Origin of the sequence: Saccharibacillus sp. WB 17 (genome assembly GCF_008634075.2) — a bacterium.
GTDB classification, from domain to species: domain Bacteria; phylum Bacillota; class Bacilli; order Paenibacillales; family Paenibacillaceae; genus Saccharibacillus; species Saccharibacillus brassicae.
Map to the genome: position 1 here is coordinate 115,344 of NZ_VPFK02000029.1, position 108,298 is coordinate 223,641.

Annotated in this window: 86 protein-coding genes and 1 riboswitch (1 of these 87 running past the window's edge); of the genes, 21 read left to right on the forward strand and 65 right to left on the reverse strand. The window is 59.5% G+C overall.

The window, feature by feature from the left end; all coding sequences use genetic code 11:
• Together FTE24_RS16320 and FTE24_RS16325 are read right to left on the reverse strand one after the other, a co-directional pair.
• A protein-coding gene (locus FTE24_RS16320; protein ID WP_150232166.1) for a hypothetical protein crosses the window boundary here: on the reverse strand, positions 1-143 show its 5' portion. 82 nt of this gene lie to the left of the window's left edge; the window shows 143 of its 225 coding nt (coding positions 1-143); it begins with the start codon at positions 141-143; its stop codon lies off the left edge, out of view.
• On the reverse strand, positions 95-433 hold the full coding sequence (locus tag FTE24_RS16325) for a sigma factor-like helix-turn-helix DNA-binding protein (RefSeq protein ID WP_150232168.1): 339 nt from the start codon (positions 431-433) through the stop codon (positions 95-97). Before FTE24_RS16325 ends, FTE24_RS16320 begins: the two co-directional genes overlap by 49 nt.
• 265 nt (positions 434-698) lie before the next feature.
• Here FTE24_RS16325 and FTE24_RS16330 point away from each other — a divergent pair, with 265 nt between their 5' ends.
• Positions 699-2,489: a DUF4127 family protein gene (locus tag FTE24_RS16330; RefSeq protein WP_150232170.1), complete on the forward strand. Its 1,791-nt coding sequence runs from the start codon at positions 699-701 to the stop codon at positions 2,487-2,489.
• Positions 2,490-3,216: 727 nt separating this feature from the next.
• Here the strand turns inward: FTE24_RS16330 and FTE24_RS16335 are convergent.
• The 17 genes from FTE24_RS16335 to FTE24_RS16415 all read right to left on the reverse strand — a co-directional run bounded on the left by FTE24_RS16335 (position 3,217) and on the right by FTE24_RS16415 (position 21,385).
• A complete protein-coding gene (locus tag FTE24_RS16335; protein WP_237401799.1) occupies positions 3,217-5,961 on the reverse strand; it encodes an AAA family ATPase in 2,745 nt (914 codons plus the stop codon).
• A gap of 4 nt (positions 5,962-5,965) precedes the next feature.
• Positions 5,966-7,309: a class I SAM-dependent methyltransferase gene (locus FTE24_RS16340; RefSeq protein ID WP_150232172.1), complete on the reverse strand. Its 1,344-nt coding sequence runs from the start codon at positions 7,307-7,309 to the stop codon at positions 5,966-5,968.
• The gene (locus FTE24_RS16345; protein ID WP_202111889.1) at positions 7,291-8,262 is read right to left on the reverse strand and encodes a nucleotidyltransferase domain-containing protein; all 972 of its coding nucleotides are present in this window, start codon (positions 8,260-8,262) and stop codon (positions 7,291-7,293) included. The genes FTE24_RS16340 and FTE24_RS16345 overlap by 19 nt, the downstream gene beginning before the upstream one ends.
• A 938-nt stretch (positions 8,263-9,200) precedes the next feature.
• A complete protein-coding gene (locus FTE24_RS16350; protein WP_150232175.1) occupies positions 9,201-9,815 on the reverse strand; it encodes a hypothetical protein in 615 nt (204 codons plus the stop codon).
• A 616-nt stretch (positions 9,816-10,431) separates the two neighbouring features.
• On the reverse strand, positions 10,432-11,190 hold the full coding sequence (gene aroD / locus FTE24_RS16355) for a type I 3-dehydroquinate dehydratase (protein ID WP_150232177.1): 759 nt from the start codon (positions 11,188-11,190) through the stop codon (positions 10,432-10,434).
• Between the two features lie 225 nt (positions 11,191-11,415).
• Complete coding sequence (locus tag FTE24_RS16360) at positions 11,416-12,309, reverse strand: L,D-transpeptidase family protein (RefSeq protein WP_415663176.1); 894 nt, start codon at positions 12,307-12,309, stop codon at positions 11,416-11,418.
• 218 nt (positions 12,310-12,527) lie between these two features.
• Positions 12,528-13,079, reverse strand: a complete 552-nt coding sequence (locus tag FTE24_RS16365) for a hypothetical protein (RefSeq protein ID WP_150232181.1) — start codon at positions 13,077-13,079, stop codon at positions 12,528-12,530.
• 187 nt (positions 13,080-13,266) lie between these two features.
• Positions 13,267-14,091, reverse strand: coding sequence for an undecaprenyl-diphosphate phosphatase (locus tag FTE24_RS16370; protein ID WP_202111890.1), 825 nt, complete (start codon positions 14,089-14,091; stop codon positions 13,267-13,269).
• A gap of 161 nt (positions 14,092-14,252) precedes the next feature.
• Positions 14,253-14,969 (reverse strand): hypothetical protein, encoded by a 717-nt coding sequence (locus FTE24_RS16375; protein ID WP_150232183.1) that lies wholly within the window; start codon positions 14,967-14,969, stop codon positions 14,253-14,255.
• A 24-nt stretch (positions 14,970-14,993) separates the two neighbouring features.
• Entirely contained in the window at positions 14,994-15,671 is a 678-nt protein-coding gene (locus FTE24_RS16380; protein WP_150232185.1) for a deoxynucleoside kinase, read from the reverse strand.
• 82 nt (positions 15,672-15,753) lie between these two features.
• Positions 15,754-16,392: a deoxynucleoside kinase gene (locus FTE24_RS16385; RefSeq protein ID WP_150232187.1), complete on the reverse strand. Its 639-nt coding sequence runs from the start codon at positions 16,390-16,392 to the stop codon at positions 15,754-15,756.
• A 189-nt stretch (positions 16,393-16,581) separates the two neighbouring features.
• The gene (gene mnmH, locus FTE24_RS16390) at positions 16,582-17,622 is read right to left on the reverse strand and encodes a tRNA 2-selenouridine(34) synthase MnmH (RefSeq protein ID WP_150232189.1); all 1,041 of its coding nucleotides are present in this window, start codon (positions 17,620-17,622) and stop codon (positions 16,582-16,584) included.
• 58 nt (positions 17,623-17,680) lie between these two features.
• Positions 17,681-18,730 carry a selenide, water dikinase SelD gene (gene selD / locus FTE24_RS16395; RefSeq protein WP_150232190.1) on the reverse strand — a complete coding sequence of 350 codons (1,050 nt, stop codon included), beginning with the start codon at positions 18,728-18,730 and terminating at the stop codon, positions 17,681-17,683.
• Positions 18,731-18,813: 83 nt separating this feature from the next.
• Entirely contained in the window at positions 18,814-19,209 is a 396-nt protein-coding gene (locus tag FTE24_RS16400) for a response regulator (protein WP_150232193.1), read from the reverse strand.
• 141 nt (positions 19,210-19,350) lie between these two features.
• Positions 19,351-20,028, reverse strand: a complete 678-nt coding sequence (locus tag FTE24_RS16405) for a Na-translocating system protein MpsC family protein (protein WP_150232197.1) — start codon at positions 20,026-20,028, stop codon at positions 19,351-19,353.
• A gap of 164 nt (positions 20,029-20,192) precedes the next feature.
• A complete protein-coding gene (locus FTE24_RS16410) occupies positions 20,193-20,591 on the reverse strand; it encodes a response regulator (protein WP_160441796.1) in 399 nt (132 codons plus the stop codon).
• A 116-nt stretch (positions 20,592-20,707) separates the two neighbouring features.
• Positions 20,708-21,385 (reverse strand): DUF2294 domain-containing protein, encoded by a 678-nt coding sequence (locus FTE24_RS16415; protein WP_141450484.1) that lies wholly within the window; start codon positions 21,383-21,385, stop codon positions 20,708-20,710.
• 230 nt (positions 21,386-21,615) lie between these two features.
• Here FTE24_RS16415 and FTE24_RS16420 point away from each other — a divergent pair, with 230 nt between their 5' ends.
• The 3 genes from FTE24_RS16420 (at position 21,616) to FTE24_RS16430 (ending at position 27,413) form a co-directional block, all read left to right on the forward strand.
• The gene (locus FTE24_RS16420; protein ID WP_150232209.1) at positions 21,616-22,698 is read left to right on the forward strand and encodes a permease; all 1,083 of its coding nucleotides are present in this window, start codon (positions 21,616-21,618) and stop codon (positions 22,696-22,698) included.
• 244 nt (positions 22,699-22,942) lie between these two features.
• On the forward strand, positions 22,943-26,167 hold the full coding sequence (locus FTE24_RS16425) for a hybrid sensor histidine kinase/response regulator (protein WP_160441797.1): 3,225 nt from the start codon (positions 22,943-22,945) through the stop codon (positions 26,165-26,167).
• 58 nt (positions 26,168-26,225) lie between these two features.
• On the forward strand, positions 26,226-27,413 hold the full coding sequence (locus tag FTE24_RS16430) for a response regulator (RefSeq protein WP_150232218.1): 1,188 nt from the start codon (positions 26,226-26,228) through the stop codon (positions 27,411-27,413).
• Positions 27,414-27,511: 98 nt separating this feature from the next.
• Here FTE24_RS16430 and FTE24_RS16435 read toward each other — a convergent pair whose 3' ends face one another.
• From FTE24_RS16435 to FTE24_RS16470, 8 genes are all read right to left on the reverse strand, one after another.
• Positions 27,512-31,426 (reverse strand): collagen binding domain-containing protein, encoded by a 3,915-nt coding sequence (locus FTE24_RS16435; protein ID WP_150232223.1) that lies wholly within the window; start codon positions 31,424-31,426, stop codon positions 27,512-27,514.
• Positions 31,427-31,626: 200 nt separating this feature from the next.
• A complete protein-coding gene (locus tag FTE24_RS16440) occupies positions 31,627-33,615 on the reverse strand; it encodes a helix-hairpin-helix domain-containing protein (protein WP_150232227.1) in 1,989 nt (662 codons plus the stop codon).
• A complete protein-coding gene (locus tag FTE24_RS16445) occupies positions 33,612-34,400 on the reverse strand; it encodes a PP2C family serine/threonine-protein phosphatase (RefSeq protein ID WP_160441798.1) in 789 nt (262 codons plus the stop codon). Before FTE24_RS16445 ends, FTE24_RS16440 begins: the two co-directional genes overlap by 4 nt.
• On the reverse strand, positions 34,400-35,071 hold the full coding sequence (locus tag FTE24_RS16450) for a vWA domain-containing protein (protein WP_150232237.1): 672 nt from the start codon (positions 35,069-35,071) through the stop codon (positions 34,400-34,402). Before FTE24_RS16450 ends, FTE24_RS16445 begins: the two co-directional genes overlap by 1 nt.
• A gap of 49 nt (positions 35,072-35,120) precedes the next feature.
• On the reverse strand, positions 35,121-35,813 hold the full coding sequence (locus FTE24_RS16455) for a pseudouridine synthase (protein WP_150232242.1): 693 nt from the start codon (positions 35,811-35,813) through the stop codon (positions 35,121-35,123).
• 167 nt (positions 35,814-35,980) lie between these two features.
• Positions 35,981-36,259, reverse strand: coding sequence for a NifU N-terminal domain-containing protein (locus tag FTE24_RS16460; protein ID WP_337190062.1), 279 nt, complete (start codon positions 36,257-36,259; stop codon positions 35,981-35,983).
• Positions 36,260-36,355: 96 nt separating this feature from the next.
• Positions 36,356-36,853 carry a CYTH domain-containing protein gene (locus FTE24_RS16465; RefSeq protein ID WP_150232246.1) on the reverse strand — a complete coding sequence of 166 codons (498 nt, stop codon included), beginning with the start codon at positions 36,851-36,853 and terminating at the stop codon, positions 36,356-36,358.
• A gap of 173 nt (positions 36,854-37,026) precedes the next feature.
• Entirely contained in the window at positions 37,027-37,182 is a 156-nt protein-coding gene (locus tag FTE24_RS16470) for an aspartyl-phosphate phosphatase Spo0E family protein (RefSeq protein WP_150232250.1), read from the reverse strand.
• 350 nt (positions 37,183-37,532) lie between these two features.
• Positions 37,533-37,671, forward strand: a riboswitch (cyclic di-AMP (ydaO/yuaA leader).
• 1 nt (position 37,672) lies between these two features.
• On the opposite strand from FTE24_RS16470, the gene FTE24_RS16475 reads away from it, so the two are divergent.
• Both FTE24_RS16475 and FTE24_RS16480 read left to right on the forward strand, forming a co-directional pair.
• Positions 37,673-38,143: a C40 family peptidase gene (locus FTE24_RS16475; protein WP_141448575.1), complete on the forward strand. Its 471-nt coding sequence runs from the start codon at positions 37,673-37,675 to the stop codon at positions 38,141-38,143.
• Positions 38,144-38,610: 467 nt separating this feature from the next.
• Complete coding sequence (locus FTE24_RS16480) at positions 38,611-40,329, forward strand: ATP-binding cassette domain-containing protein (protein WP_150232255.1); 1,719 nt, start codon at positions 38,611-38,613, stop codon at positions 40,327-40,329.
• 239 nt (positions 40,330-40,568) lie between these two features.
• Here FTE24_RS16480 and FTE24_RS16485 read toward each other — a convergent pair whose 3' ends face one another.
• A complete protein-coding gene (locus FTE24_RS16485) occupies positions 40,569-41,012 on the reverse strand; it encodes an NUDIX domain-containing protein (RefSeq protein ID WP_150232259.1) in 444 nt (147 codons plus the stop codon).
• Positions 41,013-41,638: 626 nt separating this feature from the next.
• Positions 41,639-43,351, reverse strand: coding sequence for a methyl-accepting chemotaxis protein (locus FTE24_RS16490; protein WP_160441799.1), 1,713 nt, complete (start codon positions 43,349-43,351; stop codon positions 41,639-41,641).
• A gap of 246 nt (positions 43,352-43,597) precedes the next feature.
• On the opposite strand from FTE24_RS16490, the gene FTE24_RS16495 reads away from it, so the two are divergent.
• The 4 genes from FTE24_RS16495 to FTE24_RS16510 all read left to right on the forward strand — a co-directional run bounded on the left by FTE24_RS16495 (position 43,598) and on the right by FTE24_RS16510 (position 49,080).
• Entirely contained in the window at positions 43,598-45,316 is a 1,719-nt protein-coding gene (locus FTE24_RS16495) for a cellulase family glycosylhydrolase (protein ID WP_150232267.1), read from the forward strand.
• Between the two features lie 151 nt (positions 45,317-45,467).
• Positions 45,468-46,577: an aminopeptidase gene (locus FTE24_RS16500; protein WP_150232269.1), complete on the forward strand. Its 1,110-nt coding sequence runs from the start codon at positions 45,468-45,470 to the stop codon at positions 46,575-46,577.
• Positions 46,578-46,791: 214 nt separating this feature from the next.
• Positions 46,792-48,486, forward strand: coding sequence for a cellulase family glycosylhydrolase (locus FTE24_RS16505; RefSeq protein ID WP_150232273.1), 1,695 nt, complete (start codon positions 46,792-46,794; stop codon positions 48,484-48,486).
• A 183-nt stretch (positions 48,487-48,669) separates the two neighbouring features.
• Positions 48,670-49,080: a DoxX family protein gene (locus tag FTE24_RS16510; RefSeq protein WP_141448566.1), complete on the forward strand. Its 411-nt coding sequence runs from the start codon at positions 48,670-48,672 to the stop codon at positions 49,078-49,080.
• Positions 49,081-49,183: 103 nt separating this feature from the next.
• On the opposite strand, the gene FTE24_RS16515 is transcribed toward FTE24_RS16510, so the two are convergent.
• The 8 genes from FTE24_RS16515 to FTE24_RS16550 all read right to left on the reverse strand — a co-directional run bounded on the left by FTE24_RS16515 (position 49,184) and on the right by FTE24_RS16550 (position 54,798).
• Positions 49,184-49,459: a helix-turn-helix domain-containing protein gene (locus tag FTE24_RS16515; RefSeq protein WP_150232275.1), complete on the reverse strand. Its 276-nt coding sequence runs from the start codon at positions 49,457-49,459 to the stop codon at positions 49,184-49,186.
• A complete protein-coding gene (locus FTE24_RS16520; RefSeq protein ID WP_150232280.1) occupies positions 49,416-49,814 on the reverse strand; it encodes a type II toxin-antitoxin system RelE/ParE family toxin in 399 nt (132 codons plus the stop codon). Before FTE24_RS16520 ends, FTE24_RS16515 begins: the two co-directional genes overlap by 44 nt.
• Before the next feature lie 266 nt (positions 49,815-50,080).
• Positions 50,081-50,695 carry a DUF2087 domain-containing protein gene (locus tag FTE24_RS16525; protein ID WP_150232282.1) on the reverse strand — a complete coding sequence of 205 codons (615 nt, stop codon included), beginning with the start codon at positions 50,693-50,695 and terminating at the stop codon, positions 50,081-50,083.
• 83 nt (positions 50,696-50,778) lie between these two features.
• Entirely contained in the window at positions 50,779-51,411 is a 633-nt protein-coding gene (locus tag FTE24_RS16530) for a histidine phosphatase family protein (RefSeq protein ID WP_150232287.1), read from the reverse strand.
• Positions 51,408-52,712: an MFS transporter gene (locus FTE24_RS16535; protein WP_150232290.1), complete on the reverse strand. Its 1,305-nt coding sequence runs from the start codon at positions 52,710-52,712 to the stop codon at positions 51,408-51,410. The genes FTE24_RS16530 and FTE24_RS16535 overlap by 4 nt, the downstream gene beginning before the upstream one ends.
• A 12-nt stretch (positions 52,713-52,724) precedes the next feature.
• A complete protein-coding gene (locus FTE24_RS16540) occupies positions 52,725-53,078 on the reverse strand; it encodes a DUF2087 domain-containing protein (RefSeq protein ID WP_150232294.1) in 354 nt (117 codons plus the stop codon).
• Positions 53,079-53,233: 155 nt separating this feature from the next.
• Complete coding sequence (locus tag FTE24_RS16545; protein WP_150232297.1) at positions 53,234-54,106, reverse strand: hypothetical protein; 873 nt, start codon at positions 54,104-54,106, stop codon at positions 53,234-53,236.
• A gap of 116 nt (positions 54,107-54,222) precedes the next feature.
• Positions 54,223-54,798 carry a hypothetical protein gene (locus FTE24_RS16550; RefSeq protein ID WP_150232300.1) on the reverse strand — a complete coding sequence of 192 codons (576 nt, stop codon included), beginning with the start codon at positions 54,796-54,798 and terminating at the stop codon, positions 54,223-54,225.
• 268 nt (positions 54,799-55,066) lie between these two features.
• Between FTE24_RS16550 and FTE24_RS16555 the strand changes: the two genes are divergently transcribed.
• A complete protein-coding gene (locus FTE24_RS16555) occupies positions 55,067-55,876 on the forward strand; it encodes a polysaccharide deacetylase family protein (RefSeq protein ID WP_150232303.1) in 810 nt (269 codons plus the stop codon).
• Positions 55,877-55,989: 113 nt separating this feature from the next.
• On the opposite strand, the gene FTE24_RS16560 is transcribed toward FTE24_RS16555, so the two are convergent.
• The 4 genes from FTE24_RS16560 to FTE24_RS16575 form a co-directional block, all read right to left on the reverse strand.
• On the reverse strand, positions 55,990-56,787 hold the full coding sequence (locus FTE24_RS16560; protein ID WP_150232306.1) for a WD40/YVTN/BNR-like repeat-containing protein: 798 nt from the start codon (positions 56,785-56,787) through the stop codon (positions 55,990-55,992).
• An 86-nt stretch (positions 56,788-56,873) separates the two neighbouring features.
• Positions 56,874-58,358 (reverse strand): serine hydrolase domain-containing protein, encoded by a 1,485-nt coding sequence (locus tag FTE24_RS16565; RefSeq protein ID WP_237401795.1) that lies wholly within the window; start codon positions 58,356-58,358, stop codon positions 56,874-56,876.
• 69 nt (positions 58,359-58,427) lie between these two features.
• A complete protein-coding gene (locus tag FTE24_RS16570) occupies positions 58,428-59,087 on the reverse strand; it encodes a M48 family metallopeptidase (protein ID WP_150232310.1) in 660 nt (219 codons plus the stop codon).
• A 624-nt stretch (positions 59,088-59,711) separates the two neighbouring features.
• Positions 59,712-63,236, reverse strand: a complete 3,525-nt coding sequence (locus FTE24_RS16575) for an S-layer homology domain-containing protein (protein WP_150232312.1) — start codon at positions 63,234-63,236, stop codon at positions 59,712-59,714.
• A gap of 226 nt (positions 63,237-63,462) precedes the next feature.
• Between FTE24_RS16575 and FTE24_RS16580 the strand changes: the two genes are divergently transcribed.
• Both FTE24_RS16580 and FTE24_RS16585 read left to right on the forward strand, forming a co-directional pair.
• Positions 63,463-63,816 carry a YtxH domain-containing protein gene (locus tag FTE24_RS16580; RefSeq protein WP_141448555.1) on the forward strand — a complete coding sequence of 118 codons (354 nt, stop codon included), beginning with the start codon at positions 63,463-63,465 and terminating at the stop codon, positions 63,814-63,816.
• A 204-nt stretch (positions 63,817-64,020) separates the two neighbouring features.
• Positions 64,021-64,569: a hypothetical protein gene (locus FTE24_RS16585; RefSeq protein WP_150232313.1), complete on the forward strand. Its 549-nt coding sequence runs from the start codon at positions 64,021-64,023 to the stop codon at positions 64,567-64,569.
• 140 nt (positions 64,570-64,709) lie between these two features.
• Here FTE24_RS16585 and map read toward each other — a convergent pair whose 3' ends face one another.
• The 3 genes from map to FTE24_RS16600 form a co-directional block, all read right to left on the reverse strand.
• Positions 64,710-65,459 (reverse strand): type I methionyl aminopeptidase, encoded by a 750-nt coding sequence (gene map, locus FTE24_RS16590; RefSeq protein WP_150232315.1) that lies wholly within the window; start codon positions 65,457-65,459, stop codon positions 64,710-64,712.
• A 117-nt stretch (positions 65,460-65,576) separates the two neighbouring features.
• Positions 65,577-67,616: a GTP-binding protein gene (locus FTE24_RS16595; protein ID WP_150232637.1), complete on the reverse strand. Its 2,040-nt coding sequence runs from the start codon at positions 67,614-67,616 to the stop codon at positions 65,577-65,579.
• A 23-nt stretch (positions 67,617-67,639) separates the two neighbouring features.
• Positions 67,640-68,020: a cupin domain-containing protein gene (locus tag FTE24_RS16600; RefSeq protein WP_150232317.1), complete on the reverse strand. Its 381-nt coding sequence runs from the start codon at positions 68,018-68,020 to the stop codon at positions 67,640-67,642.
• Between the two features lie 308 nt (positions 68,021-68,328).
• Between FTE24_RS16600 and FTE24_RS16605 the strand changes: the two genes are divergently transcribed.
• The gene (locus tag FTE24_RS16605; RefSeq protein WP_150232319.1) at positions 68,329-68,961 is read left to right on the forward strand and encodes a DJ-1/PfpI family protein; all 633 of its coding nucleotides are present in this window, start codon (positions 68,329-68,331) and stop codon (positions 68,959-68,961) included.
• A 349-nt stretch (positions 68,962-69,310) separates the two neighbouring features.
• On the opposite strand, the gene FTE24_RS16610 is transcribed toward FTE24_RS16605, so the two are convergent.
• Complete coding sequence (locus FTE24_RS16610; protein ID WP_150232321.1) at positions 69,311-70,831, reverse strand: alpha-glucosidase/alpha-galactosidase; 1,521 nt, start codon at positions 70,829-70,831, stop codon at positions 69,311-69,313.
• 173 nt (positions 70,832-71,004) lie between these two features.
• Positions 71,005-71,949 (reverse strand): AraC family transcriptional regulator, encoded by a 945-nt coding sequence (locus FTE24_RS16615; protein ID WP_337190063.1) that lies wholly within the window; start codon positions 71,947-71,949, stop codon positions 71,005-71,007.
• Positions 71,950-72,180: 231 nt separating this feature from the next.
• Between FTE24_RS16615 and FTE24_RS16620 the strand changes: the two genes are divergently transcribed.
• Both FTE24_RS16620 and FTE24_RS16625 read left to right on the forward strand, forming a co-directional pair.
• Positions 72,181-72,636, forward strand: a complete 456-nt coding sequence (locus FTE24_RS16620) for a GNAT family N-acetyltransferase (RefSeq protein WP_150232325.1) — start codon at positions 72,181-72,183, stop codon at positions 72,634-72,636.
• A gap of 72 nt (positions 72,637-72,708) precedes the next feature.
• On the forward strand, positions 72,709-73,365 hold the full coding sequence (locus FTE24_RS16625) for a hypothetical protein (RefSeq protein ID WP_150232327.1): 657 nt from the start codon (positions 72,709-72,711) through the stop codon (positions 73,363-73,365).
• An 86-nt stretch (positions 73,366-73,451) separates the two neighbouring features.
• On the opposite strand, the gene FTE24_RS16630 is transcribed toward FTE24_RS16625, so the two are convergent.
• Positions 73,452-74,348 (reverse strand): SDR family oxidoreductase, encoded by an 897-nt coding sequence (locus FTE24_RS16630; RefSeq protein ID WP_150232329.1) that lies wholly within the window; start codon positions 74,346-74,348, stop codon positions 73,452-73,454.
• Positions 74,349-74,637: 289 nt separating this feature from the next.
• Between FTE24_RS16630 and FTE24_RS16635 the strand changes: the two genes are divergently transcribed.
• A complete protein-coding gene (locus tag FTE24_RS16635) occupies positions 74,638-75,174 on the forward strand; it encodes a pyridoxamine 5'-phosphate oxidase family protein (protein WP_150232331.1) in 537 nt (178 codons plus the stop codon).
• A gap of 115 nt (positions 75,175-75,289) precedes the next feature.
• Here the strand turns inward: FTE24_RS16635 and FTE24_RS16640 are convergent, their stop codons facing one another.
• The gene (locus FTE24_RS16640; protein WP_160441800.1) at positions 75,290-76,993 is read right to left on the reverse strand and encodes a bifunctional diguanylate cyclase/phosphodiesterase; all 1,704 of its coding nucleotides are present in this window, start codon (positions 76,991-76,993) and stop codon (positions 75,290-75,292) included.
• Positions 76,994-77,331: 338 nt separating this feature from the next.
• The gene (locus FTE24_RS16645) at positions 77,332-78,222 is read right to left on the reverse strand and encodes a fructose bisphosphate aldolase (RefSeq protein ID WP_141448531.1); all 891 of its coding nucleotides are present in this window, start codon (positions 78,220-78,222) and stop codon (positions 77,332-77,334) included.
• Positions 78,223-78,388: 166 nt separating this feature from the next.
• Here FTE24_RS16645 and FTE24_RS16650 point away from each other — a divergent pair, with 166 nt between their 5' ends.
• Positions 78,389-79,375 (forward strand): DUF4003 family protein, encoded by a 987-nt coding sequence (locus FTE24_RS16650; RefSeq protein WP_160441801.1) that lies wholly within the window; start codon positions 78,389-78,391, stop codon positions 79,373-79,375.
• Here the strand turns inward: FTE24_RS16650 and FTE24_RS16655 are convergent.
• The 3 genes from FTE24_RS16655 to FTE24_RS16665 form a co-directional block, all read right to left on the reverse strand.
• Positions 79,356-80,936 (reverse strand): glycosyltransferase family 39 protein, encoded by a 1,581-nt coding sequence (locus FTE24_RS16655; protein WP_150232337.1) that lies wholly within the window; start codon positions 80,934-80,936, stop codon positions 79,356-79,358. The genes FTE24_RS16650 and FTE24_RS16655 overlap by 20 nt on opposite strands.
• Positions 80,937-81,117: 181 nt before the next feature.
• The gene (locus FTE24_RS16660) at positions 81,118-81,570 is read right to left on the reverse strand and encodes a hypothetical protein (RefSeq protein WP_150232339.1); all 453 of its coding nucleotides are present in this window, start codon (positions 81,568-81,570) and stop codon (positions 81,118-81,120) included.
• Positions 81,571-81,759: 189 nt separating this feature from the next.
• Positions 81,760-82,770 carry a DUF2262 domain-containing protein gene (locus tag FTE24_RS16665; RefSeq protein ID WP_150232341.1) on the reverse strand — a complete coding sequence of 337 codons (1,011 nt, stop codon included), beginning with the start codon at positions 82,768-82,770 and terminating at the stop codon, positions 81,760-81,762.
• 304 nt (positions 82,771-83,074) lie between these two features.
• On the opposite strand from FTE24_RS16665, the gene FTE24_RS16670 reads away from it, so the two are divergent.
• The 3 genes from FTE24_RS16670 to FTE24_RS16680 all read left to right on the forward strand — a co-directional run bounded on the left by FTE24_RS16670 (position 83,075) and on the right by FTE24_RS16680 (position 87,117).
• Positions 83,075-84,631, forward strand: coding sequence for a hypothetical protein (locus tag FTE24_RS16670; RefSeq protein WP_150232343.1), 1,557 nt, complete (start codon positions 83,075-83,077; stop codon positions 84,629-84,631).
• Complete coding sequence (locus FTE24_RS16675) at positions 84,615-86,054, forward strand: sensor histidine kinase (RefSeq protein WP_150232345.1); 1,440 nt, start codon at positions 84,615-84,617, stop codon at positions 86,052-86,054. The genes FTE24_RS16670 and FTE24_RS16675 overlap by 17 nt, the downstream gene beginning before the upstream one ends.
• A 175-nt stretch (positions 86,055-86,229) precedes the next feature.
• On the forward strand, positions 86,230-87,117 hold the full coding sequence (locus tag FTE24_RS16680; protein ID WP_150232346.1) for a prenyltransferase/squalene oxidase repeat-containing protein: 888 nt from the start codon (positions 86,230-86,232) through the stop codon (positions 87,115-87,117).
• A 349-nt stretch (positions 87,118-87,466) separates the two neighbouring features.
• Here the strand turns inward: FTE24_RS16680 and FTE24_RS16685 are convergent, their stop codons facing one another.
• The 13 genes from FTE24_RS16685 to rlmD all read right to left on the reverse strand — a co-directional run.
• The gene (locus FTE24_RS16685) at positions 87,467-88,174 is read right to left on the reverse strand and encodes a DNA alkylation repair protein (protein WP_141448523.1); all 708 of its coding nucleotides are present in this window, start codon (positions 88,172-88,174) and stop codon (positions 87,467-87,469) included.
• A 179-nt stretch (positions 88,175-88,353) separates the two neighbouring features.
• Positions 88,354-89,940 (reverse strand): DEAD/DEAH box helicase, encoded by a 1,587-nt coding sequence (locus FTE24_RS16690; protein WP_150232348.1) that lies wholly within the window; start codon positions 89,938-89,940, stop codon positions 88,354-88,356.
• Between the two features lie 148 nt (positions 89,941-90,088).
• Entirely contained in the window at positions 90,089-93,718 is a 3,630-nt protein-coding gene (locus FTE24_RS16695; RefSeq protein ID WP_150232351.1) for a cadherin-like beta sandwich domain-containing protein, read from the reverse strand.
• 125 nt (positions 93,719-93,843) lie between these two features.
• Complete coding sequence (locus tag FTE24_RS16700; RefSeq protein WP_150232353.1) at positions 93,844-95,157, reverse strand: ABC transporter substrate-binding protein; 1,314 nt, start codon at positions 95,155-95,157, stop codon at positions 93,844-93,846.
• A gap of 139 nt (positions 95,158-95,296) precedes the next feature.
• Positions 95,297-96,898, reverse strand: coding sequence for a response regulator transcription factor (locus FTE24_RS16705; protein ID WP_150232354.1), 1,602 nt, complete (start codon positions 96,896-96,898; stop codon positions 95,297-95,299).
• On the reverse strand, positions 96,873-98,639 hold the full coding sequence (locus FTE24_RS16710) for a cache domain-containing sensor histidine kinase (protein WP_150232356.1): 1,767 nt from the start codon (positions 98,637-98,639) through the stop codon (positions 96,873-96,875). The genes FTE24_RS16705 and FTE24_RS16710 overlap by 26 nt, the downstream gene beginning before the upstream one ends.
• A gap of 67 nt (positions 98,640-98,706) precedes the next feature.
• Positions 98,707-99,555 (reverse strand): carbohydrate ABC transporter permease, encoded by an 849-nt coding sequence (locus FTE24_RS16715; RefSeq protein WP_150232358.1) that lies wholly within the window; start codon positions 99,553-99,555, stop codon positions 98,707-98,709.
• Positions 99,556-99,557: 2 nt separating this feature from the next.
• Positions 99,558-100,514, reverse strand: coding sequence for a carbohydrate ABC transporter permease (locus tag FTE24_RS16720; RefSeq protein ID WP_150232360.1), 957 nt, complete (start codon positions 100,512-100,514; stop codon positions 99,558-99,560).
• A gap of 213 nt (positions 100,515-100,727) precedes the next feature.
• Positions 100,728-102,341: a mannitol dehydrogenase family protein gene (locus FTE24_RS16725; RefSeq protein WP_150232361.1), complete on the reverse strand. Its 1,614-nt coding sequence runs from the start codon at positions 102,339-102,341 to the stop codon at positions 100,728-100,730.
• Positions 102,342-103,418, reverse strand: a complete 1,077-nt coding sequence (gene uxuA, locus FTE24_RS16730) for a mannonate dehydratase (RefSeq protein ID WP_150232363.1) — start codon at positions 103,416-103,418, stop codon at positions 102,342-102,344. It abuts the gene before it with no gap.
• A 187-nt stretch (positions 103,419-103,605) separates the two neighbouring features.
• Positions 103,606-105,024 (reverse strand): ATP-binding protein, encoded by a 1,419-nt coding sequence (locus FTE24_RS16735; RefSeq protein ID WP_150232365.1) that lies wholly within the window; start codon positions 105,022-105,024, stop codon positions 103,606-103,608.
• 129 nt (positions 105,025-105,153) lie between these two features.
• The gene (locus FTE24_RS16740) at positions 105,154-106,116 is read right to left on the reverse strand and encodes a tRNA dihydrouridine synthase (protein WP_150232367.1); all 963 of its coding nucleotides are present in this window, start codon (positions 106,114-106,116) and stop codon (positions 105,154-105,156) included.
• 333 nt (positions 106,117-106,449) lie between these two features.
• Positions 106,450-108,298 (reverse strand): 23S rRNA (uracil(1939)-C(5))-methyltransferase RlmD (gene rlmD, locus FTE24_RS16745; protein ID WP_442978171.1); only part of this gene is annotated, 1,849 nt, incomplete at its 5' end.

Here is a 108,298-nt window from a genome sequence, read left to right on the forward strand (position 1 = left end):
ATGCCCCGGCTCAGCTCCGCAATATCCGGTTCGAGCAGCTCGACCACCCGCATCAGCGCGCCGCGGTCTCCCGCTCTCGATCGCTTCAGCAGGTTCAGGAATTCAACGTCCGGCGCAGATGCTCCAGCGATTTGCGTTTCCATTTGCTCACCCCCTGCTGGCTGATCCGAAGGCTCTGCGCCGTCTCGGCTTCCGTTCTTCCTTCCAGAAACAGCGCTCGGATGACGTGCCGGCCTTTGTCAAAAGGAATCAGTCCGACGTATTCGCGCGCCGAGCGTTCCGCTTCGAGGACACACGGTTCCGCCGCCCGGTTCCGTTCGTCCTCTTCGAGCCCGGATCTTTCGTTTCGTCCGCGAATCCTCTGCTTGTAGCGGAAGCGCCAAGCGGCGCGCCGCAGTTCCATCCGGTAATGCTCGATCGTGTCTTCGGTCAAGGCAATCCCTCCTGTTGCTTCAAATCGGAACAAACGTTCGCTCTTATCATAATATAAACTTTGCCATTTGGATAGAATCATTTTCCAAAAAGGCACAACGTTTGATCGGAAAAGACGTACATACCGATAGAGGGGTTTTTTTCGAGCCAAAAAAAATTTTCGCAGCCGGTTGTAAAAAGCGCCGAATTTCCTCCTTTCTTTGTGAAGGCGGAATTTTCCGTCGCACGGCGCAGAAGCCGAATCGAACCTAAAAGGAGATTTTACGATGAAAAAAGTAGTGTACGTACCGCTGGACGACCGTCCGGCCAATCTCGACGACGTTATTTTGCAGGGCAAAGCGGCCGGTCTCGAAGTGCTGACGCCGGAAGCGTCGGTCATCCGCAACCGGATGGACGACACGGGACAGATCGAAGGCACCGAAGTCGTCGGCACGAGCGGCGCGTCTTACGGCGATCCCGCCGGCGTGCAGCAGTTTCTGCGGCAGCATGCGGCGGCGGCCGACGGCTTCATCATCTCGACCGACATGCTCGTGTACGGCGGACTGATCGGCAGCCGGCGGCTGCGAGACGATGCCGGGGGCGAGTACCCGAATTACGATCCGGCCGTCGACTCGCTGCTGGACACGGTCGCCGGGCTGAAGCGCGATTACCCGAACAAGCCGGTCTTCCTGCTCGATACCGTCATGCGCCTCGCCACGACGACGATGGCGGAAGGGCTCAGCATCGAAGTGTATAACGAATCGCGGGCGCTGACGATGAAGCCGCGGCTTGCGCAGACCGACTTCGACGCCATTCTGGCCGGGTACGACCTGAAGCCGGACGGTACGCCGTACGAAGACACGATCTACCTGAACAAAGAGCGGTATTACAACGCGCGCCGCCACAAGTTCAAAACGAACCGCCGCGTGCTGGAGACGCTCGTACGCGACGCGGGTATCGACTTCGCCGCAATCGGCGTGGACGACGCTTCCACGCAGGGCGTGCAGGCGAACGAGATCGACTGGATCGAAGCGCGTATCGACGAATGGCTCGGCGGCAGCGAAGGCCAGAACCCGGATCGCGCCGTGATTCTGCCGGACGCCGACGGACTCGGCCACGTGCTCATGGCACGAATGGCCGCCCGCCTGCATGCGGCACCCGCGAAGCCGGTCGTCGCCGTGCGTTACTTCGGCCGGGACGGAGCCGAGATCGTCAATCCGTACGAATATATGGACGTGCACCGCAATATTCTGCGGCATATCGATATCGCGGGCGGCACGTACGTCAGTGACGGACGTTCGCCGATCGCGCCGCCGGCCGGAGCGGCGGATACGCCGTTCGAGCTGGAACTCGTCGCGCTGACAGGCGAAGACGTGATCGGCGAAGCGGTCGCGCATCTCGAAGCGAACCGCGCGGCGCAGATTCCGACGCTTGTCGTCGACTTCACGCGCGGCGGCTCGGCCGGCCTCGTCGTGACGCCGGTGCTGCTGAATTCGCCGGCGACCGGCAGCCTGCTCGGCTACAGCGCGTGGAACACGGCCGGCAACAAGATCGGCATGTCGCTCGGCATGGCGCTGTCCCGTTTCTTTTTCCTCAAAAAAGAAACCCAGGAACGCCCGCTCGGCCTCGCGCTCGACGCGCACGGCTCGCTGCTGTTCAAGCGTTTCCTCAAAGACTATTCGTACAAGTCGCTTGAGATCGGCGTGATCCGCACCGAATCGCGCGCCCGCACGCCGTACACGAACGTGACGGCCGACCAGAACATGCGCATCTTCAACACGCCGGAAGATTACGACTTCCTGACGCAGCTGCTGCGCACCGACATGCAGACGCGTACGAACGAACTGGCCGCCATGCCGGCTTTTGGCATCGGCACGAGCGCTCCCGCCTGCGCCATTCGCCGCTTCGGCGTTCCCGAAGGCGAAGCGGGCCCGAACTCCCGCGACTGGCGCTACGCGCAGTACGCCGCCGCGCTGCTGCCGGAGAACAACCCGAACTTCATCTGGTGGCGCGCGTTCGAGATCACGCTCGCCCCGGAGATCGACCTAGAGCGCACTTCGCAGGGCGCCTGCCAGTAAAGGCTGTGCGCGGAAGCGGAGGCGGAAGCGGACGGGAATCGCTATAAGGCGGGTTGGGCGATAAGGCCGGGAGCGAGCTTCGCGATCAGGCGGGCTGGACGATAGAGCTAGGCCCGATAAGGCGGGCTGGGCGATCAGGCAAACTTCTCGCCCGGAAGCAGGCTGCGACAACCCGCACGCCTCGCAGCGCAACAAGCTTCGCAGCCGGACAAATCAAAACCTCGAATCCCGCCAGGGGATTCGAGGTTTTTTTGTTTCGGCTTTTTTTGCTGGAAAAGAGGATAGAGAATGAACGACGGAGGACGCAGATAGGCGGACGGACTGGCATGAGAGCGGAAAAAGGAGCGGCGCGAGAACGGTCTTTTTGTTCGACATGTCTGCATCGGACCAGGGCGAAATAACGGCGTAAAGAACATTATTGCCTTCTACCTGTCCTCTCTATGCGAAATAATTGCGAGAGAACAGTTATTTCCCTCCATCTGTCCTCTCCGCGCGAAATAATTGCGAGAGGACAGCTATTTCCGCATCCAGCCGTCAAAAACGCCCGTTTTCCGCAAAATAAGTGTATTTTCGCAATTAATGCTCTTCCCATCGACTCTTCATGCAAAATAAGTGTATTCTCGCAACTAAAGGTCAGCCCGGCGTCTTTTCATGCAAAATAAATGTCCGCCTGCCGTTGATTCGCCTAACGTTAATCCGGATTCTACAGCTCTACAGTCCTAAATCGCTACAACCGCGGATCGATCTCTTTCTCCCCCGCCACTTCGAACAGCAGGTCCGAAGCGGCTTCGCGGTATTCCGCGTGCTCGGGCGAGATGTCGTCGATCGGGACGGACAGCATGCGCAGGCCGAGGCGGTGCTCCTCGATCGAGGTGCGCAGCTTGCGCTGGATACTTTTCTGCTTGATCAGCTTGGCGTATTTGTGCGGGAAGCGGTAATCGTAGCCGTACACGATGCTCAGGTAATCGGCGTTGCGCACTTTCATGTTCGGCGCGACGCCGCCTTGCGGAAGCTCCGGCTTGATGACGACGCCTTCCATGCCGCGCTCGGACGTCAGCTCGCCGAAGAACGACGCGGCCCGTTCGTAAGCGTCGTCCGCCGCCAGATCGAGCGTCAGCAGGCTGTCGCCGGACAGGAACGCGTACAGGTCGGACTGCTTGCGCGTCAAGCCCGGCAGTTCTTCGCGGCCGTCGGCGTACACGATCTTGAGCAGGCCGAACGGCTTGTAAGCCGCTTCGCCCGCCTGCGCGTACAGCCCGAGCTGGCGCTCGTAGACGGCGCGCGCTTCTTCATGGACGTCCAGCGGCATGCGCGCCTGGAGGATGTCATGCACGTATTTGTACGTCTGGTACGTACCGCTGCCGTATTTCTCGCTTAGCTTCGCTTTGGACGAATGGATACGGTCGACGCCGAATCCGCTCTCTTCATAGTCCGAAGTCAGGCGGTCCAGCGCCTGCTCGAAGCCCTGCTCGCGCAGGAAAGACAGTTCGCTCTTGAGCGCTTCGCCGATCGGGCGGAACTGCCGCTCGATCAGCCCTTCGCCGAGCGCGTGCCACGGCATCAATTCGCCGTCGAGGATCAGCAGCCTGATCCCCTGCTCCTCCATATAGGAGCCGAAGCGTTCGATCAGCGCCGCGTGGATCTGCGTCAGATCCACGCTCTTGATCTTGTAGCCGTTGCGGCTGACGGCGAAGCTCTCTTCCGGCGAGCGATGCAGATACAGATTGCAGCGCGAGCCCATGTATTTGGGCTGGAGCACCACTTCGCGGACGCCGTGGCCGCGGAAATAATCCAGCCCGCGCCGCAGCGATTCCAGTTCGCCGGCGCCCAGGTCTTTGTCGGACGGCGACATCGTGCCGGAGACGAAGTTGATCTTGTGGCGCGAGATATAGCGCAGGCGGCGCAGGTCTTCATCGCTCAGCTCGCGAGGCTGAATGCGGCGTTGATACGCGAACAGCATGTGCAGTTCTTCGGAAATCGCGGCGTTCGCGGATTTGTGCGATTTGAAGAACGGCTTGTAGCCCATGCTGACCGAAGTCAGCAGATTGCCGTGCACCGCGCCGGTATCGAGGTGCAGCTTGTTCTTGAGCCGGAACGCCTGCTTCGCGGCGACGTGGCCGAACAGGTGATACGGGTAATTGCCGACGGCGTCCCGCTGGAGAAAGGCCAGCTGTTCTTCCTTCGGCAGGTCGGGGCGCAGCCGGAACGTGCGTTGATGGCGCTGCGCATAGGCGTCGAGCTTGCCGATATATTTGTTCTCGCACGGCGCGTGCGTGACGTAGAAGGATGGCTGCCCTTCGCCGACGCCGATCCGGCGATAGAACGGCCGCGAAGCTTCGACCAGCTCGTCGAACTTGGCGCGCAGCGCTTCGTCTTCTTGCAGAACCGGGATCGAATCGAAGTAGCTGTCGAGCAGTTCGCCGTCCACGCCGGAAATTTCGCCGCGCAGATATTTGTACACGAAGTTCTCGTGGTTGCCTTTGACCAGCAGAAAATGCTTGCGGTTCGCATGCAGGAACTCGATCGTCTCGCGTGTCCGTTTGCCTTTGTCGATCCAGTCGCCGGCCAGAATAAAGTCCGTATCCGCCAGCTTCTCCGGCAGGATCAGCTGTCCGTCTTCGAACGTGCAGCCGTAATCGAGCAGCAGTCCCCGAAGCGCGTCCACGCTCTCGTGCACGTCGCCGATTACGATGGAACCGCGGCCCTGCGGCAGGATGCAGTCGACGTAGGACTCCTCATTCTCGACGACGACGGTATACCCGGTCGACTCTTCCGAAGAAGCGGATACTCCCGAAGAAGCCGAACCGGCTTCTTCTCCTGCGCTCCCCGAAATTTTCGCAGCCCCTGTCGCCTCTGCCGCCGCTGCCGCTATCGGATCTGCTGGATCTGCCGGACCTGCCGTCTCCACCGTCCCTGTCCCTGCCGGTTCGGCAGCGCCGAAGTCTTTCGCTTTGACCCGATGCACCGCGTCGTAGCCTTCTCTCGCCAGCGCCGGCAGTACGTCTTTTTTGAGCCGGTTGATATGGGTCGAGATCAGCCGCTTCGAGCGCTCCGACGCGTAATAATCGCTGCGTTTGCGGTAATCGAACACGATCGCTTCGACGTTGTAATGGTTCTCCTGCGCGATTGCCCGCACCTGCTGCCGAAAATCTTCGGACAGGCCGGTCGTATCGACGATCACGAATTCCGCGTTGATCGGAAACGTCGTCGCAAGTTTCAGCCGCTCGAACAGCAGCGCAAACGTCTGCTCGCTCGCTTCCAGCATGACCGAGTCGTATTTGTCGTACTCATAGCCGAGCATCTCCTGCCGAATCCGGTCGGACGACAGCAGCTGTACGTTGCCGCGGAGGCCCCGTTCTTCATTTTCCAGCTTCAGCTTCGGCAGCAGCACGCGTTCGGCGAACGTCGTCTTGCCGCATTCGGTCGGTCCGATCAGCATGAGGATGGTATGCACTTTCGTGCGGATTTCCAGCGTTTTAGGCATGGATTCGTTCATCTGCCGTCCCTCCTTTTCCCGTCGCTTTTTCCACTGATTTTCCCGTTAATATATCGATCTCGGACTGCCGCGTGAACAGCACGCCCTGCGTCGTCGCGATTCCGTTGACCCGGTCGCCGATCTCCAGCCATTCCGCGTGCACCGCGTGCTTGGCCGCAAGTTCGCCGATCCAGGCCCGGAACTCCGTCTGCGGCATTTCCCAATCGTGGTCGTCGTGCCGCATGCCTTCAAGTTCGTAGAAGACGTTAAAGTCGGCGTTCGGCGTCGTGATCACGAAACGGTCGAAATTCACTTTTTTCAAAATAAGACGTACGAGCGCCGCCGCTTCCTCCGTGCCCATATGCTCGACCACTTCCGTGAGGATCACGTCGACCTGCTCGCCGTTGTACGAGTCCAGAAACTGCGCGAGCGAAGCGAACGGGATCAGGTTATCCAGCTCTTTTTTCTCCGCTTTGCGCACCGTTTCTTCCAATACTTCGTCGTTCACGTCGATCGCGTAGTAACTGTAGTCGTCCTTGATCCGCGCGGCATAAGGAATCGCATAGAAGCCTTCGCCGCAGCCGATATCCAGAATCGATTTGTCGAACGCCAGCCGCTGCGTGATCGCGCTGCGCCGCTGGAATGCCGTGCCGCCGAAGTCGAACCGAATATCATAGCGATCGGTGCGCTCCAGCTCGGCGGCGTATTTGCGGAACATCGCGCGCGAGCCGAGGAAATTGCGCACGAACAGACTGCGGATATAGAACGGCGCGTCGATGATGTTCAGGCTGCGGATGTATTTTTCCACCACCGATTCGTTCAGATCGATAAACTCTTTGCCGAACATCGACAAGAACAGGAACAGGACGCTCGCGGCGTGCAGCAGGACGTAGAGATTGCGGTTGGTCGTCATTTTGAGGCTGTAGCTTTTGTGGGCCAGAAGCGTCGCTTCGAACGTGATGTCCGGAAAATGCTTGGCAAAAAAGTCCAGGTACCGGTCGCGCTCGATATGCACCATATTGACGAACAACGCATGCGTATGTCCTTCCGTGTCGCGATCGTCGGGCTTGAGCGGATGCGAGAAAAACTCGTTGATCGCGTTCAGCGGAAACAGCGGCGTGTTGTAGCGTGATACGTTGAGGTATTCGAATTCTTCGTGCTCGCTGCGTTTGTACGAAACTTCGTTGTCCGCGTCTTTGAAATACACGTTGAACGTCTGCGGATCGCCGTACCAGCCGTAGGCCAGCCCTTTGCGAATCGGACGGATCAGCATGCCGGTAGACGGATTTTTGCGAATGAGAAAAGAGAAATCGGGGTGCGTCGAGCTCAGTTGGACGATGGCCATGGGTGCTGCTCCTTCCAGGCGCCGCGCAGCACGGACACAAACAGCGGATCGAGCCGGTCGTCGACCGATTCGCCGGAGTCCGGCAGGTGCGGGGCTTGCTGCTCATAGTAGTGGATCTGTGTTTCCAGATATTGATTAATAACCTCAATCCGGGGTTCTTCCTTCAGTTCGATACCGGATTTTTTGCGTTCCAGCAGCTGCTCGACCGCCGTCTTCAGTTCGCCGGTAGCAAGCAGCGTACCCTTGAGGGTGTCGAACGTCATTGGAGGCAGCTCGTTGTACCGTTCGATCCAGGCGCAGGCGAGGAGCGGACGCAGCACGTAGAAATATTTTTTGCTGCGGACGGTCTCGCCCTGCAGGTAATCCCGGTAATTGCCGCGGGCCATATGCAGGTAGTGGAACATGCAGGCTTTGGGCGAAAAAGACGGCCCGGCCAAGTCGCGAATCTGCGCCGCTGCTTCCGGCAGCTCGCGGTACACGATCGGCGATTGCAGCCATTCCAGCAGCGGCGGATTGCTTTTACGGAACAGCCGCAGCGCTTTGCGCAGATCCCAACCGTTCACGTCAAGCAGGTCGCTAATCGGACGCTCGATCACGTCACGGCGCTCGAAAATCGACAAATACCAGTCCGGCTCGCGCACGTACAGAAAGCGCACGTCGTAATCGCTATCCTGCGAAGGGAACCCCCATGCACGGCTGCCCGACTCGCAGGCGTACAGGATGCGGACCTTCTCTTCCCGTTCGATACGGGAGAGTTCGGCTTGGATTTCGGTGCGGATGTCGGGATGGATGTCGGGATGGGCATCAGAGCGGGTGTAGGGATGGGCATTGGCGCGGGCGTCGGGGGCCTCATCGGGACGGATGTCGGGATGGATGTCGCGGGCGGCATCGGAGCGGGTATCGGCTTGGTCCCGGGCCGGGCCGGAGCGCTCGGCAAAAGGGCGTCGTGTCATAGTCTTCTCCTCCTTCGGATTCGGCGGCTTCCGCAGCGGCGAATTCGCTCGCGCGGCGGAACGGACGGCGCCGGACTGTTCGTTTCGTTAAGGCTTATTGTCCCGGAAAAGGGGACCGGTAGGAAGGGCGTAAGTATGGCGATCAGAGAATCGCCTGGATACTTTGCGCCTTGGCGTAAGTATGGCTCGCGGTAGGAGCGCGATTAGAGAATCGCCTGTATACTTCGCGCCTTGGCGGAAGCATGGCTCGCGAGAGGGCGGCGTCGGAGAGTCGCCCGGATACTTCGCGCTTTGGCGGAAGTATGGCTCGCTGGAGGACCGCGATCAAGGCGAGCGCATCGGCGGCAGCAAAAAGTCCCGAACCGTTAACGGTTCGGGACTTCAAGTGTCGAAAGCCTTTTATACCGGCCGAGTCGCATGACTCTGACCACCATACGCAGTCCTCAATCCTCAATCCTCAATCCTCAATCCTCAATCCTCAATCCTCATCGTCCCAAGCGTCGCCCCAGCCGTCCAACGAATCGTCATATCGCTATTTGCTCTAAATTCCGCCTTTTTAATTATTTAACGAATCGTCATATCCTTATTTGGCGTTATGAAGTCGATTTTAGTAAACTTCGGTCAAATAGCGTTATAGGGATTCGTTAAAATCGATAAAAGGGCTTTAGAAGGCAAATAGCGTGATAAGGATTCGTTAGCAGGTTGCAGCGGGAAGGATTCGCCAACAGGACCCCGTGGAAGGGTTCGTTAGCACGCCCGGAAGAAGCAATAGCGGCTTCCAGGATACGAATTCGTTATTCCTTAGGAAATCGACTAGTACGGATTGGTTATTTGTTGGCGGCTCCGCAAAACATAAAGATGCCGGAACGCTAAAATCCCGAACCATAAACGGTTCGGGACCCCGAGCGCCGGGTAGTTCCGGCTGCGTTTTGCAAAGATTACTCGGCTTTGACGGCCGTTTCGCCGGTGACTTTCGCGCCGTCTTCCATTTTGAAAGCGTCGAGTTGGGCCTGCGTGGAGAAGTACAGGTTGCCGTCCACGGTCGCGTCCACGACTTGGAAGCCGTCGGCGGTCACGTAGACGTCGCCTTTGAACGTGCCGCCTTGGATGCGCGCGTTTTCGCTGTTTACGGTCATCTTCGGAGCGGTCAGCGTGTAACGGGCCGTGACGTTGCGATCGGCATCCTGCGCGTACAGGGCGATTTTGCGGGCCGGTTCGCCTTTATTTTCGAATTGTCCGTCCAGAACGAGATCCTGATCGATGTTCAGGTCGTTCAGCGCGGCGATGATCCAGGTGCCTTTGGCGCTGATCGCGTTCAGGAATCCGTCATTGTCGTTTACGATCGAAGCGGTCGTCTGCGCATCGGTAGCCTCAGGTGTTTCCGTAGCGGCCGGCGTCTCCGTTGCAGCCGGTGTTTCGGTCTTGGCTGGTGTCTCGGTCGCCGTGGCCGGATTCTGCGTGCCTTCCGTCGTGGCCGTCGTCGCTTCGTTGTTGCCGCAGCCTGCCAGCAGCGCGATTCCCAGTACCAGACCCAAGCTTACTACTTTTCTCATGTTAAATTCTCCCCTTGTGAATGATTTCTCTTTACTTTGTTCAATATATCACAAGGCTATCCAAGATAAAGTAACATTTTTCACAAAGTTTTATCTATTTTTTAAACAACCTAAATTCACCAAATCAAGGCGATTATCCGGCACGAATATCGGTACGTCGGGTGCTCGCACGGGAACACCCACTCGAAGACAAAGTGCAGTATAAAGACAAAAAATAATCGGTACGTCGGGTGCTCGCGTAAGGACATCCGGCGTTGGCATCTTTGCCTTCGTCAGCGTAGGGGATGCAGCGAATACAATTATAATACTTCGAGCCCACATGCGAAAAAAAATCTGCCGGCACCCGCGTGTCGTCGTGTTTCGGCGGGAAGCCGTTCCCTTACTGCGCCAAGCGGAAAGAAACGCTCAACCCCCGCGCCTCCTATTCCCATGCCAACCTCCCCGCTCCCTACGCCAAGCCGTTCTCTTCCCCGCCACGCGCCGCCACGCACAAAACCCAAAAAGCGTATAAACGCCGGACACCGGCGTCTATACGCTCCCTTCTTCTCGTTCGCCGCACGAACGTGGCGGCAAGTCCCGCTCCGCCGCCGTCAGCCAGCCGCACCGGCCGGCCCCGCTACTCCCCGTGCAGCGCGCCGAGCAGGCCGCGCAGGTCCGCTGCGGCGAGCTGCCCCGGGGCGGACGCGTTTTTCGCCGCGCCGAACGTCAGCGCGGAACCGAAGGTGCCGCCGGCGACGCGGCTGACCGCTCCGAGGCGGCCCATCGACATGGTGATGATCGGGCCCTCATTGTCGGAGCTGACGGCGTACGTCGCTTGGAGCAGCGCCAGCACGTCGCCGGGATCGCGCGGCATGACCGCGATCTTGGGCACATCGCCGCCCAGCTTCCGCATGCGGCGCAGCCGGGCCGCGAGTTCCTCAGCGGGGGGCGTCTTGTCGAAATCGTGATTCGACACGATCGAGACGGCGCCGAAGCGGCGCGCTTCGGCGGTGAGGCGGCGCACCGCTTCGTCTCCCGCGAACAGCTCGACGTCGATCGCGTCGGCGTGGCCCGAAGCGGCGGCCGCCGCATTCAGGCCGATATAGTCGTCGGCCGCAAGTTCGCGCTGTCCGCCTTCGCGCGCGCTGCGGAACGTGAAGATCAGCGGGACGGGACCCAGCAGCAGGCGCAGCTCGGCCAGCATCTCCAGCACCTTTTCGGGCGAGTCGACGCCTTCGAAAAAGTCGACCCGCCATTCCGCGAGATCCAGATCGATCGTGCGCAGCAGCGCCGCTTCCTCGCGCAGTGCTTCGCGCGTGCGGCCGGTCATCGACACGCAAATTTTCGGAGCGCCTTCGCCCAGGCGCACCTTCCTGATTTCCACTATCGCCTTCATTGCGCTTCGGCTCCCTTCGTTCGGTCTTTCCTTCTGCGATGACGCAGGCTTTCTTTTACGGTAACGCATATCCGCGTTAATTACCAGCGGGAGTTGCGACGCCCCGCCTCCCTTTCCGGCAGCACACAAAAAAAGCCGCCCGTTCCCCGAAGGAACAGGCGGCGGCTTCGCAGTCCGGCCATCGGCCGAACCAACGAACGCTTGAAGCGGATCGTAACGTCCCGCTTACTTGGGCGCGATCAACGATACGACGTTTTCGGTGCCGTACCATTTGACCGTGTAGCCCGACAGTTTGGAGACGTCGCGCAGCGGGATGTACAGTTTGTTGCCGACGAAGCGGGAAGCCGTCATGTTGACCGCTTTGCCGTTCACTTTCGCCGTTTTAGCTTTGGCTTTGTGGACGATCGACTTGCCGCCGACTTTGGCCGTAACGGTCATCGTCTTGGCGTTCCAGTTAACCGTGCCGCCCAGCATCTCGAAGCCTTCGCGCAGCGGCATGTACAGACGGGAATCGATCGTCATGATATCGTCGTCCATCGTGTTGAGCTTGCCGTTGACGAATACGCTGCCGGTGAACGCTCCGTTGCCGTTCAGCGAGTAGCCGTTGTTGGCGGCGATCTGCTCAAAGCTCAGGCTCGACGAAGTGATGACCGCGTACGTGCCTTTGTTAACCTGATCGAACAACCAGTGAATGTCGTCGGTGTGCATGCGAATGCAGCCGGCGCTCACGTATTTGCCGATCGAGTTCTCGTTGTTGTTGCCGTGGATCGCGTAAGTCGTGCCGTATGTGCTGCCGACTTCAAGCCCGATCCAGCGGTCGCCCAGCGGGTTCTTCGGATCGCCGCCCGGGATATTGTCTTTGTAGTACGGACGGTTCTTGATCTTGTTGACGATCTTGAATTTGCCTTCCGGCGTCAGGTCCTGCGTTTTGCCGGTCGCGACCGGGAACGTGGAATTCAGCTTGCCATTATCGAAAAAGGCCAATTGGTTCGTCTTTTTGTTGATGATGATCAGCTGTTCTCCGCTTCCTGCCGCCTGCGCGGACCCCGCAAAGGAAAAGCTTCCGATGAACAAAGCCACGAGCATGAGCGCGGCCGTCCATTTTTTCAAATTTTTCATGTTGGTTCCCCCTTCTTGATGCATCGTGCTTCTCGGCACTCTGTAGATGCTTCTTTTCATTAGACGTCAGCTATGCGGCATAAGTTGCACTTTTGGCCTCTTTTTGCTCCCAACGCCTGTCCGCCGAAAAGCGCTGCTGCTCTATTTTACCCTAAACCAAGCCGCCTGCTATCGCTTTGCACAAAAGCGTCAAAACTGTATCTTTTTATACGTTTTTTTCATCGAAACCAACTCCTGAACCAGACTCCGAGCGGCTTCAGCACTTCGCGTCGCAGCCAGTCCAGCGGAGGATGCAGCAGCGTGCGCCACAGCCAACGCAGCGGGCGAACGACGAGCGTCTGCCAGACGGCGGAGAGGACGGTCCCGATCCACAGCGCCGCGATACGGCAGGCGTTCAGCACGGGCCGCAAAATATGGACGTAGAACCCCCGCAGCCCGTAGATCCACAGGAAGCGCAGCGGCATATACACGACGTAATGCAGCAGCGGATAGAGCACGTACAACCATATGAAGCGAAAAAGCGGGCGCAGCAGTGTCTTCCACAGCCAGCGGGCGGGAAGCTCGAACACGTGACGCCACAGCGGTTCCAGCAGCGTGCGCCACACCCATGCGGCAAGCGGCAGGGCGACGCGCAGCATCAACCACGAAAACGCCGGGTCCAGCACCCGGTTCCACAGCCAGCCGAACCCCATTTGCAGCACATAGATTGGAAAATAAAATACGAAGACAAAGCCTTTGAGCAGATTTTTCATCAGTTGTCCGGCGGTCATAAGCAGTCTCTCCTCTTGGGCAGTCGTTACTTTCCAGTATACGCGCTTTGCGCCCCGTCGTTGCAAGCTTCGCCCGCTTCCGATGCAGGCGGTACGCCGGCACATCCCGGTTCGACCACGTGAAAAAGCCCGAACGGCCTGTGAAGGACGTTCGGACTTGGCATGGCGGCAAAGCGATAAATCCCGATCAGAACCAGACCAGGTAGATGACAGCCGCGAGCACGATCCGGTAGATCGCGAACGGGATGAGCTTGATCCGGTTGATCAGCTTCAGGAAGAAGCGGATCGAGATGATGGCGAATACGAAAGCGCTGAGGAAGCCGACCACGAAATAAGGCAGGGCATCCAGCGTAAAGTATTCCCAGTTTTTGGCGAGCGACAGCAGACTGGCGCCGGCCATGATCGGAACGGCCATAATGAACGTGAAGTCGGCCGCGGCCCGGTGGCTCATGCCGATCAGGACGCCGCCCGAGATGGTCGCGCCGGAACGCGAGAAGCCCGGCCAGAGCGAGACGCACTGGAACAGTCCCATATAGAGCGCTTTTCCGTATGTAATCTCATCGACGCTTTCGATCGTTTTGCGCTTCGAATTGCGCATGACGAGGTCGGCCACGATCATCAGGATCGCCCCGATGACGAGCGCGCCGAGCACGGTCTCCAGCGAGAACAGATGCTCGTCGATGTAATCGTCGAACAGCAGGCCCAGCACGCCGGCTGGCAGCAGGCCGATAAAGACGTGCAGCAGGTTCAGCTTCGGCGTTCCCGCCGGAGCGCCCGAGTGACGGCCTTTCAAGCCGAGCAGTTCGTAGAACTTTTTGCGGAACAGGATGACGACGGCCAGAATCGACCCCAACTGGATCACGATCTTGAACGTGTTCGCCACGTACTTCGAACCGAAGAACTCTTCCGACTTCAACCACAGGTCGTCGACGATGATCATATGGCCGGTAGAAGACACCGGCGCAAATTCGGTCATCCCTTCGACGAACCCCAGAATCAGCGATTTAAACAATGAAAATAAATCCCAATCCACTCTCTCCCGCCTCTCCGCTTATCCGTTATTCGATCCAAAGCATTTTCCATCTTATCATGGCGACGGCCGGGCAATCCAGCCGGGCCCGCGGCGATCGGCCCCGGGCGCTTCGCGGCGCGCGGCGAAGAAGCTCCGGACGGTTAGAGTCCGTACCGGAGCAGCGCTTCGGCCGCGCGCACGCGCAGCTCGGGATCGTCGCCGCGCAGCGCTTCGCGCAGAGCGGCAACCGCTTCGCGCAGCGTCTCTTCGTCGACAAGTCGCGAAGGGAAAGCCGCGCCGGACGGCGTCCCTTCGTCGACGAGGCGCGAAGGGAGAGCCGCGCCGGACGCCGCAGAACCAAGCCCGGGCAGCTGCCCGCCCGGCGCCTGCGCGGCGAAAGCTTCGAGCCCGGCCTGCTCCGCCGGCAGCGGATACCGCTCCGCGGCGCGGGCGGACTCGCCGCCGCCGGCCGGCAGCTCGCGCGCAAATTCGCGCAGCGCCGGATTCAGCGCGGCGGCCGGCAGCACGCCGAGCCAGGTCACGCCCCGGCGGTGGCAGGTGTCCGCCTCCGGACGGTCGTACTCTTCGCGATAATAATAATCGCCCAGATCGCCCAGCCAGACGCGGCCGCTGTCCGCGACGAGCACGTAATCGCCGTCGTCCATGACGCGAACGAACGTATGCAGGTCTTCAAGCTTGCGTTCAAGCTCGTTCCCTTCATATCCATACACCCGATTGAGCCGCTTAGAAACCTCGGCCCGGTCGGCGTCTTCGAGATCCCCCAGGCCGGGATACCCGATACTGACGAAGCAGTCCCGCAAAAAGTCGTCCATACGGCTTCGACCCCACACAGCCGCGGACAGCCGGAACAGATTCATGCGCAGCCACCTCCGCTTCGGTTATTAGACGTTCGAGCCGGTCTTTTCCCTGCGCGATTCCTCGATTTTCCGGCCGACTTTTACGAGAATCTCGTCCAGCGAAGCCGGATCGTTCACGTCGTATTCGTCGATGTTCAGGCGCAGCACCGGGCAGGCGTCGAATCCGTCGATCCACTGGGCATAACGTCCGTGCATTTTTTCCCAATACGTCACTTCGGTCTGGATCTCCATCTCGCGGCCGCGTTCGTTAATGCGTCCCAGAATGGACGGCAGGCTGCCTTCCAGATACACGAGCACGTCGGGATGCGGGAAAAACGGCGTCAGCACCATCGCGTCGAACAGGCTGGAATACGTCTCGTAGTCGACAGCGGACATCGTGCCCTGGTCGGCATGCATTTTGGCGAAAATGCCGGTGTCTTCGTAGATCGAACGATCCTGCACAAAGCCGCCGCCCGCTTCGAAAATCGCTTTCTGCTCTTTGAAGCGCTCGGCGAGGAAGTAGATTTGCAGATGGAAACTCCAGCGTTCAAAATCGTGGTAGAACTTTTCGAGATACGGATTATGGTCGACTTTCTCAAGCGACGTCTTGAAGCCGAGTCGCTGGGCAAGGGCGGCAGTCAGCGTCGATTTGCCGACGCCTACCGTGCCGGCTACCGTAATGAGGGCGTCGGCGGGAATGGAAGACAGATAAGTTGGGTTCATGGTTAGGTCAAACTCCTTCTATATTAAATGGATAGGGTATGCGGTGTACGCGGCGGGTGGACATCCGCGCACGCCGCAGCGTTTAGCGAAGCGGATGTCCGGCGATCCGGGCTTTGACCCGGCCGGCGATCTCGGCGAAATGGTCGGGGTTCGCCACGAAATCGGCCGCGTCCCCGTCGACCGTAATGATCGTCGTCTCCGGCTCGGTTACGGCCAGCGAAGCCATCGCGGCTTCGTAGTCTTCGATCAACTGCTGGAGGTAGGCGCGGTCCATGTCCTGCTCGAACGAACGGCCGCGCTTGTCGATCCGGGCCAGCAGCGTCTCCAGACTCGCTTTGATATAGACGATGGTACTCGGCTTGGCCAGATCGTCCGTCAGCACGTGGTAGATCTGCCGGTATTTCTCCCGCTCGCGCCCTTTGAGGGTGCGTTCGGAAAAAATCAGGTTTTTGTAAATATGGTAATCCGAGATAACGGGCGTGCCCCGGCGAATCAGCTGCGATTCCGTATCGCCGAGCTGCTTGTACCGATTGCACAGGAAAAACATCTCGAGCTGGAAGCTCCACTCGTCGATGTTTTGATAAAACTTGCCCAAAAACGGATTTTCCTCGACGATTTCTTTGAGCACGGGCATATTCAATTCCGCGGCCAGCATCGTCGCGAGCGTCGTCTTGCCGGCGCCGATCGGTCCTTCGACCGCGATATAGGGAACTTGGTTCACTGCGAATCCTCCTGCCTGCCTGTGCCGATTGTCCGGCGCAGGTCCAAAATAAACGGGCACGTCCGCAAACGCACCGTATGCCATTGTATCATAGCGGCCGATAAAACCGGACAGAAATCGCATCGAATTTCGTGAAAATCGTGCGACAAAAACAGCGCAGCAAAAAAAGACCCCGAAGGGTCTTTGCGCCTACGCTCCGTATTCCGCCGTCAGAATCTCTTTGATGCGCAGGGCGGCTTCTTCGGCCGTATCGGCTTCGATCAACGTGGTGTTCTCCGCTTTGAGCCGATCGGAGGAATAATCGTATTTGGGATCGTAATACGATTCCAGCAGCATCCGCACCGCACCGGCATATTCGCCGAGCGTCATCAGCCGATGGATCTCGGCCGCGATCGGCTGATGGATATGCTCTTTGACGCGCAGGAACGACGCCATGCACGCTTCCGCGTTCTCTTCGGGCCGGTAATCCTCCAGAATATGGCGGACCCGTTCTTCGATCGGCAGCGAGACTCGAAGCTGCAAGCCCCGCTCTTTGGCATCCATCAGAAAAGCGGGCACCTCGACCCGGCCGATCCGCTTGCTCTCGGCTTCGAGCAGCAGGTAAGGTCCGCTGCCGACCTGCATCAGCTTTTCGAGCAGCAGCGAATCGAAGCTTTTCTGGTTGCGGACTTCCACGCCGATACCGCCGAATACCGAACCGCGGTGGCCGGCCATGCCTTCCAGATCCACGACCGGGTAGCCTTCTTGCAGCAGCCGGTGCAGGATGGCCGTCTTGCCGTTGCCGGTGTTGCCGCCGAGCACGATGGCCCGGGCCTTCAGGTCGAAATGTTCCAACTGTTCGACGACCCATTTACGGTAAGCGCGAAAGCCTCCGTTCAGCCGGTACGCGCGGATGCCCATCAGGTCCAGCACCGTCGCCGTGGTCCGGCTGCGCATTCCGCCGCGCCAGCAGAATACCGCTTTTGGCCCTTCGATTTCTTTGAACTGCCGAATGAATTCGGGCAGTTTGGCCGAAGCGATCTGCAAGCCGCGTTCTTTGGCTTCTTCGACGCCGACCTGCGTGTACAGCGTGCCGACTTCCGCGCGCTGCGCGTCGTCGAACAGCGGAATGTTCAGGCTGCCGGGAATAGACGCGCTGCGGTATTCCGACGGCGACCGGACGTCGATCGTCGCGATCTCTCCGCTGGCCCGTTTGGCCAGCAGTTCTTCTATCGTAATGTCCTGAAACAAATGTGTTCTCTCCTTAACATATCGGCTCAAAAGATTTTATCGGTTTCGCCCAGGCGGATCAGAGGACCGTGATGCGGCCGGCATTTTCTTCGATCACTTCGCCGATCGCCGCAGCTTCGACTCCGGCCGCTTGCAGACGCTCAAGCAGCTCGTCCGCCTGCTGGGCGTCGATCGCGATCAGCAGACCGCCCGAAGTGACGGCGTCGCACAGAATGAAGCGGCCCGTCTGGTCCATCTCTTCCGGGAAATCCACGTCCGCTTCGATATGGTCGTAGTTGTTGCGCGTGCCGCCCGGCACCGAGCCGCCTTCGGCCAGTTCGCGTACCCGCGGCAGCAGAGGCACGTCGGCGGAGCGGACGACGATGCCCATCCCGCTGCCTTTGGCCATCTCGGTCGCGTGGCCCAGCAGGCCGAATCCCGTCACGTCCGTGCAGGCATGCACGTCGTACGGCTCCATCGTCTCGGCGGCCGTCTTGTTCAGCGTCGCCATGACGTGCGTGACGCGCTTGATCTCTTCCGCGCTCAACAGATCTTTTTTGATCGAAGTGCTCAGAATGCCCACGCCGATCGGCTTGGTCAGTATCAGCTTGTCGCCGGGCTTCGCGCCGGCGTTCGTGCGCACCCGGTCCGGATGCACCGTTCCGGTGACGGCGAGGCCGAACTTCGGCTCTTTGTCGTCGATCGAATGGCCGCCGACCAGCGTGACGCCGGCTTCGGCCATTTTGTCGCCCGCGCCGCGCAGAATATCGGTCAGGACCGATTTGTCCAGCGTATGGATCGGGAACGCGACGATATTGAGCGCCGTCAGCGGCCGGCCGCCCATCGCGTAAATATCGCTGATCGCGTTGGCCGCGGCCACCTGGCCGAAATCGTACGGATCGTCGACGATCGGCGTGAAGAAGTCGAGCGTCTGGACGAGCGCCAGGTCGTCGGACAGCCGGTAGACGCCGGCATCGTCGCTCGTGTCGAGCCCGACGAGCAGATTGGGATTGGCGGCCTGCGGAGGCAGGTTGCGCAGCACCTGCGCCAGGTCGGCGGGACCGATTTTGCAGCCGCAGCCGCCTTTGGAGGAGAGCGAAGTCAGTTTGATCTTTTCGGGTGTGGACATGAACTCATCTTCCTTTCCGGATAGGCGTTTACTTGGATCGTCCCTTTATTCTACCACTTTTGCGGAGTCGACCGCGATGGGGTTCAAAGGGAAGGCAGGCTGTCGACGTAAGCTTGCAGGCGTTCGACGAACGTTTTCATCTCGATCGGTTTGCTGATATACGCATCGAATCCCGCTTCTTTTGCCCGTTCGATCTCGTCGTCCATGACGGAGGCGCTTACTGCCCATACCGGAATATGCCGCGTCTCGGGCCGCCGCCGCAGCTCCGTCAATCCTTCGTAGCCGTCCATGCCGATGAATTTCAGGTCCATCAAGATCAGGCAGGGTCGTTCGCGGCTTGCGCATTCGAGGCCCGCTTCGACCGTTGCCGATTCGAGCAGCTTGAGCTGCGGGAGCTTTTTCCTGAACAGATGACGCACGACGAGCATATTGTAAGAATCGTCCTCGATATACAACACTTCTTTTTTGCCGATATCCACCGTAATCCCTCCAAAAAAGCCGAAGAAGAGGCATGCGGATGCACGCCCTTCTTCGGCTCGAATGGTCAGCCCATCCCCACGGATGTCTGAATCGCTACCGTCTTATTCAACTGTTTATGGGACTGTCGGAACAGGCGCGGTCTATCCGTCGAACCGGCAGACGATGACGCTGTCGTCCCGATCGAAATTCCAATCGATGTACAGATCCGTCATCGGTTTGCGTACCGTTTTTGAGATATGCGCTTCTTTCCACATCAACTCTTTTTCAAGCGAGCGTTTGGCTGTTTTGAGAACGTCCGTATAGCCGAGCGCGTTCAGCTCTTTTTCGAGAAGTATGGCTATACCCTTTCGAAAAACGAGCAGCGTCTTGGCATCCACCCACCACGAATCGATGTAATAAGGTTCGGCCTGCGTCTTCGTCAAAATATCGACAATCTGTGTATGAACCGATTCCCGACCTTCGTAATTTCGGTTCGCATCGGTTTCCGAGTCGAGCAGCACCGTGATCATTCCCGAAGAATTGCCCGGATTCCAATCGTAATACAGGCTCATGAACCGCAGATGCAGATCTTCCCGCACGAACGTCTCCAATGCCGGCACAAGAGCTTTCATCATCAATTCCCGCGTATAACGGAACGTCTTCTCATCCTTCTTCGCGAGCAGCGCGTCTTCGATCGGAGTCATGAAATTTTTCAGATGAAGCACGATGCTCCGGTCATCCAGGGAAACGTTCAGGACTTCGGGCCCCTTGCCAAAATGGTTCCTGAGCAGCTTCCCTACATGACCCGCAATCCGGTCTACCGTTTCTTGTTTGTTCAAGTCCAAGTTCCCCGTTTTCACTTCCAGAAGGTATACTCCGCGTCCAGAGACTGGTTGTAGACGGCATAGCCAAGACCAAGATGCGGGTATTCCCTGCCAGTATACGCCGATCTTGTGCGAAAATCGACATTAAGGCAAAGAACCACTCCAACATTATGCCACACTTACTTTTCCCGGCTTTCGAGCTTGAGACTCTCCCGGATCAACCGAACGAGAGTGCCCATGCCGAGCGGCTTCTTCAAATACTGCTGAAAGCCCGCTGAAAGCCCCCGCTGCACGTCGTCGTCAAGCGCGCTTGCGCTGACGGCCCATACCGGAATCAAGGATGTTTGGGGATCGGCATTCAGACGGGTTACGCCTTCGTAACCGTCCATGCCGGGCAGCTGAATATCCATCAGGATCAGGATCGGTCGGTGAATCCGGGCAAGTCTCATGCCTTCTTCCACGCTGCCGGCTTCCAGAAGCGTGAATTCGGGCAGTTTTTTGCGAAAGATATGCCGGATGAGCAGCATGCTGGAACGGTCGTCCTCGATGTAAAGCACATAGGCGGAATCTCTCTGCAATTCGACCATCCTTTCCCAATAAAATAGGCCGAAGAAGAGGTGGCATCACCTCTTCTTCGGCCCGATTGAACAGCGCGTCCCGAAGGCGTCTGAATCGTTACCGATCTCTATTCGTCCTATTCCTTGAATATGTAAATGACAATGCTGCGATCGCGGTCGAAATCCCAATCCGCGTACAGGTCCGTTAACGTTTTGTTCAAAATAGCGCCGGCATTGGCGTCCTGTTCCAGCATGCGCTTTTCCAGGCGGCGTTTGGCGGCCTTCAGAACTTCGGTGTAACCCAGTTCCACCATTTCTTTTTCCAGCAGTACGGTTATACCCTGTCTAAAGACGGCGAGCATCTTGGGAGTGACCCACCAGGAGTCGATGTGTTCGGGAACTTTCTGAATGGCGGCCGTCACGTTGATCACTTTCTCGTGCACGTCTTCCTTGCCCGGGTAAGCTTCCGTTTGGTCCAGGGAAGAACCGAAGACGCCGACGATCGCGCCCGAAGCGTTGTGTACGCCCCAATCATAGTAGAACTCGGTCACGCTCAAACCCGTATTTTCTTCCAAAAAAGCTTTGAGTTCCGGCAGCAGCGATTCCATCAGAAGTTCGCGCGTATACCGAAAAGCTTTTTCTTCTTCCTGCGTCAGCAGGAACTTCTCCACCGGTCCCATAAAATTGCGCAAATGGAACACGATGCATTGGTCGCACAAAAAAACGTTTACTGATTCGGGGCCCTTGCCAAACCGTGTTCTCAGCAACTTACCGACGTAACTCGTCACCAGGCTGATTGTTTCTTTTTCATTCATACTAACACCGGCCCAGTTATCAGGATATGCCCAGAATTCGGACACATCGGCTCTACGACCTAATCAGGCAGCCGAATATGAGCATTCCCAATTAGTATACTGTAACTTGTTTCAATATGCGATAGCAAAATGTGGAAAAGTTAAAAAACGAAATTTTATTTCGGATTTTGGACAATCGGATATGTTATTATTTACGTTCACCTACACTTTCCGACAACAGGAGGCTCCACATGTCCGTATCCGCTTCACCCCATTCGGGTCTTCGTTCCAAACGCGGCAAAACGATAGCGCTTGCCGTCATCTTCATTCTTATCGCGATCGTCGGTCTGTCGTACGTCAAATGGTGGCCGTATTACCATAAAGCGATCAAAGCTGCGGCCGATCATTCGATCGGCGCTTCCATTCTGGGCGAAAGCGGCCCGCAAAGCGCTTCCTGGGCGACCGCCTGGGGATACGCCGTCGTCTATTTCAAGGCGGTCTGGAAAGCGGCGCTGCTTGGCATCCTGCTCGGCTCGCTCGTGCAGGTGCTGCTTCCGGCCAAGTGGCTGCTGAGAACGCTCGGCAAAACGTCGTTCGGCAGCACGCTTGCCGGCGGGGCGGCCGGTCTGCCGGGCATGATGTGCTCGTGCTGCGCCGCGCCGATCGCTGTCGGCCTGCGCAAAAAGCAAGTGTCCGTCGGCGCCGCGCTCGCTTTTTGGTTGGGCAATCCGACGCTGAATCCGGCCACGCTGATCTTCATGGGCTTCGTGCTCTCATGGAAGTTCGTCGCGCTGCGGATCGTATTCGGCGTCGTGCTCGTGTTCGGCGTCAGCTATTGGGCGAACCGCTTCGCGGCGGACGCCAAGCTTCCGGAAGGACTAAGTCCGGAACCGGAAGATACGCTGACGACCGCTTCGGCCGCGCCGGAACAGCCGCTGCTTGTGCGCTGGATCAAAAGCGTCGGCAGCATGACGCTGACGCTTGTACCGGCGTACTTCGCCGCTGTCCTTCTGCTGGGTGCGGCGCAGACGTGGCTGTTCCCGAGTTCGGGAATCGCCAGCGGCAACCACCTGCTCGCCATTGTCGGCTTCGCGATCGCCGGCATGCTGTTCGTCATTCCGACGGCGGCCGAAATTCCGATCGCGCAGTCGTTCATGGCGCTCGGACTCGGCGCAGGACCGGCCGCGGCCCTGATGTTCACGCTGCCGGCCGTCAGCCTGCCTTCCCTGCTGATGATCTCGCGCTCTTTTCCCAAAAAAGCGCTGCTGTTCGTAGCCGCCGCCGTCGTCGGACTCGGCGTTTTGTGCGGACTTGCGGCCATGTGGCTGCTCTAACCAATCCGATGCGCACCGCCTGATTCCCGTATCCCGTCATGCATAAAGAGGCCCAAGAACGGATTTCCGCTCCGTTCTTGGGCTTTTTGGCATGGAATTTGAAATAAATGTTGATTCCGCGCCGTTTCATGCAAAGAAAGTGTGGATTCGAACCGCCGACAGAATTAAAGTAGAAGGTATGAGAACCTTGATGCGTCACCCTTTCAAAAAAACGTTTCGACTTTCGCCGCAAGTTTCGATCTTTTTGCTGCTGATTCTTCTGTTGATCATTCTGTCGGGACTGCGGCTGGTGCTGACGAATCCGTACTCGCTCGCTCATCCGCCCCGCGCGCAGCAGGGCGTGCTCGACCTGCGCGGCACGCCGCTCGACAACTGGCACACGCTTCCGCTCGACGGCGAATGGGAATTTTACCCGGGGCGGCTGATCTTGTCCGAACCTTCGGGCGCAGTCCCTCCGGCTTATATCCAGGTGCCGGGCAGCTGGCAGGACGCGCTGGAGACGAAGCGGGATTCGGCCGACGGCTACGGCAGCTACCGGCTGCGCGTGCTGATCGATCCGGCGCAGGAACACTCCTACAAACTGATGGTCAAAGACATCCAGACCGCGTACCGGCTGTACGCCAACGGACGGCTCGAATCGCAGCTCGGCCATCCGGCGTCGAACGCGGCCGACCATACGGCCGAAGTGAACACCGATACGTTCGGGCTGCCCGACGCGGCCGAGATCGAGCTGGTCGTCGAAGTGTCGAACTTCGAGAACGCCCGCAGAGGCGGAATCGCCCGCTCGATCAAGTTCGGTCCGACCAACGCGATCAATTCCGAACGTACGTACAACGTCGGCATGCAGCTGATCACGCTCGCGCTTCTGCTGCTGCACGCCCTGTATATCGGCATGATTTACCTGTTCAGCCGCAAAGACAAGATTTTCCTGCTGTTCACCCTGCTGCTGATCGCGGCCGTGTTCAGCATCTCGCTGGACGAAGACAAAGTGCTGCTCGCGATCTGGCCGTTCGATTACGCGATCGCCAAGAAGATCTCGCTGTTCGCGTACGCGGCGATGATGACGCTCATGCTCGCACTGGCCGTCTCGTTCTGCCTCGAACCGATTCGCCGGCGCAAATACCGGCCCTACTTCGCGGCGGCGGCGCTGTACGGCGCCTTTATCGCGATCGCGCCGATCGAAGCGGTACTCTACTCGACCAAGATCGGCGTGTTTACCGTCGCGACGCTGTTTCCGTCCCTCTGGGTGCCGCTTCTGTTGATCCGCTACATTCTTCAAAAAGACCGGAACGCCATTTTTCTGCTCGTGGCCGCGGCCGGTATGACGTCCACCCTGATCTGGGGCGGATTCAAAAACGCGGGTTGGGTCGAACCGGGCTTCTACCCGTTCGATATTCTGCTCGCGTTTCTCGGCACGGTCGCTTACGCCGTCGGCCGCTATTTCCGCAATAACGCGGATCTCGCGGACCTGGCGCGGCGGCTGCAGCAGGCGGACCGGACCAAAGACGATTTTCTCGCCAATACGTCGCATGAGCTGCGTACGCCGCTGCACGGCATGATCCATATGGCCGACGGCGTGCTCGCCGCGGAAGGCGAAGTGCTGAGCGAGCGGTCCCGGCGGGACCTGCAATTGGTCAGCCAGGTCGGACGCCGCATGGGCCTGCTGCTCGGCGACCTGCTCGACGTCTCGCAGATTCGCGAGAACCGGCTGGCGATCCACCCGGAAGCGGTCAAAGTCCAATCGACGGCCGCCGGCGTGCTCGACATGCTGCGCTACATGACGGCGGGCAAAGCGCTGGAGCTGGAACTCGACATGCCCGACGATTTCCCTGCCGTCTACGCGGATGAGAAACGGCTGACGCAGATCTTGTTCAATCTGATTCATAACGCGATCAAGTTTACCGATTCCGGCAAAGTGGTCGTTCGCGCGCGGCTGCTCGATGCTCGCGCCAAGCCGTCTGCGCCGGCCGGCTCGGCCGGAGCGCCGCGGGCGGTTCTCTCGGTGTCCGATACCGGCGCCGGCATCGGCGCGGCCGACCTGGCGCGGATCTTCGCGCCGTACGAGCAGGGCGATCCGCTGCACAACGCCGCTGGCATCGGGCTCGGCCTCGGGATCAGCCGCAGCCTGGCCGAACTGCACGGCGGAGAGCTGCAAGCGGAATCCGAGCCGGGCGTCGGCTCGGTCTTCTCGTTCTCGCTCCCGCTGGCCGAAGTGTCGGCCTGGGAAATCGGCCGTCCGGCTTCGCCTGCCGAAGACGGCGACCGACGCAGCACGGCCGAAGAGCCCGGCGCGGCCGGCCGGCTCTCCGAAGCCGCCGCGCAAGCCGCGGCGAAGCGCGGCCAGGCGCCGCTTCCGCCGTATTCGGCGGAAGAACGCCTGGCCGACGGCTCCGGCGAGAGCGGAGCCGGGCAGCCGGGCAGCCTCGGCGGCGCCGATCCCCGGCCGCGGATTCTGGCCGTGGACGACGACCCGGTCAATCTGCGCGTTCTGCGCAGCCTCCTGCCGGAAGCGCGCTACCGGGTCACGTCCGCGCTCAGCGGCGCGGAAGCGCTGGAGCTGCTCGACGAGCAGAGCTGGGACCTCGTCGTCGCGGACGTCATGATGCCCAAGATGTCGGGCTACGAACTCTCCGCCCGGATACGCGAGCGCCATTCGCGCGCGGAACTGCCGATTCTGCTGCTGACGGCGCGAAGCCGGCCGGAAGACATCTATGCCGGCTTCGCGGCCGGCGCAAGCGACTACCTGGCCAAGCCGGCCGACGCGCTGGAGCTGAACTACCGCGTCAAGGCGCTGACCGATCTCAAGCGCGCGGTCAGCGAGCGCCTCGGCCTCGAAGCGGCCTACCTGCAGGCGCAGATTCAGCCGCACTTCCTGTTCAATGCGCTGAATTCGATTACGGCGCTGAGCGGGATCGATATCGACAAAATGAACGAAACGATCGAGGCTTTCGGTTCTTACCTGAAGATCAGCTTCGATTACTGGAGTGCCCGTCCGCTCGTGCCGCTGGAGCGCGAGCTGGAACTTGTCCGCTCCTATCTGTACATCGAGACGATGCGCTTCGAAGACCGGCTGCGCGTCGAAGTGAACATTCCCGAAGAGATCGACCCGGAGCTGATGCTTCCGCCGCTCTGCATCCAGCCGCTGGTGGAAAACGCGGTCCGGCACGGCGTGCTCAGCCGCTCCAAAGGCGGCTGCGTCTCGCTGGACGCGCAGCTTGTCGACGGAGACGTCGTCTTCACGGTGACCGACGACGGTGTCGGCATGGACGCCGATACGCTGGGCGGACTGCTCGTTCCCGTCAGCAGCGGCAGGCAGGGCATCGGCACGCTCAATACCGATCGCCGCCTCAAGCGCCTGTACGGCTCGGGCCTGTCGATTCGCAGCCGCCCCGGCGAAGGCACGACCGTGTCGTTTCGCGTTCCATTAAATGGCGGTCGCCCTTCGCCGGGCGGACTCGCTTCGGATTAAGTCCGCCCGCTTTCGTTGTGGACATCAAGAAGAATATCGCTAAAGAGGTGAATCGAACATGATGAAGGCTCTGCTGATCGACGATGAGAAGCTGGCCGTGATGCATATGGAAAAGCTGCTGCGCGAACTGCCGGAATTCGACAGTATCGAATCGTATACCGACCCGGCCGCAGCCGTGGAAGCGGCCCGCCTGAGCCAGCCCGACGTCATCTTTCTCGATATCGTCATGCCGGAGATCAACGGCATGCAGGCCGCCGAGATGATGCAGCAGGCAAGTCCCGGGTCCGACATCGTATTCGTGACCGGATACGACCGGTACGCGATCGAAGCGTTCGAGCTGAATGCGCTCGATTACGTGCTGAAGCCCGTGCAGCGGACGCGCCTGGCGAAGACGCTCACGCGCCTGAGCGGCCGGCGCCAGGAAGCCGAGGCTCCCGAAGTACCGGCCGAAGAGACGATGATCGGCTGCTTCAAAACGCTTCGTCCCTATGCCGTCCCGGGCAGCTCCGAAGTTCCGGCGTTCCGCTGGCGCACGACGCGCGCGCAGGAGCTGTTCGCGTACCTGCTCCATCACCGCGAACGCTTCGTCGCCAAAGAACGCCTGATCCAGCAGTTCTGGCCCGATTCCCCGTTCAAGCGGGCTTCGACTTATCTGTATACGGCGATTTACCAGATTCGCCAATGCCTCAAGCAGAGCGGCATCCACGCGGAGATCGTCAATACGAGCGGCGGCGAAGGCTACACGCTGCATTTGGGCGGTGTCGTGCTGGACGTCGACCGGTTCGAGACCGGTATCCGGTCGCTCGGAGCGGTCACCGCCGCCACCTGCGCCCGGCATCTGCGCCTGGCGGAACTGTACATCGGCGACTACCTCGCCGATTACGATTATGAATGGGCGGAAGGCGAACGCCAACGGCTGCGCGCCCTGCAGCTGCATCACGCTTCCGGCCTCGCCCTGTTTTTGCTGGACAGCGGCCAAACGGCCGAAGCGGCCGCCCAGTACAAAAAGCTGACGCTGCTGCATCCGTATTCCGAATACGCGCATCTGGGCCTGCTGCAGGCGTACGCCATGCTGGGCGACCGGCTCGCGGTCGACGAATGCTACCGAACGGCGGAGACGCTGTTCGAACAGGAGCTTGACGTCGAGCTGCCCCTGATCTTGTCGCAGTGGTACACAAGCTGGAACGCCGGAGATTTTGCCGACGGCGGGAACGTCCCGATCGCCCTGCGCTCGGGCCCGAATTGAGACTAGCCGGCGCATAGCGTGCCGCAACAGAGAAAAGCCGCTTCCGAAGTGTGAGTACACTTTGGAAGCGGCTTTTTGGTACGTTTAGCGGATCAGGATCAATCCCGGTTTTCCAGTCCTTTTTTGCGTACGAGCAGGAATCCGAGCAGGCCGAGCAGGATCAGGCCGAAGCCCAAAGCGCGGGTCGGAACCGTATCGAATTCGCCGGTCTGCGGCAGGACGCCGCCTTGAATTTCGACCGTTCCGCTCGGCGTCGGGCCGTCCGGCGACTCGATCGGAGCCGGTACGGGCTGAGGCTGCCCCGGTGCCGGAGTCGGATTCGGATTGGGGTCCGGATCGACGTCGAGTCCGCCCTGCGGCGTCTCGTCGACAATGTCGATGCTGTCGTCCGGCTGAGGCACGGTCGGCGTCGGTTCCGGCGTCGCCGGATCGGGATCGACGTCCAGTCCGCCCGCAGGCGGTCCGTCTTCCGGCACGACGATAAGCGGCGTCGGAAGCGGGAATTCCGGGAAGTACAGCCCCGGCGGTCTAGGCGTCGGTTCTTCCGTCGCCGGAATGACCGGCGGCGGCGTTACGGGCGCAGGCGTCTCCGGCGTCGGGATGACCGGCGGAGGTGTCTGCGGTACCGGAGGTTCCGGTGTCGGTGTCACCGGCGGGTTCACCGGAGGCGTGACCGGAGGGCCCGGCGGCGTCACCGGGGGATCGACCGGAGGTGTCACCGGAGGATCGACCGGCGGGGTGACGGGCGGCGTCACCGGCGGGTCTACCGGAGGCGTCACGGGCGGCGTGACCGGTTCCGTCGGTTTTTGGCTGTTCTTGACCGTGACGACGTTCGTGCCCGAAGCATCGATCGTCACAGCCTGCCCGGCAGCGCCGAGGTTCAGTTCGTAACCTTCGGGAGCCTGCGTCTCCTGCAGGATATAGCTGCCGGAGAGCAGCTTCGTGAACACCGCTTTGCCGTCGGCTCCGGTCGTTTGCGTGCCGATTCGAACGACGGTTCCGTTCGCCAGTTTGCGGTCAAGCGTGAAGGTGGCGCCTGCAAGCATTTTCGCGGCATCCTGCGCATCGACTTTGACGACGGTCAGTTGACCGCGAACTCCGCTGCCGGAGCCCGAACCGGACGATACGCCCACGGTCACTTCTTCGCTTGTCTGCTTGTTTACCGTCTCCACGTTTTTTCCCTGGAAAGCGACGGTATTGCCTACTTTTTCGCCGTTATTGGCGTTGATCAACGACTCGTACTGCAAGATATAAGCCGAAGAGATATCCGAGTTGAAAGTCAGGGTAAAGAACTCTTTGCCCTGCGCGTCGCGTTCGATTTTGAGTATGTACGCTTCGCCTTCCTTGAGCGGATCTCCCGATTGGGTCAGCGTGCCGTTTGCGGCCGCTTCGGCTTGGTACAGCTTGAACGTGCTCGGCACAAGCGATTGATTCGCGCTTGGCGTATCGGTGATGGACGCTTCGCTTACGTAGGATTGTCCGGCGTTGATCACGATCTTCCAATCGATCATCTCGCCGCTTTGCGTACCTTTTTTCGATACGTATTCGCCGCCGTTCGGAATCGATACCGATCCGGTCAGCGAAGCGGATACGGTCGGGCCGTTTTTCACGATTGCCGTGTTCTTGGCCGTGTTGTCGATCAACTTGCCTTCGAGGCTCGTGCGGAAAGTCAGAACGTAAGCGGAATCGATTTCTTCGTTAAAAGAAACGACGAGCTTGCGGCTGGCAGTATCGTACTCCGCTTTGTAATCGGCCTGCGGCACTACGCTGCCGATCGTCGGCGTTCCGTTCGCAGCGATCGTCATCTCGTGCAGGGCGACCGAACCGTCAACCAGCTTCTGATTGGCTTCCAGCGCGTCTTCGATCGAAGCGGTCGCAAGCTTGTCGCGGTTGTAGTTCAAGCCTACGTTCCACGTGATTTCTTTGGTTTTGGCGTTGTACGTTCCGTTTTTGTACCCGTTGTTTTTGGTATAGCCGTTCGGGTCCAGCGTATCGGTAACGGTCAATGTGCGGTCCGTCGTCGTGATCGTGTCGATCCAGGCGATCACGGCTCTGTTCGGCATCGTCTTGCCGGTGCCTGTCAGGTCGTCCGTATCGAACGACGTCTGGTACGTGATCGTATATTTGTCGGACACGGTTCCGTTGAACTCCAGCGTGAAGCCGTTTTTGTAACTGCCCGGCGTGCCGTACGGTGCCAGCGTATAGTCCGCCGGAGCGACCGTGCCGCCAGCCGAGTTCTTGACGCTCAGCGTACCCGGCACGAGCGTCAATCCGCCGTTCGTGAACGTGTCGGTGAGTGTGAGCTTGTCCATCGGCGCTTTGTTCTCGTTCAGCGTAATCGTCCACGTTGCGCGCTGCGTCGTGTAGTTCGTGCCGCTCAGCTTCTTCTCGCCGAACGCCTGCAGCACATTGCGGGTCGCTTCCTTCGTGACGCCGCCCGTCGTGACGCGGTTGACGACTTTGCCGTCCGTGTACACTTCGCCGGACGTCTCCGTTTGATACTCGATCAGGTAAGCGGAATCGATCGCCTGATCGAACGTCAACGTAAAGCCGGTTTTGCCGCCGGCCGCCGGTGTCGGCGTCACTTCATAGTCCAACGCGTCGACCAGGGCCCCTTTGACCGGGCTGCCTGTCGCGAGCGACACTTCGTACACTTTCACGTCGCCTTTGAGCTTGTGCGAGTCGTCGAAAGAGTCGGTCAGAACGGCGCTTGCGATATTCTGTTCGCCGTAGTTGTACTTGATCGCCCAATCGATCGTCTGGGTTTGTTTGTTATAGCCGGTCGTTTGCTTGTCCAGCAGCTGCCCGGACTTCACCGTGACCGTTGCGGACGCGTCGGCCCCGTCGATTCCGTCTCCGCCGAAGGTCGCTTTGTTTTCGAATCGGGCTTCGTCGTTGACGAAGGCCGCATCCGGGGTCAGATCCGTCGCAAACTTGATTTGATACGCGCTGCTGATCGGATTTTTAAAAGAGAGCGTAAAAGCTGCTCCGTTCGCCGTCTGGCCGATCGTATACTCGTTGGCGTCCAGAGCCGTTCCCTGAGCCGAAGCCGTGCCGTCCAGATTGAACGTCATCGGGTAGACGGCTACCGAACCGGCTTGCAGCGCCAATCCTTTTGGAAGCGGATCGGTCACGACCGCATTTTGCACGGTCTGCCCGGTACGGTTCACTTCGAGCGTCCAGTTGATACTTTTGGCATTCAAATTGCCATTTGGAGCGCCCGTTTTGCTCATCGCCGGCTTGATGTCCGCTTTGAACACCAGATCGACGACCTGTTCGCTGCCGTTAATCGGGAATTTGATCTGCTGCTGGGTGGAACCCGTAATCTTCTGTTTGTCGAATTGGGTCTCCAGGCTGATCTTGCCCTGAACCGCGTCGTACTGCGCGATAAATTCGTTGAAGGTCATGACGACCTGACGCGTCTGGCGATTGACGGCAAACGTACCGACGCTTTCTCCGTCTTCCATGATCAGGTCGCCCGAGATGTCATTGAAAATGACGAACTTGTTCTCCGGAAGCAGGTCGAACGTGAACGTATCGCCCTGCACGTAATCGTGTCCGTCGGCGAGCGCCCAGTTGAAGTCGAGCTTCACTTTGGAGCCCTGCTCGTACACGGCATCCGTTACCGTGCTGCCTGCCGCGTCGAACACGGTCAGATTGACGGACGTAATCAGGTTCTCCGTCATCGCTTTCGGAGCCCGCGGCTCCTGCGCCAAAGCGGAAAGTTCCGCTTTGTCCGCCTTTTCCTTATCTTGCGGTTCTTCCGCTTGCGGTTTCTCCGCTTGCGGTTCTTCCGTTTGTGGTTCGTTCGTTTGTGGTTCGTTCGTTTGTGATTCGTCGTCGACGATAACGTCTGCGCTTGGCTGCTCCGACGTTCCGCCGGTGGCCTCCGAGGCATACGTCGCCTCCGTCACGGTCTGCTGCGCGCTTGCGTTCGTCGCGAATCCGAATCCTTGCAGGATTTGCACGACGAGCAGCAGGCCGATGACCAGCAGGCTCATTCTCTTTCTCATCTGTTGTTGTCCTCCCTTTGCTGATATCAAAATGCTCGCTTGGCACTTGCCTGAGAAGAAGCATAAGGGAGGCACATATACAAAAAATGAACATGAGGCGGCGGACCCAAAAAAAGACCGACCAAAGCCCGCCTGACACGGAGTTTGGTCGATCTTTTTGGGTGCTGCACGGAGACGCGCCGCATTAGGCTTCGCGCGGCCTAGAGCGCCTGCAAGTCCAGTTCGGCCTGCGCCAGCGCCCGGGCCGTGCCGCCCGCTTCGCGCAGCGCGGCTTCCTGCTTCGCGCGAATGCCCGAGCTGATCCGCATCAGCTCGGCCGGGCCGGCGGACAGCCGCCGTTCCAGTTCGCGCGTTCGGGCTTCGACCGCCCGTTCCACGGCGAGCACTTCCGCCTGCGGCACCCGGCCGAGCACCGGGTCGAACGCGAAGCGCCGTTCCAGGCGGTCGCGCCACGCCAGCAGCATGCGCGTATTGGCCGGACCGAAGCCGGGCACCCGCGCCAGACGCTGCGTCTCGACTTCCAGCGCCGTCTCGATGCCGAACAGTGCAAGCGTCGCCCGGCGGCCCGGGCCGATCCCGTCGAGCTGGGCCTGCTCGATCCGCTGCCGGCGCAGATACGCCTGAAGCTGCAGCGTGCGCTGCTTGCTCTCCAGGCGGCGCAGCTCTCCCGCCCGGAAGCTCTCCAGATCGAGGTACTCGCGCCTCGCCTGCTCCAGCTCCCGCAGCTTCCCGGCAAAAGCGCCGGAGCGCCCGGCGTCGCGGTACCGGCGCGACAGCTCTTCCCAGCGGCCTCTAAGCTGCTCGCGTTCGTCCGACCGTGTCTCGCGCAGTCTGCGCCGCCCTCTGCCTGCCGCCAGCAGCAGCAGATTGAACCCGGCCCATCCGCCGACCGTCAGTATCCAGAAGCCCGGCAGGAAGATCCAGATGCCCGCCGCCGCGGCCAGCGACAGCAGCGACAGGCCGCCGCGCCATTTGCGCCGCCGCAAATACGCGGCCACGGGCCCCGACAGCTGCGAAGACTGCGACGCGGGTTCCGGCAGCGTGCCGGCCTGCGGCGGCTGCGGCACGCGCTGGATCTGCATCCAGACGACCGGCAGCTGGAAGTTGGCCGCGGCGCCGGCAGAACCGCCCGCCTGCGCGGAGGCGCGGTCTCCCGCCGAGCCGTGCGGCGTGGTGTGCGACGGGCGAAACAGCAGTCCGCCCGTCGCGGACTCCATCGCGCACCACGGACAGGAACCGACCTGCGACGGATACTGGTGCCCGGGGTTGCGCGCGCAGGAAGAGAGATGCCCGCCCATCTCCTGCAGCGCTTCGATCCACTCCTGCGCCTCGGGCCGGCGCGTCATCGATTCCTGCGCGAAAGCGCGCACGAACAGTGCCTGCACGGCAGGAGGAAGCACCTGCAGCGGCAGCGAACCCGGAGGCGGCTGCATCTGCCGGGCCGCCGAAGCGGGCCCGTACGCGAACCGGAATTCGCGGATCGCCCGCTCGATCGGCATATCGCCCGTGCCGGAATATTTGCCCGCGAACGGATGGCGGCCCATGAACAGCAGCATGAAGATGAAGGCCGCCAGGCCGAAGTTATCGTGGTTGCGGGTCCGCACGACGCCGCGAAACGAAGTGACGCCCTGAAGTTCCGGCGGCATATACATCGGAATGCCGACGTCGCAGCCGAAGCGCGTGCCGCCGGACTGTACCTGGAAGCTGTCGCAGTCCAGCATCAGGATCGTCGCCTGGTCGGTGACGTAGAAATTGCTGTGGTTGATGTCTCCGACAACGTGGCCCGCTTCGTGCACGGCCGCGAAAGCGCGCGCCAGATTGGCCGCGGTATGTACGAGGAACGAATAGCCGGCCTGCGGAAATTCCGTGAGCCGGGTCTTGGGGCCGTACAGTTTGTGGATTTCCTTGCCGCTCAGGCACGGCATGAGGAAGCCGATAATCCTACGCCCGGCGTCGCGCAGCACATCGACCGGCCACACCGTAAACCGCAGCAGCCGTTCGGTCTTCAACCGGACCATCGCTTCGATCTTCTCCTGCTTGTCTTTGGGCAGCGGCTTGTGATACACCTTCGCCACCAGATCGGACTGCCCGATCAACTCGAATACCGATCCTTCCCCGCCGCGGCCGAGTTCCCGGCCGAAGACCACTTCCGCCCCGCTGCCGTTGACGATCCGGTCGGCCCGTTTCATGGCGTGCCTTCCGGCGGCGCCAGCCGGCTCGCGAGAACGAGCGTCTTATCGTCGTCCGTCCGCTCGTTCACCCGGCCCGAATCGAGAAAAGCGCGCAGCGAATCGCCGTAGCGGCTCTGATCCGCCGCTTCCAGCCGTCTCAGCACGGAGAAAAAAGGACGGAAAAACGGCGCATGGGCGCTGCGGGTCTGGTAATGCAGCGCCAGACGCTGCAGGCCGTCGGTAAATACGGCGATCTCGCCGTACTGCCGGCCCGCGTGCAGGCTGTGCTGCAGCACTTTCTTGGCGCTGCTCTGCGTCGCGAAGTAAGTCATGTTCTCGTATTCGCCCTGCTGCGGCCAAAATGCCCACATGTAGTCGTCCTCCTTCTCCGAAAATACGATCGCGCCGTCGCCGATCTGAATAAATACCGCCGTGTCCCCGCTCACGACCGCCGCCAGAAACGTACAGGCGAATTCGCGCGAGCGGCAGCCCGCTTTGGCCGCGCGGGCGCGTATGGCCCGCTGGAACCGGGACAGCCACGCTTCGCAAAATTCGCGCGTCAGCTGTTCGATCCGCCCGCCCCGGCCGAAATGCCGGTCGAGCGCGTCGGCGAACATCGTGCAGGCCAGCTCCGAGCCTTCTTCGGAACGCGAAGCGCTGCCCGCTCCGTCGGAAGCGGCCGCAAGCAGCACCTCTTGCGCGCCCGAAGCCGCAAACGTCCGGCACAGCGAAAAGTCCTGACAAGGCTTGTCCGTCTTGGCGTGCGACGTGCCGCGCACGGAAGCGTTCGCGTACTTCCACATCAGATCAGCGCCCATCCTTCCGGCGTAGCCGGATTTTCCAGCCGGATCTGGTCGCCCGGCGCCGAATGCGACACCGAATTCAGCGAATTCGACAGCCAGGAGAACAGGTCCGCGAAGCGCAGCCCTTTGAGCTTGAGCGGCGCCCGGGTCGCGATCTGGTTCAGCACGTTCATGTCGGCGTTCTCCACGCCGACCGCGAAGAACATGAACGACTTGGCGGCTTCGCCCGCGCGCACGAGCGAAGCGGCGCGCTGCCAGTCGTCGGTTGGGGCTCCGTCGGTAATAAGGAAAATCCACGGCCGGTAATAGGAGATGCCGTTTTGCTTATACACGTTTTTGCGGTCTTCGAGCATCGCGACCGCTTTCTCGATCGCCGCGCCCATCGGCGTATTGCCGCTGGCTGTCAGCATCGGCGGGTAGAAGTCGTCCGGCGTGCCGAAATCGGACGTCGCCTGTACCGGGCCGAAGCTGACCACGGCAAGCTCCACCCGCTTGACCGACATGCTGTCGGTCATCAATTCTTCCTTGAACGAAGACAGCCCGCGGTTCAGCTCTTCGATCGGCTGTCCGCTCATCGAATACGAAGTATCCAACAGCAAAATGCAGGGACATCTAGGCTCCGGGTTTTCCGCGAATTCCGCGGCAAACGGTATCTGGTCGAATTCAAACATCTCAAGCAGCCCCTTCATCTGTAATCGCGGCGAAGATTCGCCGCTCCTTCTATTCTTGCAGCGCCGCCAGCAGCTCGCCGAGTTCCTGCGCGCCAAGCTTCCGCCGCTGCCCTGTCTCCAGGCCGTCCAGCCTCACGTTCATGATCCGCTCTCGCCGCAGCTCCAGCACCCGGAAGCCGAGTTCTTTGCACATGCGGCGAATCTGCCGGTTCAATCCCTGCGTCAGCACGATGCCGAACGTCGATTCCCCGATCCGGTAAGTCCGGCAGGGCAGCGTCACCGTGTCCATGATCGGCACGCCGCCGGCCATCCGAAGCAAAAAATCGTCGGTCACCGGCTTGTCCACCGTCACGACGTATTCTTTTTCATGACCGTGTTCCGCGCGCATCATTCGATTGACGATGCCCCCGTCGTTGGTCAGCAGGATCAGGCCTTCCGAATCTTTGTCGAGCCGGCCTATCGGAAAAATCCGCACCGGGTAGTCCATGTAATCGGCGATGTTCCCGGCCACGCCCGGAGCATGGGTGCATACGATACCCCGCGGCTTGTTGAGAGCGAGGTACACCGGCTCCGCCTTGGGCGGAATAGGCAGCCCGTCGATCGTCACCGTATCGCCGGGAAGCACGTCGGCGCCGGCGGCGCACGCTTCCCCGTTGATCGCGATACGTCCGGCGGCGATCAGCCGGTCCGTCTCCCGCCGCGAGCAGTACCCGCTCTCGCTCACGTATTTATTGATGCGCATGCTCGTCCAACTTTCGTCTTCTCTATTGTAATAACCGGAAGCCGGCTGTTTGACTTCATTACAGGTCTAAACAAAAACGTCTCCTGACCCGAAAGCGAAACCCAATGCCGTCGGAGGAGACGTTCGTCGATCAGGATATCAAGGCTTCGGCAAGCGAAACCTGCATCCTATGGATATACGCGTCGGAACGCTTCTTCGACCTGGGGCAGGATATCGTCCCAGCTCGCGTCCGGCAGTTTGCTGACCGTTACGAAGTCGCGCATGCCGAAAATGTTGTCCACGCCGTCGATTTCGACGAGCGCCGCAGCCAGCGGATGCTCGCTCGGCTCTCCCGCTTTGACCGACGTGCTTTTCGGACCTTCGAACAGGACGGAATCCGCTCCGACCCGAACCGAATTGGGATTAGGCGTTTGTTGAACATGAATTTGAACCGTGATAGTCCTCACCTCTTTCGTAAATTTGTCCGCCGGAAAGCGGACGAATTGGCTCTATTGTAACATATGGCCGCCCTGCGGCGCCGACTCTTTCGAAGCGGCCGGGCCTCAAGCGCGGTTTTGCAGTTCTTTCCACACTTTTTTGTTGCTGTATTCGCGCTTGGAACTGATATCTTCGCCGAACCAATCGGGCGGAGAGAACGCCTGCGCCTCTTCGAGCGAGTCGAATTCGACTTCGGCCACCGTCAGGTCAAGCTGTTCGTACCGGTCCAGTTCGACCGTGAAGCCGTTCCATTCCCCCGTCGTCCGGGTCTTCGTCAGCGGCACCGCTCCCGAAGCCCGGAACAGCTGGCCGTAGATGCTCTCGGTAATGGAGTATTCGATCTCTTCGCGGCTCATGCCGTTGCCCTGCTTGAACGTATGCGTATATTCGACCTCGCCCGTATCGGCGTCGACCATTCTGCGCACGCGCACCTCCTGCTGCTCGTCCAGCGCCAGGTAAGTCTGCTCGATCGTCTGCTGCGAGCGGCGCTGGAACGATCCGGCGGCGATCAGTTCTTCCGGCGTGCGATCCAACAAAAATTTGCGTTCGATTTCCGTTGCCATGCGGCTTCCTCCTCGTATGCCCGTATTTTCTTCTATAAGTATACCCCGAAAGATCGGGCTCCCGAAAGCCAAGACGGCGATTTAACGGCAAACGCAAAAAAGCGCGTAGGCTACGCGCTTGAATAGAGCAGTAAGCAGGCAAGCGTTTTCATAAAAAAACTTCACATGAACCGTCATGCGTTTTTGTAGCGTTCGTATTCGTTCAACCATTCGTCCAGCTTCTGCGACTGCATCAGCACGCGCTGATCGAGGAAACCGTACTCGTCGGCCAACTGGTGGAGAATTCGACGCTGGCGTTCCATCTCATCTTGAATATCTTTGTTGTTCATCTCCAGGCCCTCCCGCTCGAGTCCTCTATACCATAAATCGGTAAAACAGCACCAATCCAAGAGATAAAATCCCAACATTTTAAATAAACTTTTTTGCGCGCAGCTATTGTCGAACAGGGCGAAACTGCCGAAAAAGAAATATCCAACGCTGTACGTTCGGGCTTTGCGAAGCCTTCCGTACCGCCAATTGTAACAAATACGTGCGTTTTTCCCAGCAATAATTACAAATTTGTCACTTGTGTTTCGTTTTCAGCCTGTTATAATCATGCGATGTCGATAAGTTTTTTGTGTTTTAAAGGAGCGTTTGACAAACCGATAGTCAGTAAGGTAGAGTATCAATAGTTACAAAATATTAATAAATGCCGAATTTCTTAACGCAAGAAAACGGGGGAACCATTTCGGGTGAATTATTCTTGTTTCAGAGGGAGTATAGGGAAATTCCTACCACCGAGCCCTTAGCTAACTCCGTAGGCATCAGGGGGAAAAATTTTTGAAGAAGCTTGTCATTTCCGTATTGGGAGCAGCCATTTTGTTTACGTCGGGGGCCACAAGTACATATGCCGCCAGCTCCGCACCACTTAACGCCGCAGTAAGTCAAGTCTCGGGCACGCCTTACAAATACGGCGGCACGACGACCTCAGGTTTCGATTGTTCCGGATTCACCCGATATATTTTCAAAAAGTTCGGCGTTTCGCTGGCCCGTACGGCTGCAAGCCAGGCTCAGCAAGGCACGACCGTATCCAAGTCCAATCTCCGCGTAGGGGATCTCGTCTTCTTCAACACGACGGGACGCGGAATTTCGCACGTCGGCTTCTACGTAGGCAACGGCAAGTTTGCCAATTCTTCGAGCAGCAAAGGCGTCAGCATCGCAAGCCTGTCCAATTCGTATTGGGGCAAACGCTACGTGACCGCCAAGCGCGTAACAAGCGACTGGTCTTACGGTCAAATGGTTCAGAGCTGATTTTCTCCGCACGTCTTCGTCTTCATCAACTCTCTCATATCCATCACACCCATATTCGCTTCAATCAACATCTTCCATTAACCCGTTCCTTCCGGCGCACGAGCCGGGGAACGGGTTTTATCGTCTCCGGGGACCGTTCCTTTTAATCAGATACTACATAGACGGACAGGCCGTCGATTTGGTTGCATTTCTTGCGAACTTTTTTTGAACTTTTTTTCGGTTTTGCCCTAACGGGCTTTTTTTGCTATAGTGGACCCATCTTTCCAAATGGGGTGACGAGGAGAATGTTCTGCCGCATCGTTCGAAGTAGCTAAGGATCGGGCCGGATCAAAACGCGTACCGGCTATCAAGGGGGTTCTCTGCCCTCTGATCGCATCCCTTGGTTTTACGACAACGATGCTGCATGGAACCTTCTCTTTTTGCTGCGTCCGCAGCGACTCATTCCCTTTTGAAAGGCGGTTTTTGGTGTGTTAAAAAATAGCGTGTCCCTGTTCAAAAAACAAATCGTGCTGTACGTGCTGCTCGGCTTCGCCCTGCAGTTCGCTTCGGCTTACGGCATTCATACGTTTCAACGACTGATCGACCGGATCTCGCTCCCCTCCGGTCTCGGCGAGTTAGGCAGCCTGCTGCTGCTCTACGGCGTGCTGCTCGGCGCGTGCGCCCTGCTGAACTACGCGGCGGAGTACCCGCAGACGCAGCTGCCGCGCGGCCTCACCGAGAAGCTCAAGCTGCTGGCGCTCGCCCGCCTCTCGAACATGGATTACCGCGCCTATCGCGATCTGGGCACGGGCGAGCTGATCCAGAGCATCGAGAACGGAGCGCAGGCCGGAGCGGGCATCGTGTACGGCTTTTACCTGCGTATCCTGCACGAGCTGCTGCCGACGCTGCTGTTCAGCCTTCTGTTCATCGGCTTTTACAGTCCCGGTATCATGCTCGTCATCGCGGCCGGTTACGCGGTCGTGTTCTTGTTGACCCGCCTGCTGCTGCGCTTCCTGTATTCCATCAAGGCTTCGCTGCTGGCGAGCCAGGAGAGCCTGTCCCGGTATTCCGTGCGCGGCTTCATGGAGCTGGTCGTATTCCGCCTGAACCGCCGCTATCCGGACGAGATCCGCAAGCTGACCGGCATTACCGACGACATCGTACGCAAAAACGTGCAGATCCGCATGGTCCACGAATCTTTTTTCGCCTTGTTCGAGCTGCTGATCATCGGTGTCAAAATCGTCGTGCTGGCGCTCGGCATTCGGCAGATCGCCGCCGGCGAGTCGACGATCGGAACGGTGCTGGCGCTGCTGCTGCTGATCGACAAAGTGTATTCGCCCATCGCGATTTTCAACGTGATCTACGTCAATTACCGGCTCGACCGATTGGCTTACGACCGCTTCGAACGGTCGCTTGACGCGCCGGAAGACCGCAATTTGAACCGCGGGCGGCTGGTGGAGACGCTGCGGGGAACCATTCGATTCGAACACGTATCGTTTCGCTACGACGCGGACCGCCCCGCCCTGCTGCGCGGCGTCTCGTTCTCCCTGCCCGCCGGCTCGTCGACCGCGATCGTCGGGCTCAGCGGCAGCGGCAAATCGACTCTGGTCAAGCTGCTGCTCGGCCTGCTCAAAAAAGACTCGGGACAGCTGACGATCGACGGCTTCGATATCGACGAACTGTGCCTGGACAGCCTGTACGCGCGCACCTCGTACATTTCGCAGGATGCCCCGATCTTCGACGATACGCTGCGCGGCAATCTGGCGTTCGACGCACCGGCCGACGAAGCCGAGCTGCTGCGCGCGCTCGACGACGTCAGGCTTGGCGACAAGCTGCGCAGCCTGCCGGAAGGCCTCGACACGCCTGTCGGCGAGCGCGGCATGAAGCTGTCCGGCGGCGAGAAGCAGCGCCTTGCGTTCGCCCGCGTGCTGTTCCAGCAGCGGGACCTCGTCGTGCTCGACGAGCCGGTCTCCGCGCTCGACAACATCACGGAGCGCCGCATCATGGAGACGGTGCTGGACCGCTTCCGCGGCCGCACTTTGATCATCGTCGCCCATCGCCTGCACGCGATTCGCAGCGTCGACCGCATCTTGCTTATGCGCGGCGGCGAACTGGTCGATCAGGGCCGCTTCGAGGATCTGCTGGCGCGCAGCGCCTATTTCCGGGAGCTGTGGAGCAAGGACGGGGACGTTCAGGCACACGGGTGAGCGGTCGGGAGACGGCTTTGTAAGGCGTAAGGATTATAGATTACAGCTTCTAGATTATGCAAAAAAAAGCGGTTCCTGCTCGTTCGATACGAGTGGGGACCGCTTTTTTGGTGCGGGGGTGGCGGGTTATTGAGGTTATTCCGGTTAGTCGCCGACTTCGAATCTGTATCTCAAGCTTCGCATCTCTTCTTCGTCTCCGTGCTTTTCGGCTTCAAGGCATGTGCGGATCTGCTGCCGGTCTATCCCGCCTGCCCATTCAGCCCAACCAGCGCTTCCTCCGCCCGCTTCAGGCTGTCGCGGGTCCATTCCGGCACGTCGGGGCGGCGCAGCGCTTCTTCCGCCGTCAGCCATACAAGCTCGGCTACCTCGTCCGGGCTGGCTGCAAAAGCTTCTCCGCTTTCCCAGAAGCAGGCAAAAATCACGTTCACCACCGGCACGCCGCGATCCGTCACAAAAGACGTGCTGTGCGCATATCTCATGTCCCGCGCGACCGAGACGCCGACTTCCTCCGCAATCTCGCGCCGCAGCGTCGATTCGAGAATCGACGACTCCGCCCCTTGCGTCTCCACTTTGCCGCCCACGAGCGCAAGCGTGCCTGCCGCATGTTCTTCCGCCGCTCCGCGTCGGATCAGCAGCCAGCGCCCGTCTTTGCGAATCGCGCCTTCCACGTTCACGATAAACATATTCGCCTTCCTCCTTTTTTGCATCCGGCTTTGCCGTAATATCCTGCTCTCATTATAAAGGAACAAAGGCTCCATAAAAAACCTTTCGGTCTGCGCGAAAAAAACCTCCGGCGTCCTAAGCCGAAGGCGGGGGATTGCCGGGCAAAGCGGCGAGCGGCGCAAAGCGGCGTGACAGCGCAGAACGGCGCAGCAGAGCCGGGTTTGTCCCTGTATAACGCTGTAACGAATCGTAGTCGCGCTATTTGCCCACAAGACCGCTTTTATCGAAACTTAACGAATCGTAATCATTCTATTTGCCGCAAATCGCCTTAAAACGACCGTTTAGCGCTTCATAAGGATGTGACGATTCGTTAGTTTGCAAAAGCAGCGAAAAATCGGCAAATAGCGATCTGAAGATTCGTTAGCGTTCAATTCATGCGTTCAATTCATTCCTTCAGCTGGTCCCCTGCAGTCCCTTAACCCCGCTGTCCCACTATTTCGTCGTCTCGCTAGCTCACTCTTCCGCCGTTTCTTCCCCTCCCCAAATAACCCGCATACACCAAACAAACCCGGCCCTCCATCTGGAGAACCGGGCTTATTGGAATGGCTAGCCTGTCGCCGTCATGCGCCGACAGGTCCGAGCCGAATCAGATCTTGAACTTTTCCACGATGCCGGACAGCGAATCGGCCATTTCCTTGAGCTGGAACGAAGTGCTCTCCATCTCGTTCATCGACGCCGATTGCTGTTCGCTCATGGCGGAGACTTCCTCGGTCAGCGCGGCCATCTCTTCGGTCACGCGCGTGATCTCATGGATCGAGCGGTCCACGCTCTGCGAACCGGCCGACATCTCTTCGACGGTGCCGGCGACTTCCACGATCTGTCCGCTGAGCGAATTGACGCGCTCGACGATCGCTTCGAAGGCGCTGCCCGCGTCGCTGAGCGACGCGACGCCGTGCTCGACGCTGCCGGAACTGGCTTCGACCAGTTCGACGATCGTGCGAATGCCGGTCGTCATTGCCGTGATGATCCGGCTGATCTCCTGCGTCGAGCGGGAAGACTGATCCGCGAGCTTGCGGATCTCGGACGCGACGACGCTGAAGCCGAGCCCGTGCTCGCCGGCGCGCGCCGCTTCGATCGCGGCGTTGAGCGCGAGCAGATTCGTCTGGCTGGACGTCTCGGAGATATAGCCCGTAATCGACAGCACTTCGCTCGAACGTTCCGCCAGCTCCGAGACGCTGCCGCGGATGCTCATGAACGCGTCGGCCACGCCCTGCACCTGCACGACGCTTGCCTGAATGCGGCGTTCGCCTTCGGCGGCTACGCCTCGCGTCTCTTTGGCGAGCTCCGCCACGCCGGAAGCGGCTCCCGCCACCTGCTCAAGGCCGGAAGTCGTCTGCTTCATCACCGCGGAAATATCTTCCGTCTGCGACACCTGGCGCTCCGAACCTTCCGCCACGCGCTGGATCGATGTCGTCACTTCCTTCACGGAACGGGAATTTTCCTGCGCGCCCTGCTGCAAAGCGGAAGAAGCGTTCAGCAGTTCGATGGTGTTGCCCTTGAGGTCGCGAATCATGTCCTGCAGGCTGACCAGCAGCAGATTCGTCGCTTCGCCGAGATCTTTGATCTCGTCGTTGCTCCGCACTTCGATACGCTTCGTCAGGTCGCCGCCGGAAGAAGCGATGTCGCGGATCGTTCCGGTCACCGCTTTGAGGCTGCGGGACACGCCCGAAGAGATGAACCACGCCAGCAGCACCGAGACGATCAGGATGACTAGGATCAGCAGGAACAGCATATTTTTCAACATTTTGTTGCTCTCGTGCATGCTGTTGACGCGCTCTTGCGTCAGCACTTTTTCCGTGTCCATAAAATCGGAGGCAAGTCCGCGGAAAGCATCCATGTCCTGCTTGCCCGGGTCATTCGTGAAAAACCGGTCCAGGCCTGCCTCGTCTCCGGCACGCTTCATCGCGATCGTTGCATCGCCGGCCGTGCGAATCCAGCTTTCGATCTTGCCTTTGATCTGGCTCAGCCGTTCCTGCTGCGCGGGATTGTCCGACACCAACAGGTTCAGCGCTTCATAGTCTTTGACCCATTCTTGTTGGCCGGCATTATAAGGGTCCAAATATTTGTCTTGACCGGTAACGATAAATCCTCGCTGTCCGGTTTCCATATTGATCACGCTTTTTTCGATAGAGTTTATGCGGTCGTGCACGTCCATATCGTGACCCGCGATAAAATTCATTTCGCTCTCCAACTTGTCGATCTGACCGCGCACGACCAGAACGGCCACCGCCAACAGAACGATGACGAGCAGGTACCCGATTCCTATTTTGACTCCAATATTAAATCTGAATCGTTTCATCCCGTTTACACGCTCCTTATTTTGAGAAAAACCCTTCGTATATTTGTTTATCGGAAAAAAACCCTTAAAAATAAGCCCCATCTCTATTTCGATATTCAAAAGCTTTTTTCGACGAAACGATTTTATTTTCAAAAAAGTTCCTTTTCGATAACGTTTTATGTTCAGGGGCGTTTGAGTCGGGTAAAAGATAAAGCGGTTACAAGAAATTGGGCCGCGCATCCGTTTCTACATACCAAGGAGGCCTACATGTTCAAAAGAAGCTTTAAGCCCGCTTTTTCCATGCTGCTCGCCGCCCTTCTTCTGCTGACGCTGCTGCCTGCAGCCGCCGGCACCGCTTCCGCAGCCGAAAATCCGCCGAAAAGCCCGATGCAAACGTACGTCGATCGCATGCAGCCCGGCTGGAACCTCGGCAACACGCTGGATTCCGTCGGAGCCGACGAAACAGCCTGGGGCAATCCGCGCGTCACGCGCGAGCTGATCAAGCAAATCTCTCGCCAGGGCTTCAACAGCATCCGGATTCCGGTGACCTGGGATAACCATGTCGGACCGGCGCCGGAGTACAAAATCGATCCCGCCTACCTCGACCGCGTCGCGGAAGTCGTCGGTTGGGCCCGCTCCGAGAACCTGTACGTGCTGATCAATGTTCACCACGATTCGTGGGTCTGGATCAGCAAGATGGAGAGCAATCACGACGAGACGCTCGCCCGCTACAACGCCATCTGGAAGCAGATCGCGGACCGTTTCAAGAACGAATCCGACAAGCTTTCGTTCGAGAGCGTCAACGAACCGCGCTTCACGGACGGCGGCACGACGGACGAAGCGAAAGCCCAGTCCATGCTGGACGAGCTGAACCTGTCGTTCCACAAGATCGTGCGGGATTCGGGCGGCAAAAACGCGACCCGGCCGCTCGTCCTGTCGACGCTTGAAGCTTCGCCGTCGCAGGAACGCATGGATGCGCTGTACAAAACGTTCGAACAGCTCAAAGCCGACAAAAACCTGATCGCCACCGTGCATTATTACGGATACTGGCCGTTCAGCGTAAACGTTGCCGGCAAAACGACGTTCGACGCGGAGACGCAAGGCAATATCGTGAACACGTTCGACGACGTGTACGAAACGTTTACCGCCCGCGGCATTCCGGTCATTCTGGGCGAGTACGGCCTGCTCGGTTTTGACCAGGGCCTCGACGTGATCGAACAAGGCGAGAAGCTGAAATTTTTCGAATTCCTCACTTATTATTTGAAGGAAAAGCATATCGCCGGCATGTGGTGGGATAACGGACAGCATTTCAGCCGTACCCAGTACAAGTGGTCCGATCCCGAACTGTACGAGATTATCCGTTCCGGCCAGAACCAGCGCTCGGCCGTGGCCGAATCGGACCTGATCCAACTGCGTCAGGGCGAGAAGATCGCGGACGCCGTCGTCCAGCTCCAGCTGAACGGCAACAAGCTGAATTCGCTCAAAGCCGACGGCAAGCGCCTGACGCGCAACAAAGAGTATATGCTGAACGGCGAGACGCTGACGATTCCGGCAGCGACGCTTGAGCGTCTGACAGCCGGCGGCAAGCTCGGCGTGAATGCCGTGCTGACCGCCGGGTTCACCAAAGGTCCGGATTGGAACTTCTACCTGACCGTGCACCAAACGCCGGTATTGGGCGCGGCAACCGGTACGACGACCGATTTCGCGATTCCGACCGTGTTCAACGGCGACAAGCTCGCCACGATGGAAGCGGTCTACGTATCGGGCGGCAGCGCCGGTCCGAACGATTGGACTTCGTTCAAGGAATTCGGACGCACTTTCGATCCGGATTATACGGCGAACGAGATCGTTCTGACGCAGACGCTGCTCGACACGCTGCGCGATAACGATCCGGTCAAGCTCACGTTCCATTTCTGGAGCGGAGACAAAGTGACGTATACCGTAACCAAGACCGGCACAAGCGTAAGCGGACAGCCGACTCCTTAATCTTTTTCAGGCAAAGCGAACGATCCCCCGTCCGCTTTCAAGCCGCCCGACACCGGATATCCGGCTTCGTGCGGCTTTTCTGTTGGCACAAGACAACGCGCCGATTTTGCTTTATGATACAAGCAGAATTCGTTACGGGAGGACAACATAGATGACAGATCCCAGATTACAGCGGCTTGCCCGCACGGTTGTGCAATATTCCGCCAGCGTGCAGCCCGGCGAAAACGTATTGATTCGCGCGCTGGACGTGCACGATGCCGATATACTCGCGCCTTTTATCGACGAGATCCATGCGGCCGGCGGACATGCTTTTGTCGACGTCAGCGATTATGCGGTGAACCGGCGCATGATGCTCGGCGGAACCGAAGCCCAGTTCCGGCTCGACGCGGCGTTCAAATTGGAACAGATGCAGCGGATGGACGCGGTGGTGCTCGTACTCGGCGAGAACAACGTGTTCGAATACGCCGACGTGCCGGCTGCCAAGCGCGACGCGTACCGCAAATGGTACAAACCGGTGACCGACGAACAAACGAAGAAAAAGTGGATTTTGTTCAATTATCCGACAAAAGCGTACGCGCAGCTCGCGGAGATGAGCACGGAATCGTATGCGCAGTTTCTGTACGATACGTGCACGATGGATTACAGCCGGATGTCCGCCGCGATGGACCCGCTGGTCGAGCTGATGAATGCGACCGACCGCGTCCGCATCGTCGCGCCGGATACGGATTTGTCTTTTTCGATTGCCGGCATGAATGCGGTCAAATGCGACGGCAAGGTCAACCTGCCCGACGGCGAAGTGTACACCGCTCCCGTCCTCGAGTCGGTCGAAGGCACAATCACGTTCAACACCGGAGCTTCCTACCTCGGGCAGAACTTCGGCAGGGTGTCGTTCACGTTCGAACAAGGGAAGATCGTGTCGAGCCGCAGCGACAACGACGACAAGCTGAACGAGCTGCTCGATGCCGACGAGGGGGCGCGCCGGATCGGCGAATTCGCGCTCGGCGTCAACCCTTACGTTAACCGGATCATGAACGATATCGGCTTCGACGAGAAGATCAACGGCAGCCTCCATTTCGCGCTCGGACAAGCGTACGCGAATGCGGACAACGGCAACCGGTCGGATATCCACTGGGACATCATGCTGCTGCTCAAAGAACCGTTCGGCGGCGGCGAAATTTATTTTGACGATACGCTGATCAGCCGGAACGGACGGTTTGTCGCGGACGCGCTGCTCGGATTGAATCCGGAGAACCTGACGTAACCTGACATAACCTGACCGAGCAGCCCCACACGGCCTGCATTCGGCTGCCCTGAACGGCCCCCTGCGGGCCGTTTTTGGCGATCTCTGATTTTCGCATGGATTTATGACGGATTATAGGGGTGTTTCCAAATTTTTGAATATGTTATTTTAGTATCAAGCAAACGCTTACATCTTGTTCGGCGTTTGAAATCCCTTATCGAAAAGGAGTTCATTCATGCGAAAAAGAACGATCAAGCCGCTGGCCGCCCTGGCGCTCGCCGCCGCTTTGCTGCTCTCCCTGCTGCCTGTCTCCGTTCCGGCATCCGCCGCCGCTCCGCAAAGCGCGATGCAATCCTATGTGGAAGCGATGCAGCCCGGCTGGAACCTGGGCAACTCGCTCGACGCCGTCGGCCAGGACGAGACCGCATGGGGCAACCCCCGCATCACCAAGGAACTGATCCAGAATATCGCCGCTCAAGGCTATAAAAGTATCCGGATTCCCGTCACCTGGGATGCCCATATCGGCGGCGCGCCGAATTATACGATCGACGCCGCTTACATGAACCGGGTCAAGGAAGTGACGCAGTGGGCGCTCGACGCCAATCTGTACGTCATGGTCAACGTGCATCACGATTCCTGGGTCTGGCTGAGCAAGATGGAGAACAACCGCGATCAGACGCTGGCCCGCTACAACGCCGTCTGGACGCAAATTGCAAACGCCTTCAAAGGCAGCTCCAACAAGCTGATGTTCGAGAGCGTCAACGAGCCGCGGTTCACCGACGGCGGCACGACCGACGAAGGCAAGCAGCAGGCGCTGCTCAATACGCTGAACGATTCGTTCCACAAAATCGTGCGCGACTCCGGCGGAGGCAATACGGCCCGTCCGCTCGTCATCTCGACGCTGGAAGCGTCCCCTTCGCAGGAACGCATGACGGCGACGTACAACGCGATCTCCAAATGGAACGACAAAAATATTATCGCGACCGTGCACTACTACGGCTTCTGGCCGTTCAGCGTGAATATCGCCGGTTACACGACGTTCAACGCGGAAGTGCAAAACGATATTACGACCACGTTCGACAACGTCTACAACACCTTCGTGGCCAAAGGCATTCCGGTCATCGTCGGCGAATACGGCCTGCTCGGCTTCGACAAAAACACCGGCGTTATCGAGCAGGGCGAGAAACTGAAATTTTTCGAGTATATCGGCCATTACCTGAAGCAGAAGCAGATCGCCACCATGCTGTGGGACAACGGTCAGCACTTCAGCCGCACGACCTACAAATGGTCCGATGCCGACCTGTTCAACGTCATCAAAGCTTCCTGGAGCGGCCGTTCGGCCACCGCTTCGAGCGATTTGATCCACGTAAAAAAAGGAGCCGCCGCGCAGGACAAAAGCGTGACGCTCAACCTGAACGGCCGCACGCTCTCCTCGCTGAGCGTTAACGGCACGGCGCTGCAGTCCGGCACCGATTACACGCTCAGCGGCAGCACCCTGACGTTCAAAGCGTCACGCCTGTCCCAGCTGACGTCTTCCGGCACGCTCGGCAAAAGCGCCGTGATCACCGCCAAGTTCAACGGCGGCGCGGACTGGAAATTCAACGTCGTCCTGTACCAGACGCCGAAGCTGTCGAACACAAGCGGCACGACGTCCGCGTTCTCCATTCCGACCGCGTTTGGCGGCGACCAGCTCGCGACGATGGAAGCCGTCTATGCCGGCGGCGGCAATGCCGGCCCGCAAAACTGGACGTCTTACAAAGAGTTCGAGACGGCGTTCACGCCGACGAGCGGCGCGATCAAGCTGCAGCCGGCCTTCTTCGCCGAGACGAACGACGGCAGCGTGAAATTGACGTTCCATTTCTGGAGCGGGGAAAAAGTGACGTACACGATCACAAAGAACGGTTCGAACGTTACCGGAACGGCTTCTTAAATCCACTTCATCCGCAAGCGCGTCCGCCAATCAACGGCGGAGGCGCTTTTTTTGCGTTCGGCCTGGGCCGAAATGCGCGGAATCGGCGTACGCGGGAGCCGGCCCGGGTAATACTTCTTATTCGCAGCGTCTGAATACCGACTCCCTTTTCCCGACTATCCGACCGACAAGGAGCTGAATGCGATGAACGACCGCAATCCCCCGACTACCGTCCCGCGCACGATCGGACGGATTCTGTTCGCGCTGCTGTTCGTGGCCGCGGGCATCTATCATTTTCAGGAAACGATCGGCTTTGCCGCCATGCTGCCCGACTTCGTGCCGCTGCGCAAAGAGTTGATCTGGGTTACCGGCGTGGTGGAATGGATCTTGGCGATCCTGCTGTTCGTGCCGCGGATCCGCAAGCTGATGGGCATCGTCATCTCGATCTACCTGGTCCTCATCTTCCCGGCCAATATCTATTCGGCGATTATGAACATTCCGATGCCGGGCCAACATTACACGCCGCCAATCTACCTCTGGCTCCGCCTGCTCGTGCAGCCGCTGTTCATCTGGTGGATTCTGTGGGCAACCTGGCCGCCGAAAAACAAGCGTTAAGCTTGCGGCGAACCGGTAGGCGACGTACGTTGTCGTGGCCGTCCGCACAGGAAACAAAGAAGCGTCCGGGGGAAGTGGCCCGGGCGCTTCTTTGTTTGATTTTTTATTTAAAACCAATGATCAATTCTTTGTCCATACCCGCTGCAATTTCATCGAGTAGTTGAACGGATACGTTCATGCTCCCGTTTTCAATTCGGGCGATCGTGGATTGAGATTTTCCAATTCGCTTGGCAAATTCCCTTTGAGAAAGACCATATTCCTCTCGCAGCTTCATTAGGGCCACAGCCGCTTTCAAACGATTATCTTCTTTTCGAAATTCCTGCTCGAAGACAGAATCATTCTTTTTCTTTTGTTCGATCAGTTTGTCGATGGCACTCATGTTGTTCCTCCTTATAACGTGCTCGCAAATTTTTAGCATATTCGATTTCGCTTTGAGGTGTTTTTTGTGATTTTTTAGTAAATCCATGCGTAATCATATATTCGGTTCCTATTTTCTGAAAATAAACAGCTCTCTGGATGTTGTTCCCTACTTTGGATCTTAATTCATATAAATCATCATCCAATTTCTTAACCCATTCCATTTTGATCGCAATTAAAAGTCCGTGATCTTCCGTATTTTTGATGACTGTCAATAACTTGGCTTGATCTTTTACAGGAATCGAATTCAAAAAATCCTCAAACTCACTTGAGCCATCTCGATTACGAATATAGTCGAACTCCACCTGTTTTTCCATACTCTCATGATAGCACATCCGCTATCAATTTTCAGTTATCTATGTAAATTCCCGGCTTGGCTAACGTATCGTATATCCGTTAGAATTTCCCGCATTTTTCGATACATCATCTTCATCCCTCAACTCGGTTTTTTCGCTTATTCGTTTGCCTGTCAATCCCTGATCTTGAGGTTCTGCCGTGGATGCTATTCCGACCTTCCATTTGGAGAACCGGGCTGCCCGACACCTTGAAGCGGCCGGGATATTCCCGGCCGCTTCAGGGTCGCTCACTTCAACGTCTCCCACCGCGCCCACAGCTCCGGCGGGTTCAATTCGTAGATGCCGTCCGCGCGGAACATGTACTGGTGCATCACGAATTCCCGCCGCAGCGTGGCAAAATCTTCGTGGAACGAGCGGATGAAGTCGTTGATCTCCCGCTCTTCGTATGGGCGTCCCGGCTCCAGGCGCTTGACCAGCTCTTCGAGCACGATCAGTTTCTTTTTGAGCTGGGCGGGGATGCTTTTAAGGCGGCCGTCCGGCGTCAAAAAGCTTTTCAGCACGGAAGCGCGCAGTTTGGCCTGCCGTTCAAGTTCCGAAGGCTCGATTTCGGCGGCTTCGCCGTCCGCGCCGCGCCGGTAGATCAGCTCCGCCGTGGCCGAACCGCTGCTGCGGATAAAATAGTCGTCGAGCGAAAAATAAATCGTGTTCTTGTCCCGGCGTTCCCGGATCAGGCTCGCTGCCCGCAGCTTCGCCGCATGATGCGTAATGGTCGCCGGCGTCACGCTCAGCCGCCGGGCCAGCGCCTGGCCGTTCAATTCGCCTTCGCGGAGCAGGATTAGCATCCGAATCCGCGTCGGATCGGCCAGCGCCTTGTGGTAAGCGACCAGTTTCTCCAATTGCATGCCAACCGCACTCCTCTCGGGTCATTGTTGTCTGTCCCAATTGAAGCACGAATTCGGCGGCGGAAGCAAGCCGGGGGACGGCTTTAGCTTTTTGGGGGAGCGGGCCGCATGCCTCGCAGATGTCCGGTATCCGCAAACGTTCCGACTCGCAGCCCGTCAGGACCCACAAGCAGTTCCGTGATCGAACACTCGGGAATGAGTGCGGTCTGCACGGCCGCAAACTCGGGCGCAAGAGCATTTTGCTCCGCTTCGGAGAGCGACAGGCTCAGAAAATCGGTAATCAGTCCGCCGTGCGTGACGAACAGTATTCCGTGCCCCGGCGGGCAGCGAAGCGCCCAGTCGGACACGGCGGCGGACAAGCGGCCGGCCGCGACCGCAGCGGAATCGCCGCCGCCCGGCGGGCGGTAATGAGGCTCTGCCGTGCAGCGGTCCCAGATCGCCGTGAATTGTTCGAACGTCTGGCCGGGCATGTCGCCCCAATTCGCGCGTTCGCGCAGACGGACATCGACGACCGCTTCGAGCTGAAGAACGCGCGCCGCGCAGTCGGCCGTTTCCTTCGCCCGGCGCAGCGGGCTTGAGACGATCGCTGTAATCGGACGTCCGCGCAGCGCTTCGGCCGTCGCTTTCGCCTGTTCGATACCGGCAGCCGTTAGCGGGACGTCTCCGATCGCTATCTTTTTCAAACCGTGTCGAACCAACCAGATCGTAACCGTCATTCGGCAATCTCCTCCCTATTTCCAATCGAATGTTCATGAGCCGCCCCAAGCGCCTGCGCGTTCAGTGGCCGGCGCAGAGGCAGCAGCCGCAGGGCCGGGATGCAGGACAACACGATCAGCACGCCCGCGCCCAGACCGATCGTGCGCGCCGGCAGCCAGTCGAGCAGAACGCCCGCGGCCAGCATCGAGACGCCCATCGTGACGTTGGACAGCGTCTCGTTCAGCGCGAACGCCCGGCCGTGCACCCGCTCCGGGATCGCGCTCATCATCAGCGTGGCCAGCGCCGCGTTCGCGATCCCTCCGCCGAGTGTCGCCAGCAGAATGAATGCCGCGCCGACTATGAGGTTCGGCGCGGCGCTGACGCCGATATGCGCCAGTCCTTCCGCGGCGGCGCCGGCGATGACGGCCTGCACCGGCCAGCGTTTGAACGACGGCGCCAGCAGACCGCCGAGGATAAAGCCGATGCCAAGCGAGCCGTACAAAATGCCGACTCCCCGGTCGCCCGCCGCGAATACCTGATACCCGTATACGCTGATCAGCACGTTGATCGCGCCGCCGCCGATCGGCCAGGCGATCGACTGGATCGCGACGACCTTCATCAGCGCCGAGCGGCGGAACGTTCGCCAGAACGCCGCGTTCTCGCGCTCGCTTGGCGCCGCGCCCGGCACGTCGGCCGTTCCGGCTTCGAAAGCCCGGCGCGTGCCTTCGGCAGAACCTGCCGCGTTCGGCTCCGGCATCTTCCAGATCAGCAGCCCCGACAGCAGGAACGTCAACGCGTTCAGGCCGAACGACCACTGCGGACCGAACGCCGCGCTGGCCGCTCCGCCGAGCATGGCGCCGAGCGTCATGTTCATGCCGCCCAGCGTCTGGTCGAACGCGTTGGCCGCCGGCAGATTACCCGGGCTGACGATCCGGGGAATCAGCGACTGCCGGGCCGGCAGCGACAGCGCCGAGAAGACGACGAGGCCGACCGTCGCGGCGTAGGCGATCCAGATCCGCTCCGGCGTATCGACCCACAGCAGCGACAGCGCCAGGCCGATCCGGGCCAAATCCGAGACCAGCAGGATCTTTTTCTTGCTGCGCTTGTCGGCCAGCAAGCCGCCGATCGGGCCCATCACGAGAAACGGCAGCGTTCTCGCCGCAAGTGTAATGCCGACAGCCATGCCGGAGCCGGTCAGCTGAAGCAGCAGGCTTAAGATCGCCACGCTGCTGAACCAGTCGCCGATGCCGCTGACGAAATTGGCCGCCGCAAGTTTGCGGTACGCCGGCTCTTTTTTCCATAATTCCAGCAGTTCGCCCATGTCTTCGCCGCCTCAGGACAGGTCTTCCCAGCGCCGGGCCGCCGACAAGGGATTGCGCCTGTAGACTTCGTCGCTGCGCGACATGAAGCCCTGCACGATAAATTCCCGCCGGATCGTCGCGTAATCGTCATGCACGAGGCGGATAAAAGCATTGATCTCCGATTCCGCGTAGGTTCGTTCCATTTCCAACTGTTCCACCAAATATTCCAGCACGATCAGTTTCTTCTTGAGCTGCGCCGGGATGTTTTTGAGCCGTCCTTCCCGATCGAAAAAATGGCGGATGACCGAGTCGCGCAGTCGGATGTTGGGGTCCTGATTGAAGTTTCTGTTGGATTCGTGCTCGAAGTCTGTTTTGGGCTGCGTCATGGGGCTGCCTCCTCTTTTTAATTTAACATATATCTAATTAGTTAAATGTTAAATTAGATATTACCGGGGCATCGGCCGCTTGTCAACGCAAAAAAGACGCGACCGCATCGCGGCCGCGCCTTAAACTTGATTTTAAGATTCTTTTCCGCCCAAACTCAAGCTTCCGGCAGCAGCATCCGCCAGAACTGCCAAGCGGCAACGTATTCGTCCAGCTCGGCCGATCGTTCCGCGGCGCGGACGCCCATCGTGCAGTAGACGCGCAGCAGCGCTTCCTGCACCAGCCGCTCCTGGTCCACCGTCTGGCTCGTCAGCTGCGCGTACGCTTCGAACAGCACTTCCAGCGACAAATCGTCCGGCGTCGAGCAGAAAGCCTGCACCAGATCGTACAGCACCGGACCGGCCGTCGGCCGAGGTTCGATAACGCCGACCAGTTCCTTGCTGCGGAACACCAGATTGCGCGCGTCGGTATGGCCGTGCAGCAAGTATTTGCCGCCCGCTTCAGCCAGCGGCTCCAGCAGCAGCGCCACGCGTTCGCAATCTTCCGCCGGCTGCAGCCCGTTCAGATTCTCCCGCGCTTTGGACAGTTCGCGTTCGTTGAACTCGCTCCAGGACGAACAAGGCTCCGTCAACCGGCCCCATTTGCCTCCGGCTTCGTCCGTCTCGTACCGGTTCAGCAGCTCGGTGACGAGCAGCGGCAGCCAGGCTTTTTTGGACCCGCGCGCTTCCCGGCTCTCGCCTGCCGTGCCGTCCACGTAAGGCTGGACCATATACCCTTTGACCGCATCGGCATACAGCAGCTTCGGCAGCAGCGGGCTGTCCGGGTAGGCTTTGTACAGCTGTTCGGACATGGCGACGTTCTCCGGCGTATCCATGCGCAGCGCGTATTTCGGCTTGCCGTCCGCGGTCAGCAGATATGTGCGCTTGCCGTCTTCTTCGCTCTCCGGTTTGTCGCGAAGTTCGACCGTTTCGATAATGCCTTTCATGAACAAATGCTGGATCGTGGCGTAAATGCGTGGTGCGAGCGTCATTTCTGTTTTTCCCCCTATATTGCGTAAATGCTTGGCCGCCTGTAAAAGTCAACTGATGTAGTGTACCACGCGGCGGGGACGTTACAAAAGGGCTTTGTAGGACGGCGCCGAGCCGATCACGCAAAATACTCGGGATAAAATTTCGGGCACAGGCAGTGCCGGTCGTTCAACGGAGGATCGATCGCCCGCTCCGCCAAAAAGTCCAGCCGGTCTTCGATCGCTTCGACGGACTTGACCGTGCGCGGCGTGACGTCGAACGGCTTGTCCGCGTCCGAGATCGTGATGACCAGCCGGCCGGGCCGGACCCAGACGTGGGCGGGCAGGTTGAACAGCTTCAGATGGCCGGGCTGCTTGAGGTTCGGATGATCCTGAATACGGAACCGGTCTGCTGCGGCGCTCGCGGCGTCCGTCTCGGGCAGCGTCTCAAGCGTGATCCCGAGATGGGCGCACGTCTCTTCGAGCGCTTCGAGCGAAGGCACGCGGAACGCGGCCATCAGCCGGTCCCGGTCGCCGGTCTGGTCGGCATTTGCGCGGCAGAACCGGAACGTGTGCAGCCGGCGCGCCCACTCTTTCAGTTCAAGCCGGGGATGCGTCTCGTAAAAATAGCGAAACCAAATTTCGTCCTGCTCTTCTTTGGTCGGCACATGGCGTTTGGGCTGCTTCTTCTCCGGTTTGATAAACAATCTCCACATGGACGGTCCCTCCCGCTGCTTTGGATGGAAACGGTCCGGGCAGGCGCTCCCGCCTCCGAGCCGTCTTCTTACCGTTATTGTACCCGCTGGGCAGGCGAAAGGTAGAGCTTTTCGGGCTTTTTTGCGAAAAAAGAAAGCTCTCTCCGCTCTCCGGCATTGACCGTCACACCGGGTCGGCGTATTCTGGTCGTGGACTTGTGCAGCGAAGAACCGAATACGCTTTCTGTTCGATCCTTACGCAGCCGTGCCTACGACGAGGAGGATATCCATGAACATTTTGTTGAACCTTTTTCCGGGCGGACGCCACAAAGCGCTCACTTTCAGTTACGACGACGGCATGACGCAGGACCGGCGGCTCGTCGACCTGTTCAACCGGCACGGCCTCAAAGCGACGTTCCATCTCAACTCCGGCAAGTTCGACGAACCGGGCTACGTCAAATACGAGGAAGTCGCCGGTCTGTATGCCGGACACGAGGTGTCGGCGCATACGGTGACGCATCCTTTTCTGGAGCGCGTTCCGCGCGAACGGCTCGTCATGGAAGTGATGGACGACCGCGGCGCGCTGGAAGAACTGACCGGCTATCCGGTGCGCGGCATGTCGTATCCGTTCGGTACGTACAACGACGAAGTGACGGACACGCTAGCCTCGCTCGGCATCCGCTACTGCCGCACCGTGCAGGCGACCGGGGAATTCGCGCTGCCGCAGCGTCCACTCACCTGGCATCCGACCTGCCACCACAAGCAGATGGCCGAGATCGGGGAAGTCTTCCTCGCGCTCGACCCGCCGCCGCCTTACGCGAATCTGGCGCTGCTCTACGTCTGGGGACACAGCTACGAATTCGACAACGACGGAAACTGGGACGAGATGGAGCAGTTCTGCGCCCGGATGGCCGGACGAAGCGACGTCTGGACGGCGACGAATATCGAAATCATCGATTACATGGACGCGCTGCATCGACTGGAGTTTGCCGTGGGCGGCACGCTCGTACGCAATCCGTCGGCGCTGTCCGTCTGGGTGACGGTCGACGGAGCACCGGTCGAGATCCTCGGCGGGGAAACGAAGCGGTTGGACGCATAACGAAAAAAAGACGGCACGGCGCCGCAATCATTCGACGCCGGCCGCGCATCTGCACGCCGATAGGCGCCCAAAAAGAGCCGGATCGCGATCCGGCTCTTTTTGGGCGTGCTTATTCACTTGTCGCTGCGCTCGAACGTCCATGTCCGGCCGTCGATCGTAATCGACCAGCTGCGGCCCGTTCCGTCGCTCAGGCGCTCCGTTTGCCAACGCAATCCGTCAAGTTCGCCCTTTTCGCCGCGAATCGGATCGGACCAGGTGACGCCGCCGTCGGACGTGACGTAGAACAGCAGCGGGTTCGTTTCCGGACTGCCGGCCGCGCCGTCGGTCTGGGCGATGAACAGGCCGAGTGGCGTGCCTTCGAACCGGATCGGCGTCTTGGGTTCAAACCGGGCGTCGGCAAAATCGGCGGGCACTTGGAGCGGCGTCCTGCTCCACGAGACTCCGCCGTCCGTCGTTCCGTAGAGACCCGGATCGCCCGTCTGCGAGGCAGCGACGGCGACCCAGCCTTGTTGGTCATCGGTGAAGCGCACGGCGCCTACCGCTCCGGCAGGGAAAGAACCGGTCCTCGAATCGTCGATCTTGACCCACTGCGCGCCGCCGTTCTCCGTTCGGTACAATCGGTTGTGCACGCCGGAAGTTCCGTCGGTTCGAGCTTCTATTTTCCAGCCGATACGGCCGTCATTCAAATAGTATTCCCGGATCGGGGCCGGATCGGCCTGGGCATCCGGGGCGGATTGCGATTCGCCGCGCGCGGCGGACGGTTCGTACACCACGGCGGAAGGCGTGACTTGCACAGGCAAAGCGGTATCGGAATATCCGCTCTGTACGGAGCAGCCCGCAAACACGCTTCCGGCCAATATCAGCGCGGCCAGCCAGCCGGCATTTATCGAAAGTTTATGTCGTTTGTACATCTTGTTCAACCTCCTCGTTCGCCGCAAGTATAGCAAACTATGGAAGTTGGAAAGTAACAACGCGCTCTTGCGTTGTCATTTGCCGGTTAAAATTCGGTAACTACTCTCGGCCGGCCTCGGACGGCGTAGTGCTTGAAGCCGAACGAGACATTGACGGCGAAGCTCCACAGGATGCCGTCTTCGGCTGCGCCAACTTCGCACACGACCTCGTACGGCGTCTCGATATAACGAAGTACAAAGCGCAGCGGTTGTTCCTGATCTCCCGCAGCTCCGACGTTCGTGACCGAAGTGACGACCCGCTGACGATGCAGAGAAAGGTCTTTGACGAACACTCCTTCCGCTTCGATCGAGCGCGATATGTCAAAAGGAAGCGTGCCGCTGCGTTCGTCCGCATAATCCGTCGTAAGCTCGAATCCGCACGCCGTCCGGCCAAACCGTACCGAACGCAGCCCGTCCGGATTGTCGTCCAGCTCGTAGACCGTTCCGTCCGCGGCGGGAAATTCGAACATCGCTGCGGAAACGCGCGACGATCCGACCGAAGCCGCGGGACCGAAATCTTGCACGCCGCACTCGCCCTGCCCGTCCGCCCCGGTCGACGCCGCTTCGCGAAGCGGATGCGAGGGTCCGTCCGCTGCGGCGCCGCCGACGTCTTCTCCTGCCCAGGCGAAGATCAGATCCAGCAGCTTCTGCAGCGGCCGCATGCTCGGAAAAGCGCAGTTCGCCGCTATCGCCAAGTCGTGCTTCGGCGAGATCAGGCACAACTGACCGAACGAACCGTCTCCGCGATACGCGCCGAAACGGCACCGATGGAATTGAAAGCCGTAACCCTGCGCGGAATCGATCCGCTCCGGATTCACGCCCGTGCGGTTGTCGCTCTGCTCGGAAGACGCAAGTTCGATGTAGGCTGCCGAGACGATCCGCTTCCCTTCGTGCATGCCTCCGCCAAGCAGCATCTGCCCGAACTTGGCCGTGTCTTCCGTCGACAGACTGAGTCCCATGCCTCCGGCGGTCACGCCGAGCGGGCATCTCTCCCAGTCCGGACGCGTGATGCCGAGCGGCCCAAACAGCGCCGGCATCAGAAAATCGACCAGATCGCGGCCGGACACCCGCTCCACGATGGCCGCCAGCATGTAAGAAGAAGGCGTGCTATAGCGATAAAAAGTGCCAGGAACATGCTCTATCTTTTGCTCCAGAAAAGCGCGGGCCCAATCCTGCCGAGCCGTGACGCACGGGTAGATATCTTCGCCGTGTCCCGCGGTCATGGACAGCAGATGGCGCACCCGCATGGCTGACAGATGCAGGGAGACGTCGGCGGGCCGCTTGTCCGGGAAAAAGGATACGACGGTATCGTCCAACGACAACAGCCCCAGGTCGCAGGCGATACCGACGGCGATCGAGGTAAAGCTTTTGCTGAGCGAATACAGCATCTGCGGTACGCCGGCCCGGTAAGGCGGACGGTACAGCTCCAGCGCTTTGCGGCCCTCGTGCCGCAGCACGAGACTGTTCACCGCAAGGTCCGAGCGTTCGATTCTTGCGCGCAGCGCTTCATAATCGGTTGGGCCAACAGACAAGCGATCCCTTCTTTCCATTTCCGGCGGCAGGCTCCTTCTCTTCCGTCGCCCGCCGACGCTCGCGTTCTTTTACATCACCATAAAATTGCCGTACCGGTTCAGGTAAGCTTCCCGCTCTTTGTAATCCGGCAGGATGCTGCCGAGCTTGCGCCAGAACGAGCGGTCGTGGTTCATATGATGGATATGGCACAGTTCGTGCACGATGACGTAGTCGATCGCGTAAGGAGGAGCCATGGCCAGCAAATAGTTGAAATTCAACCTTTTTCTCGAATCGCAGCTGCCCCATTTGGTCGCGGATTCGATAATTTCGATGACTTTCGGTTCGGCTTTGAGCTGTTTGGCGTACGGGCCGATCCGTTCGTTCACGATTTTTTTGCAGCTGGAAAAATAGAACTTTTTGAGGTCGCCGCGCAGCTGTTCTTCCGTGCGCCCTTCCGTCGGAATCAGCTCGTCCAACCGGCAGCGGCGTCCGAGGTACAGAAACTCGCCTTCGCCGTCTTTTTTGTATTCTTTGGGCTTCGGCGCTTCGCGCGCTTTGTCCTGTTTGGAGCGGGTCTCGATGATCCAGTCGGCCTGCTGCGCGACGGCGGCCTGAATCTCCGCTTCGGGCATCCCGTTCGGCGCTTTGACGGTCACCAGCCCATTCGGTTCGATCTGGACGTAGATTTTTTTGCGTTTGGCATATTCGACGTGGAATTCGATGGTGTGGTCGTTATGTTGAATGTTCATGGCCTTATTATAGGGCAAAAAGGCGTTCAAATGAACCGGTCTCGAACGTAAGGCAGACCTGCCGCGCGAAAAAAGCAAATCCCGGGGGGGAAGCTTAACCGGAATGCGGCGCACACCCGCCCCGATTCGTTTTTCCGGGCAATCGGAGTGCTGCGGCGGATGAGATTCCTCTAACGAACCGTGAACGCGCTATTTGTCCTCTAACGCGCTTTCCCCGGCGCTAACGAATCGTCATCACGCTATGGGCTCGAAATCGCGCTAAAATGACCGTTTGGCGGTCCATAAGGCTATGACGATTCGTTAGTTTGCGAAAAAGGCGCAAAATCGGCAAATAGCGGTATGAGGATTCGTTAGCTTCCGGCGAATCGCAGTCCTGCAAGACCCGAAGACCTGCGAGGCCCGCAAGGACACATAAGAGCTGGTAAGTCCCTGCAAGGTCGAGTCCAGTAAGACCCCGAAGACCGGCGAGGCCCGCAAGCCTTCGCCAAACCCCGCAAGCCTCCGCAGCCCGCGGCCTTTGCAAGACCCCGCAAACCCAAAACCCCCGACTCTCCTTCCGGAGAGTCGGGGGTTTCGATGCGGCGGGCAGGTCCCGAGCGGGACTTCCCGCGCTTGGGCTTCGCGTTACTTCATCATGGCCAGGATCATGCTGACCGCTTCGGCGCGCGTGGCTTCCTTGTTCGGAGCGAAACGCTCTCCGCCTACGCCGCCGGCCAGGCCGGCTTTGTTGGCCGCCGCGATGTACGGCACGGCCCATTTCGGGATGTCCGCGGCGTCTGCGAACGTCAGCTTCGCCGACGGGTCGAGCGGCAGCTTCGCCGCCCGCACGATCGTCGCGGTCAGCTCGGCGCGCGTCATGGCGCTGCCCGGACGGAACGTGCCGTCGCTGTATCCGCTGATCAGGCCCGCTTCGACCGCCGCGGCGATCTGCGGCGCGGCCCAGGCGCCTACGCGGCTGTTGTCCGTGAACGACGGCGTGGCCGTCGAAGCCGGAAGATCGAGCGCGCGAACGATCATGGTCACGAACTCGGCCCGGGTGACGGGGCTGTTCGGACGGAAATCGCCGTTTGCGTAGCCGTTGACGAAGCCGGCGGATACCGCGCGGCGTACGGCCGATTCCGCCCAGTGGCCGGCGATGTCGCCAAGTGCCGGCTGCGCCGATCCTGCGTTATCGGCCGGGTCCGGCGTCGGCACCGCAGGGACCGGAGTCGCCGGAGTCGGGACCGTCGGAGCCGGTGCCGTTGGAGCCGGCGCTGCCGGTACCGGAGTCACGGGCGCCGCAGGAGACGGCGCCGAAGGAACCGGGAACGTCGGAGCCGGCGTATTCGGATCCTGCGGGACGGAAGGCGTGCCTCCGCCCGGCGCTGCCGTTTGTTTGACGATGCCGAAGCGATCGATCACAAAAGGAATAGCGGCGCCGTTATCTTTTTGCTGATCGATTTCATACGTCGTCGCTGTCAGGCGGCCGCCGTCGATCGTGATCGCGACGAAGTTCTGCACCTGTCCGCGAACCGGACGGGTAGCGTTGGTCGGGTCCGGACCATACTTCGCGGCATGGTTTTCTTCGGCGCGGTTGAACAGAGCGTAGTAAGCGTCGCCGAGCGCCGGCTTTTGGTTTTTGTAATACACTTTGGCACCGGCGGTGGCCGGGATCAGGTAGATGCTGCCGTCCGGGTTGACCGTGTATTCCACGCTCTCTCCGCCGACGCTTTCTTTGATGACGGCGGCCTGGCCGGCCGTTCCGTCGCTTGTGATCGGCTTCGTGCGGGCATAGATATGGTCATGTCCCTGCACGACGAAGTCGATGCCGAGCTGCGCCATGAGCGGCGCGATCTTGCTGCGGACTCCGTTCGGTCCGATGATGTCTTTGTCGGTCGCGTGGTTCGACGTCGTGTAAGGGCCTTTGTGGATATTGACGACGATCCACTGCGCGCCTTTCGCTTTTGCCGCGTTCACGTCGTCTTGAAGCCACTGCACCTGAGCCGCCGAGAAGTTGGCGTACTCCGCCGAATCTTCGTTCGAGTTTAGCACGACGAAGTGCGCATTGCCGTAATCGTACGAATAATACGCGCCCGTCTCGGTGGCCGAACCTGCCGGCGTATCGAGATTGAAGTGATCGATAAAGGCGTAGTTCTCGTCTTCGTGGTTGCCGGCCGACGGCGCGATCGTCGTCTTGAGCAGGCTGTCTTGCGAATGGCCCAGCAGCCAGTTCCACTGTTCTTCGTTCGTTCCGGTGTCGACGATATCGCCGTTATGCACGACGAATTCGGCATTCGGCACGGTCGCGAGCGCTTTTCTCAGCGTCTCTGCGGACAGGGAAGCTTCGTCTTCTTCTTTGGCCTGGGTATCGGCCAGATCGATAAAGGTGAACGAATCGCTTCCGTCGTCGGTACGGAACGTACCGGTCTGGCTCCACATATTGATCGAAGCGTCGCCTACGCGGTAGGCGTAAGTCGTGCCGGCCGTCAGACCGGAAGCTGTCGCTTTATGCACTTTTTCCGTCGGGGAATTGGTCGCCGTGTAGCTGCTGCCCTTGAACGACAGCGCGTTCAAGAAATCGGCTGCGCCGCTGACGCCGCTCGCTGCGATCTGCACGTCCGTGCCCATGACGGACTGCGGCGTGTACCACGCAAAGCCTCTCGACGTGCGGCTGTCGCCGTGGAACGTCGCCGTAACTTTGCTGACTTTCGGCGTTTCGACGATCGGATCGGTCTTGCGAATGCCGTATTGGTCGTACAGATCCGAGGTGCCGTCCGGATTGACCGTGTACGTCTCGTAGCTCAGCGTGTCGCCGGTTACGCGGAAGCCCGTAAACATCGGCAGGTTCGGCTGACCGTACTTGGCCGCGTAATCGAACGTGCGGTTCGGTTTGGGCTGATACATTTTTTTGCCGGCCGCGTTCGTGATCAGGTACAGCGTCCCTTCGGGATTTTGCACAAATCCGTCCTGGCCCGCCTTGATATCGGTGAGCGGCTTGTTCTCATACATCTGGTAGCTGCGCGTATACGTATGGTCGTGACCGCTCAAGACCAGATCGATATCCAGTTCGTCGAACACTTTCGTCAGGTTTTCGCGGAAATATTTGACGTCCGTATCGTCCACGTGGCTGGCTACCGAATAAGGCGCCTTGTGCTGGACGACGACTTTCCATTTTTGGTCGGTATTTTTCGCTTCGTCGCGCAGCCACTGTACCTGCTTCTCGTACACTTCGCGCGTCTCCTGCGTCTGGCTGCTGCCGGAATATTCCGTGTTCAGCACCATGAAATGGACCGGGCCATAATCGAACGCATAGACGGAACCGTCCGGTTTTGCTCCCGTTCCCGCCAGGTTCGGAAGATTGAAATGCGTCGCGAAATTGTCGTAATTTTTGCTCTCGTGATTGCCCACAGCGGGCATCAGCGGCAGCGTGGTCAGAATGTTGCGGGCTTCGCCGAAGAACCATTTCCACTGCTCTTCGCGATCGCCGTGATCGACTTCATCACCGGAAATGACGATAAATTCCGATTTCGGGAATTTGCCCAGGCCGGCTTCGAGCACCGTGTTCCAGATCTCGAAATCGTTTTGGGTCGTGCCCTGGGAATCGGTCGTGAACAGGAAATCGAAGTCCGCGCGGCCTGTCCGTTCTGTCGTGAACGTGGACACTTCGCTCCAGTTGTTCTCCGTGCCGTCTCCGGCGCGGTAAGCGTAAGCGGTAGCCGGCTTCAGGTTGTTTGCCACCACTTTATGGCTGCTATAGTTCGTTCTTTGATTCGCATTTTTGTCGTTCAGGTTCTCGTAGACAGCCGTGACGACAGAGGTGCCTTCGTACGAGACCGCACTGTCGGCCGGGAAAGCTCCGCCGGTCCATTTGGAAGCTTCGACCACTTCCAGCTTGGTGCCCGTGACTTGCTCCGGCGCGTACCAGGCAAAGCCCAGGCTCGTGGACGGATCGCTGTTGAAGCTCAGCGTGATCGATTCCGGACGGCCGGAGACCCCGTTTCCGTCGTAAACGTTTTCGACTACTGTCTGACTAACCGTTCCGTCGTTCAAGGCTTGTTCTTCATTCGCTGCCGCCTGTGCCCGGCCCGTTCCCAAGCCCGGACTCAAAACGCCCAGCAGCAAAATAACGGCCAGAACTACGGATATTGCGCGTGACCAAGTCTTAAGCATGATTCTCTCCCCGATGTATATGTATTACCGAACCCGTGTCCAGTGGCTTCAGCATAACAATGCAATGTTAACGCTGCGTTTTTTCAGATAAAGACCTATGTAAAAAAGACCATTGTCACCATTTACCGATATATCCACGTTCGCAAAAAGAAAACTTATCCGTTAGAGATGCCGCTAACCGGGTAATAACAAGGCAGAGACTTTTAATCGAAGGGAGATTTTAATCATGGAAAAATCGTTTATTACTACAGCCGCTATCGGTGCCGCCGCAGGCGCGCTCATCGGTGCCGGAGCCGCCCTGATCGTCGCTACGCAAAAAGGCGAAGAGATTCGCCACACCGTGCTCGACGCGGTCGAAGCGCTGCGCGAAGCCGGCCCGCAAATGAACGAAAAAGGTCACGCTCTCGCCGAGAAAAGCCAGGAAGTGACCGGAGTCGTCAAGGAAACGCTCGGCGCGGTCAAAGAACTCAAGGAAGATACCGTATCCGCGGCGCGCGAAGTCAAATCGAACGTGCAGGATTCCGTCCGCACGTCGGGCACGAACGGCAAGCCGACCGACGGAAGCGCAGGCAGCATCTAAGTTCGTTTTCCTTATATGAGAATTGAGCCAGCCCTTTGCCCCGATTCGAGGCGGAGGGCTTTTTCTTTTGCCGCGACGTCGCATTTCCGACAAACCCGTGAAGAGACTGGCCTTCCAGGCCTGGGACCTTTACAATAAAAGAGAGGGCTTTTTCCAAACGGACCGTTCCGTTCCCATGGCCCGATCAATCAAAGGAGGGATCGCATGAGAGTACGCAGGAGCGTCGAGCTTACCCTTGTCGTGGCCATAGCCGCTCTGCTGGTCGCCTATTTTTTCTTTTTCAACCTGTCTTCGAATCTGCGCACGTACGGCTTCGAGGCCGGGGATGCGATCGTGGACGAAGGTTATTCGACCGACGCCGAGCATCCGACCAAATTGATGCTGCTCGCCAACGAAGAACGGATGGGCATCGTCGTGCTCGACGGCAAAGGTCTGGGCGTGTGGGAACACGACCCGATCGTCTCCATTCTTGAAAACCCGCAGGGCGGCGAGTTTGCGTCCGTCTATCTGCCGATTCTGAAGGATTGGGGCGAGCAAAGCTACACGGAGAAACATGTCTTCGCGAGCGCCTACGTCGAGATCGACGAGCGGCCGTTCGTACCGAACGGACCGGACTTTTACGTGCATGCCGATTACTTCGACGTCAACGGGCGCACGCTGGTGTATGCCCATGCGATGTCGGACGAAGACGTGTTCGGCGAAGAGCAGGTCATCGCGCATCTGCGGGAGCAGCTGGGGCTTGCGGAGAGCTGAGACTTCGGGACGTTCCCTTATTTAAAAGAGAGCACGCCGAAGCCCGGTTCGACCGCAGCGCCAAAAAGCACGGACGCCGATCGAGGATCGGTTCCGTGCTCTTTTTTTGCCATGCTGCGCTCTAGCCACGAATTCCGCGCCTAGGCCTGCGAAGTCAAAATGCGCGGACCGTCCGCGGTGATCGCAAGCGTATGCTCGTACTGCGCCGAATTGCGGCCGTCCGCGGTGCGAGCCGTCCAGCCGTTGGCGTCGCGCGACGTCTGCCAGACGCCGGCGTTGACCATCGGCTCGATGGTGATGACCATGCCTTCCTTGAGACGCTGGCCTTTGCCCGGCTCGCCGTAGTGCAGCACCTGCGGTTTCTCGTGGATGGTCGGCCCGATGCCGTGTCCGGTAAACTCGCGCACGACGGAGAAGCCTTCGCTTTCCACGTAGCTCTGGATCGCGTAGCCGATATCGCCGAGGCGATTGCCCGCGACCGCCGCTTCGACGCCCAGCTCCAGCGCGCGCAGCGTCACTTCCATCAGGCGCTTGTCTTCCGCCGACACGTCGCCGACCGCGTACGTCCAGGCCGAATCGGCCAGACCGCCGTTCAGGTTGACGACCATGTCGATCGTGACAAGATCGCCGCTCTTGAGCGGCTGGCGGCGCGGGAAGCCGTGGCACACTTCGTCGTTGATCGACGCGCACGTCGCGTATTCGTATCCGTTATATCCTTTTTGCTCCGGCGTCGCGCCGTGCTGCTTGAGAAACTTCTCGACGAACCGGTCGATCTCCATCGTGGTGACGCCCGGTTTGATCATTTTGGCAATTTCTTTGTGGCAGGCCGCAAGCAGGTCTCCCGCCGCGTCCATCATCCCGATTTCGCGTTCGCTTTTGAGTGTAATCATGATTTATCGCTCGATTCCTTATGGATTTAAGAAAATACCGTACTTCTATAAGGATAACGCCGTTTGAAAAATGGTGCAATCCGTCGGCATATGAAGCACCTATTCGGGTGCAGCGGATTACAACAAATGCATCGCCGATTCCGCTTCGTCCCACGGTACGGAATAACCGGCCCCTTTGGCGCAGAAGATCGACGACGACGTGTACAGCGGATCGGCGTTTTTGTCGTAGCCGCGCCGCGCGATGACTTCGTCCGTGTTGTGGCAGGGGCGGTAGCCGCCGTAGGTCAGGCTCAGCATGCCTTTGCCCCGGGTGAAGGACGCCAGTTCGACCGCATAATTCATGAACGAAGCGGCCGGCACGAGGCCGGTCAGGCTCAGGTGCGTCTCGCTCAGCTCCGGCGGATCGAAGGTCCCGTGCGCCTGCTGGACGTCGTGCATGATCCGGCCGAGATGCTCGGCCTCCGCGCGGATGCGGAAGCGGTAGCACGGCTCCAGCAGGACGTTGTCCGCCTGCTCCAGCCCCTGCCGCAGCGCGCGCAGCGTCGCTTCGCGAAAATCGCCGCCGTGCGTATGCTTGTTGTGCGCGCGGCCGGTGAGCAGCGTGACCTTCACGTCGGTCAGCGGAGAGCCGGTCAGCAGCCCGTGATGCTCGCGCTCCGTCACGTGCTGCCCGACCAGGTTGCGGTAGCCGACAGACAGGTCGTCCGCGTGGCATGCGTCCGCGAACGTCACGCCGCTGCCCCGCTCGCCGGGCTCGATGCGCAGATGCACCTCGGCGTAATGCCTCAGCGGCTCGAAATGCCCGTAGCCCGTCACCGGCGCCGCGATCGTCTCGCGGTACAGAATCTCCGGCGCGCCGAACGCCGCGTCCAGACCGAACCGCTCGCGCAGCACGGCGGTCAGCACTTCAAGCTGAATCGCGCCCATGACGCGGATCTGGAGCTGCTGCAGCTCTTCTTCCCAGAGGACGCCGAGCGCGGGATCTTCCGCTTCCAGCATCCGGAATACGCGCAGCGCGTCCTTGACCGGAAGCTCGCGCGGCAGCGAGACGCTTGCTGTCAGCGTCGGCGCCATCTCGAACGGGACCGGCTCGCGCGACAGGTCGCCGATGCCGTCTCCGGCCTGCGCTTCCGTCAGTCCGGTCACGGCGAACAGCTCGCCGGCGTACGCGCGATCGACCTGCGTATGCCGGTCGCCGCTGTAGACGCGGATACCGGTAATTTTCTCTTCGCGCACGCCGGATTGTTCCGCGCTTTCGCTGCGGTCCGCGTACGCGGCGAATTCCCGCACGCCGAGCGAACCTTGCAGACTTTTGATATACGTCAGCCGGGTTCCGTTCTCGTCGTGCCCGATCTTGTAGACGCGGCCGGCGAACGGCTTGCGCGCGTCTTCGTCTGCCTCCGCCGCGGCGTAATCCGTGACGGTGAGCCGGTCGAACAGGCGCAGAAAATCGGTCACGCCGATATCCAGCAGCGCCGACCCGTGCAGACACGGGTACACGCGGCATTCCCGAATCAGCCGGATCAACGCTTCGGTCCACTCGGTCCCCGTCAGCCGGTCGTCCAGATACCCTTCCAGCAGGTCTTCGTCGCGCTCGGCCAGAAACGTTTTGAGCGCTTCGGAGAGGTTGACCGGCGGCAGCTCTTGGGTATTTTCCTCCCCGTCATCCGTCTGTTCGATTTCCGCCGCTTCCGTCAGGTCGAACGCGTCCTGCGTCAGCAGACTGCGAATCTCGTCCGTCACCCGCTGCACGTCTGCGCCTGCCCGATCTGTTTTGTTAATAAAAAAGAACGTCGGAACCCCGTAACGCCGCAGCAGCTGCCACACCGTCTCCGTGTGCCCCTGCACCCCTTCCACCGCGCTCAGCAGCAGCACCGCGTAATCCATCGTGCGCAGCGCGCGTTCCATCTCGGCCGAGAAATCGGCGTGTCCCGGCGTGTCGAGCAGATAGTAGGTCGAACCGTTGTAGCGCATGACCGCCTGCCCCGCGAACACCGTGATGCCGCGCGCCCGCTCGATGTCATGGCTGTCCATAAAAGCATCCCGGTGATCGACCCGTCCCCGGGCCCGGATGCTGTCCGTATGGTAGAGGAGCTGTTCGGCGAACGTCGTTTTGCCCGCGTCCACGTGCGCCAGCATGCCGATCGTTTTGTTCATGCGCACGGAAGGCGATCGGTCGCTCAACGCTTCCCCTCCTGCTCTTCGATCGAACGCGTCAGCGGCGATTCCGTACCGCCGGTATGCAGGGTCGTGACCGTCTCGATCAACACCAATCCGCATTCCTGTTCGGCTACCGGATTATGCATCACTCCGCGCGGCACCACGCAGAATTCGCCGGGACCGAGCTTGACGTCGCCTCGGTCTTCCATTTGGATCAGCAGCTGTCCGTACACGATCAGAAACATCTCGTCTTCGTCATCGTGTTTGTGCCAGACGAGTTCGCCCTGCACTTTCGCCACTTTGACATACTGGTCGTTTACTTTGCCGATCACCCGGGGCGACCAGTGTTCCTCGAGTTTGTCCAGTTCTTGCCTGATGTTGACCGGATCCCATATATTCATTATTCCCGCACTTCCTTTCAAAATTTCATTTGACGCTTTTGGCCGTTTCGTTTCTGTCGAGGATAACCAAAACGATTCCTAAAACGATTATATCAAAAAGAGCCGACTCCACGAGCGTAAGCGGCCCGTCGTTTCCGGTATGCGCATTTTCCGATCGGACGGGGCACGACCGGAATGGGCAAATGTGCGGATAAAAACTTCATTTTTCAGCCAAATCCGGATTTGGATCTGGACAGTATGCTGTCCTTGTTCCCCGTCTAAGATAAGGATATACGCGATCCGTAAAACGGATCCCCAAGGAGGACTCCATGAAATACGCTTATATGTACGTGCTGGATACGATGGCGGATTGGGAACTGGCTCTGGTCACCGCGCAGCTGAATTCGGGTCAATATTTTAAAAATCCCGGTACCCGCCTGCCCGTCCGAACGGTCGGAGCTTCCAAAGACCCCATCACGACGCTGGGCGGCCTGACGATCCTGCCCGATCTGACGGTAGACGAGATCGCAGCGGAAGAGTCCGCGATCCTGCTCCTGCCGGGAGCTAATGCCTGGCAGGACCCGAAGCATCGGCCGGCGATCGAAAAAGCCGAACAACTGTTGAATGCGGGCGGCCTCGTAGCGGCTATGTGCGGAGCGACGGCTGCGCTGGCCGAATTCGGCCTGCTGGATCATCGGCCGCATACGAGCAACGCGCCGGAATATTTGAGCATGTTCTGCCCGGCCTACAAAGGTTCCGCCCACTACAAGGACGAGCTTGTCGTCTCGGACGGCCAGCTGATTACCGCCGGCGCGACCGGCGGAATTCCGCTCGCCCGCGAGGTGATCTCGCTGCTGGGCGTATTCCGCGAAGACACGCTGGACGCCTGGTACAACTACTTCAGCACCGGCGAGACGCGCCATTTCTACGCCTTGATGGAAACGATGCAGCCGCAGGCTTAAACGTGCCGCCGGGCTGCAAGTCCGTTGGCGGCGCGGCAGCTGGTGCAGCGGCGGTTGGCGCAGCAGAGGCTGGTGCAGCCACGTAAACGAAGCACCTTCGGCCAAGCGGCCGAGCGCGCCAAAAAGCGAAAGTTCCACGCAAGTGGAGCCTTTCGCTTTTTTTGGCGCGCTAACGAATCGTCGTCACGCTATTTCAGGCTTTTGGGCCTTTTTCCGAATCTAACGAATCGTTATCACGCTAATGGTCTCCAAACGGCCCGATTCGGCCCAAAAGAAGCGAATAACGCTACGAGGATTCGTTAGATTTCTAAAACAGCCGAAAAAGTGGGATTAGCGATATGAGGATTCGTTAGACGTCCTGCGGCGACTGCACTTTCTCCCGGTCTTTGCCTTTGTCGGACTCGCCGGCGTTTTTGTTCGCCGCTTCGCGGTCCTGCTGCATCTCCTCGACCGTTTTCACTTTGAGGCGTGCCGCGCCTTCGCTGCCTGCGCGCGTCGGAATCAGGTCGCCGGAAGCGAGGCGCGCTTTGGCCGCCGCGATCGCGCCGCCGTACTGCGGCAGCCACGGCTCTCCGGCTACGAGCATCTCGTCGACCATCTGCCAGATCTCTTTCGGGTTGCAGACGGCGCCGACGAGCGGGTCCATCATAAACGCCTGGCGCAGCAGCTTGTCGTCGCCGCTTACGGCCGCTTCAACCGCCAGACGCTGCACGGAGATGCTCACATTGCATACCGCGGCCGCGCCGAGCGGCAGATCGCCGACGACCGGCATCGAGATGCCATTGCGATCGACGTAGCCCGGCGCTTCGATGATCGCGTCGGCCGGCAGGTTCGGAATGACGCCGCCGTTGACCGTATTGAAATGTCCGCGGTAGACGCGTCCCGTCTCCAATCCTTCCACGATATAGGAGCCGTGCTCTTCGCCGCGATGCTCCGCCCCGTAGACGAACGCCGGGTCCCGGAGCCAGTTCGGGAAATCGGTCTCGAACCAGCTCCGCCCTTCCGTGCATACCCGCAAATAGCCGCCCGTCTCTCCGTTGATCCAACTGCTGAGATCGATCCAGTCCTTGATCTCGTCGCTGCGTTTGCGGTACCAGGGCACGTATTCGCTGAGGTGACCGTTCGATTCGGTGCTGTAATAACCGAAGCGGCGCAGCATGTCGATCCGGACTTTCTCGGTGCGGCTGTACTCCGGATGCCGCTCGAACGCTTCCAGCAGTCCTTCCGTCAGGTCGCGGCCTTCATGCTTGGCGGACACGTACCACGTCTGGTGATTGATGCCGGCGCAGATGATATCCACGTCTTTTTTGTCCAGTCCGTACACTTCCGCGATCTGATGGTGTCCATGCTGGACGCCGTGGCACAGCCCAATCGTGCGTACGCCGCCGTATTTGATGCAGGCCCAAGTGAGCATCGCCATCGGATTGGAATAGTTGAGCAGCAGCACGTCCGGCGCGGCCTGCTCCCGAATATCGCGGCAGATCTCCAGCATCTCGGCGATGCCCCGCTGCCCGTACATGATGCCGCCCGCGCACAGCGTATCGCCGACGCACTGGTCCACGCCGTACTTGAGCGGAATGTCCACGTCGGTGGCGAACGCTTCGAGGCCGCCGACTCGAATGGTACAAAATACGTACTTGGCACCTTCCAGCGCTTCGCGCCGGTCCGTCGTCGGACGGATACGGATCGAGAGCCCGTTCTCGTCGATATCGCGCTGGCACAGCTCCGTCACCATGTCCAGATTCCGGCGGTCGATATCCATGAACGAGACTTCGATATCCGCGAATTCCGGCACGCTGAGAAGATCGCGCAGCAGCCCCCGCGTGAATCCGATACTGCCCGCCCCGATAAAAGTCACTTTGAAAGACATCCGTTTTGCCCCTTTCGCCGCTTCGGTCGCTGATCCGGCTGATCCGGCGGCTTGAGATTAACCTGCATGCCCATCTTAGCAGGAGGGGGTTAGAAAGCGTTATCAATATTGTGACCACTTGCGCCGATATGTGTTAAAAATTCTCACTTTCGTGCGCCGAAGCCGAGTAACGGTCAGCCGCCTTCGGCTTCTTCCGCGCCGCCCTGTCCTTTTTTCCAGGAGTCGGGTTCGGCGCTTTCCCGGTATTCCGTCGGCGTGCAGCCGCCGTACTTGCGGAACAGCAGATGGAAATACGGCCGGCTGGCGATGCCGACGTAGTCCGCGATTTCGGCGACCGGAACGGCGCTGCCGGTCAGCAGCATCTTGGCTTTGTCCATGCGCAGCGCGTTCAGGTAATCCGTCAGCGTGCGCCCCGTATGCTGCTTGAACAGGCGGTGCAGGTAGCCGGGATGCAGATTGACGGCGGCCGCGATTTCCGGGACGCGGATGCCGCGGTCATAATTCTGGTGCAGGTATTCGATCGCGGCGCGCACGTAGTGCGAAGCGTGCTGGGGACCGGTGTGCAGCCGTTCCACCCGCAGCCGGGCGAGCCGCAGCAGCAGTTCGGCGAACAGCAGCCGCACCATGACGTTTTGCCGGCCCTGCCGGCGATCCAGCTCCAGCACGAGCGATTTGAGCGTATGCGGCACTTCTTCGGGATCATGCAGGACAAGGCTCGCCGCCGGGCTGTCCAGCAGTTCCGCAAGCGGCGGCTCTTCGCGGGCCAGCATGCCGATACTGAGCGCGCTCTCGTCGCCGGGCGCCAGGGGAGCGACGGAAAATTCCACGTTCAGCATCCGGCAGGGCGTACCTTCCTCGACGATCAGCCGATGCGGGACGTTTGCGTCCAGCAGGATGAGCTCGCCTTTTTTTAACCTATGGCGCTCTTCGCGCCCTTCTTCGGCCATGACGTCCACGATACAGCTGCCGGTCATCAGGTACATGATTTCCATGCAGTCGTGGCGATGGTAATCCATCCGGTAAGCTTTCCACTGTTTGTAATAATAGGCGTGGAACCGCGGGCCGTACCCGCTCTCCAGCAGCTTGCCCCCGAACAGGCTTCCGCTTGATCGACTCACTTCCGTCCCCTCCCGTCGTCGCTTTTTCTCTACCTTATAACGCGCCCCGCAGAGGGTCAACTCCGCCTGATGTCCCGCTTTTTTATACGTGTAAGCTATTCTGTCCTGAAAAGGAAAAACCGGGCGTAATCCGGTCAAATTCCGTTCTCGCGTAAGCTTTCCTGCTTGCGGGGCGAAACGTTTCGAGGTAAGATTTACGCATAGACGATGACTTATAGAGGAGCGAACTTCATGCATATCAGAATCGACGACCTTCAAGGACCCGAAATCGCCGCGCTGCTGGAAGACCATCTGCACAGCATGACGCTGCATTCGCCGCCCGAGAGCATTCACGCGCTGGATCTGGACAAGCTGCGCAGGCCCGGGATTACGTTCTGGACCGCCTGGGAAGACGGGGAGCTGCTCGGCTGCGGCGCGATCAAGGAACTGGACGCCGGCCATGCGGAACTCAAATCGATGAAGACCGATACCCGGCATCTGCGCAAAGGCGTCGCGGAGAAGCTGCTGATCCACGCGATCGGGGAAGCGCGCAAACGCGGCTACGAACGGATCAGTCTGGAGACGGGTTCGATGGACGCGTTCGTGCCGGCACGGAAGCTGTACGAGAAGCACGGATTCGCGGAATGCGGGCCGTTCGGCGATTATGAGCTGGACCCGTACAGTTTGTTTATGAGCAAAAAGCTGTAAGCGGCTTGGGCCGGCTTTTGGCGCGATCCCTTGTTATAGAAGGAGTTTTATCATTATAGAAGGAGTTTTTCGATGCGAATCACCTGCCTGCAAGACGAATGCAGTTCCATGGGTTATATCTATCTCATGCCGCCCGCGCACGAATCCGCTCTGACCGACTCCGGCCTGAACAACGACATCCTCACCGCGGTACCGGCCGATCGGCTGCGGATCGAACACGTGACCGAGCCTGCGGCAGAGCTGGCGGAGCGATTAGACCGGATGACCGCAGCGAAGCTCTCTTACTTCGACGATTTCGGCATCGGCTACGACACGGAGTACGGCAACGACGTGGACGAGAACGGTTACGTGACCGGAATCGAGCTGTCGCTGACGCCGGAACGCCTGATCGAACAGATCAACGGCGGGGCTTTTCGGGTCATCTCTTTGAATTGGAAAAAGAGAGCCTTCAACCTGCTGACGCTGGATTTCTCGCACAACGTATTCGACGAAGAGAACGTCCTGTACCGGATGAACGATCAGGACGACGTCTTCGCGGTCGTCGCCCTGCCCGAGCGCACGTTTCTCGACGAATCCGGGCAGGAGCAGACGCTTCAGATTCCGATCGCCGAGATCCGCGGCCTGCTGTCGGCCCGGGAAGATCTGTATCCGCTCGACTTTTGGCTGAAGCCCGACTTTCTTCTCGTACGCGACGCGCCGACGTACGACATGAACGACCTTTCTTTTTAAAAGCGAAAAACACCCCCGACCGAATCCCCGGCCGGGGGTGCTGCGCGTGCTCGGCATGAAGCCGAACGAATAGGGAGAGCGACGGCTTACGGAGAAACCATCCCGCCGTTTGCGTTCAGCGTCTCGCCCGTCACATAGCTGGATTCCTGGCTGGCCAGGAACACGTAAGCGGGAGCCATTTCGACCGGCTGTCCCGGACGTCCGAGCGGAGTCTGGGAACCGAATTCCGGCAGTGCGTCCGGCGGTTGTCCGCCTGCGACCTGCAGCGGCGTCCAGACCGGACCCGGCGCGACCACGTTGACGCGGATGCCTTTTTCGCCGACCTGCTGCGCCAGCGCTTTGCTGAACGTGTTGATCGCGGCTTTGGTCGTCGCGTAATCCAGCAGGATCTCGGACGGGCTGTACGCCTGGATCGACGATGTGTTGATGATCGAGCTGCCCGGCTTCATATGTTTGATCGCCGCTTTGCACAGCCAGAACATCGCGTAGACGTTCGTCTTGAACGTCTCGTCGAACTGCTCCGTCGTGATCTCGTCGATGCTCTCGCGGAACTGCTGCTTGCCCGCCACGATCGCCAGAATGTCGATGCCGCCGAGTTCCTTGACGGCCGTCTCGATCAGATTCACGCAGTAGCTCTCGTCTTTCACGTCGCCCGGCATCGCCACCGCTTTGCGGCCTTCGGCTTCGATCAGCTTCACGACTTCCTTGGCGTCCGCTTCTTCTTCCGGCAGATACGACAGCAATACGTCGGCGCCTTCTCTCGCATAGGCGATCGCCGCGGCGCGGCCGATGCCGCTGTCCGCTCCGGTCACGACCGCTTTGCGGCCAACCAGGCGCTCTTTGCCGACGTACGTCGTTTCGCCCGAATCGGGAATCGGGTTCATCTCTTTCTGAAGGCCCGGGCCTTCCTGCTGCTGTTCATATTCCGGTCCGGCTTTCGGATACTGCGTCGTAGGGTCCTGCATCTTGTAGAAATCGCTCATGATTGAATGCCTCCTAGAGTATGCGAAATGGGGTTGGGGATTGAACGAACGGCCGATGCAGCGAAAATTTCTCGCCCGGCACCGCCGTACTCGTCTCTTATGTAACCGCCATAATTCCGATTTAAACGAGGCACGTTCGGGTAACGCGAAAATTTCGGGAAATTCTGTTCCGAAAACGAAAATTCGCTACCCGATTCCGTTTTCGCAGCCGATCGGCGTTTAGCCGCGAAGCGGGACGTTTAAGGGATAGCAAGATGCCCGGAAAGCCAACGGGAAAGGAGCGATATTCATGTCCAAGTTACACACAAACGCCGCGACTTCCGATCCGAAAGCGATCGAAACCGTCCGCGACCTTATTCAAGACATCGAAACGGCGATGCTCACCACGGTGTCCGACACCGGTCTGGTCTCCCGTCCGATGAAGACGCAGCATATCGAATTCGACGGAGACCTGTGGTTCCTGACGAAAAAGGATACGTCCAAATACGACGAGATTCTTAAAGACCCCCGCGTCAATCTGGCTTATGCCGGCAAGTCGTACGTCTCGATCAGCGGAACGGCGGAATTCGTCGAAGACGACGCGCGCAAAAAAGTTCTCTGGAACAAAATGTACGAGAAGATTCTCGGCACGCCTTATGACGATCCCAACCTCGTTTTGATTCGCGTCACGACGGACACGGCCGAATATTGGGAAAGCGGAAGCGCGGTCAAGATGATCACCCATCTGCTCAAAAAAGCGGTCGGCAAAGGCTCCGAGCCCAAGTCCGAACCGGGCCTCAACGAGACGGTCGACCTGGAATCGGCCCCGAAAGCGCCGAAAGAATAAAATTTTATGCCCAGCCCCATAAAGCCTTACTATGAATAGTCCTATGTAAAAAAAGGATTCCCGCGGTAGACGGGAATCCTTTTTGGCATGCTCTTGCAAAGCGGTCACCGCCGGCTTATTCGCCGCAGCAGGCCTGCAGCAGCCGGTGCGTGTTTGGCCGCAGCCGATCGAGCGGCTGCGGCCGCGAGAAATAATAGCCCTGCAGCTTCAGGCAGCCGAGCGACATCAGCAGCTCCCGCTGCTCGGCCGTCTCCACGCCTTCCGCTATGACGGACAGGCCCAATTCGTCGGCCATGGCGACGACGCCGCGAATCATGGCGCGGCTGACGCGGTTGAACGACGCGTTCTGGATCAGCGTGCGGTCGATCTTGAGCGTCTGGACCGGCAGCTCCTGCAGCAGGCCGATGCCCGAAGAAGAACCGCTGCCGAGATCGTCGAGCGAGAACGTCACGCCCCATTCGCGCAGCATGACCAGTTGGGGCAAAATATGCGAAGCGTCGAGACGCTGGGTCGTTTCGTTGAGTTCGATCTCGATCTTGCCGGGCGGGCATCCGGTCTGCGCGAACACTTCGGCCGCAAGTTCGACGAAGTACGGATCGCGCAGCGATTTGACCGTGATATTGACGTGAATGCGTTCCTCCGGCATCAGGATCGACTGGGCGAGGCAGGCTTCGCGCAGCACCCACAGATCGACCTGCTCGATCAATCCGGCTTCTTCCGCCGCCTGGATCGCTTCGACCGGAGACACGATGCCTCGCTCCGGATGGTTCCAGCGAAGCAGCGCTTCGTAGGCGCTGACGGCTCCGCTTCCCGCTTCGACGATCGGCTGGAAATACAGCTGGAGCTCGCCGCCCTGCAGCGCCTGGCGCATGTCCAGCTCCGCCTGCTGATCTTCGATCCGGAAAATGCTCATGCCGGCTTTGCCGCCTTTTTTGATCCGGTACATCGCCGTGTCGGCCCGATCGATATATTCGCGCAGCGAGTCGGCTTCGAGACAGGCGCCGATCGACAGCGTCAGCGGTTCCTCGTGGTTCGACAGCGGCATGTCTTCGTCGCGGAACGCCGAGACGAGGCGCTTGACCGCCCGCTGCACCTGCTGCGCGTCGTTCGTCGGAATGACGATCACGAATTCGTCGCCGCCGTAGCGGCAGAGCAGCCAGTTCTCGTCCGCCGCTTTGCGGATAGCGCCCGCCAGCGATTGCAGCACCCGGTCTCCGGTCGTATGCCCGTAATCGTCGTTCACTTCCTTGAAGTTGTCCAGATCCATGAAGATGACCGCCTTCGGCGAATCTTCGAGTTCGCGTTCATAGATCGATTCCAGCGCGTTATAGCGCAGAAATCCGGTCAGGTCGTCGAAATACGTCGTCTCTTCGAGCCGGATCAATCCGGAGATAACCGAGGCGACGTGGGTCAGCCGCTCGACGTCCTGCGCGTTGAAAACATGGTGACGATCGAGCGCGCAGATCGTTCCGTACAGATCGCCGTTCGCCAGCCGGATCGGGACGCCGAGAAAGCTGGCTTTGCCAAGATCCGACGTGATCGGCATTTCCCGCGTCAGCGCGCAGGCCGTCGTATCTTCGATCATGACCGGGCCGGCTTCCAGGCCGACCAGACTGCAGTAGGACAAGGAATAAGGAACGACGCTGCCTTCCTGGATCATCTCTTCCCCGGTGTTCCAGGCGCTGACGATCGTATTGTGCCTGCCGTTATTGTAGGCCATAAAAAATGTATTCGCGTCGATGACGGAGTGTAACAGCGAGAACAGCGTTTTGGACGTGATACGGATCAGATCTTCACGCTGTTCTTTCATCGGTTTCATCATAGGCCTCCATAGGTCTTGGGTTGCGCATGTATTGGGTATATAAGCCCATTATAAACGATAAGCTAGCAGGCGTCACGTTTCATATAGTCAAATATTTCTACTTTTTTCGCTATTTTTCCTGTATTTTCGACATCACCCATTTGAATGCTTCCAAATTCAATTTTTATCGGCTTAATTGTGTAGATCAGGCTGGAAAATAGAGCTGCCGACAGACTTTTTTTTCGCGCGCGCCAAAAAGCCGCTGCGGCCCGTTGGCGTACACGGGCCGCAAGCGGCTTGAACTTGGCGAGCGGAATGCGAACCTGCCGGCCCGGCGCTTCCCCTCTTTTCCAATATTAAGACTTGATCGACGCCTGATAGATTTTCTCGATCGAATCCGACAGCGTATCGTCGAACTCCTGCTCGGTCTGCCCGAAGCTGACGCCTTCCGCGAGCGCGCGGGAGAAGCTTGCGATCAGTCCCGGATTGCGGGCGAGCCGCTCGTTGGCTTCTTCGCGCGTATAGCCGCCCGACAGCGCGACGACGCGCACGACATGCGGATCGTCCATCAGTTCGCTGTAGAAGCCGTCTACGGCCGGAATCGACAGCTTGAGCATAACGAGCACGCCGTCTTCCAGCTGGCCGAGCTGACGGATCAGTTCCGCTTTCAGCAGGCGTTCGGATTCTTCCCGGTCTTCGCTGTGGATATCGACTTCCGGTTCGATGATCGGCACGAGGCCGGCAGCGAAAATGCGGCGTCCGAATTCGAACTGCTGCTCTACCGCCTGCTTGATGCCTTCGGCATTCGCCCGGTGAATGACCGAACGCATCTTGGTGCCGAAAATGTTCCGGTCCGCCGCCCGTTTCAGCAGCGCATCGAGATCCGGCATCGGCTTCATCAGCTGGATGCCGTCTTTTTCAACGTCCAACCCTTTATCGACTTTGAGGAAAGGCACGATGCCTTTTTCTTCCCACAAATAGTCCGCCGTCGGTTTGCCGTCGATCTCGCGGTCCATCGTGTTCTCGAACAAGATGGCGCCCAATATCCGCTCCGAATTGAATGCCGGGCTCTTGATGATCCGCGTACGCATCGTATGCACGGCGCCGTACATGCCTTCTTCGTCCGAGTACGCGTCTTCCGCGACCCCGTACAGCAGCAGCGCGTTCGGCGTGCTGCCTCCGCTCTGGTCAAGCGCCGCCACGAACCCCTGGCCGCTCCGCATCCGTTCCAGCTGTTTCTCGTTCATCTCCATCTTCCTTTCTTTTTTAAAAGTGGTCAGTCATCCTTAAGTCCCTGTATTCATTACCCGAAAAGGAGCCGCTCCCCACCCTGTCTTTTTCCCGCGCGGGAATATGGTACACTTTGGGCAGGAGAATATCTCCCAAAATCCCGTAAAACTGCGAGGTGCAGCCATGAATCCGACGGACCTGAATCGTCTTCAATTACTGGTGTCGAACACGCAATCGATCAAGAAGGAATTTCCCTGGCAGCATGCAAGCCTTGTGCGCCTGGCCGCTCTGCTGTATGCGGTCGAAGACAAGGAAGCCGATCTCTTTTCGATCCGGGCCTGCCACGAGTCGATCAAGCAGAGTACCGGCGCCCTGTCGATGTTCCGGGGCAGTCTGTCTTTTGGCCTCTCGGCGATGCTGTCGCTGACCGGCGATCCGCCTGGAGCGCTGAACGACACGCTCGGCGCCTACGAAGAGATGAAAGCCTATTCGTTCAAAGCATCCGACTATCTGGTCGTCGCCGCGTACGAACTCGCCGGCGGCGCGCAGCCCAAGCGGCGGACAGAGGTCATCCGGCGCGCCCTGTTTTTCTACGACGGCATGAAAAAGAACCACCCGTACCTCACTTCGCACGACGATTACATTTTCGCTGTCATGCTCGGCTTGTCGGAGCTTGAGCCCGAGCCTGCGCTTGCGCGCATGGAGGAGATCTACGCCGAATTGAAGCCGGACTATCACGCCACCAACAGCCTTCAGGCGTTGAGCCAGGTGCTCGTGCTCGGCGATGCCGATTCCGCTGCGCTGGACCGCCTGGCCGAGCTGCGGAGCACGCTTCGGGAGCGCAAGCTGCGCATGGACAAGACGTACACGCTGCCTTCGCTCGGTCTGCTGGCGCTGCTGCCGACGGAAGTGCGCCTGATTGCCGACGCGATCGAGCAGGCGGATGCCTATCTGCGCGAGCAGAAAGGCTTCGGCGGCTGGCACGTCCAGGAACAGGAGCGACTGCTGCTGTCTTCCGCCGTCGTCATCTCGCGCAGCGTGAACGAAGCGGCGCGGCAGCTGTCGTCGCCGACGCTTGCCGCCGTGCTGACCCACCTGATCGCTGCGCAGCAGGCCACGATGCTGGCCAGCCTGACCGCGATCACGGTCGTCAATTCTTCTTCGAATTGAACAACCGCCAGCTGCCCGCCAAGACCAGCGCGTCCCGGAAACCGAGCGTCGACAAGACGAGCAGCAGCGGGTAGACCGGATACAGATACCGGGATTTGATCTCCCACAGCAGATAGAAAGCGATAAATCCGAGCAGCACGAGTACGGGCAGCACTTCTCCGAAGCGCCGGGCGCGAATGCCGGTCGCGAGCCGCACGGCGGACAGCAGGTACATCAGGATCGTCGAAGCGTGGACGAGCGCAAGCAGGCCGGAACGCGCCGGCGAATCGCCCTGGAACAGCCGGGTCAGCCACGTCTCGTACGCATAGCTTCCGGCGATGGAAGACGCGCCGGGGCGCGGCGACGACGATTCATTGCCGATGCCGTAGCGGTCGATCTGGTACGTGCCTTCGGTCCAGACCCAGATCAGCTTTTTGGCATACATGCGCAGCAGTTCGCCCGGCGACGCCTGCGACAGCTTGTCGGCGATCGAAGCTTTGTACAGCGCGACGCTGGCCTGCCCGTCGAAGTCCGCGTCATGCTCATAGATGAGATAGCTTTTACCGTTGTCCCAAAAGCCGAAGCGCTCCGCATCGATGCCCATGTTCAGCCACATATAGACCGGGGCGGCCTGCTTGAGCGACGCCGCATCCGTTACGCCGCCTGCTTGCAGCGCGGCGTTTTGCGTCCAGCCCGGCACCGGGAACAGCCCCGCGAGCACGATCAGCGCAAGCAGGCCGCGGCGCACGCCGAGGCGGCGCAGATGCAGCAGCACGTACAAGGTCGCGGCGATCAGCACGATCGCGCCGATGCTGCGAAAAGCGTTGCCGAGCGCAAGCAGGGCCGACGCCGCGGCGACATACCCAAAATGCCGGGTACGCACGAAGCGAAGCACGGCGTAGATCGCCGACGTCAGCAGCGCCGTTCCGATCACGTCGTTGTAGATCAGGTTCGGCATGAGCAGCGCCGGCACGTAGCAGGCCGCCGACAGCAGCGCCGTATAATCATTTTCCCGCGGCCGGCCGGACAGCTCCCGATAGATCAGGTGGACCATCAACGTCGTCAGCAGCGAGAACAGAATATTGAACAGCTTGATCGTCACATAGCTGTCCGGCAGCAGCGCCAGCAGCGTCTTGAGATACCAGACGATCGGGAAGTTGAACGGAAACATGTGCAAATAACCGCCCGGCTCGAACGTCGAATAATCGCCGCGGTCCAGCATGCCAAGCGCAAGCGAGAGCACCGTTCGGGAATCGTCTGTCGGCAGCCGCGGCAGCAGCAGGATCAAGACCAGCTGCATGATGAACGACGCGGCCAGCACTGCCGGGACAACGACGCGCGGCCGCAGCCGGTTGAGGCCCCGGAACGCCCGGTGCAGCAGCACGGCCAGCGCGGCCAACGCAAGCAGCAGCCCGAGCAGCCCAAGCGGCTGCTGCGGCTGCAGGACCGGATTGTCGCCGTAAGCGGCGAAGTTGTAGACGGCCCGCACGAAGAACGATGTGCCGAAGAACAAGGCGAAGAATGCAATCAGGATCACGTAGAAGATTTTCTCGTAGAACGTTTTATTGAACAGATGCGGCATGGCTCGGCTCCTTCGGGACAAAATCTTTTCGCTTGCGAAAAGGTCTGCCCCATTATAAACAAGCCGGCTGAAAAATGGCTGAACGCCCGGGCGCAGCAAAAAGCGGCCCGCCGTTCCGAGCCGCGCCGCCTGCTGTATTCAAGCCCATTCTTTTCAAGATTTTTATTTCAAGTTTCTCATTTCAAGTTTTTTTCGGCTCCAGCCGGATCGTCTCGGTTCGCCCGCCCTCGTCCCAGATCAGCAGCAGCTCTACCGTGCCGGCTTCGTCGGGCGAATATTCCGTCGTGGTCAGATCGCGAAGCAGATAGAGCGCTTCCGCCGGAGACTGCTTGACGTCCAGCGTGCCGCTGCCCGATTCGATATCCGTTCCATAGTACGAATATTTCAGTTCGCCTGTCGGCGCCGAGCCCGCCGCCTCGTAATGCACGGTCAGGCGCCCCCGCATCTTGCCTCCGCCTTCGGGGATATACATCGCGTACCGGGCTGTCCACGCTTCCCCGCTTCCCGTGTACTCGCGCACGCTCGAAGCGGCCTGCCCGTTCGGGACCGCCGCTTCGGAAGCCGGCGCAGCCGAACGCTCCGGCGTCTCCGTCTCCGCGCAGCCGCCGAGCAGCGCCGCGATCAGTATCGACATCCCTACGACCCCTGCCCTTTTTCCGTACATCCCCGTGCCCCCTTTCACGCCGGCCGCCTGCCGAACGTCTTTGCTCTTATGGTATTTGTAACCGTTTTTGCCTATAAAAAAACGAACCGGAAGACGCTTTCCGGTTCGCGCATGATCTGGAGATTCAGTCGCTTCGGCAGCCGCCGGCCGGGGCCTGCGTCAGCCCAGCAGTTCGGCGGAGCCGAATCGCTCGTCGGCACCGCGTTCGACGCGGATCGTATGGCCCGCGAACAGCTCGCCGTCGTCGTACCACAGCGTCAGGCGTCCGTCCTCGCCGATCGTCAGCGAGCCGAGCGTCAGCCGGGCGGCGAATCCGGCTTCGTCCAGCGGCCGCACCGCCCCTCCGTCCTCTTCTTCGCCGGTCCAGACGTCGTTTTTGAGGTCCAGCAGCTGCCTCGCGGCATACCTTCGCGCGGCGGCATCCAGCTCTTCCAGACGGCCTGCCGCCGCTTCGAGCATCGGCCGCATATGCCGCGCCTCCGCGGGATCGGCCGTGTCCAGCTCCACGCCGACGACGTCGTTCCCGCGGCGCAGTTCGCCCGCGAACACCTGCCGCTCCGCGTCGAAGGCAAGCGGGCTCCGCCCTCCGCTCCACGGGATCGGCGGATTGTCGGCTGCCTCGCGCCTGGCCGGCGGAAGCGCGATCTCCTCCATCGCGTAAAAAGCCTCTTCGATCTCGGCTTCCGTGACGCCGTCCATCACGAGGTCCAATCCGGCGAAAGCCCGGCCCATCTGAAGCATCGACGCCTCGACGCTGCGCCCGTCCGTCGAACGCAGCCGAAAACGGCCGCTCGGCGCCTCTTCCGCCTGCTCTGCGTCCACCGCTCCGGCCGAGCCTGCCGGGCCTTCCGGTCCTGCGTACCGAACCTCAGCCGGCTCGAAATCCGCCGGCAGCGGAATATGCGTCCACGACGAACCGCCGTCTTCGAAGCCGCGATGCAGATCGGCGCACAGCCGGGACTCCGCGCCCGGTTCGGGCCGCTTGTTCAAGATGCGCACCCGGCCGTCCGCCCGACGGATCGCGTGCTTGGACTGAAGCAGCAACAACGCCGAACCGTCCGGGGCAGACGCATGCGGCGCTTCGAGCGCCGCGAGTTCCTCCGCGGCCTGCCGGTCGCCTCCGTACGCCCGCTTCATTCGCTCCTGCAAGAATGAAGAATCGATATACATCTATAAACGCCTCCTTGGCGGAAGCGGCGCTGTGGCGGATTGGGGCCCGAGCGCCGCGCCTGCCGCATTTTTCGGTTTTGGGTCGTGTTTCGGGATTGGTCGGAATAAGCCTTTTTGCGGCTTTCCGCGATCGTTTTCGGCCGGCTTTGACCCCTTTTGCCGATCACGTTCCGATTTTCGTCGTTCGCCTCTTGACCTCGCCTCTTTTAACTGCGAAAATGAACCGCCGACCCTTGGATTCGCAACATTTGCGTCCAAAAAGCCGATAACTAACAATAGCCTCATCATATAAGGAGAACCGTCTATGAATGCACTCAAAACCGCCGGCCTGCTGCTCATTCTGCTGACGGCCGGCTGCGGCCGAATCGCTTCTCCCGGCGATCTTCTGCACGCTCCGAACCTTGCCGGCGAAGAGCAGTCGCTGTACCGCGCCGTGCAGCCTTTTCTGCCGGCCGGCTATCAGCTGACTACCCCGGACCAGTCGGATCAGGGCAGCGCGATCCGGCTGGCCGATCTCGACGGAGACGGCGAGAAAGAACTGATCGTTTCCTATAAGAGGCCCGAAACGGATTACGAAGTCAACGTCCTCATTCTAAGCCAGACCAACGGCGCCTGGCAAAAGTCCGCCCTCATTACCCGCAGCGGCATCAATCTGGACTATCTCGCGATCAAGCCGCTGTTGAACCGTTCTTCCGCGCAGCTGCTGCTCGGGTACGACGGCGGCGGAACCGGCCTGCCCAAAGAGCTGTACGTCTACTCGCTGACCGGAGCCAAAGCCGAACCGATCCTGCACCGTTCGTACGAACAGATCTCGACCGGCGAACTGCTCGGCAACGGACTGAGCCAGATCGCGATCGTGCCGCCTTCCGAGAACGTCGAGAACACGCGGTCGCGCATCGAGATCCTCGGCGAGAAAAACGGCGAAGTGACCGAAATCGCGGAACGCCGCACCGAAGGTACCATTCTGAGCATGAAGATCGACCAGGCTTCTTCGACGCGGATCGGCTTGTTCGCGCAGGTGCTGGGCACGACCCGCTCGGGATACAGCATGCTGCTGGCCTGGGAAGACGGCCGCCTGGCCAATATCCTCTCGCTGCCCAAAGCTTCGTACGATTCCCGCGCGTTGAGGCAGGATCTCCGGCTCGGACCGCCCGACTTCAACCCCAATCTGGCCGCAACCGGACAGAAATGGTGGATCGATTATCCGGCGAACAACCGGGACGTCGACGACGACGGCATTCTGGAGATCGCGATGCCCAATCCGATGCCGGGTTCCGACGATGCGTCGGGCACTCCGCAGCTGTGGAGCGATTCGTATTACCGCTGGGACGGCGAGAGCCGCATGCGGTTCGTCGAGGACCGCTTCTGGCAGTGGGGCTACGATCTGCGCATCCCCGATCGCTGGCAGGGCAAATACCGGATCGAACTGCCCGATGGCAATCCGGAATCCATCAGTGAAGTCCGGTTCATGTATACGCCGGAGGCCGATTCCGACGCCGAAGCGAACGCGGGCGACGATTCCGCGGGCAGCGCTTCCGCCGACAACGCCGATCCCGCTCCCGAAGCGGTGCTGTTGACGCTGCGCCAGCTGTCGAGCGAAGAATGGAACCGGCTGCAGCCGATGCTGGACAGCCGCCAGACCCAATACGTCGTGCTCGGCGACAAAAATTCGATGGTGGCCGGCCATTCTTCGCAGATCACGATCGCGCTGCTGCCGAATGCGGCCACCCGCCTGTCCGGCGAAGACGCCGCTTCGTACGAAGCGCTGCGCCTCACGGCGTCGGAAGTGAAACGGCTGGCCGGGCTGGATGAAGACAGCCGCGAAGAAGAGGAGGCGTTCAGCCATGTTGAAGAGCATTAGGGGACGGCTCCTGCTTCAGATCGGCGTACTGCTCCTGACGATCATCCTGCTGTTGGAGATGATCTTCGCCGCGGCGGTGTCGACCTATTATTTCGACAGCGCGCGGCAGATCGTGCAGTCCCGCGCCGTCACCGCGGCCACGCTGTCCAATCAGTTCATGGAAGGGTACACGCTGCAGGAACGGGCCCGTTACATTTTGGAAAATCTCGTGCCGGGCGAAAGCAGCCGCGTCGAAGTGCTTGATCCGGAAGGCCGGACGGTCGTCGATTCGTACGGCTTCTCCTCGAACCAGCGCATTCGCACGACCGACGTGCGAATCGCCCAGCAGGGCGGCGTCGGCAGCTATTCCGGCTACTCGCAGGCATTCCGCCAGCGGATCATGGCCATCTCGAGCCCGCTCGTCAGCTATGGCGAAGTGATCGGCACGCTGCGCTTCTCTGTCTCGGCCGAACCGCTGTACCGCGAAGTGGTGAAGCTGATCGGCTGGTCGATCGGGATCGGAGCCGGCGTGCTTGCGCTCGGCGTGGCGCTCAGCCTTATTATCGCCCGCCGCATCGTCGGTCCGGTCAAAGAACTGACGACGATCTCCCGGCAGATGGCGACCGGCGACTTTTCCGCCAAAGCCGTCCGCAAGTATAATGACGAAGTAGGCACGCTCGCTGATTCGCTCAACCATATGAACGAAGAACTGTCCAAAAGCGAGAAGATGAAAAACGACTTCATCTCCACCGTGTCCCACGAGCTGCGCACGCCTTTGACCTCGATCAAAGGCTGGGGCGAGACGCTGGTCATCGGCGGGCTCGACGACGAAGACACGACAAGGCTCGGGCTCGGCGTCATTACCAGCGAGACCGATCGGTTGATCGGCCTCGTCGAAGACCTGCTCGATTTTTCCAAATACCAGGCCGGCGAGATCCGTATGCGTTCCGTTCCCGTCGATCTGAACAGCCTGCTGCGGCAGCTGGATTTGCAGTACACCCATTCCGGCAACAAACGCGGCGTGACGCTGCATACGCTGCTGCCGGAAGGGCCGATGCCCATGCATGCCGACCTCAATCGGCTCAAGCAGGTGTTCGTCAACCTGATCGATAACGCGATCAAGTTCTCCGACCTGAACGGCGAAGTGCGGCTGACCGCCGCCTGCGCCGATCTGCAGGTGCGCGTCTCCGTGCAGGACGACGGCGAAGGCATCCCGGCCGAAGACCTGGAGAAAATCGGCCGCCGTTTCTACAAAGGCAGCTCCAAAATGTCCGGCAGCGGCCTCGGCCTCGCCATCAGCAAAGAAATCGTGCGCCTGCACGGCGGCCTGATCAAGATCGAGAGCGAATACGGCATCGGCACGACGGTCACCGTCACGCTGCCGCTCGTCGTGGACGAGCCGTCGAACGACGGGAAGCCGGACAAGCCGGATTGGCTGCTGTAAAGCTTTTGCGGCGGAGGCCGGACCTCTGTCCGGGCCGACTTCTTTTGTCGAGTTTGACGACTCGAACGGCCTTGATGACTCGGCCGACTTTGACGACACGACCGGCCTTGCCAATCATGCCGATTTCACCTGACCGACCTGATCCGCCATCCCTGTTCCGCCTAAGGAGAATCCTATGCCGATCACACCGACCGTATCCGAAGCTATCGAAGCTTCCGTTCTTTTTCTGGAGACGACCACGCATTTCGAGCCGTCGCATGACGAAGACAGCCGCCATAAATGGAACGGCGCCTGGTGGCATATGGCCGCCCTGTACGAACTGGGCGAAGTTCGCCGCATTCCCGCGTCCGCGATCGCGCAGGCGAAGCGGCTGCTTGAGACCCGCGTGTGGCCGACGTTCGTCATCGCGGACGGCGACGGGCCGTCCCGCACTCAGGACCTGGACAAGTGGGACTGCTGCCACTGCGAACTGGCCGTCTTTTACGGAATCCTGCAAGCGTACGGCTGCGATCTCGACGCCGAGATGCCGTGGATTCGCGACTGGCTGCTTGACCACCAGCTGCCCGACGGCGGACTGAACTGCGATCCCGACGCCTACGTCCATTCCCGCAAAAGTTCGATCGTATCGACGCTTCCGCCGCTCGAAGCCATTCTCCGCCATACCGACCGCCCCTTTACCGAGCGGGAAAAAGCGTTTCTGGACGAAGGCGCGCGCTACCTGATCGAACATCGGTTGGTCTGTTCCAGGTCGAGCGGCGAAGTGATCCACGCGGATTGGCTGAAGCCGTGCTTTCCGCGCTTTTTCGAATACGATATTTTGCGCGGCTTGTCGTTCCTGACGGAATGGGCCGGGAAACGCGGCAAGCTTCTTCCGGCCAAGTTCGCCGAACAGGCGCTGGAGCGGGTGCAGCCCGCTCTCGCCGGAGACAGCGTGCAGATTGGCCGGCAGGTATGGGACGCCGACGGCGAATGGGGCGGCGAGACGTTCGCGCTGCTGGATGCGCTTGCCGGCGTCGGCGAAGTGTCGGAACCGCTGAGCCGGCAGTTGAAAGCGATGCGGTAGGCGAGCCGGAACGATGAAGCGCTGGAGAGCGGAGCATTTTGTCCGCTTTGTAAGCGTTCGGGTCGCTTTCCCGGCGCGGTCGCGATTCTAACGAATCGTGATCGCGCTATTTGTCGTTTAAGCGGCTTTTTCGAATTCTAACGAATCGTAATCACGCTATGGCACCTCAATCCTGCCAAAACCCTCGAATTGCGGCCAATAAGAAGCTGACGATTCGTTAATCGCTCAAAAGAGCCGAAAAACCGCAAATAGCGATACCTGGGTTCGTTGGAGAACCACAGTAAAAAGAACCTTCGAAATCGAAGGTTCTTCGTCGCTTTTTATCTGCCGGATCCAATCGCCGAACCGCTCAGCACCGCACGTGCTTGCGCTTGAATACGATTCTTCCCCGGTCCGCGGCTTTGCGTATATTTTCAGAAGTCTGGAGCACTTTGCTTTTGGGTGTTCCCTGACCTACTTCGACGGGAGCCATCGCTTCGGCCGTTGCCAGCGCCCGTTCGTGCAGCGGTCCGTAAGAAACGGCTGTCGTATAGACGAAGTTGGCCATCGAATACTGGGCTCGTTCGGGCGCGGCGTGAATCGTCTTGAGCACGAGATCGAGCAGGCCGTCCAGCTTCTTCGCTTCGAACTCTTCGTCTTTGCGCGTGCCGAGCAGCCAGCAGTAGCAGCTCCAGCCTGCCGACTGCTTCAATTCGTCGCCGCTTGCGATCCATTTGTCCGCCACCGTCTGCGCGATGTCCGATTCCGACAGCGTCACCGCCACGACGAAATCGGAGATCATATAGAAGTAGGCGGCATCGATCCAGCGTTCAAAATCGGCTTCGGTCATGCGCGCGGGATCGGCAATGACCCCGGCAAAGTACATCGCGTCATAATTGCCCGTGGCGTACAGCTGCTCGGCCAGTTCCTGATCCTTCCGGATCTTTTTCGACATCGGCTTCATCGCTCCGGTCGCTACGCCGAATACCGGTTCGCACGCTCCGTTGGACATATACATTTTTTTCGAACGTTCTTTGCCGAGTTCTTCGAGTTCCCGCATAACCTCTTCCAGATTCATTGTACAGCCCCCCATGTTCATGATGTCGGATTTCTGGCCGTTTATAGGCACATTCGTTCGGGTTTGCCCCTCGAATATACGCTTTATTTTAATAAATGTAAATAAATTCAATACTTAATCTAACCGATAGTTGTTAAAAAAAAGGACGGAGTTCATCTCCGCCCTTCCGTCTCTCCCTGTTACGTTCTTGCTTTTTGCACTTTGAGCTGTTTGCCTTTGATCGTCGTCTCCTGCATCGCTTTCAGCACCAGATTGCCTTTGCCGTTAAGGATATCGACGTACGTCACGGTCTCCTGGATGCTGATGATGCCGATATCGTCCGCGGTCACGCCTTCGATGCGGGCAATCGTGCCCACGAAGTCGACGTTGCGCAGTTTTTTCTTTTTGCCGCCGTTAAAATACAGCTTCATAATGTTCGCGTTCAGCTCTTCGCCCCGGCTCTTCTTCGCCGCGGGGCGATCCCGCAGTTTGCGGTCGAACGCCGCCTGCGCCTCCGCGACCATATGCGCGGAAGGCTCTTCGAAGCGCGGCAGCTCGAAGCCGATATACCGCTCGATCGACGCGAGGAACTTGTCTTCGAAGGGCGTCACGAACGTGATCGCCGTTCCGCTCTGGCCTGCGCGTCCCGTACGGCCCGTGCGATGCACGTAGCTTTCTTTTTCCATCGGCAGATCGTAGTTGATCACGTGCGTGATCCGGTCGATGTCGATACCGCGCGCAGCCACGTCGGTCGCGACCAGATAGCGGAACTGTCCGGCGCGGAACTCGTTCATCACGCGGTTGCGATCGTCCTGCTCCATGCCGCCGTGAATCTTGCTCGACGGATAGCCGAGACGATCCAGTTGGGCCGAGACCGCGTCCACGTTCGCCTGCGTCCGGCAGAAGATAATGCAGCTGTCCGGATTTTCGGTCACGGTCACTTTGTGCAGCAGCGCCGCTTTGGCTTTTTCGCCCACCGTGTACAGCTTGTGCTGAATCTGCGTCTGGCGCTTGTCCGAAGCCGAACCGATCTCGATATCGACCGGGCTGCGCATATAGCGATGGCACAGACTCTCGACGTCTTTGGGCAGCGTGGCGGAGAACAGCATCGTTACCCGCTCCTTCGGCAGCTGCTTGATGATCTTCTCCAGCTGTTCGATGAAGCCCATGCTCAGCATCTCGTCCGCTTCGTCGATGATCAGGTATTGGATGCGTTCCAGATCGATCGTATCTTTCTCGATATGGTCCATCACCCGTCCCGGCGTGCCGACGACCACGTGATTGCGCTGCATCAGTTCGCGCTTCTGGCGGTCGAACGGCTGCTTGCCGTAGATCGCCGCCGCTTTGATTCGCTTGAAGCGACCGATGTTCATGATGTCTTCCTTGACCTGGTCGGCCAGCTCGCGCGTCGGCGTCAGGATCAGCGCCTGCGGGCGGCTCTCTTCCCATTGCAGCAGCTCGCACAGCGGAATGCCGTAAGCCGCCGTCTTGCCGCTGCCGGTCTGGGATTTGACCGTTACGTCTTTGCCGGCCAGCGCCTGCGGGATGACCTGCTGCTGGACCGGCGTCGGATTTTTGTAGCCGAGCGTATCGAGCGAACGGAGAATTTCTTCGCTGAGCCCGTAGTGTGCAAAATCGGACGTGCCCGCTTCGGCGGATTCCGCACCCGCTTGGCCCTGATCCGGCCCGTTCGGCTGTTCCTGCGCGTCAGACGCGGCGTTCGGGTCGGAAGTTTGGCTGTGTTGTTCTTGATTTTCTATATCGTTATTCGGTTGGCTTTCGCTCATTGGGGTTGAACTCCTTCGATTCTGGTATCCGCTAAGCGTAACACAGATCCGGCTCGTTGGGGACCGGCGTTTTGAAGATTGTGCGCCGGGTACCGGGAGAATCCCCGCCTCGAGGAAGCCAACCGCCTTGCGGCGGACTCCTCGCTTCTTATTCGCCGTCGTTCGCAGGTTCGACTGCGGCCGGCTCGGCTGCGGCTGGCTTAACGGCAGCCGGTTCGGCGGCGGCTGGTTCAGCTTCGGCTGGTGTGGCAGCAGCCGGTTCGACCGCAGCTGGTTCGGCCGTCGGAGATGCAGCGGCCGAAGGAGCGGCGGCCCGGCTTACCCGGATCTTGTAAGTCCGGTAATCGGTCCCGTCCGCGGAAGCCGTCGCCACGACGATCGGTGCCGTCGTAGCCGACAGGTTGATGACCGCCGAATCGGACCCGCTGCTGAGGGCGGTGCCGTTCACGCGCACTTCGGTCAGCGGAGCTCCGGCTGTCGGCCGGATCGTAAGGCCGTTCAGGTTCGCCGGCACGTTCAATTCGTAATCCTGCGTATTGTAGGCGAATTCGGGCGACAGCGGCAGCGCTTTGCCGTCCGTTCCGACGACTTCTAGCTTTTGCAGCGTGGAATCGAGCGCGGCCGCCGTTCGAACGACGGTCACCTGAACGGTACGTACCGTCGTTCCGTCTCCGGCCGTCACTTCGACCGGCACGGTGTTCTCGCCTTCGGCAATGGCGACGGCCGACAGTTCTCCGCTGACGGCCGGTTCCCCGTTAATCGTCAACGCCGCTCCTTCTGGACTGTTCAGCGTCGCGGTCAAGTTGACCGTATCTTTGAAATGCGGCACTTCCAGCCGGTACGCTTCATCCGATTCTTTGGACAGCGTTCCGAAGTCCGTCGTCAGCTCCGCCAGTCCCGCATCGCTGCGTCCGGCCGGAATTCCCTGGTACAGACGCACGTTGTCGACATGGACCGTTCCGTAATTCAGGCTGCTGGCCGAATAGGCAACGCTGCCGATATCTTCGATCGCGTTGCGGAAAGGCGCCTGCTCCACTACCGCCGCTCCGTTCACGTAGAGATCGTATTTGTCCGATGCCGTGTTCATGACCAGGCGGAGGTTGTACCATTTGCCCGGTTCGTAAGCCATCAGCTTCGTGGAATCTCCGCCTTTGTAGGCAATGATCTGTCCTTTGGAAAAAGCGAGCGATACGCCGGCATTCGCGCCTGCCGTTCCGTCGCTGCTGTAGACGTACGGCAGGTTGAACCAGTCGGCGCTGCCTGCGACGTCCAGCTTCATGACGTCCGCGGTCAGCGTTACGATGCCTTTGATCGTTCCCTTCGGGAACGATTGGGACAGCGAAGTGACGCCGCTGTTGCTCGAACGCGTCAGCTTCATGCTCTTGCCTGCGCGATCCGGCAATTCGGCGGCTCCAACCGTGCCTCCGTTGGCTCTGATCTGCCACGGCGCGGCCGGGGCGGCGCCAGGCTGCAGATCGTCAAAATCGCTTCCGTGAATAAGGCGCGCTTCCGTTCCGGCCAGATGCAGGTCCGGAGCCTGGCTCCGTTCGCCGGAACCGACCCGGATACCGGAGACGTTGGCCGGGCGGAAGCCGGCTTTCTCGGCCGACAGCGCATAGCCTTCGCCCGCCGCTACGGCCGGGAACGTGTAACTTCCGTCCGCGCCGCTGACCGTTTCCGCGACCTTTTGACCGCCGAGCGACAATGCGACGGTCACATCGGCGGCTGCGGCCTGCTTGTCGTCGTACACTTTGCCGGAGAGCGAACCGCCCGCCGCGTTGGAGACGAGCGCAAGATCGGTAGCGACGACGTTGCCTGCCCGAACGGTGAACGTCGCGCTTTCCGCCTGCGCGTACCCGCTTTTGGCGGCCCGCAGTTTCATAGTCCGTCCGACCGGCACATTGCGGATGACGTAACGGCCGAGGTCGTTCGTGACCGCCGGCGTTCCGCCTGCCGCGTCGGATACGGCTACGCCGGCAACCGCTTTGCCGGCTGCGTCGGTCACGCGGCCGACGAGCGTGGCCGTCGCAGTCGAATCGTCGTAGAATTCGAAAGCGCCCGGATCGGCTTGGCCGTTATAGAGCAGGCGCCCCGCAAAATCTCGGGCCGGCGTCGCGGCGCTGCCGACAATCGTCAGGCCGCGTTCGATCAGCGGGGATTCCGCTTTGAGTTGGTAGCCGCCCAGCGTGTTAAGAGCGGGCCCCTGCGCCTGCGAGCCCGTGCCGCCCGTGCCCGGGTTCGTCAGCATCGGATCGCCGAGCCGCGCATTCGCGTCGCTCGCCGGAGCGCCGAACGCGCCGTCCGGCGAATAATAACTGTTCGTATCGTAAGTAATCGTCGGGCTTTCCGTCAGCGCGCGGACCGGCCGCGTCGTATACAGAATATTGTTGCGCAGCCGGTAGGTCGATTTGAGCGAGCTGCCGTATCCGTAGACCATATAACCGCTCACTTCGTTGTAAATCGTATTGTTGTACACGTCCGCGACCGCTTTGGCGTCGGAGTGCAGATAGATCGGATACCGCTTGTTGTTCTCCAGTACATTGTAACGAATCACGGTGTCCCCAAACACGAATTGGCAGATCAGGATGCCGTCTCCGTTGCCGTGCATGTAGTTGTACTGGATCAAAATGTTCGTCGTGCCTTTGTCGGGGTCGATGCCGTTGGAATCGGCTCCGCCCGCTTTTTGTTCGGTGTTCATGACTTCGTTGTACTGGATCGTAATGTCGTCGGCGTAATACGCTTCGATACCCGAAGTGCCCGCTTTGTCGACCACGTTGCGTTCCACCAGACCCCCCCGGATTCCGGTCAGATACATGCCGTTGCAGCCGTACGGAGTACCCTGCTGCGTAATGAAGTTGTTGCGGATGACGATGCCGCTGTGCGGCGTGAAGTTCGGGTCCTGCGCGTCCTTGCGGGTTCCCCAGCCCGTCGGGACGATCTGGCTTCCGTCGCTTCCGTTACCGGCATACTGTTTGAAAATAATGCCGCCGAACGACGTGTTCTTCACCGTCGAATCTTCGATGACCACGTCCTGGAAGACGGTGGCGCGCACCGGAGCCCGAAGATTCGCCACGCTCGTATCGAAGACGATGCCGCCCGTCTTCTTCGAACCGTCCCAGCCGGTCTTGAACCGGATGCCCGGCGTCGGATTGGCCGGAATGCTGCCGCCGATCCAGGCGATCTCGCCGGATACGTCGTGCACGTCGACCGCTTTGATCCGGAAATACTGCAGTGTGCCCGCATCCTGTCCCGTAATATGGATGCCGCGGTAATCGCCGAGCGACGCGCCGGGAGTGGCGGACGGCGGCGTTTGGTTGGACACGTCCAGATTGCGGATCTCCCAGTGCTGCTGATTGCTCAGCAGGACCGCGTCCGCATGTTTGCCGTTGGCGCGAATCTTCGGCTTGTCGCCGCTGCCGTACCGGTCGATAATGATCGGGCGGCCTGCCGTGCCGGAGCCTTTGGGCGACAGCGTCTGGTCGTTCCAGACCGCTCCCGATTTGAGCAGAATCCGGTCGCCCGGCTTGAACGTCTGCGCGTTCGCTTTGGCCAGAGACTTCCACGGCTTCTGCTGCTGCACGCCCGCGTTCTGGTCGCTGCCCGCCTGGCTGTCGATATAATAATCGGTTCCCGTGCCTGCGGCCGCCGCCCCCTGCGTCGGCTGCGCGCCGGCTTGGGGCTCGGCTTGTCCCGCTGCCGGAAAAGCGCCAAGCAACATAATTGCAGCAAGCACACCGGATAACCAGGACTTTCCTTTGCGAACCTGAATTGAGCTCATGACTAACCTCCTGTCGTTTTGGAGAAAGCGCCGGATTCCCGGACGATGTCCCTATTGCCCCGGCAATCTCGTCGTTCTTTTTTCAAAAAAAGGATTGACCGGTATGTTGGCCAATCCTTTTCGTTTTATTTGCCGGCTTCCGCCGCGTATTGATCTGCGACTTTCAACAATTCTTCATAAGCCTGCTCCGGCGTCGACTGTTTGAACTGGACTTTCTCCACGACCGTTTTGTAGTCGTTCTTGAAGCTGCCCCACCCTTTGGGATCGTTGATGAACGGCTGCGCGTCCGGCGTTACCGTCTCCAGGAAAGCGAGCGACACTTTGTCCGATTCGCTGAACTTCGGCGTGAGCGATTCGACGACTTTTTTGTTGACCGGGGTTCCGCGGGTCAGGCCAAGCGTCTCGCCGGCTTGCGGATCGTTAAGCAGCCAGTCGATCACTTTGAGCGATTCTTCCTGATGTTTGGACTGCGCGTTCGCGCTCCAGAACATGCTCGGCTTCAGCCAGCCGCCCGACTCGGTTCCTTTCGGCATCGAAGCGAATTCGAACGCGCCCGGCTTGAGGGCATCGATCGAACCGACCTGGTTCGAGAACAGGTGTCGAGCTACGGCGGTCCCGTTCACGACGCTGTCGAGTTGGGGATCAAGCTCTTTGTCCGTCGTGCTGATATCGGCCGGAGTCAGGATGCCTTTGTCCCGAAGTTCGCTCATTTTGGTCATATATCCGATCCAAGTGTCTTTGTCGATAGACAGCTGGTTCTGATCGTTGAAAATATACCCTTTGCCCATGCTGTACTGGTAAGACGTGTAATCGACCAGATCGGAGCTTTGGTCCACGAACACGTATTTGTCGCTGCCAAGCTTCGCTTTGGCGGCTTCGCCGAACTTGAAATAGTCGTCCCACGTCCATCCGAAAGACGGCGGGGTCAAGCCCAGCTTGTCGACGACGCTTTTGTCGTAGACCATGCCCAGCGCGGCGACGCCGCTCGGAATGGCATACTGCACGTCTTTGACTTTGCCGCTGTTCACCGTGCCGGGTTCCATATCGGAGACGTTAACGCTCTTCAGGTCGCCGAGCAGTTCCCGGCCCGCATAGTCGTTTACGTAAGCGGCATCCATCTGAATGATGTCCGGCGCGTTATTGGCGGAGAATTGGACCGCAAGCTTGTCGAAATAGCCGTCCCAGCCGGAAAACTGGCTCTGGAACTTCACGTTCGGATGCAGCGCCGTGTACTGCTCCAGAGCTTTGATCGTGGCGTCGTGCCGCGTCTGCGAACCCCACCAGGCCACCGTCAAAGTGATCGCGTCCGCGTCTCCTTCTTTGGCTTTTGTGCTGCCCGAAGCTTGCGGTTCCCCTCCGCCGCCGCTGCTGCAGGCGGATACCAAAAGCATCGACATTAAAGCGGTTACAAAAACGGATTTCTTCTTGATCTTTTTCATGTTGAGACCCCCCTTATTCTTGAAGCCGGTAATTAGGACTTGGCTTCATAGTAGCACCCGGCCCGCCTGCCGAGTAGAAGGGTAATGAACAACAATCTTTCGTTATCTAATGATTATCCGTTCATTAGATAATGAAAGGTTAACGCTTGATCAGGTCGCTTGGACTGACGCCGCAATACTTTTTGAAAAGAGTGCTAAAATAAGGAACGTTTTGGTAACCAACCATCTCCGATACCTCGTAGATCAGGTAATTTCCGTCTTTGAGCAGCGTTTTGGCTTTTTCGATGCGGACGCGAATGACGTAGTTGGTCAGCGTTTCGCCGGTTACTTTTTTGAACAGCTGATTGAGATAGTTCTTGGAAATATATAACTGCGAAGCCATTTTGTCCAGCGTGATGTCTTCCGCATAATGCTCGTGGATATATTCGATCATGAACTGGACCGCTTTGCGGTGTTTTTCGTGAATCAACGGTTTATCCGCCTTTTTCAGCGCTTTGACCTGGGCCAGCAGCCACGCTTCGATACGCGAACGATCGGCGATCCCGTCCAGTTCGCGCAGGACGAGAGTTTCTTCCTCGCTTTTGTCGGACGAAGCTCCGGTAATCACCATGGAGTTTTGCAGCAGCATCCACAGTTCGGCCGCGGCCGCCCGGACTCCGGCGGGATCGCTCGGCCCTTCCGGCTGCCGGCGGTCCAGAAACAGACCGATCAACTTCGCCGTCTCGCCGTCGTCCCCGGCTTCGAGCGCCCGCTTCATCGCCTGCGAATAGTCGCTGAGCGAAAATTCGTCTCCGCCTGCCGATCCGACGTCGGCCGAGACGGTGCCGGAAGCGTCTTCGCGCGCGAAAAATTCCTGGCTCTCCAGCAGTTTCTGCATCGCTTCGTCCGCGGAAGCTTTGATTCCTTCGCGGCTGCTGACCGCTTCGCCGCAAGCATACCGGATTTGGATCCGGAGAAATTCGTTCAGCCGGTTGGCGATCAGAATGCCCAGTTTTTCCGCTTTGGCGGACAGGTCGGATCTGCCCGCACTTTCCCCGGCCGGAAGCAGCAGCGCCGAACGGTTGCCGAACACCCAGGAGAAGCTGGCGTCCGGCCACTCTTGCGCCAGCACTTCCCCCACGACGTTCGATACCGCGAACTTGAACAGGTTCCAGTCGGCCAACGAAATCCGGCTGATGCGCCCGCTCCACAGCACCTCGATCACCATGACGGCATAAGCGTCGTGCGTATCGGGGAAAGAGGCCTTTTCACCGCCTTGATCCGGCTCCCAGCCGTTCAGGACGGAAGCCAGCCACTGCGTTTTTTTGGCGTTTTCGCTCGGATTCGCCGATGCGTCGCGGGTGCTTTGGAACCTTTTGAGATACGTTTCTTCCAGCTTCTCGATCGTGGCGGACAAGACGTCGCGGATTTGATCGATCGTAATCGGTTTGCTCAAATAATCGTCCACGCCGAGTCGAATAGCCGTTCGCGCGTATTCGAAATCGTTGTAACCGCTCAGCACGATAAATCGCCCGGCGAAGTTGCGGCGCTTGAGCTCTTCGATCATCTGCATCCCGTTCATGAACGGCATATAGATATCCGTCAGCACGATGTCCGGATTGACTTCTTCGATCAGCTTCAGGCCGGCTTCCCCGTCGATCGCCTCACCGGCGAATTCGGCGTCCAATTCTGCCCACGGGATCGCTTTGCGCAGTCCTCTCACCACTTGAAAATCGTCATCGACGATTACTATTTTCCACATCTTCGCTGCCTCCCTTATCCGGTTGGTCGAACGTATTCGTCGGCAGCAGCGGCAGCGTCAGGCGAACTTCCGTGCCGCCTTCCGGCGCAGCGTTCAGCGTGAACCCGAACGCTTCCCCGAACAGCGCTTCGATGCGCTCGCGCACGTTGCGCAGCCCGTAACCGCCTTTGGCGCTGCGCTGCTGCTGCCAGCCTGCCGCAAGGCCGCTTCCGTCGTCTTTTATCGTAATATTCAGCCGGTTATCCCGTATCTCCGCGCGAATCACGAGCAGCGCTTCCGCCTGGCCGTGAAATCCGTGGATAAACGCGTTTTCGATAAACGGCTGCAGCAGAATCTTGGGCACGAACAGCCCGGTCGCGGCTTCCTCGATCTCGAACCGGTACCGCAGCCGCTCTTCCCAGCGTATCTCCTGAAACGCCAAATAGCTTTCGATATGCGCCTGTTCTTCCGAGAGCGTGACCAGGCTGTCGCTGTTGGACAGGGCGAGGCGGAAAAACTGCGCCAGATGCGACAGCATCCGGCTGATCCGCGGCTGATCCGCTTCGATCGCCATCCAGTTGACCTGATCGAGCGAATTGTACAAAAAATGCGGGTTGATCATCATTTGTAGCGTTTTCATCTCCGAAGCCCTGCGTTTTTTGTGCTGTTCGTCCAGTCGGCCATACAGCTGCTCGATCCTCAGCGTCAGGTCTTCGTATCCCTGGAACAGTTCGCCGAACTCGTTGCGGTAATCCTGGGGCAGCGCCGTTTTGTGCGTCAGGGAAAAAGCGCTCATCGCCCGAAGCAGCAGGCTGACCGGCTTGACGAACTGGCGCGACAGGAAGACGGTCAGCAGGAGCAGCAGCACGATCGTAATAAGGCCCATCGTCAGAATAACCTGCGTCTGCTTCAAATTGGCGGCCGTAATCTGCTTCCAGGACGTAATCTCGACAAGCGACCATTTCGAATCCGGTGAAGAAGACCAGACGAGAAACTCGTCCCCGGCCCGTTTCGCTCCGGCTTCCTGCGACACCAACTGATTCTTGATCTCCTGTTCGCTGCGGATAAAAAAGTCGGCGCTGCCGGAATGGGTAATCAACCGGCCGGTCTCGTCGAACAGCGCCAGGCTGGAACGCTTGTCTTCGGTCGTGATCAACGATTGGAACACCGGTGCGCTGACGTTGAACACGATGACGGCGGAAGCGCGGTTGAATTGGTTGTAGACGCGGCGCGCGAACCCGATCACGGGCTGCTCGCCGTCGTTGGTCCGGATCAAACGCTCGCCCAGCCATGCGTCATCGGATTGGCGAAGCTCGTCGTACCAGTCTTCCTGTTCGAGCTGCTTGAGCGAGAGAAACTGCACGTAATCCTGGATGTTGTAAGACGGCTTGAGGTCGGAGTAGACATGGATGGATTGAAGCGCGGACATGCTGAACACGTAATTGTTCAACTGCTGGCGGATTTCGGTCTGGCTGCGCAGCCGTTCGTACGGACTGCCGGTCAGCAGGTCGTCGCGGTCGTCGCTGAAATTCAGCGCGGCCGTATTGGAACTCTGCTCGATATCCTGGAGATAGGTATTCAGCTTCTTGTGCAGTTCGACTAACAGTTTTTGCTGATAGTAGGACGTGTTGCTCGCGATCTCTCTTGAACCGTTGACATAGCTGAACAAAACGATGAGACCGACGAAGACGACCACGATCACGGCAAAACCGAAAAAGAAAACGACGTCTATACGAAACGCCTTGAACGGGTTGACCCGCATGTCGATCCCTCCGGGGTACCAAACAAAGCTGCGATCGCTCGCAGCCTGTTCGTTACGGTAAATTGATTCATCCTTTTAATGCGCCGGCGGAGATGCCTTCCACGAAGTGCTTCTGGGCCAAAAAGAAAATCAACACGGAAGGCGTAATGGAGAGCAGCGACATAGCCAGCATTTGTCCCCAAGGGACAGAGCCCTGAGAGTCGATAAACAACTTGAGCGCCAGATTGATCGTGTAATTTTCGATGTTATTAATATAGATCATCTGTCCGAAGAAGTCATCCCAATTCCAGAGGAACGCGTAGATGGCTACGGTGACCAGCGCGGGCTTGACGAGCGGGATCATGATGCGCCAGTAAATGCCGAACCACGAACATCCGTCTATTTTGGCCGCTTCGTCCAACTCTCTCGGCACCGACCGCATGAACTGCACGAGCAGGTAGATGAAGAACGGACCGCCGATCCCTCCGGCGAGCAGATGGGGAATGTAGAACGGCAGATACGTATCGACCCAACCCCATTTGCTGAACATGACGTATTGGGGCACGATCGTCACCTGCGTAGGTAGCATCAGCGTCACGAGCATAATCGAGAACCACAGCTTTCTTAACGGAAAATCGAGTCTTGCGAACGCGAACGCGACGAGGCTGCAGGAGATGACGCTGGTGAACAGGACGCCGAGCACCAGCTCGAACGTGTTGATGTAAAAGTGGGCGAAGCTGAAGTTCGGAACGGACACCCAGCCTTCCGTGAAGTTTTCCCAATGCGGAATTTTGGGGAACAGGTTGGCGGAGCTCATCTCTTCGTTCGTTTTGAGCGACGCGCCCATCCACCAAAAAATCGGGTACATCATGACGAGGCTCGTTACGAGCAGCAGCAGGTGGCTGAGCCCGAGCCTGATTCTTTTGTAGGACGCCATCTTTACTTCCCTCCCTGCGATTCATAGAAGACCCAATATTTCGAAGTGCCGAACAGCACACCCGCGAATACGCCGATCAGCACGAGCAGAATCCAGGCCAACGCAGACGCATAACCCATATGGAACTTCGTGAAGGCTTCTTCATACAGATACATGACGTAGACGAACGTCGATTTGACGGGGCCGCCTCCGGTAATGACGAACGACTGCGTGAACATCTGGAACGTGTTGATCATCGTCTGGATCGCGTTGAACAAAATGATCGGCGACAGCATCGGCAGCGTAATCGAGAAAAACTGTCTGGCTTTGCTTGCGCCGTCCACGGACGAAGCTTCGTACAGGTCCGTCGGCACCTGCTTCAGCCCGGCGAGGAAGATGATCATCGAAGAACCGAACTGCCAGACCATGAGCAGGACCAGCGTGCCGAGCGCGTATTTCGGGTCCGCGATCCACGACGGTCCCTTGATCCCGAAAATGCCGAGAAAATCGTTGATGAAGCCGTTGCGGCTAAAAATGTTTTTCCACAGGATCGACACCGCGATGCTCGTTCCGATCAGCGAAGGCAGATAGACCATCGTACGGTAAAAAGAAATGCCTTTGATCTTGCGGTTTAGCAGCATCGCAACCGCCAGGGCGAACATCAGCCGCAGCGGCACGGTCACCAACACGAACAGGACCGTGATCCGAAGCGAAGAAGCAAACACTTCGTCGTTCGTAAAAATGTTCTTATAGTTCTCGATGCCGACCCAATTCGGCTTGGTGAGCAGCGAATAGTCCGTGAACGAATAGTACAAAGACATGAACATCGGTCCTAGCGTCAGCATGAAAAAGCCGATCAGCCAGGGCGACAGAAACAAATAACCGGCAAGCGGGGACTCCCAACGTCCTCTAAGCGCTTTCACTTTCGCCTTTTTTGCGGCGGGCCGTTCGGAGCCCGGCCTCGAAGCTGCATTGTGCATCGTTTTGCTCCCCCTCTTCGTCAAGATCCTGAACTTTTCTTTCATTGTAAGCGGCTTCCCGAAGAGATTGAAGGAGAGTAACGAATGCTTTTCTTTCACTATCGATCAATTCCGTTGAACCGCTTTCGGACATCCAAGCGGGATTACACACAACAAAAAACCGACCCGGATTCGGATCGGCTTTTTCGAAATCGATTCGGTTAAATCGCGCGGTTACGCGTTTGTCCGCATATATCGGTCCAGCGTTGCGCGCACCGCGCCGGGACCTTCGAGCAGCTCGTAGAACATGCCTTCGATCTTGTGCCCGAGTCCCAGTTCGTACAGATCGACGCCGAAGATCTGCGTGTCCGCCACGATCGCGCGCACATTCGAAGTCGTATCGCCGAGCTTGGTGCAGGCCAGACGCTTCTGCAGCGTCTCCAGCAGCGGGTCCGGGCTCGGCTGGAACGTGCGGCCGTTGTCGTCCAAGCCGAGCAGATACCGGCACCAGAGCGCGATCGCGAGCGGAATCGCTGTCAGCGACGCCGGATCGAGATCGTCGCTGCGGCCGTACGCTTTGAGCGTCTCGCCGAAGCGGATGCCGACCTTTTGCGACGTGTCGGTCGCGATACGCTGCGGCGTGTCCGGGATGAACGGATTGGCGAACCGTTCGTCCAGCACTTCCCGCAGGAATTGCCGCGGGTCGAGAATGCCGGGGTCGACAACGACGGGCAGCCCTTCCGCGACCCCGATCGTCTCCGCGAATTTGCGCAGCGTGGCGTCGCGCATCTCGTCGGCGATCGACGTATAGCCGAGCAGGCAGCCGGACACGGCAAGCGCCGTATGCAGCGGATTCAGGCAGGTCGTCACTTTCATCGTCTCCACTTTGTTCACCGTGGCGCGATCGGTAAAGATCACGCCCGCTTCTTCAAGCGGAGGACGGCCGTTCGGGAAGCGGTCTTCGACCACGAGATATTCGCTGATCTCCGCGTTCACGAACGGAGCCCGGTGCGAGTTGTTGGAGACGGCGATGTCCATGCCTTCGATGCCTCTCTCCTCCAGCGCCGCCCGGATTTTCTCCGACGGACTCGGGGTGATCTTGTCGATCATCGACAGCGGAAAAGCCGTCTTGGCGTCATCGCGCAAATAAGCGACGAACCCTTTGTCCGTGTAGCCGCGCCGCTCCCATTCTTCGGCGATCGTGACCAGCGCGTTCTTCAACAGGTCGCCGTTGCGGGAACAGTTGTCCATGCTGACAAAAGCGATCGAGTACTGCCCTTTCAAATAGCGGCGGTAAGCAAGCGAAGCCGCCAGACTCATCGTATGCTTCGGCTGTTCGGGACCGTTCTCCATATCGGCCCGGACCAGGTCCACGAAGTCCCCCGTCGGACCGGTCAGCGCATAGCCTTTTTCCGTAATCGTGAAGCTGGCCATCCGCAGGCTCGGATTTTCGAACATCGCGATCAGGCGCAGACGCTCGTCCGTGCGGCCTTTGCCGATGACGATCGTATCGACGAGGCTCGCGACCACGTTCATCTTGAAGTCGCCCTGGGCGTTCATGAGCACGGCGAGCGTCAGATTGTCGTCGGGCCCGTACGTCGGGCCGGACGCTCCGGCATCGGACGATTTCACGGCCACGATGCCCGTGTCGGCCCGGCCGCTGTCCAGCAGCCGCTGATGGGCGTTCGCCACGAAGCCGCGGAAAATGTTGCCCGCTCCGAAATGTACCCATTCCGGGCGCTTCGCCGTGTTCGTCGCAACCTGCCGAAGATCGAACTTCGGCAGCTCCACTCCCGCGGCCTGCCACTGCTCCCGCTCGGTAAGGTTGTCCACCGTTAACCGAACCATTCAGACTCCCCCTTTCGCGTTGTCGAGACTGTCCCACACTCCGAGCAGGTACATGATGCCCAGCGCCCGGTCGTACAGGCCGTAACCGGGCCGGCAGTCTTTCTCTTCGCCCCACAGATGCCGCCCGTGGTCGGGACGCACATAGCCCTGGAAGTTCGTCTCGTGGTAAGCACGGACCACTTCGGCCACGTCGACGCTGCCGTCGCGCCCCCGGTGCGACACTTCGATAAAATCGCCGTTGTCGAACACTTTGACGTTGCGGATATGCGCAAAATGGATCCGGTCATGGAACTCGCGGATCATGGCCGGCAGGTCGTTGCGGAGATCGGTTCCGAGCGAACCGGTACAGAAAGTCAGGCCGTTATACGGGCTGTCCACGAAATCCAGCAGCCGGCGGATACCTGCCCGATTGCGCACGATACGCGGCAGGCCGAAGATCGGCCAGGCCGGATCGTCGGGATGAATCGCCATTTTGACGTCCACTTCTTCGCAGACCGGGATGACCCGTTCCAGAAAATACCGCAAATTGTCGCCCAGTTTCTCGTCCGTCACGTCGGCGTAGGCCGCGAACAATTCGTCGAGCCTGGCCAGGCGCTCCGGTTCCCAGCCCGGCATCGTAAACTCCCCCGCGCCTGCCAAAATGCGATCCACCATGTCCCGCGGATTGTCGGTAATGGCCGCTTGCTCGTAAAAGAGCGCGTTCGAACCGTCCGGCAGTTCCCGGTACAATTCCGTGCGCGTCCAGTCGAATACGGGCATAAAATTGTAGCAGATGACTTTGACGCCTACCGTGGACAACTTGCGGATCGTGTCGATATAAATATCGATGTATTTGTCGCGCGTGGGCAGGCCGATCTTGATATCGTCGTGGATGTTAACGCTTTCGACGACGGCCGGGCTGAATCCTTTGGCCGTGATCCGGTCGGCTTCTTCCCGGATCCGCTCGATCTCCCACACTTCCCCGGCCACCTTGTCGTGCAGCGACCAGACGATGCCCATGACGCCCGGAATTTGCCGAACGTGATCGAGCGTGACGTTGTCGTTCCCTTCTCCGTACCATCTCCAAGTCATTTTCATTGGCGAAGCCTCCCTTTGCGTGGACCGCTGTATCGAACTTTCTTCGTTGATGGCGGTTTTTCCTGCTTTTATCGTAACTTTGCGCCGAACGTTCGTATAGACGGGAATCGAACACGTTTCTTTTAAAATGGCACACGAAAACAAGGCGGCAAAAGATCGGTCGCCGCCTTGTTTCTGTTACCCCGCTTTAAGCTTCCGCCTGCGAACCGTTCGAAGATCCGCCCGGGCGCGCCCGGGAAGGGAATTCGCCCAACTCGATCGTGAACGCGATCGTCGTCCCGCCGTTCGGCGAAGGTTCGATCCCGATCTGCCCGTTCATCCGTTCCACGAGCTTTTTGGAAATGGCCAGACCCAATCCCGTGCCTTCCGCGCCGCGGCTCAGCCCGCTGTCGACCTGATAGAACGGCTGGAACACTTTGCGCCAGTGGGCTCTCGGAATGCCGGTCCCGGAATCCGCGATCCGGCACCGGACCCGCTTGCGGCCTTCTTCGCTGCCCGGCAGCAGGCACACCGCGATCGAGATGCCGCCCCGCTGCGTGAATTTGATCGCGTTGCCGAGCAGGTTGAACAGAATCTGCCGGATCGGATGCGCATCGCCCAGCAGCGTCTCGGGCACGTCGTCTTCGATCTTGACGTCGAGCGCAAGCCCTTTGCCGAGCCGCGCCGCCTGCAGCAGGTCGGCCACTTCGGCCACGCAGTCCCGGATCCGCACCGGTTCTTCCGGAAGCGATTCCCGGACCGACCCGATTTTGGAAAAGTCCAAAATGTCGTTGACGATTTGCAGCAGGGACGAACCGCTTTTGCGGATGATGTCCACGTAGGCGGCCTGATCCCCGTCGAGCGTCGTCTCCGCCAGCAGGTCGGCCATGCCGAGCACGCCGTTCATCGGCGTGCGGATCTCATGGTTCATCGTGGCAATGAATTCGTCTTTGGCCCGGTTGGCACGTTCGGCGGCTTCCTTGTCGACCAGCAGCTGCTTGTGCTCCAGCAGCAGCTTTTCCTGCAGCGTCATCGAAGGATGGATGACCCGCTCGGATTTCGGGTTCCGGTACAGCCCCGAGACGATAAACTCCCGGTCCGTCATCAAATATTCGTGCGAGCGCATCAGCGACGTTTGCAGGGAAGCGGAAATCGCTTTGGCGTCGTACGCGCAGACCGAGATCAGGTTCTGCTCCTTGACGCTGCAATCGGCCATCACTTCGAATTCTTCCAGCTTCGCCTCGATATGCGGCTGCGGCTTCCACTGAATATGCGCCCAGGTCCGAATCGAGATCTCCTCTTCCAGAAACGGCCGCATGATCGATTCGAAATGCTTGCGCGTCAAGCACCCTTGAAACTCGCCGTGCTTTTGGTAAAAATCGAAGTTGTCGACAAAATGCACATGTTCGAGCCGTTCGTCGACCCACGATTCCGCCAGCTTGTGCTCGATCGCTTTTTTGCAATAATCGTTTTCTATGATCAATATTTGATGCCCTTGATTCAAGCAGGTCAGCGCATAAGCAGCCGCACTGTCGATATAATGGCGCAAATCTTCGTACAAATACAAAACGTGGCTGCCGCTGATCGTGCGCGTCAAAGAACGTAACGGATTATCGAACTCAATCACTTGAATACGCCCCCCATACCGGTACCCGATGTTCGCCGGTTGTTTGGGGTCAAGTATACCATGTAACTCCGTAAGCAGAGATAAAATTATGGGAATATTTAATGTTTTGATAAAAATTAAGGGAAATTTCTACCGACTCTCGAACGCCGCCAATCCCGCCCGCACTTCGTCCGTCGATTTGGCTTCCATCAGCTTGGCTCGCAGCTCGTTCGCTCCGCGGAATCCGCGCACGTAAATTTTGAAAAAGCGCGGCAGCGCCTTGAACGGGCGCGGCTCGAGCGTCGCCGAATAATGGTCGTGCAGATCCAGATGCAGCCGCAGCAGATCGAGCAGTTCCCCGCTGCCGTGCTCCGCCGCTTCACGTTCGAACGCGAACGGATTGTGGAAAATGCCGCGCCCGATCATGATGCCGTCCACGCCGTACCGCTCGGCGAGCTCCAGCCCTTTTTGCCGGTCCGGAATATCGCCGTTGATCGTCAGCAGCGTCTGCGGCGCAATCTCGTCCCGCAGCTGCTTGATCTCGGGAATCAGCTCCCAGTGCGCGTCGACTTTGCTCATCTCGTCGCGGGTGCGCAGATGGATCGACAGATTCGCGATGTCCTGCTGCAAAATATGGGTGAGCCAGCCGCGCCATTCATCCAGCGAACTGAAGCCGAGGCGCGTCTTCACGCTGACCGGCAGGCCGCCGGCTTTTGCCGCCTGCACGATCTCCGCCGCAAGTTCCGGACGGCAGATCAGGCCGCTGCCTTTGCCGTTCTCCGCCACGTTCGGCACGGGGCAGCCCATGTTGAGGTCGATACCCCTGAAACCGTCTTCCACCATGCCGAGACTCATCTGCCGGAAATATTCCGGCTTATCTCCCCAAATATGGGCGACGATCGGCTGCTCGTCCGCCGTGAACGCCAAGCGGCCGCGTACGCTGTGGCGCCCGGCCGGGTGGCAGTAACTTTCCGTATTCGCAAACTCCGTGAAGAACACGTCCGGCTTGGCCGCCGCGCTCACCACATGGCGGAACACGACGTCCGTGACGTCTTCCATCGGAGCCAATATGAAAAAGGGTCTGGGCAGATCCTGCCAAAAATTCGTCGTCATTTGAAAAACCTCTCTGTCGTAGGATCGTTAACTCTACTATCCTAAACGCATTGCCGTTCGAATGCCAAGTCCCAAAGCGCAATTCGGTACAAAAAACAAAAACCGGACTCCAAATAAAACCGCTGCTTGATGAATAAGGTGTGCGATACGGCCGGGGAGCGGGATTCTTGAACGTGCGCGGAAAGACTGCCGACGAAGCAAACGTCGGCTCCCCGCCGCATACAAAAGCAGCCCGGCTCTCCCTTGGGAGAGCCGGGCTGCTTGGCACGTTCGAACCTGCCCTCCGGAGAGCGGGTCCACCGTTAAATCCGGCGGCTCGCGCCGAGGCGCGGATTACTTCGCCGTCTCTTTTTGCACCAGTACCGTCACCGCTTCGACCTGGCTCGTCTGCGGGAACATGTCCACCGGCTGCACGGATTGGATCTCGTAGCCGCCGTCGAGCAGCACTTTGCAGTCTTTGGCGAGCGTGGACGGGTTGCACGAGACGTAGACGAATTTCTTCGGCTTCGCGCGCAGGATCGTCTCCAGGAACTTGCGGTCGAGGCCCGTGCGCGGCGGATCGGCGACGATCACGTCGGGTCTCAGGCCGTCCTTCGCCCAGCGCGGCAGCAGCTCTTCGGCTTCGCCTTCGAAGAAGGTCGCGTTATCGCGGCCGTTCTGCTCGGCGTTGCGCGTCGCGTCGGCGACCGCTTCCGGGATGATCTCGATGCCGCGTACTTCGGCGGCGTAAGGCGCCAGCCACAGGCCGATCGTGCCGGTGCCGCAGTAGGCGTCGACGACGGTCTCTTTGCCGGTGAGCGCGGCCGCGGCGCGGACGGTCTCGTACAGCTTGATCGTCTGCTCCGGGTTCAGCTGGAAGAACGCGCGCGGCGACAGCGTGAAGTTCAGGTCGCCGAGCGAATCGCTCATCGCTTCGCTGCCCCACAGGCTGATCGTGCGTTCGCCGAAGATCAGCGGAGTCTTGAGCGGGTTCACGTTGATCGACAACCCGCTCATTTCCGGCAGTTCCAGGCGCAGACGCTCGATCAGCTCTTCATGACGCGGCAGATCGGCCGTCTCGGTCACGAGCGTGACCTGGATCTCGCCGGACTGGAAGCCGCTGCGCACGACGATCGTGCGGACGCCTTTGCGCGTGCCGCTGTCCTTGATGTCGCTGCGCCCGCCGCGGCTGTCGCCTTTGGACAGCGGGATGTTCAGCTCGCCGAGCACGGACTTGACGCGGTCGATCGCGCGGTTGACCTGCGGATGCTGGATCGGACAGCCGCTGATATCAACGATCTCGTGGCTGCCGATCTCGTACAGGCCGGCCACGATCTCGCTCTTGGAGCCTTTGACGTCTCGGCGCTCGACCTGAAGCTGCGCTTTGTTCCGGTAGTCCCACGGCTGGTCCATACCGAGCGTCGGCTTGATCTTGAGATCGCTCAGGTTCGCGTAGCGGCTGAACGCTTCGCGCACGATCTCAAGCTTGGCGCGGAGCTGCCCTTCGTACGAGATATGCTGGATCTGGCAGCCGCCGCAGATGCCGAATACGGGACAAGGCGGCTCCACGCGGTCGGGCGATCTTTTCTCCACTTCGACCAGCTTCGCCTTGAGAAACTTCTCGTGCGTCTCCAGCACTTCCGCCTTGACGACTTCGTTTGTGATCGCGCCGTCGATAAAGACCGCTTTGCGGCGGAAATAGCCGACGCCTTCGCCGTTGATGCCGATGCGCTTGATCGTCACGACGATCACGTCGCCGAGCTTGACCTGCTCGGCATCGGCCGGGGACGCCGCCGGTCTGGCCGCCGCGCCGCCTGCGCCCGCGTAAGGCTTCTTGCCCGGCGCCGCGGCCGCGCTGTGCGGACGCGCCGGCTTGGGCAGCCCTTGCGCGCCCGTGTCGGCCGAAGCCTGCACCTGGCTGCGCGCGGCCGCCGTGCGGGCCGCTTTGACTTTGCCGCCGGCATACGGCTGGCCCGACGTCGGGCCTCTGCCCTTGTCGCCCGCGTACGGCTTGCCGGACGTGCTGCCCGTCACCGGCGCGCCGGCGACGCGCTCGCTCTGGCGCTTCTCGTAGCGCTCGGCGGGCGTGAGGCGCTCACCCGCGTCCGCGGGCTTCGCCGAACGGGGCCCTGCCGGGCGGCTGCCGCCCGCGGAAGAGCCGCGCGCGCCGCGAGCGCCGCCTGCCGCAGCGGACAACCGCCGC

Excerpts from the sequence above, each read along its gene's own strand:
- FTE24_RS16330 (WP_150232170.1), top strand. The coding sequence starts at position 699 with ATGAAAAAAGTAGTGTACGTACCGCTGGACGACCGTCCGGCCAATCTC.
- FTE24_RS16340 (WP_150232172.1), bottom strand. The coding sequence starts at position 7,309 with ATGGCCATCGTCCAACTGAGCTCGACGCACCCCGATTTCTCTTTTCTC.
- FTE24_RS16345 (WP_202111889.1), bottom strand. The coding sequence starts at position 8,262 with ATGACACGACGCCCTTTTGCCGAGCGCTCCGGCCCGGCCCGGGACCAA.
- FTE24_RS16350 (WP_150232175.1), bottom strand. The coding sequence starts at position 9,815 with ATGAGAAAAGTAGTAAGCTTGGGTCTGGTACTGGGAATCGCGCTGCTG.
- aroD (WP_150232177.1), bottom strand. The coding sequence starts at position 11,190 with ATGAAGGCGATAGTGGAAATCAGGAAGGTGCGCCTGGGCGAAGGCGCT.
- FTE24_RS16360 (WP_415663176.1), bottom strand. The coding sequence starts at position 12,309 with ATGAAAAATTTGAAAAAATGGACGGCCGCGCTCATGCTCGTGGCTTTG.
- FTE24_RS16365 (WP_150232181.1), bottom strand. The coding sequence starts at position 13,079 with ATGACCGCCGGACAACTGATGAAAAATCTGCTCAAAGGCTTTGTCTTC.
- FTE24_RS16375 (WP_150232183.1), bottom strand. The coding sequence starts at position 14,969 with ATGAATCTGTTCCGGCTGTCCGCGGCTGTGTGGGGTCGAAGCCGTATG.
- FTE24_RS16380 (WP_150232185.1), bottom strand. The coding sequence starts at position 15,671 with ATGAACCCAACTTATCTGTCTTCCATTCCCGCCGACGCCCTCATTACG.
- selD (WP_150232190.1), bottom strand. The coding sequence starts at position 18,730 with ATGTCCACACCCGAAAAGATCAAACTGACTTCGCTCTCCTCCAAAGGC.
- FTE24_RS16415 (WP_141450484.1), bottom strand. The coding sequence starts at position 21,385 with ATGAATGAAAAAGAAACAATCAGCCTGGTGACGAGTTACGTCGGTAAG.
- FTE24_RS16420 (WP_150232209.1), top strand. The coding sequence starts at position 21,616 with ATGTCCGTATCCGCTTCACCCCATTCGGGTCTTCGTTCCAAACGCGGC.
- FTE24_RS16430 (WP_150232218.1), top strand. The coding sequence starts at position 26,226 with ATGATGAAGGCTCTGCTGATCGACGATGAGAAGCTGGCCGTGATGCAT.
- FTE24_RS16435 (WP_150232223.1), bottom strand. The coding sequence starts at position 31,426 with ATGAGAAAGAGAATGAGCCTGCTGGTCATCGGCCTGCTGCTCGTCGTG.
- FTE24_RS16440 (WP_150232227.1), bottom strand. The coding sequence starts at position 33,615 with ATGAAACGGGCCGACCGGATCGTCAACGGCAGCGGGGCGGAAGTGGTC.
- FTE24_RS16445 (WP_160441798.1), bottom strand. The coding sequence starts at position 34,400 with ATGTGGAAGTACGCGAACGCTTCCGTGCGCGGCACGTCGCACGCCAAG.
- FTE24_RS16450 (WP_150232237.1), bottom strand. The coding sequence starts at position 35,071 with ATGTTTGAATTCGACCAGATACCGTTTGCCGCGGAATTCGCGGAAAAC.
- FTE24_RS16455 (WP_150232242.1), bottom strand. The coding sequence starts at position 35,813 with ATGCGCATCAATAAATACGTGAGCGAGAGCGGGTACTGCTCGCGGCGG.
- FTE24_RS16465 (WP_150232246.1), bottom strand. The coding sequence starts at position 36,853 with ATGGCAACGGAAATCGAACGCAAATTTTTGTTGGATCGCACGCCGGAA.
- FTE24_RS16470 (WP_150232250.1), bottom strand. The coding sequence starts at position 37,182 with ATGAACAACAAAGATATTCAAGATGAGATGGAACGCCAGCGTCGAATT.
- FTE24_RS16485 (WP_150232259.1), bottom strand. The coding sequence starts at position 41,012 with ATGTTTATCGTGAACGTGGAAGGCGCGATTCGCAAAGACGGGCGCTGG.
- FTE24_RS16490 (WP_160441799.1), bottom strand. The coding sequence starts at position 43,351 with ATGAAACGATTCAGATTTAATATTGGAGTCAAAATAGGAATCGGGTAC.
- FTE24_RS16495 (WP_150232267.1), top strand. The coding sequence starts at position 43,598 with ATGTTCAAAAGAAGCTTTAAGCCCGCTTTTTCCATGCTGCTCGCCGCC.
- FTE24_RS16500 (WP_150232269.1), top strand. The coding sequence starts at position 45,468 with ATGACAGATCCCAGATTACAGCGGCTTGCCCGCACGGTTGTGCAATAT.
- FTE24_RS16505 (WP_150232273.1), top strand. The coding sequence starts at position 46,792 with ATGCGAAAAAGAACGATCAAGCCGCTGGCCGCCCTGGCGCTCGCCGCC.
- FTE24_RS16510 (WP_141448566.1), top strand. The coding sequence starts at position 48,670 with ATGAACGACCGCAATCCCCCGACTACCGTCCCGCGCACGATCGGACGG.
- FTE24_RS16515 (WP_150232275.1), bottom strand. The coding sequence starts at position 49,459 with ATGAGTGCCATCGACAAACTGATCGAACAAAAGAAAAAGAATGATTCT.
- FTE24_RS16520 (WP_150232280.1), bottom strand. The coding sequence starts at position 49,814 with ATGGAAAAACAGGTGGAGTTCGACTATATTCGTAATCGAGATGGCTCA.
- FTE24_RS16525 (WP_150232282.1), bottom strand. The coding sequence starts at position 50,695 with ATGCAATTGGAGAAACTGGTCGCTTACCACAAGGCGCTGGCCGATCCG.
- FTE24_RS16530 (WP_150232287.1), bottom strand. The coding sequence starts at position 51,411 with ATGACGGTTACGATCTGGTTGGTTCGACACGGTTTGAAAAAGATAGCG.
- FTE24_RS16535 (WP_150232290.1), bottom strand. The coding sequence starts at position 52,712 with ATGGGCGAACTGCTGGAATTATGGAAAAAAGAGCCGGCGTACCGCAAA.
- FTE24_RS16540 (WP_150232294.1), bottom strand. The coding sequence starts at position 53,078 with ATGACGCAGCCCAAAACAGACTTCGAGCACGAATCCAACAGAAACTTC.
- FTE24_RS16545 (WP_150232297.1), bottom strand. The coding sequence starts at position 54,106 with ATGACGCTCGCACCACGCATTTACGCCACGATCCAGCATTTGTTCATG.
- FTE24_RS16550 (WP_150232300.1), bottom strand. The coding sequence starts at position 54,798 with ATGTGGAGATTGTTTATCAAACCGGAGAAGAAGCAGCCCAAACGCCAT.
- FTE24_RS16555 (WP_150232303.1), top strand. The coding sequence starts at position 55,067 with ATGAACATTTTGTTGAACCTTTTTCCGGGCGGACGCCACAAAGCGCTC.
- FTE24_RS16560 (WP_150232306.1), bottom strand. The coding sequence starts at position 56,787 with ATGTACAAACGACATAAACTTTCGATAAATGCCGGCTGGCTGGCCGCG.
- FTE24_RS16570 (WP_150232310.1), bottom strand. The coding sequence starts at position 59,087 with ATGAACATTCAACATAACGACCACACCATCGAATTCCACGTCGAATAT.
- FTE24_RS16575 (WP_150232312.1), bottom strand. The coding sequence starts at position 63,236 with ATGCTTAAGACTTGGTCACGCGCAATATCCGTAGTTCTGGCCGTTATT.
- FTE24_RS16580 (WP_141448555.1), top strand. The coding sequence starts at position 63,463 with ATGGAAAAATCGTTTATTACTACAGCCGCTATCGGTGCCGCCGCAGGC.
- FTE24_RS16585 (WP_150232313.1), top strand. The coding sequence starts at position 64,021 with ATGAGAGTACGCAGGAGCGTCGAGCTTACCCTTGTCGTGGCCATAGCC.
- map (WP_150232315.1), bottom strand. The coding sequence starts at position 65,459 with ATGATTACACTCAAAAGCGAACGCGAAATCGGGATGATGGACGCGGCG.
- FTE24_RS16595 (WP_150232637.1), bottom strand. The coding sequence starts at position 67,616 with ATGAACAAAACGATCGGCATGCTGGCGCACGTGGACGCGGGCAAAACG.
- FTE24_RS16600 (WP_150232317.1), bottom strand. The coding sequence starts at position 68,020 with ATGAATATATGGGATCCGGTCAACATCAGGCAAGAACTGGACAAACTC.
- FTE24_RS16605 (WP_150232319.1), top strand. The coding sequence starts at position 68,329 with ATGAAATACGCTTATATGTACGTGCTGGATACGATGGCGGATTGGGAA.
- FTE24_RS16610 (WP_150232321.1), bottom strand. The coding sequence starts at position 70,831 with ATGTCTTTCAAAGTGACTTTTATCGGGGCGGGCAGTATCGGATTCACG.
- FTE24_RS16620 (WP_150232325.1), top strand. The coding sequence starts at position 72,181 with ATGCATATCAGAATCGACGACCTTCAAGGACCCGAAATCGCCGCGCTG.
- FTE24_RS16625 (WP_150232327.1), top strand. The coding sequence starts at position 72,709 with ATGCGAATCACCTGCCTGCAAGACGAATGCAGTTCCATGGGTTATATC.
- FTE24_RS16630 (WP_150232329.1), bottom strand. The coding sequence starts at position 74,348 with ATGAGCGATTTCTACAAGATGCAGGACCCTACGACGCAGTATCCGAAA.
- FTE24_RS16635 (WP_150232331.1), top strand. The coding sequence starts at position 74,638 with ATGTCCAAGTTACACACAAACGCCGCGACTTCCGATCCGAAAGCGATC.
- FTE24_RS16640 (WP_160441800.1), bottom strand. The coding sequence starts at position 76,993 with ATGAAACCGATGAAAGAACAGCGTGAAGATCTGATCCGTATCACGTCC.
- FTE24_RS16645 (WP_141448531.1), bottom strand. The coding sequence starts at position 78,222 with ATGAACGAGAAACAGCTGGAACGGATGCGGAGCGGCCAGGGGTTCGTG.
- FTE24_RS16650 (WP_160441801.1), top strand. The coding sequence starts at position 78,389 with ATGAATCCGACGGACCTGAATCGTCTTCAATTACTGGTGTCGAACACG.
- FTE24_RS16655 (WP_150232337.1), bottom strand. The coding sequence starts at position 80,936 with ATGCCGCATCTGTTCAATAAAACGTTCTACGAGAAAATCTTCTACGTG.
- FTE24_RS16660 (WP_150232339.1), bottom strand. The coding sequence starts at position 81,570 with ATGTCGATACTGATCGCGGCGCTGCTCGGCGGCTGCGCGGAGACGGAG.
- FTE24_RS16665 (WP_150232341.1), bottom strand. The coding sequence starts at position 82,770 with ATGTATATCGATTCTTCATTCTTGCAGGAGCGAATGAAGCGGGCGTAC.
- FTE24_RS16670 (WP_150232343.1), top strand. The coding sequence starts at position 83,075 with ATGAATGCACTCAAAACCGCCGGCCTGCTGCTCATTCTGCTGACGGCC.
- FTE24_RS16675 (WP_150232345.1), top strand. The coding sequence starts at position 84,615 with ATGTTGAAGAGCATTAGGGGACGGCTCCTGCTTCAGATCGGCGTACTG.
- FTE24_RS16680 (WP_150232346.1), top strand. The coding sequence starts at position 86,230 with ATGCCGATCACACCGACCGTATCCGAAGCTATCGAAGCTTCCGTTCTT.
- FTE24_RS16685 (WP_141448523.1), bottom strand. The coding sequence starts at position 88,174 with ATGAATCTGGAAGAGGTTATGCGGGAACTCGAAGAACTCGGCAAAGAA.
- FTE24_RS16690 (WP_150232348.1), bottom strand. The coding sequence starts at position 89,940 with ATGAGCGAAAGCCAACCGAATAACGATATAGAAAATCAAGAACAACAC.
- FTE24_RS16695 (WP_150232351.1), bottom strand. The coding sequence starts at position 93,718 with ATGAGCTCAATTCAGGTTCGCAAAGGAAAGTCCTGGTTATCCGGTGTG.
- FTE24_RS16700 (WP_150232353.1), bottom strand. The coding sequence starts at position 95,157 with ATGAAAAAGATCAAGAAGAAATCCGTTTTTGTAACCGCTTTAATGTCG.
- FTE24_RS16705 (WP_150232354.1), bottom strand. The coding sequence starts at position 96,898 with ATGTGGAAAATAGTAATCGTCGATGACGATTTTCAAGTGGTGAGAGGA.
- FTE24_RS16710 (WP_150232356.1), bottom strand. The coding sequence starts at position 98,639 with ATGCGGGTCAACCCGTTCAAGGCGTTTCGTATAGACGTCGTTTTCTTT.
- FTE24_RS16715 (WP_150232358.1), bottom strand. The coding sequence starts at position 99,555 with ATGGCGTCCTACAAAAGAATCAGGCTCGGGCTCAGCCACCTGCTGCTG.
- FTE24_RS16720 (WP_150232360.1), bottom strand. The coding sequence starts at position 100,514 with ATGCACAATGCAGCTTCGAGGCCGGGCTCCGAACGGCCCGCCGCAAAA.
- FTE24_RS16725 (WP_150232361.1), bottom strand. The coding sequence starts at position 102,341 with ATGGTTCGGTTAACGGTGGACAACCTTACCGAGCGGGAGCAGTGGCAG.
- uxuA (WP_150232363.1), bottom strand. The coding sequence starts at position 103,418 with ATGAAAATGACTTGGAGATGGTACGGAGAAGGGAACGACAACGTCACG.
- FTE24_RS16740 (WP_150232367.1), bottom strand. The coding sequence starts at position 106,116 with ATGACGACGAATTTTTGGCAGGATCTGCCCAGACCCTTTTTCATATTG.